Origin of the sequence: Bacillus sp. JFL15 (assembly GCF_001184225.1) — a bacterium.
Classification (GTDB): Bacteria; Bacillota; Bacilli; order Bacillales; family Bacillaceae; genus Bacillus; species Bacillus siamensis.
On the sequence record NZ_KQ236689.1, the window covers coordinates 3612396 to 3725242 of the forward strand.

Consider the following 112847-nt stretch of genomic DNA (forward strand, 5'->3'; position numbering starts at 1 on the left):
CTCCGGTGAACACAATGGGAGCTACGAAGCTGTTGTCCGAGAAGCTGTTTCATCAGGCAAATCATCATGTTCAAAACCGCGGTACGGTGTTTTGTTCGGTCCGCTTCGGCAATGTCCTCGGTTCACGCGGTTCTGTTATTCCTATATTATTTGAACAGATGATGGATGGCGGCCCGCTCACCATTACGGATAAAAATATGACGAGGTTTTTTATGTCGATTGATGACGCAGCAATGCTTACCCTGCAATCTGCGGCGATTACAAAGGGCGGAGAAACGTTTATTTTTAAAATGGAGTCCCTGAGGCTTGAAGAACTGCTTCACGGGTTTGAGGAATATGCGATCCGGCACGGACTGCCGCGCCCCGCCGCTGTTGTAGTAGGAAAACGCCCCGGGGAGAAACTTCACGAAGAACTGACCTCCCCTCATGAAACGGAATCTTTATATGAATGGGGCAATCTTTACGCGATATTGCCGGACCCCACCAAACACCCTGAATTCAAGAGGGTCAATCTCCCCAGATATCAATCCGATCAAGCGCCGCTCATTACAACAGACACAGTCGTAAAGATTATTGAACGATTACATGAAGAAAAAAAAGCATAGAAAAAAGGCCTGTCTAAATCGGCAGGCCTCATTGCTGAGCTCTATTTCTCAAATAAATGCTGATAGGTTTCATAGCCTTCTTCCTTCAGCTTATCCTTCGGAATAAAACGGAGTGCCGCAGAGTTAATGCAATAACGGAGACCGGTCGGCCCAGGGCCGTCATTAAAAACGTGGCCCAAGTGGGAGTCCGCTGTTTTGCTTCTCACTTCCGTCCGGACCATCCCGTGGCTCGTGTCCAGTTTTTCGTCAACCTCTTCTTCCTCAATCGGTTTGGTAAAACTCGGCCATCCGCAATGAGAATCGAATTTATCCAGAGAAGTAAACAGGGGTTTTCCTGAAATGATATCAACATAAAGCCCCTCTTCTTTGTGATCCCAAAATTCATTTTGAAATGGCGGCTCTGTTCCGTTGTTTTGCGTGACTTCGTATTGCATGCGGTTTAATGATTTGATTTTTTCTTCTTTATTTAGAGCCATCCTATCTGTCCCTCCAATGTTCATCCAGAAATCCTTGACGTCCGGAGCCTACACGGTAGCGCCCGTAGTGATCAGGATTTTTCTTATAAAAATGCTGATGATAGCCTTCCGCTTCATAAAAAGGCTCAGCCTTTAAAATGTCTGTCACGATCGGCTTTTTAAAGATGCCGCTGTCTTCAAGCCGTTTTTTTGAGGCTTCAGCTATCTCTTTTTGTTCATCATTATGGTAATAAATCGCCGCCCGATATGAACTGCCGCGGTCCGCAAACTGGCCGCCTGCGTCAGTCGGGTCGATCTGCTGCCAAAACAGCTCGACAAGCTTTTCATACGGGAAAATGTCTGGTTGAAATGTGATTTGAACGGCTTCCCTGTGGCCGGTCGTTTCACTGCACACTTCTTCGTAAGTCGGATTCTCAGTATGGCCTCCTGTATAACCGGACACCACTCTTTCAATTCCGGGCTGTTCGTCAAACGGCTTCACCATGCACCAAAAACAGCCGCCTGCAAATGTGGCGATTTCTTTTTTTTCTGACATACGGGTGCCCTCCTTTGTTCATACGTGGTATTATTATATTATAGCATGTATAAACAGAATAAAAATAATTCTGCTTTCTTCAAGGGAAGCATAAGCCGAATACCGCGCTGACTACATATTGGAGGTTCATGATTTGAAAGTAAGAACACAAATGATGTATGATATGGAAGCTTTGCTTCGAAAAGTGTTTAAACAAATCAGAAATGAAGTTAATGAAATTCTAGATAAAGAGCTGTCCAGGAACGAATTCACCATTTTACGGATTCTCAGTGAACAAGGCCCTAAAAAAGTTACGGAATTCGCTCCCATTCTTGAGGTCTCCGCAAGCCACATTACCGCAGTGACCGACGCTTTAGTAGAAAAGGAATGGATCACCCGCATCCGTTCTAAAGAGGACAGACGAATTATCAGAATCCATATTACGGAAGACGGGGAGAAAATTGTCGATCATTTCAACCAGAAAAAAACAGAATACTTTTTTAAACGGTTTGACTGCTACTCTGATGAAGAGCTCGCAACGTTAATCAAACTGTTCAGCAAGCTGGATAAAAAACGCTGAAACGTAAAAAACACAAATCCCAGAAAGGATCTGTGTTTTTTTTTATGAAAACTTATTGCTTCGGATGATAATAGGAAAATTCAATTTCATCCGTGTCGAGATTGATTTTATCAGCCTTAACATACATACCGTTGTCTAATGGCATTTCCGACAGACGGACCTCAATGCTTTTATCACTTGGATGAACGTGCACAAATGACGGCAGTTCGTAAAAGCTGTCCATATAATTCAGCACAAAGCTGATCGGAAGGCTTAATTCACCTAATGAAAACTTCGTCACTTTCAGAACCACATCTCCGTTCTTTTGTACGGACGGTTCAAATGTGACAACCGCATTAATGGATGTTGAGAACGCCTTGATTTTACCGGCTACGTGCACGTCGTTATTGATGTCCACTTTGTAGTCAAGCTGATTCGATGCCTTCTCTTTTAAGTACGAATTCACAAACCTGGCAAGTGATTCTTTGGAGCTGGTGATATGAAAGCCGTACTCGCTTTTTGTCTCATCTTGTATTTTCGCCTGTTCTCCCGGTATAACCATCAATGTCACGATTACCGCGGCGGCAATCACATTGAGTGCAAGAAGAATAAAAAACAGCGATTTCCATTTCTTCATCATTTCACCCTATTCTGCTGGTAACCCTTGTTTTTCAATAGTGCCGTACAATCGATCGGCGATGAGTGCATACCCTTTTGCATTCGGATGAAAATCATCATCCTTTGAAATCCGGCTGCTGCCGCTTTTTTGACTGAACAAGTCTTCAACATTCACCGCGGCGGCGTGAGGATCTTTTTTCAGCTCTTTTGCAGCGATCTGGTTCCAATCAGTCACAACCCCGTTAATCTCTTTTAACTCAGGCAACGTAAATGTGAACGGATTGTACATGCTGACATACACCAGCTCAGCGTTTTGATTGTATTTGCGTATTTTTGAAATGATCGCCTTGAACCGTTTTTCAAAAGGTTTCTCTTCCTTTTGGAACGGCTGAACCGTCAGCTGCATAACGTTCTGGCGGAGCACCTTCATTAAATCATTACCGCCGATGGTAAAAAAGATATAATCGGCGCCCTTCAATGATTTCTGCACTTTTTTATCATCAAGCTTTTTAAGCAGGTCAGACGTCTTGTCGCCCTGCACCGCATAATTTTTAATATCTACCGTTTTCACATGTCCCTTTTTCTTAAGGGAATCCGCCACCTTGCCGACGTATCCTGAACCGTCAGAATCTCCTACTCCTTCAGTCAATGAATCTCCGACCGCAGCTATGACAATATGATCTTTCGTTTTCGGTTCTTCAGCATCAGAACCGGTGCGCTGGACAGAACAAGCTGATAAAAGCAAGGTCAGTCCGGCGATCAATGAGAACATTCGCAGCTTCAATCTGGTTGCTCCTTCCCCGTCTACTAGTGGAAAGTGTAACATGTTTTTTCAGATTTGAAAATGTCTAATCTGCCAGTTTACTTGAGCTTCTCAGCCGCTTTGACATCTGAGAGGATGTCATCATACGGAACTTTCTGCACGCCGTCATAATCTTTAAGCACCTTGCCGTCAGGTCCGACTAAATAAAAAGAAGTTTTATGTATAACCTGATCTTCCCCCTTCGGCTTGTTGACGATTGCTTTAAAGCTGTTCAGCGCAAAATCTTCAATGTCCTTTTGGCTGTAACCGGTCAGAAAATCCCAGTTGCGAAGTGAGAGCGGATATTTGGAAGCAAATGCTTTCAGCTGTTTAGGCGTATCATTTTCAGGATCTACACTGAACGACACAATCCGCACATCCGGGTTCTCAGCCTTCAGTCTTTTTTGCAGTTCAGTCATATGGGCTGTCATCGGCGGACAGACCGAATTACAATTTGTAAACATAAAATCCGCAATCCAGACATGCCCCTTCAGGCTTTTCAGTGACACTGTTTTTCCGTCTTGGTTCTGATAGGAAAACGGCTCAATCTGATAGTTCAGCGGGTCTTTTATCGTCTTCCCCCCGCAGGCGCACAAGAGCAGCAAACAGATGACGGCAGCGAAGCTTTTCATTTTTTTCATTTCCATTCCCCCCATGGATAAAACGCTTACATCATTCATCATAAAAAAATCCCCGCACCCTCTCTTATCAAAAGGAGGGCGCTAAGGAATGCGCGCCGTCATGCGTTATGTTTTAATATCTCTTGGTTGAAAACGGCCTCGTAATCTTTCCACTTCATACGGCGCTTAACATATTGTCGGAATGAATACACTGTTCTCACACTTCGTGAAGCAAAAACTTCTCTCAAATAAAGCTCAAGGTGCCGATGAATTTGAAAAAAATAATGTTCACCTTTCGTGACAACCGGTATTTCTGTCACTTTCACCTGAATCCCGTCCTGTCGTTTGAACTCTAGGCTTTTGAGTAACAAGATATCAATCCTTCTTTTTCGATTGTTTTCTTTTTATTATATACAATCTGAGAAAGCGTGTCTGTCATTTTGCGCGGCCGTTCTAAAAAAAGTCAGATTAACAGGTGGAACAGGTCCTGATCTTTATTCACTTCTACGTAATGAAATCCTTTTTGGTCCATCCGGGCAATGAGCGCGCCGTAATCTTCCCGATGTTTCAGCTCAATGCCGACCAATGCAGGTCCGCTGCTTTTATTATTTTTTTTCGTATATTCAAATCGGGTGATGTCATCATCAGGCCCGAGCACTTCATCAAGATATTCGCGAAGCGCTCCCGCCCTTTGCGGGAAATTAACGATAAAATAGTGCTGCAGCCCCTCATAAATCATGGAGCGTTCCTTCATCTCCTGCATTCTGCCGATGTCGTTATTCCCTCCGCTGACCACACAGATGACGTTTTTTCCTTTAATCTCTTCCTTGTACAGATCGAGTGCCGACACGGACAATGCGCCCGCCGGCTCAGCTACGATGGCGCATTGATTGTATAATTCGAGAATTGTGCTGCACACTTTTCCTTCCGGGACAAGAAGAATGTCATCAACTACGGTTTCAAGCGTCTGAAAAGTTTCCGCGCCGATTTTTTTTACAGCCGCCCCGTCAACAAATTTATCGATTTTCTCAAGTTCAATGACTTGTCCGGCTTTTTTCGATTCAAAATATGTAGCTGCGCCCTTCGGCTCCACCGCTATGATTTTTGTTTCCGGCGAAATGTTTTTCATGTACGTGCCGAGACCGGAAAGGAGTCCTCCTCCCCCTACACTCGCAAAGAGGAAATGCGGCTCAACGTCAATGTCATTTAAAATTTCAATGGCAGCCGTTCCCTGCCCCGCCATGACGTCCGGATCGTCAAACGGATGAATAAACGTGCGGTTTTCCTTTTCACAGCATTCCGCAGAACTCTTATATGCATCATCGAAAGTGTCACCCGTCAATATGATTTCAACAAATTCTTTTCCGAACAGCTCCACTTGAGATACCTTTTGTCTCGGTGTGGTTGACGGCATAAAAATCTTGCCGTGAATGCCGAGATGTTTGCATGAGAACGCAACCCCCTGCGCGTGGTTTCCCGCACTGGCGCAGACAATTCCGTTTTCAGTCTGCTCTTTTGAGAGCTGTCTCATTTTATTATAAGCCCCTCTGAGCTTAAATGATCTGACCACCTGAAGGTCTTCTCTTTTCAAATAGATATTGCAGTCATATCTCTCAGAAAGTCTGTCATTCCTCTGCAAAGGCGTATGTATCACAACGTCCTTTACGTTTTGGTGCGCTTTTAAAATGTCTTTTACCTGGATGAGAGAGTCTTCTTTAAGTAACGGTTTCATTTACAGAGTCCTTTCTTATTTAAATCCCTATTTAATATGCCATTATAACATGAATATTCAAATAATAAGATAATTATTTGAATTTCGTAAATAAAATTAAATAAACCGATTCGTGAGAAAAAGATATTTTCAAAGGTGAAAACATGTTATACTTAAACCAATTAGAACCAAAAGGAGCCAATTCATGACTGTAATTGAACAATCTGATCCCTTTCATCAGCTAGCCGGCGAACATAAATCCTTTTTAGAAACGAAACGATTGGCCGCCAAATTCGCCTTATCGGATCTGCCTGTCTTCATCACAGGTGAAGTCGGAACCGGAAAAAAACAAATGGCCGCAGCGATCCACCATAAATCCCGCAGAAACAGCGAACTATTTATTACCGTTCACTGCAGCCAAAGCGAAGAGCGGCTCAATCATGAACTGTTCTGTGCTGAAGGTGCATTAAATAGGGCCCGCCGCGGAACATTATTCTTATATGAAATCGGAGACATGCCGCTGTCGGTACAGGCCCGCCTTCTTTCGGAGCTTGATGCCGGGCTTTCCGCCCGCATCATTGCAAGCAGCACGGCGGATCTTGCCGATACGGAAAACACGTTCAGCAAAGATTTATTTTACAGGCTTCACGTGTTATGCCTTCCGCTCCCTGCTTTATCTGAACGAAAAGGCGATATACCGCTCCTTCTTCAGCATATGCTGGCAGCCTCTGGGCAGCAATTGCATCTCGATCCGTCCGTTTATCCGCTGTTTGAGCGGCACACCTTTAACGGCAACATCAGAGAGCTTCAAAACGCGGCGCATTATATGGCTTCGGCAGCCTCCGGCGGTACGATTTATCCCGAGGATGTCCCGCCGTATATCAAAAACAGCCAGAAAGCGAAAACCGCCAAGAAAAAAGAAAAGCGCCTGACATTGATGGAGAAAGAAGAATTTTTGTTTATTTTGGAATCAATCAAAGGCTTAAATGCCAAAGGCGAACCCGCCAGCAGACGGAGCATATCCGAATTAAGTGAGAACGGCACAATGACATTGACGCCTCAGCAGGTCAGAAACAGGCTTGATTACTTAGAAAAGATGAACTATGTCACAAAAGGCCGGGGACGCGCAGGAACAAAAATCACAATAGAAGGGTTAGGCTTTTTGCAGTCACTGCAAAAACAAATCCTTTAAAAGGAGGACATTTGATTGTTCACGATTAAAGAAGAAATCGCAAATGCCATCACACACGGAATCGGTGTATTGCTGTCGATTCCGGCGCTGATTTTTCTCATTATCTTCGCGGTAAAATACGGATCGCCGACAGACATCGCCAGCTTCTCGATTTTCGGCGCCTCAATGCTGCTTCTGTATCTCAGCTCGACTCTCCTGCACAGCATTCAGCATAAAAAAACGAAAGACATTCTTGAGATTGTGGATCACTCCGCGATTTACGTCTTGATAGCGGGGACATATACGCCATTTTTATTAGGGCCGCTTAAAGGCGCACTCGGCCTGACTCTTTTAATTATCGTTTGGTCGCTTGCCCTCGGAGGCATCGTGTTTAAAATCTTTTTCGTGAAGCGGTTTATCATTTTTTCAACGCTTGTCTATTTAATGATGGGCTGGCTGATTATCGTCGCCATTAAACCGCTGTACGCTTCGCTGTCAGGCCCGGGATTCGGCCTTCTTCTTCTCGGCGGCTTATTATATTCCGCCGGCACCATTTTTTATATTTGGAGAAAGATCCCGTTTCATCATGCCATTTGGCACAGCTTTGTTTTAGGCGGCAGCGCCTCAATGTTTTTCTGTATTTTATTTTATTGTGTCAAAGTTCCCTTTATCTGAAATAAAAAAGCACAGCCTCTCGTAAGGAGACTGTGCTTTTTTTATGCACGGAGACGTTTTTGAACGGCCGGATAATAAGCGGGCTTGACATGCAATTCAATGTCAGCCGGTTTCAGCCGTTTCAATAATCTGCCCCGAAGCAGCCGGTCTGTTCCCGTTGTGCTGACCGGAACAATCGGAAGATCAAAACGCAGGGCCAGTTCCTCCGGATTGATTTTGCCGTCTTCAGAAAGAATCAGGCTTTGTCCTTTTTGCAGGCTGACTTCCGCCTCCTGACGCACGTCCCGGCTTTCTCCGTCACAAATGACACCCATCAGTCTCAGCCAATTCCCCAGAAACGGCATCCGAAAAGCTTTCTTGCCGGCGATAAAACCAGCCGGATCTTCAAGATGTCCCGCAAGCAGTACAAGATCACCCACACCTAATCTCGGATGCACATACAATACAGGTCCGTCCGGTATCGGCCGATCATGATGAATGCTGATTACCGATCCCGACACGTCAATGCAGCCCCTCATAAACGCTTTCGGCTGTTCGTACACCCGTTTCATCTGTTTTTGAAAAGAAAGCCGCGGGTCAAGCTCTTTTTGATTGATATATTCCTGAATATTTTTCATGAACATAAATACAACGTACATGACAAGGCAGCCGTAACGAATCAATTCTTGTCCCCCTGCTTAATTCTTTTTCTCGTATACAAGGTACTCATAATCGTAAGGGTTTTTTTCATCTTTTACTCCCTGTCTGCGGGATGTCAATTCCCATTCAGCTTCATTAAACTCCGGAAAAAAACGGTCACCTTCAAAGACATGATGAATTTTAGTCATGTAGAGTCTGTCCGCATATGGAAAGAGCGCACTGTACAGCTGGGCGCCGCCGATTACAAAGCATTCTTCATTCCCCGGGATCAATTTGAGCACTTCCTCAGCCGAGGAAGCGACCGTACAGCCTTGAAATAAGGATTCGTCCCGTGAAGTTACAACGATGTTACGCCGATTCGGAAGCGGACGTCCGATTGATTCAAACGTTTTCCGCCCCATCACAATGGTATGTCCCGTCGTCACTTTTTTGAAATATGCGAGATCGTCCGGAAGGTGCCAAGGCAGATCGTTATCTTTTCCGATCAGCCGGTTTTCATCCATCGCAAAAATAAACGAAATCATACGCTGACAGCTCCTTTTATATGCGGATGCGGGTCATAATCCTCAATGATAAAGTCTTCAAACGTAAAATCAAAAATAGAATCAACGTTGCGCGCAAACCGCAGTTTCGGCAGCGGACGGACATCTCTTGTCAGCTGCAAATTCACCTGTTCCACATGGTTTTGATAAATGTGGACGTCTCCGAACGTATGAACAAACTCACCCGGTTCAAGACCCGTCACATGCGCGATCATCATTGTTAAAAGCGCATAAGACGCGATATTAAACGGCACGCCGAGAAAGACATCCGCCGACCGCTGGTAAAGCTGGCACGACAGTTTTCCGTCAGCGACATAAAACTGAAACAGGCAGTGGCAAGGAGGAAGCGCCATATGATCAATTTCGCCGACATTCCACGCACTGACGATTAAACGCCGGGAATTCGGATTGGTCTTGATGTCATGAACCAGCCGGGAGATTTGATCAATCGTCTCGCCGTCCGCTCCGCGCCATGAGCGCCATTGAGAGCCGTAAACCGGTCCAAGCTCTCCGTTTTCATCGGCCCATTCATTCCAGATGCGGACTCCGTTTTCCTGAAGGTAGCGGACATTCGTGTCTCCTTTTAAAAACCAAAGCAGCTCGTGCGCGATTGATTTAAAATGGAGCTTTTTCGTCGTAAGCATCGGGAAACCTTCCTGAAGATTAAACCGCATTTGGTAGCCGAACGTGCTGATCGTCCCCGTTCCCGTACGGTCTCCTTTTTTTTCTCCGTTTTCTAACACATGACGGCACAAATCTTTATATTGTTTCATCTTTTTCATCCTTTTAACGTAGTCTTTTAGTAGTGTAACACAATAAAAAATCATTTCTGCAAAATTTCTCAGAAATGATTTTTTTATTTCTTCACGTTATTACACGCTCATCCAGTCAGGCGGCGTATTCCGGTCCCAATAAATGCTGCCGAGCTCATGGTGTGATTGAAATCCGTCTTCAGCGGTATGGTAATGAAAATTAAACCAGTAGCCGTCTTGCGGAGGATGATCCCGGCGGACGTGGAATCTTAAAAGATCTTCACCCGTCAGCCTGTTATACACATGAAAAATTTTTTCGGTTTTTCCGGCCGACGGCTTGCTGGATATGACCACATCCTGATACGCTTCATCATCTTGGAACTTGGCTAAATGCCCTGTGATCACATCTTCGATTTTCGGCAGAATTTCACTTCTGTAATCATCTTCAATGACCGGAGAGATTTTGCTGCCGAATTTTAAAAATGCTTGATTTTCAGCATCACCGAGAAGCTGCTGCTGATACGATTGAAACGGTAATTCAGGCTCCCGCCCTGCCTTCTCTTCCCCCGGCAGGGAGTGTTCATCATAAAAAGCGGTGTAATCATTCTGCTCAAGACTGCTCGACTGTCCTGAAGGCTTGTCTGTCATCAGAGCAGCCGGAGGAGACACGAGCCCGAACGTTACAATGGTAAACAGAACCACAAGGGTCTTTTTCATCCACAATTTCATGATAGATAGTTCCCCTCTGTTTTATTGTCCTCTTGTCCCTATATTCTAGCATAGAACAAAGCGCGGCGTCATGTCCGGAAGCGCCTGATCATACAATATGGGAAATTGGTAACTGTGACCGAGCGGCTAAACCGCTTACAATAAGAAAGAGAAAAAGGAGGGGATGAGATGATTAACGCTTTATTTGCGACTGTATCACTTCTCACGCTGCTTTATTTTGTCGTCATGGAAATCACTGATTAACGAAAGAAAAGCTCATGAAATCATGAGCTTACATGAATGACACCGAAGTGGAAAAGCGCCGTTTTTCTTTTCAGCACCTTGAAGCCGTATCGTTCAAACCGCGGGCTTTTCCAATGGTCTTTAAGCACTACGCATTTTTTCGCCGCCCGAACGGCTTGCGTGATGCACTCTTCGTTAAAACCTTCTTCTGCCAGCGCACGGAGCGGCGCAATGCCGTCTGACGTTTCAACAGGTTCGTGAAACATCGGGTCAAAATAGATGACATCTACCGATGAATCAGGGAGCTCCCGCAAATAATCGGCGCAGTCGGCATGGTTGACTTGAATGCGTTTCATGGCGGCTTGCAGCGGTTCAATACCGGTTTCCCATGTTTGAAGGCCTGTTTTAACAAGCAATGAGACAAGCTCATTTTTCTCCAGGCCGATTACTTGTCCGCTTTTTCCGACAGCCATGCTTGCCAAAATCGCATCGGATGCCAGGCCGAGCGTGCAATCTAAAAAGGAGTCCCCTTCGCGTAAACCAGCTGCTTTTAACATCGGCTCGGCTTCCCCTCTCAATAACCGCTTTGCCCGGAACATCGCTGTATTCGGGTGAAAAAAGAACTTTTCCCCTTGCTTCGTGTAAAGTTCGAACCGTTCCTTTCCAATGACCAAAAGATCGTTTGCCGCTTGTTCCAGCATTTTTTCAATGGGCTGTTTATTGCGGCTGCAATAGGTGTCACCCAGCCTGTCACTGAGAGACTGTGCTGTGTGTATCGTATATTCGCTAGGTCTGTAACTGGTTGTGATCATTTATTTCTCCAAAAGAAAATGCCCGGAATTCGGGCATTTCAGCAGTGCTCATCGAAGGCATCCGTCAGATTTTTCATAATATCCTCCATGTCATGCCCTTCGATTTCGTGGCGGGGAATAAAGTGAACGACCTCTTTCCCTTTTAACAGCGCCATTGATGGCGAGGAAGGTTCCTGCCCCGTAAAATATTCACGCATTTTTGCAGTCGCATCTTTATCTTGACCGGCAAATACGGTAACCGTATGATCAGGCGCTTTTTCATGCTGTAAAACAGCCTGAGTCGCAGCCGGACGGGCAAGACCCGCGGCACAGCCGCACACGGAGTTGACAACGACCAATGTCGTGCCCTCAGCTTGTTCCATAAAGCTTTCCACTTCTTCCGCCGTCGTTAATTCCTGAAAACCCGCGCCCGTCAGCTCGCGGCGCATCGGCACGACCAGCTGGCGCATATATTCTTCATAAGCCATTGACATAAAAACAGCCCCCTCTAAAATCCTTATATGATGTCAAGGATACTATAGAGGGAGCCGGAATTCAATTGTTCAGGCCGCTGATTTAAATTTTCATGATTCCGCCCGTATTGGCGCTTGTCACGAGTTTGGAATACCGGGCAAGATATCCTGTTTTGACTTTCGGCTCAAAGCCTTTCCAATTCGCCTTACGTTTTTCCCATTCCTCTTCAGACACTTGCACATCCAAAATCCGTTTTTCTATGTCAACGATGACATGGTCTCCGTTTTCGACGAATGCGAGCGGGCCGCCCTCAGCCGCTTCAGGGGATACGTGGCCGATTGAAAGGCCGCGGGACGCCCCTGAAAAACGTCCGTCTGTAATAAGCGCCACTTTCGGGCCGAGCCCCATTCCGACAATCTGAGAAGTCGGAGCGAGCATCTCCGGCATGCCAGGGCCTCCTTTTGGACCTTCATAACGGATAATGACAACGTCTCCTTCTTTTACTTTGCGGTTTATAATCCCTTCAAGCGCGGCATCCTGGGAATCAAAGACGACAGCGGGGCCTTCGTGTCTTGTAATCCCGTCTTGTACGCCGCCTGTTTTGATAATGGCGCCATCCGGAGCCAGATTCCCAAACAGCACGGCCAAACCGCCTTTTTCGGTAAATGGATTGTCAAGCGGATGAATCACGTCATAATCCTTTACTTCATGACCTGCTATTGTTTCTCCGAGTGTCCGGCCTGTCACAGTCAGCGCGTCAAGATGAAGCGCGCCTTCTTTTTTCGCCAATTCATTAAGGGCCGCAGAGACTCCGCCCGCTTCGTGCAGGTCTTCAATGAAGACGTCTGAGGCCGGCGCCAATTTCGATAAGTGAGGTACTCGTTCTGCCACTTCGTTAATGCGTTCTAATGAGTACTCGACTCCCGCTTCATTGGCAAGCGCAAGCGTATGAAGCACTGTGTTGGTTGAGCCGCCGAGAGCCATGTCTAACGCAAACGCGTTGTCAATCGCTTTTTCGGTGACGATATCGCGCGGCTTAATGTCCTTTTTGATGGTTTCCATCAATTGAGCCGCTGATTTTCTCACAAACTCTCTTCTTTCCGGAGAAGCCGCAAGAATTGTTCCGTTGCCCGGAAGCGCCAAACCGAGCGCTTCAGACAGACAGTTCATCGAGTTTGCCGTAAACATGCCTGAACAAGATCCGCACGTCGGACAGCCGAACTGTTCCAGCTCCTGCAGTTCGCCTTCACCGATTTTCCCGGCTTGATAGGCGCCGACGCCTTCAAATACTGAAGAAAGCGAGATCTTGCGGCCGTCGCTTGTGCGGCCGGCTGCCATCGGCCCTCCGCTGACGAAAATGGTCGGGATATTAATCCGCATAGCCGCCATCAGCATTCCCGGCGTAATTTTATCACAGTTCGGAATGCAGACCATTCCGTCAAACCAGTGCGCCGAGACGACCGTTTCAACTGAATCGGCAATGATTTCACGGCTCGGCAGCGAATATCTCATGCCGATATGCCCCATTGCGATTCCGTCATCTACTCCGATTGTGTTAAATTCAAAAGGCACTCCGCCCGCTTCCCTGATTGCTTCTTTTACGATTTTTCCAAATTCCTGCAGATGAACATGTCCGGGAACGATATCGATGTATGAATTGCAGACCGCGATAAACGGCTTGCCGAAGTCTTCTTCTTTTACGCCGGCAGCGCGAAGCAGGCTGCGGTGCGGCGCTCTGTCAATTCCCTGTGTGATCATGTTGCTGCGTAATTCTGCCATGGTGATCCCCCTACTGTTTTTAGACTGTGCGATATTTTTAAAATTTTCAGTTTATTTAAGGGCGCATTCTGTATATATTTCCAGTTACAGCGTTTCCGCCCTGTCCGTTTTCGTATTCTTTTTGTATATCGATAAAAACCCTCCAACAATTAATATTGTACTTACTATATAGAGTTTTGAATCATTTTTCAACAATATTCTAAATAATTTTTATAAAAAGTGAATTCAAGTAAAAAAGGTGCATAGCGCACCTTTTTATTACTGCTGTTCTTTTTTTCTGCTTTCAGTCATTTGTTTCCAGACTGAACCTTTCGCCTCTTCTCCGTGCTCAATCCGTTCAATCGCCATTTTGACTTGCAGGCTGACTTCGAATTCCGGGTCGTCTTCCGCCGCTTTTAATGCTTCCAGCGCTGTTTCATCGCCGACTTCATATAAAAACATGGCCGCGCGCCAGCGCACGAGCTTGCTTGAGTCACTGAGCGATTTTATCATTGCCGGGATGGCGCTCGCATCGCCGATATCTGACAGGCAGTCACCCGCCGTCCTTCTGACCGTCACCGTTTTGTCTTCAAGCGCTTTGTATAGCAGCGGAAGCACAGACGGCTTTTCGATCATTCCTAAATAGACGACGGCTTGTCTTCTGATCGATGTCTTCGGATCATGAAGCGCTTTTTCCAATACAAGTAAATCGTCTTCATCCGGGTCCATTTGCTCAAGATGGGCATAGCGCTGTTTCCAGTCTTCATCATCGAGCATATCCGGTGTCACTTTATAAGCTTTCCGCTGCACTGCCGGCTTGGCCTCACCTTTTTGCTGTGCGGCCGCTTCGGTCAGGCGTTTGAGCCGCTCATCACTGTAAGCAGCCTGAAGCTCTTCTGTGACATCGTGTCCGATTTCGGTAAAATCTCCGAAGCGGACGCCTTGTTCTTTCCAGGAGCGCTCAAATACGACATTTGAGGCTTCTGAACGCAGCTTTAATATGGCTTCTTGAAAACGTTCCGGAAGGCCGAACCGTTCTTCACGTTCGCCGTCTGTCAATTTGACCTGCATCGGGATTCCGCTGAACATTTGGACGAAAACCTTCACTTCTCCGAATGATTCCTGTTCAGAACGGCTCTCAGACTGCTCCGTTTGTTCCATTCCGAAGGCTGATCGGACTTGCGGCAAAATTTCCTTCCAGTCAAAACGGGCGTTTCTCTCCACAGCCAAAAAATCAGCAACATGATAAACGCCTTTTACTCCCTCAATCTTTAAAATATCACGTACGACGGCCGGAGCATCTTCTGCCTGATCCGGCTTGTAATTGTTGCTTTTGCCTGCCGGAAGCTCTTCGGTCAAGATCACTTTCATCGTGTTCGGACTCGGCGTCGGTTCTATTGATTTAATCTTCATATTGGTCCTCCTATGCACAATCTGACACTTATTCTAACACAGCCTGCACAAGCGTTCTATTGCCCCGCTTAGCTTTTTGCCATGCGGCCTCTTTTTGAATGCGGGCGGCAAACTGCAATAGAAATTGATGCCGCCCCCCTGCCAACCCGGCCCCTGTTTTTGTATTCATTAAGCCGATACCCGCAGAGCGCCGATCGCATCAAGCATGTCTGCATCCTGAAACAACTTTTCCTTCCAATGAAAGCGGCCGCTTTTTCAGCAGTTCCCTGTGCAAAAAAGACATCCCCGTGATCATATCCGCAATCTCCTGAATGGAGTCATGCGCGATGTTGAAAGAGCATCACTCCGCCCGCCGTCAGCCTTTCTTTGAACTTATCATCAATTAGATCATGAACCAGCGCGGCCGCCTCGGTGCGCCTTCTTCTTTTGCAATACAAACAGGAAGTGTTGCGATCCGGGAATGAAGCCAGTCATGGCCCGTTCTTTCATTGATAAGCTGTTCTTTTTCTTTTCGTTCACCGTGTCACCTCTTATAGAGCCAAAAGCTTCTGTACTGTATCTTCAAGCTCCTTCGGGTTGACGTTTGGAGAAAAACGCCCGGTGACCTCGCCGTTTCGGTCCACAATAAACTTAGTGAAATTCCATTTAACCGCCTTTGTGCCGAGCATTCCCTTCGCCTTCTCCGTCAAATATGTGAAAAGAGGGTGAGCGTCTGCTCCATTGACATCCACTTTCGCAAACATCGGGAATGTGACGCCGTAATTTTTCACACAGAATTCCTGAATTTCCGCCTCGTTTCCAGGCTCTTGGTTCATAAATTGATTGCAGGGAAATCCTAATATTTCAAGCCCTTCCTCCCGGTATGTATCATAGAGCTCCTGAAGCTGCTTGAGCTGGGACGTGAACCCGCATTTGCTCGCTGTATTCACAATGATCAACACCTTGCCCCTGTAAGCCGATAGCGTCATGTCTTCGCCAGTTATGGTCCGTACGTTTATGTCGTAGATTGTCATCTGCGCCCCTCCTACTTTCATTCTTCATTTATTTTAACTGTTTTACAATGCAAAACAAACGGAAACCGCTTTTCCCTTCCATTTACCGGTAAACATTTTTTTCGAGGAACCAAACGGCTCTTTGCCCGTCATAATAAAGAGCCGCCCCGAATTTATGCCCATTTGCCGCTTTCATCCTGTCTTTATGCGTTAATTGCGGCTTATTACGCCGGGATGGATTGAAAAATGGCTTAAAAATTTCTATAATGAAGAAAATTAACGGGGAATAACGGAGGTGGCATGTTGCCTATTAATATACCAAATCACCTGCCCGCTAAGCAGGTGCTTGAAAGTGAACACATCTTTGTAATGGATGAAAGCCGGGCTTTTTCTCAGGATATCCGGCCGCAGAAGATCGTGATTTTAAATCTGATGCCGAAAAAAATCCAAACGGAAACCCAGCTCCTCAGGCTGCTTGGGAATTCGCCTTTACAAGTTCACTTTACGTTCCTAATTCCGAGCACACATACTCCAAAAAATACAGCAAGGCAGCATTTGGATGAATTTTATACGGAATTTTCCAGCATCCGCCACAAACGGTTTGACGGAATGATTATTACCGGCGCTCCGATTGAGCACCTGCCGTTTGAAGATGTTTCTTACTGGGAAGAATTAAAGGAAATTATGGAGTGGAGCAAAACGAACGTCACTTCAACGCTCCATATCTGCTGGGGAGCTCAAGCCGGTTTATACCACCATTACGGCATTGAAAAAACGGAGCTGCCGAAAAAAATCTTCGGAGTGTTTGAGCATACCGTTCTTAAAAAACACGAGAGATTGGTAAGAGGCTTTGACGAGCTATACTATGTGCCCCACTCACGGCATACAGATATTAATACGGAGCAGCTGAAATCAGCTTCAGATCTGGATGTGCTGAGCGTTTCAGAAGAAGCCGGTGTCTGTTTAATCGTTTCTAAAGACGAAAAGCAGATTTTCTTAACGGGTCACCCGGAATACGATACTGATACGCTTCTTCAAGAGTATGAGAGGGATATAGAAAGAAAGCTTTCAAACGTAGAAGCTCCTAAGCACTATTTTGCACCCGGCGGGAATGAACCTGTAAACCGCTGGAAGGCTCATGCGACGTTATTGTTTATGAATTGGCTGAATTATTATGTATATCAGGAAACCCCGTATGAATGGGATTAATTTTTGTTTTGAGTGATACGGTGACAAAAATATGATAAAATACTCTTGATTCAGTATGGGTATAACAGAACTTTAAAATACTGGAACATATCAATTAAATTTAGTTTAAATATGTTGCCGCGCTTATTATAAAATGATGTACTTGTGTTATGTTTATCTATAGACAATAACTCCTTACGATGCATGAAGCTTGCTTGTTGTTGATTACATTGAGGTGAATTTACTTGAATACCAATAAAAAAGTATTAATTTTGACTGCAAATTACGGAAACGGACATGTTCAAGTGGCCAAAACGCTCTACGAACAATGTCTGCGTCTCGGCTTAGATGTTACGGTTTCCAATTTGTATCAAGAGTCAAATCCGATTGTTTCAGAGGTTACTCAATACCTTTATTTAAAAAGCTTCTCAATCGGGAAACAGTTTTATCGTTTGTTTTATTACGGAGTTGACAAAATCTATAATAAACGCAAATTCAATATTTATTTTAAAATGGGAAATAAACGTCTGGGCCAGCTCGTCGAAGAGCATAAGCCGGACATTATAATCAATACATTTCCGATGATTGTCGTACCGGAATACAGACGGAGAACCGGAAAAGTGATCCCGACGTTCAACGTTATGACCGATTTCTGCCTTCACAAAATCTGGGTTCATGAAAATGTGGATAAATACTATGTCGCCACGGATTATGTGAAGGAAAAACTGATTGAAATCGGCACTCATCCGAACAACGTAAAGATCACAGGCATTCCCATCAGGCCTCAATTCGAGGAAACGATGCCGAAAGAACCGATTTATAAAAAATACAATCTTTCTCCCGACAAAAAAGTGCTTCTTATTATGGCGGGAGCGCATGGTGTGCTGAAAAACGTAAAAGAACTGTGTGAAAACCTCGTTCATGACGATCAGGTCCAGGTTGTAGTGGTATGCGGCAAAAACGGCTCGCTGAAAGAATCACTCAGCAGCTTGGAAAGCGGCAACACCGATCGGCTGAAAGTGCTCGGCTATGTAGAAAGAATCGACGAGCTGTTCCGGATTACGGACTGCATGATTACCAAACCGGGCGGCATCACGCTGACGGAAGCGACAGCGATCGGCGTACCGGTTATTTTGTACAAACCCGTGCCAGGACAGGAAAAGGAAAATGCCATTTTCTTTGAAGACCGCGGTGCGGCTGTCGTGGTCAACCGCCACGAAGAAATTTTAGAGTCTGTCACCTCCCTTCTTGCGGATGAGGAAAAGCTGAACCGGATGAAGGACAATATTAAAAGCCTTCACCTCCCCAACTCTTCTGAAGTCATTTTGCAGGACATTATAAAAGAATCTGAACTGATGGCCGGGAAGGCAGATATGGCAATGTCATAACAAAAAGCACACGAATGACTCGTGTGCTTTTTGTTCGGATAAGTTTTGCCGCTGGAAAAATAAAGATAAAAAATAGAGAGCGGCCGCTTGACGCCCGCTCCCATTTGGTGTATAGTTGAACCATCATTTAACAACGTTTACATACGTACCGTTGGATGATGACAAAATTTTTTTTAGCACGAAGGTGCTACAGTACTAGGAGGAATTAAGCAATATGCAAAACGGTAAAGTAAAATGGTTCAATAACGAAAAAGGATTCGGCTTCATCGAAGTTGAAGGCGGAGACGATGTATTTGTTCACTTCACTGCTATCGAAGGAGAAGGATACAAATCATTAGAAGAAGGACAAGAAGTTTCTTTTGAAATTGTCGAAGGTAATCGTGGACCTCAAGCTTCTAATGTTGTAAAACTCTAAACTCAATACATGTTGGTCAGATGACAAATAGAGGAGAGGCGTATGCCTCTCCTATTTGATTGCCGTCTGAATCTCGATTGCTACAATATTCTGCTTGCACCGCTGCTCGATTTCTTCAATTTGTTTCTCCATTGACGGCATTCCTTTTTTTGCCATTTCCGCTAAACTTCCCAAATCACCGTATATTTCTTTAAATGTCTGCTGAAGGATTGTTTTTAAATCTTTATCATTCACGGCTGGTTTTTCCCTTCTCTCCCAAGATACCCTGAATAATAGTAAATAAGCCCTAATTATCAGGTTCAATAGTTATATCGGCTTATTTTCTATAATTTTTTCTATTTTCCATACATATTTCTAAAAAAAATCTCCAAACTATTTGCGGAGGTGTTTTTTATGGACTCTGAATTTTTTCCAAACGGACTGACGGATAAACGCCAGCTTGAATTAGCAGTGGAAACGGCCCAGAAAACAACAGGCGCGGCTACTCGGGGTCAAAATTCAACTTTGGTTGAATCTGCTTACCAGGCGATTCAGGATGCGAGAACGATGTCACAATCCAGTGAACTGCAGGCACTCGATCAAGATTTCCTGCAAAAGCAGCGAATGCTTTTGGACGATTGCCAGCATCAGCTCGATGAATTCAAAAAATAAAACCGCAAAAGCTGCGGTTTTATTTTTTATTGATTTGTCAGCACCTTGCCGTAGGCTTTCAGTTTCTCCCCCACCGTGCATTGATTAATGCAGAAAGAATGGGCGTGCGTTTTTCCGAACTCCTTGCGGAAATGCTTTTTAACAAAGCAGTCTTTGCAATATTCATCCTGAAGCTCTGTCAATTCTTTATAAATGTTTTTTTTATCCAATATCAGTCATCTCCGTTACCTTCTAGTATAATGCGGCTTTCAATCTGCCGGCCGGCCGAAAGAATTTTTCTGGCAAGGTCATCCGCTTCTTGATTTTCCTTTCGGTTTACGGCTTCATATGTCGGTGTCAGCTTTAAGGATTCGAGCAGCGCTTCAATTTTATCGAGCCAGTCGTTTTGCGTATCATCATAGCACGGCCAGCTGCCGTCAAGCTGATGCAAAACGACGAGGGAATCCCCTTTTATCGTGATTGAATTTCTGCTTGCGCCAAGTTCCTGCACTTCCTTAAGCGCTTCGTACAATGCGGCATATTCCGCCTCATTGTTCGTCTGAAGCGTTAAGCTTTTGTTTTTCCGTATGCGGTGGCGCTTGCCGCCGAGAGAATAATACACGACAATTCCGAGTCCGGCTAAGCCGCTTTTTTTGTCAAATCCGCCATCGAAATACACCGTAATGTCGTCAGGTTCGTGCGCAAGCTCTTCCGTAAGTTTTTCCAGCTCTTTCAGCGTCCAGCTTGCGCCTTTTTCATCCTCAAAGTAAATGTCTTTTATATAAGGAAAGCGGCTGACTTCTCTTGCAAGCATGCGCGCTTTCGGAACGGTCAGCCAATCTTCAGAAAAAAACGCGACTGGTCCTGTTCCTTTTGCTTCTATTTCGATATACGGCTTAAGATTCATTGAAATCACCTTACCATTCATTAGTTGACGGGCGTGTGCTATAATCAAACCATTCTCAAATTGAAAGGAAGTCAGCAGGTTTTGTTTAATGATGTATTATGGGTTTTATTTGCGATCATTCATTTTATCATTGTTCTTTTGTTTTATAAAGGATTTGGCAAAACGGGCCTATTTGTATGGATCGGTTTCGCCACGGTGTGCGCCAACTTGCAGGTCGTCAAAACAGTTGAGCTGTTCGGTCTTACGGCGACACTCGGAAATATCATGTACGGCACCGTTTTCTTCGCAACGGATGTGCTGAACGAAAAATACGGTCCCCGGGAAGCGCGCAAAGCCGTCTGGCTCGGCTTTTCCACTTTGCTCGCTTTGACATGCGCCATGCAGGGGGCTCTTTTATATAAACCGGCTGCGTCAGATATCGCGCAGCCTGCCCTTGAGACAATTTTCGGTTTTCTGCCGCGTGTTGCGCTCGGGAGCCTCTTGGCTTTTATTTTCAGCCAAACGATAGATGTTTATGTATATTCCGCCATTCGGCGAATCTTTCCTTCAGATCGGCTTCTCTGGCTCAGAAACAGCGGAAGCACGGCACTCAGCCAATTGCTGGATACATTTATCTTCACTGCCGTGGCCTTTATCGGTGTTTATTCTGCGGGAGTATGGTTCAGCATTTTTATTTCAACTTATCTGATTAAATTTGCGGTATCACTCATTTCTGTCCCATATGCATATGCGGCAAAACGAATGACACCGAACGGAGAGTGACGGATGATGCCCGCTGAAATTTATGTAGACGGTGCAAGCGCCGGAAACCCGGGTCCGTCCGGTATCGGTATTTTTATTAAGCATGACGGGAAATCAGAATCTTTCTCAATTCCGATCGGCGACCATTCAAATCAGGAAGCTGAATTTCTCGCTTTAATTGAAGGAATGAAGCTGTGTGCCGCCCGCGGATATGATTCCGTGTCATTCCGGACGGATTCAGATATCGTGGAGCGGGCCGCGGAACTTGAAGCGGTTAAAAATAAGGCTTTCCAGCCGTTTGTGGATGAAATCGTCCGATTAAAGGCCGGGTTTCCATTGTTTTTTATTAAGTGGATTCCCGGCAGACAGAACCAGACAGCCGATCAGCTCGCAAAAAAAGCGGTTCGGCTGAATAAATAACCGGAATGAAATTGCGTCACACTGTTCATCCTAAAATTGAGGTGAACAGCTATGAGAAAAGAAAATAAAGGCCGGCTGACCGGAGGCGTGAATCCTCAGGGAAATATGGAGGGAAATGCGCACAAAGACCCGAAATCAGCCCTTGAAAACAACGCAAAAAAAAGCAATACAAAACGCTAGAGGGATCAGCTGATCTCTCTGGCGTTCAGCTTTTCGAGCATCCTTTCAATTCCTTTTATCTGATGGCGTCTGAGCATTAAGGATGCTTCTTCCATCTTCAATGAAAAAATCGCTTCTTCAAGCGTACAGACTAACGGCACTTCGCAATGTATTTCAGCAAGCTGCCTTGACAGCTCCAATTCTTTTAAGCTTTGCTGAATTTTCGTTTGCTGGCCCTTCGGCAGTAAAGCGAGACTTTCTAATAACCGTTCTATGTTTTCGTATTCACGGATCAGCTTGTACGCCGTTTTTTCTCCGATTCCTTTAACGCCGGGATAGTTGTCGCTTGTATCTCCCATCAGCGCCTTTATGTCAATCAGCGCCTTTGGCGGAACCCCCGTTTCTTCTCTGAATATCTCATCTGTATATACTTTATAATTGCCGATTCCCTTTTGCAGCAGGGCCACCTGAACTTGTTCATTCAGCAATTGAAGCAGATCCTTATCGCCCGTTACAATCGTAATTTCCGCTTCACCGGAAAATAAGGCAGAGAGCGTACCGATACAGTCATCGGCTTCATAGCCTTTTATGCCAATGTTTAAAAACCCGAGCTCTCGCGCTGCTTCTTTCGCTAAATCAAATTGCGGAATGAGCTCAAGAGGCGGCTCGCTCCGGTTGGCCTTATAATCCTGAAACAAGTCATTGCGGTACGTTTTGCTTCCCATATCCCAGCAGCAGACGACATGTGTGGGTTGAAAAGTATCAACCGCCGTAATGAGATGCTTTAAAAATCCGTTGACTCCATTTGTCGGAATTCCGTTTTCATTTATCATAAAATTGCGATGCACGGCTGTCGCGAAAAACGAACGGAATAAAAGCGCCATGCCGTCAACGAGCAGTAATTTGTTATTCATATATCGAAACTCCTTTTTTATTCAATGTTCCTATTTTACCATAGGAAGGCCGTAAAAAAACAGCATCCTCCCGTTTGGAAGATGCTGCCGTCACGTTACTCACCGTGTCTTTTATTGCTTGCCATCAGCTTTTCAGCTTCACGGCCGGCATAAGAATCAAATTTCTGTCCGAAACCGTTTTTCTTTTTGGCATTGTTATTCTGCTGAGCATTTCTGTTTCCCAGTTTTGTTCTGCCCATTGTCATATCCCCCCTTAGAGAAGATACGGATAGTATGCGCAGCAAGCGCTGCCGCCACACACGGCAGGTTCAACCATTACTGTCTGCTGACGAATTCTTTCACCATTTCTTCACTTACGAATCGCCTTTGCGGCACTATTCCCTTTTCAGCCAGCTGGTTCATTTTTGCGGTGATGCCGTTGATGGCATCTGTCGTAAACGGTTCATTCCGTCTGCATTTTACAATGGCTTCTTCAATCGCCTGTTCACGCTGATAGTCAAGCTGCACAAATGTTTTGACGTGCTGATGCTGTTTTGCGGAATGTGCTGAAATTGCTTTATGGACTTCTGACATAAAAGGTTTCATCTCGCTTTTTTCATTTTAGTCTACCACGACTGTTATATACCCGCCAACCGGATTTTTAAATTTTCAGGATTTCATCTTTCTTTTTCCATGCTTTTCCGGCCTCGTAAAGGCGTTCAATTTCTCCGGCACCGGTATTTTCCGCAAGCCCCCGTAAATAAGTGTCACGCTGCTCACGGATCTGGGACAGGCTTTGAACCGCCATTTTTTCCTGAAGACGGCGCACCTGCTCAGTATAGCGTGCTGAAAGGCTTTCTTTCTCCTGCTCAAGCCATCTTTCTGTCACTTTTTGCAGGCTGAGCCTGAGCCCCTCTACAAATGCCGCTTTTCCGTTCTGTTCAAAAAACTGTTTCGGCGATTTCACTTCTTTAACGTGATGTGTGAATGCTGAGACGTCAATGACCGGCGCGACCTCTTTCAGCTGAACGGCAAATTCGTTTTCAGCGCTGACATAAATGGAAAAATTCCCGTCTTCCATGAGCTTCTTCCGGCAGTTCTCCATCCACTCCTCAGTCATATGGCGCTCAATAAACCCGGTCATCCGGATATCGAGCGTCTTCAGCTCTTGAATGTATTCAAAACGGAATTCCTTAAGCGCCTCCTTCAGCGCCGCTGATATATTTCGTTTCCAATCGCCATTTTGAAGACCCGGATGGAAGGCGGTTTTCAGCATATCATTCGCATAAAATGACAGACGATGTTTAATGTGATAGAGCTGTTCTTCCGTATCTTTCATCACTTTTCGAATGATGACCTCAGACGTACGGCGCTTTGAAACATCAGCGAGTGCTTTTTCATAAGAAGATTCCAGACGCTGTTTCTTTTTTTCTTTTTCTTCTGCCGACTGGTGAAGAGATTCATGAAGCTGTTCCACCATATCGCACAATTTGTCCGCCTCTGTTTGCAGCTGCGCGCAGCTGGCCCTCATTACATCTTCCTCAATAAAGTGCGCAAGTCCGGTTCTTACATCAGAGAATCCGTTATAGAAAGCTTTATTCTTTCCCGCAAGCTCTTCTTTACTTGAGACATGATATAATTTCGGCCGGTTAATTCCTTCTTTTGAGAGTTCAGAGCGGACATAGTCTTTGACGGTTTCCAGCTCGCTTTCCGTTTTGGCAAGATCGGCGGCGTTAATGACAAAAAACATTTTATCCATGCCGAATGATTCTTTGACGAGGCCGAGTTTCTTCAGAAAAGACCTGTCTCCTTTTGAAAAAGAATGCTGATAGTACGTCATATAAAAGAACGCATCAGCATCTTTTATATATTGAAAAGCAAGCTCCGTATGACGCTTGTTTATACTGCTTGCTCCCGGCGTATCAACAATGGTAATGCCTTTTTGCGTGAGAGGCGAATCATAATACACGGTGACTTCCTTCACGCAGCAGGCCGTTTTTTCTTCAGCTGCGTACGGTTTTAAATCTTCAATCGGAACCGTCAATGTCAGCCTCTGACGGATCTGTTCTTCGTACGTATTATACGCCTGAAGCATCGTTTGAATCACCGGCGTAAGATCATCAGGCACTTTTCCCTTTTTAATGGCATAATTCCACCTCTCGTTCAGTGACCGCCCTTTTATGTCAGTATCTTTCAGCTCTGTCAGCTGAAGCATTTCAGCGTCCAGCTCCTCTTCCGTTTTAAAAACGATTTCCGCAGTTTTATGCGGTTTGCCGTCTTGCGGTTTCGTTATTTTGTTGATCGTGGCCGTTGTCGGCGTCGGTGATGAAGGAAGCACGTATTCCCCGACCAGTGCATTGGCGAACGATGATTTTCCCGAGCTGAAACCTCCGAATAACGCCAATGTAAATTGACGGTTTTCAAGCCGATCAATCCTGCTTCGAAAGGCTTCTGCCTGTTTTCCTAATAGGCTTGATGAGTCAAGAATCCCCGCCAGTTCATAGAACCGATCCACTTGCTCTTTTATAGAAAGTTCCTTCACCGCAATTTTCTCGGGCTTGTTTACTTCATGCAGTACAGTCTCTATTGGTTTCTCTTTTTGGACGGGTGCTTTCGCAAGGCGTTTTTTTCGCGTATACCAGTCGCTGCTCCCCCTATCATAGGCTGATTCTTCTTCCCACAAAGCGCGGACGCGGGCAGCTTTTTCTTCGGCATTGCGCTCTTCTTCTGCCGATTGCGCAAGCTCATCTCTTATTGCTCTTTCTTTCTCAAGCCGTTTTCTCAGGCTCTCTATAAGCGGTCCGTTTTTTGCCTGCACAAAAGCAGTCAGTTCCTCAATGAGCTCTGCTGTCTGCCTTTTCGCTTCTCTTCGGATCATGTCGGCGAGATCTTTCGAATAGGTTAATACGTATTCAGCTGAAAAGGCCGCTCCCTGCTTTAGGGCTTGTGCGGTGATATCATCAGAAAGCGTTGTGCGGTACGCCTGTATTTTCTTGATCAGTTCATCAGATTCCGCTTCATAACGCTTGGCCGCTTTCGTAAATGTGTCGATAATATGCCAATCCGCTTCCCCTTCCGTTCTTTTTTTAATATCAGCAAAAAATTCAGCCTGCCTTCTCTCTTTTTCTGCTGCCGTTTTCGCTTTTGAAAAGAATAATCCTGTTTTGAACGAGGGCTGCTGTGATTCAATATAAGCAGATGCAAGCTCCCTCATCTCAAACGGTGTCAGATTTGCGTTTTGCAAGATGTTCTGCACGTCTTTTCTGATGTCTTTCTCTGCTGTTTCAGCCTGTTGAACGGCATTTTCAAGTTCAGCTTCGACAGAACGGACGAGTGTTTCCTGTTTCTCAAACCGCTCCCCGCTGCCGCTCTTCGCATCTTTTACGAGCATGTCTGTATGCTCCTTGACCAAATGTTCAACTTTTTTCTCCGTTAAGGGCCATAGGTTTGTTTTTGCCTGCCGTTTCAGCTGCTGCAGATGTTTTTTCAGCTTTTCAATGCCGTTTAACGGATGATCAGGCTCGGTGACAGATGTAAAGAAAAGCGATTCCTTCGGTATTCCGAGGCCTTCGAGCATCTCTTCCACCTGTTTCTGGTACTCTTCAAACTTCGTTTCGGTTTCATCTTGCCTGTCAATTTGGTTGACGATCAAAAACAGATTCGGTATACGGTCCTTGACGGAGCTGAGAAACAGCATATTTTCTTCTGAATGAACATGATTATAATGGACGACGTAAAATAAAGCATCAGCCTGGTGAAGAATTGATGCGGCTGATAAAAAATGCGCTTCGTCGGTTGAATCAATCCCCGGTGTGTCAATGTAGGCCGCATGGGGCTCTGACTCCTCAAAGCCGGCATAGACTTCCACCGTCTCAATCTGCTCACCGTCTTTACAAAATTGCTGCACTTGTTCTTTATCGTAACTTCCTTCTATTTCTGCATAAGCCCCGTCAGTCGTATGAAGCACGACTTTATCCGCACCGTGCCGGATGACAACGAGGTTGGCGCTTGTAGGAATCGGACTTGTCGGCAGTATGTCCTCACCGAGCAATGTGTTTAATAAAGAGGATTTTCCGGCCGAATAATGCCCGGTAAATGCGATATAAACCTCTTCATCAGCCGCTTTTTTCATAATGGCCGCGAGCTGATCGGCCCGTTTTTCATCATGGTGATCCAAAAATTGTGCGTATAAAGCTCCCGTTCTGTTGAACATCTCCCTGTTACGGCGTTCTTCTTCTGTCATGTGTCTTTACCCCTTTGTGTCTGTCGCATCAAATGACGTTTTCGTTTTTAGAAAGCTCTGAAAAAAACCTCTCTCCCATTTTACACAAGAATGGCTTACTTTTCTTCTGGAAACGCAAAAAAGCCGCCGATATCGGCAGCTGATAAAGAAAAAACACCCGCGGCCGGAAAAACCGCAGATGTTTAAGAGGACATTGATTTATTCGAAACTTTTTTCAAAACAAAACCAATTAAAACACTGTATGTACAAACGGCTGCCAGTAAAAATAACATGGTCATTTTCCGCACCACCTTGAATGAGAATCATTTTCATATTTACATCTTATCACGAGTGAGAATGATTTTCAATCCTATTTTGCGGTGTTTTCTTCTAAAGCCTTCTCTTCGGCGCGAATTCTCACAGTGAGCATGCATGCATTCAAGATTGAAAAGAGAAACAATGTCCAGTACGCTCCGTATAACAGCGGCAGCAAGATAAATTCTAAAATGACGACCGCATAGTTCGGGTGTTTCATCCACCTGTACGGCCCTTTTTTGACAAGCTCCGCATCCGGCACGACAAGAATTTTCGTATTCCAATATTGCCCTAATGATAAAAGCGCCCAATACCTGATCCCCTGCACAAAGAAAATGATACATATAATGGCGGCCCACCTTGGAGAAAGCGCTTTATGAAATGCCGCGACCTCGGCTGTAAGAGAGACAAAAAAGAGCACGTGCATCAGGACGAGAAAGGGATAATGCCCTTCTCCGTATTCGACGGCGCCTTGCTTTTTCACTTTCCGCTCATTGCGCCGGGCTACGATCATCTCCGCAATCCGCTGGACGGCAAGCAACATGATAAACAGCCAAAACATTAAGATGCCCCCTTTTCCCAGCTGAACAGCAAAAGCTCGGACGAAAATCCCGGCCCGAGAGCGCCGATCAGCCCTTTTTCGTTTTCTTTCTGCCGTCCGTGCAACAGCTGCTCTTTTATGACATGAAAAATAGTTGCAGAAGACATATTCCCATGTTTTTGCAGCACCTTCTGAGATGCAGCAAGCTGTCCGGTGTCCATTGAAAGACTCGTTAAATAGGCGTCAATGACCTTTTTCCCGCCGGGATGGGCAAGAAAGGTTTTAATGTCGTGAGACAGTATTCCCTGTTCTTGTAAAAATACATCAACATTGTCTTTCAGCCAATGCGAAACAAGGGTGGGAATGTCTCTTGAAAAAATGACTTGAAACCCGCTGTCGGTGAATTCCCAGCCCATCACATCTTCCGCATCGGGCATCATCACCGATTGAGTGGCGAATATACGCGGAACGAGCGGCTGTTTGACGTCTTTTCGGTTCGCCTTCTCCCCTCCGATCAGCACGGCGGCAATTCCGTCCGCAAACAGGGAGGTTCCGATTAAGTTGCTTTTTGACTTGTCCTCAGGCTGAAACGTTAAGCTGCAAAGCTCGGCCGCGATGACAAGCACGTAAGCTTCAGGGTAGGCGCGGCAGTATTCGTACGCCCTGGACAGGCCGGCCGCCCCGCCTGCGCATCCTAGTCCCCAGATCGGAATCCGTTTTGTTTTTGAAGAAAACGGAAGCTGATTCATCACTTTCGCTTCAATGCTTGGTGTCGAAAGCCCGGTGCTGGAAATAAAAAAGATCGCATCCACTTTTTCATATGGAATTGGGTTTGTTAAACATCCCGGGTTTGTCAAACAATCAACCGCCGCATCCACACTGTGCTTAACGGTTTCTTCCGTATACAGCCGGTTTTTTTCTGAAAAACCCCGTGCCGTTTTATACCATTCAATCGGCCGGACAAACTGTCTTGATTCAATTTCGCCGTTTTGAAAAGCTTTTAACAGCCGGTCAATATCCTTAAATGAATTGGCAAACATCCCTCTCGCAAAATCCGCCGCCGTTTCTTGCGAGACATGATATTCCGGAATGCTGGTTCCGACCGATAACACATATGCCATGCCCATCACCTCTTCACATAAAGGTTTCCGCTTTTTTCCTGAATGTATGCATAAGTTTGAACCGAGGATTTCACTGACATGCCATTTTAATTTAAAATTGGCCCTTTTGAATGATAAGCCGTTCGACTATACTTGACCCATTCATGAAAAAAGGTTGTGATTGGGATGCTGACACCTGTAATTCTTAAAGGGTCACTCGTTCAGTTAGAGCCGCTGGCGATTGATCACTCTCAGGCACTTTGCGAAGCTGCTTCAGAAAATAGGACGGCTTATGCTTACACCCATGTTCCTGACGGCATCGAAGAAACAAAGCGTTATATTGAGCGTGCGCTTTCCGATTATGAAAAAGGAATCGCATTGCCTTTTGCAGTACGGAGCCTTGAAACTGACCGAATCGTCGGAAGCACGAGGTTTATGGATGTGGAGGTGTTTACGCGGCCGGCGGAGGCAGCTCCGGAAGTGTGTGAAATTGGCAGCACGTGGTATACCTCTTCCGTACAGCGGACCGGTGTCAATACGGAGTGTAAACTTTTGATGCTGACCCATGCGTTTGACGTGTGGCAGGCTGTCAGGGTGACGCTGAAAACCGACGTTCGCAATCAGCGCTCACGGACTGCGATTTTGAGGATCGGTGCCCAATTTGAAGGAATCCGCCGCGCGCATCTTCGGGCTGTCGACGGCGGCCTCAGAGATACCGCCTACTACTCCATCCTTCGGGAGGAATGGCCTTATATCCGGCAAAACCTTTCTGACCGGCTCGGAGCATATAACTGAAAAACCTGCCGATATACGGCAGGTTTTTTACATGTTCGGATCATAGACGTATAAATTGAGATCGATCCGCCCGTCTGACGTGACCTCTACCCCCTCAGCCTCAAGGGACAGCTTCTGTACAGAAAACATCTCTTCATCTTTCAATCCGATTTCCCCCTTCGCATTGATGACCCTGTGCCAAGGGAGACGATGCTTTTTACTCATGGAGTGAAGAATCCTCACAACCTGCCTCGCTCCCCGCGGACTTCCCGCAAGACCGGCAATTTGCCCATACGTCATCACTTTTCCTTCAGGTATCTGTTTAATAATGGCTAACGCCCGCTCCGTAAATGTCATGCAACCCCTCATTTCGCAAGAGCAGATGATTTTTATTGTTTTTTATAGATGATGATTGCTTCATCATACTTATTCTGTCTCTGCGTTTAAATAGATTATCTGTTTGTTCACAAAAAATCAACAAAAATAATCATGTACATTTTTGGCACAATATGTAATAATACAATTGTATTAAATAAAGAAAAGGAGTGTTTACAATGAAGATGAAAAAAGTTTTAGCAGGATCAGCCTTGTCACTCGCTTTGCTCTGTTCTGCCGCTCCCGCATTTGCCGCAGGTCCTGCTGATACACCTTCTCCCAAAAGTACTGAGAAGGAAGTAACTGCTTTGGCAACAATCATACTTAATGGCTCTGGCCCTGATTATCCTAGTTCAATATACCAGGATGGGGTTCTCTATTATTTAGACAACATCACCTTCCATGGAGCTGATGGGACTTGGACGGCCGTCTATAAAAGTTGATTGTTTATGACGGACAGAAAGCTTGGCTTGAATAACACTAAATATAATCCGTATATTACCTTTTCGATGAAAGAATAATTGATTGCCAGTATGCTAACTTTTTCAACCAGATATTATTTTTCAATCCTATTTTAAAAGGGAGTGTCAAAAATGAAATTGAAAAAAGTATTGACAGGTTCTGCATTATCTCTGGCTCTACTTGTATCAGCGTCTCCTGCTTTTGCAACTGCTGCTCCGGCTGCCAGCACAACAAATGAAACAAAGGCGTTAAGAACATGTGTGGCAGATCAATTTGGTCCATGGTTTTCCCGAAATGAAGTTCCGAACATCTATTTTGACGGCGTTAATAACTGGTATTTAAAAGGAGTTTCTTCCTGGAACGGGATCTGGTATGGGAATTACGAGCGTTGTTACTAATATATGAGGGGCTCTGCCCCTTTTCCAGTTTCACTTTTCATTGCCTTTTATAAAAGATCAAACATATTAATATCCATGTGCTATTTTCATTTTACCCAATGGTAATTATTGGTTTCCCGCTTTTAGTCAAAACACCGCATAATCTAAAATCCTCCTACCATTTTAGAGAATCACGCGGCTATCAAAAAGCTGAACTCAACTCTTTATCGTGGATTAATCCGGAACCTTCAATCATTTCTCGGGCGCTTGAGTTCCCTAGCTACTGTTAAGGATCACCCTATATCTTGATATATGCTGACGTGAACAAATGATATAATTTTTCCCTACCCCCTTAGGCGAATGATTCGCATATACGAACAAAAAAAGCATCTGCTCTAGATGCTTTTTTCAATCGCTATTGCTAATAAAAACAAAGTGTGAACAATAAAAAAATGCCTCCTATTGGAGAAGCCGCCCGCCCATAATCAGTGAGTTTCAATAAAATCATTGATTAATTGATCAGTCGTTAATATTGTGGCAAATTCATCATGCAATGTAGCCAGAGATATATTGTGAATAGCTGCCGCATCATAATATGTACCATTTTGGTCTCTCATACCGAAGGCTGCTGTTGCATCTGAAATGAGATATGTATCAAATCCTAGGTTCCCGCTCATTCTTGCAGTTGTTGATACACAGTGAGGCGTAGTCAAACCAGTTATTACGACAGTTGTTATACCATTTGATGTTAAGAACTCTTCCAGATTAGTACCAATAAAGCTGCTGTTTACTTTCTTCGTTATGATGACTTCTTCATCTATAGGCTTAACGATTTCCTTTATCGCAACTCCCTCACTTTTCGGATAAAATAAAGAACCGGGTTTATCAGAAATGTGTTGGATGTATATGACTGTCCATCCTTTTTCTCTCCATAATTTCAGTATTCTACTGATATTTTCTTCTGCCTTTACGTTATTTCGTTCTCCCCATTTTTTATCATCGAAAGCTTTTTGTACATCCACAATGATTAATGCTTTTTTCGTCTCTTCCACAAGATAACCCCCCACATTGAAAATTCGTATTTATTATAACATTTTAAATTAAGATTTTACTTTTGTATAATGACTTAAAAAATAAACATCAAATAAGCAACCGCCGATTGTTTTATCTGAGATTACTCCGAACTCGGTACAGAGAATTCCCCATTAAGGATGCATTAAATTAAACCGAGTTTCACAAAATATAATTGTGTACTTTTCATCATTTCTTTTAACTGCACGATTAGAGAATGGAATTTTTGATTTTCTTTACAGTATCTAGCCTCTAAATCATTATATACTTTTACAATAGGGAATCTCCACGTTACTTTATATAAAGCTATAGATCATTACTTAGAGTAGTAAATGTAAAATAACCTTTCGAGGGTATTTCCGCCATTCATCTTTTCCCGATTCACCTGTTCCTATTAATCCTCATAAAAATTCCTTCTCAGAGACCATACGCGACTATAATTCGCATGGACAGATTCAATAATTAAAATAAGTTCACAAAACATTGACAAAAATTACCTTGTATATTTTTACATTATATGTAACAATACAGTTGTACTTAAAAAATAAAAGGAGTGTTTAAAATGAAATTGAAAAAAGTTTTAACTGGTTCTGCCTTATCTCTTGCTTTATTGGTTTCTGCTACTCCTGCTTTTGCTATGACTCCTTCAAACTCTGTAAAAGAAAAAAGTAGTGATTCAATCTCAATTCAGGCAACAAAGGTTGTGGCAAGCTCTTCAAATAATTTTGCTTCTGTTATTTATGAAAACGGTGTTAAATGGACATTTTCATATTCTTATAACAGCGGCGGAGTGTGGTATGGAGTTTACACAAGCTAGAATTAAGGGGGCCTTTTTGGCCCCTTTCATTAGGTGATTTTGAATACTGTAATCATGCTTTATCCCTCCTGTTCAAAACCTAAAATCCCCCATGGCTGCGGCCACAGTGCAGGTCACAGGCATAAACGCGGATTTCTAAATCAAGCATCGTGTATCGCATTCTGGCAATAGTATTCGAGTTTGATCGCCCCCTTAATTCTCCTTAAACCTTTTATATTTGGTCATATGTTCACTTACATACAGTTTCGGATAGTTTTCGGCGAAGTAAGGCGTATGCCTCATCACTCAATTTGTTTCTTTTCAAACAATGAAACTAAGAAAAAAAGAGAATGCCTCGCAAAAAGTTCAGCAACTTTCGGAAGCATCCTCGATCTCGGGATTTCATAAAGAAATGTTATTAAAATGTTATTTTTTTAAGAAAAACGGATAACTAACCCTCTTGAACCCTTGTCACATCAAGGGTTTTTTTCGTTTTAGGAATCATATTATAAACAATATTCAAAAGGACGGCGGTAAAGCTGCCGGCAACGATACCGTTTGTGGTCAAAAGATTTAAGTAAGACGGCAGGTGTTTAAACATATCAGGAACGACGGTTACGCCGAGTCCCAATCCGACGGAACACGCGACGATCAGAAGATTTTCCTGCTTTTTGAAGTCAATTTGGCTGAGCATTTTAATGCCGTAGGAAATGACCATGCCGAACATGGCCACCATCGCTCCGCCCAGTACCGAAGATGGGATGATAGTCGTGAAAGCTGCGATTTTCGGAAAAAGGCCGAAAAGCATTAAAAGTGCGCCCGTAACACCGATGACCGCGTTTTTCTTAATTCCCGTCAGCTGCACGAGGCCGACGTTTTGGGAATAGGCCGTGTACGGAAATGCGTTGAAAATGCCGCTGATGAATACCGCAAGGCCTTCCGCGCGGTAGCCTTTTGCTAAATCACGTTCAGACAGGCGCCGGTTTGTCAGATCACCTAAAGCGAAATAGACGCCGGTTGATTCCACAAGGCTGACAATGGCAACGATGGACATCGTAATAATCGGTGCCGCATGAAATGTCGGCGTCCCAAAGTAAAACGGTTTAATCATTTGAATTGCGTCAGCGTTCGCCACATTGTCAAATTGCACTTTGCCCATAAAATAAGCGATTGCCGTCCCGATAACAATGCCGATTAAAATCGAAATGGATTTCAAAAATCCTTTTGTAAACCGATAAAGCAGCACGATAATGACAAGCACCGTAAATCCGAGGGCAAGGTTAGCCGGATCACCGAAATCCTTGCTGCCTTCCCCGCCGGCAATATGATTCATTGCAACCGGCATCAAGGTCATCCCGATAATCGTTACGACAGATCCGGTTACAACGGGCGGAAAAAAGGCGACGAGCTTGCCGAAGAAAAAAGACAGCAGAATGACAAGCAGACCCGATGCCAAAATGCTTCCGTAAATGGCAGCAATCCCGTATTCCTTGCCGATAGAAATAATCGGCGCCACCGCGGTAAACGTACAGCCAAGCACAACAGGCAGGCCGATGCCGAAATATTTATTTCTCCACACTTGAAGCAGCGTTGCCGCCCCGCACATAAAAATGTCAATTGAAACGAGGTATGTCAGCTGTTCTGCATTCAGTCCCAGCGCCGCTCCTACAATTAAGGGAACGACAACGGCGCCGGCATACATGGCAAGGACATGCTGGATACCGAGGGAAAGAGTTTTGGCATAGCTGTTTTTCATGAACGGACCTCCTGTACAAATGACACTTTTCCGTCTTTAAGCGATTGAATTCTCGCCAGTGATTCGACACGGCATCCTTTTTTCACAAGCTCGTCTCTTCCCGGCTGAAATGACTTTTCAATGACAATGCCGATCCCGCAAACCGCTGCGCCTGCTTGTTTTACGATGGATAAAAGCCCTTCTGCCGCCTGTCCGTTCGCTAAAAAGTCGTCAATGATTAACACGCGGTCATCTTTAGAAAGATGACTGCCTGAGACGGCAATCTGACTTTCTGTTTTTTTCGTAAAAGAATAAACAGACGCCGTCAGCAGATCATCCGTTAACGTGAGAGACTTCCTTTTTCTCGCAAAAATGACAGGAACGCCGAGTTCAAGGCCGGCCATCACCGCAGGCGCAATGCCCGAAGATTCAATTGTGACGATTTTTGTGATACCGTCTTTTTCAAAACGGCGCGCAAATTCCCGGCCGATCTGCTGCATAAGAACCGGATCAATTTGATGGTTTAAAAAAGAATCCACTTTCAGCACTTGGTCAGAAAGAACGATTCCGTCTTCTTCTATTTTTCGTTTTAATGCTTCCACAATGATTACCCCCGCTTATAGAAAATAAAAAAGCATTGCCCGCTCTCAATAAAAAGAGCAAGCAATGCCGAATGTCTACACGTAACGGCCGAATAAAAGCCGTTCCATTGCTCACTCATAGTCGGACATTTACGGTGACCGGTAGAAACTTGCGTGCCATATCCACGCGATTATATGAGTGTTCATATGATATTAATCAAATTATAACAAGACCCGCTTATTTTGCATAGAGAAATTTAAATACTTCCGAACTTTTTTCAGAGAATCAGTCTTTATTATTCGTCTTTTTAGAAAAACACCCGGTATACACCGGGTGTTTCGATTATAGAAATAAATTCGAATATTTGCCGACAAGATACTCAATGAGGTATTGAACGTTCAGCTCTTCTCCCGTTGCATCTTTAATAATGTCAAGCGGCAGTTTGCGTCTTCCGTGCTGATGAACCTTTTCTGTCAGCCATTGTTTGATCGGCTCAAAATCGCCCCGTTCGATTAATTGATCAAATTCAGGCAGATCGTCAAGCATGGTATTCTTCAGCTGAGCCGCATACATATATCCGAGCGCATAGGAAGGGAAATAACCGAAATCTCCGCCAGCCCAATGAACGTCCTGCAAAATACCTTTTGCATCAGATGGCGGCGTAATGCCTAAATAATCATGATATTTTTGATTCCACAATGCAGGCAGTTCCTCCACTGACACTTCATTACTGAAAATCGCTTTTTCAATTTCATAACGGATAATAATGTGAAGCGGGTACGTCAGCTCATCCGCTTCAATTCGGATAAAGGAGGGTTTCGCCTCGTTGACGGCGCGTACAAAATCCTCTCTTTTTACATCTTGAAATTGATCAGGCGAAGCCTCAATCATTTTTTCATAATATGCGGTCCAGAAATGTTGATTTCTGCCGATAAAATTTTCATAAAATAACGATTGGGATTCATGAATTCCCATGGATGCACCGTCAGATAAATTTGTCCCGCTCAGCGCTTCGTCAATATTCTGCTCGTAGATTGCATGCCCGCATTCATGAATCGTTCCGAAAATCGCGGTGCGGAAATCGTTTTCGTCATATCTGGTCGTCACCCGCACATCGCCGCGGTTGATTGTCGTCATAAACGGATGCACCGTCTCATCCAGGCGGCCGCCGTCAAACTCATACCCGAGTTCTTTTAAGAAGTACAAGGAGAGATCTCTTTGTTTTTCTTTCGGAAACGTTTTTGTTATAAAGGCGGTGTCCGGTTTATTGCCGGATGCCGTCACTTTTTTGACTAAGGGAATGATCGCTTCCTTCAATTCAGAAAACAGCTGATCCAGCACCTTTACCGTAACACCCGGTTCGAAAATATCGAGCAATGCGTTGTACGGATGATCCTCATAGCCCCAATAAGAAATAAACCGCTTATTAAAATCAATCAGCTTCTCAAGGTAAGGAGCAAACATGGAGAAATCGGAGGCCGCCCTTGCTTCCTCCCAAGCCGTTTCAGCTTTTGATGTCAAAATGACGTATTCTTTATACTCTTCTTCAGGAATTTTTTTATTTTGGTCATAATCTTTTTTTGCCAGTTCCGCCGCTTTTACTGTATCTTCAGAGAGCTCTTTTGCATGCGCGAGAAGGATGTCAATCAGCTCTTTTATCCGGTCGGATGTCTGGATTTGAAAAACGTCAGCCGACAGCTGTCCGATGCTTTCCGCACGGTCATCGGAGCCTTTTTTCGGGGCTCCCGTCCTTGAATCCCAATGCATAAGCGCAATGGCTTCTTCATAATGGGATACTCTTTTTAACAGATCAAAAAACTCTTTTTCATATGTATGTATATCCATATCCGTTCCCTCCCTTTTCACTATCAATTACAGGCTAATGGAACGCTGTGATAAAGTCAACTTGTTGGTTTTCCAGAATTTAAAAAAGCCGCAGGATAAAAATCCTGCAGCATTTGTTTTTATACGATTTTCGGTGTAACAGGCAAGACCTTTTTGATCTCGGACAAGACCCGTTCACTTTCTCCGCCCGCATAAATAGATATGGTTCCGCTGTCCTGATTAGAGCGGATCAGGCGGCCGATTCCCTGCCGGACTCTCAGCAGCATGTACGGCAGATCAACCTCCTCAAACGGATCTTTTTTCGCCCCGTTCCGCTTTGCGGTAAACACGGGATCATGAGGCGGATATGGCAATGCCCAAATGGTCACATTTCGAAGCGAGTCACCCGGAATGTCAAGGCCTTCCCATAAGTGGACGGAACAAAGCACGGATTTTTCATCCCGCTGGAATTTTTCGACCAGATTACTGATCTCTTCGTCACCTTCATAATATATCGGATACGGCAGCTCCCATGCGGCAGCCTGTTCTTTAAATTCCTTCATGTCTTCAAAGGAAGGGAAAAGAACGAGGGTGCGGCCTTCATTCTCCTTAATCGTATCAATCGTTCGGGCCGTTTTCTGCTCAGACGTCATATCACCGTGAAGAGAAACAGACATTTGCTCCTCATAATCGTAAGGTGACTCAACAGTAAAGGATAAAGGATCGCGGATTCCGAGACTGTCTGCAATATAATCAAATGAACCGCCCTCAGAAAGAGTGGCTGATGAGAAAATATAAGGGATCTTTTTAGAGAAGACCTTTTCTCCAAGCACTTCGGCTACAGTTCTCGGCATAACGACAAATGTTGAGTCCGTATCCTGCGTTTCAAGCCAGCTGATGGCGTCCTTTTGATACAGTGAAAGGGAATATGCCATTTGTTCGACGTATTCTTCTACGACTGACAGCTCGTACTTATCGATCGTATACATTTCCGATTCAAATACGAGCGCTTCGCCGATTTTATCGAGCAGACGGCACAGTTCATCAGCCGCACGCTTCACGCGCTGGTCGTTTTGGATGTCCAATCGGTGAGAGCCGGCAATTTCCTTCGATTCCTCTGAAAGCACATAGAAAAACTCATCGTTTGCAGCAAGGGAATCTTCAATCAGTTCGGCAAATTCTTCTCTGATGTCATTTTGAAGCAGGCGCTCTAAAAACAGCTCAAGCGTCGATTGCTTTACGCGATAGGTTAACGCTTTTTGCGCGGCGAATTCCAGAAGATGTCCTTCATCAAACACGACGGCGCTGTGATCCGGCAAAAGCGGCAGCTGCCCTTCCCTCTTGCGTGATTCTTCCGTCCATACATGTTCCATGTAAAAATCATGGGAGCAAACGATCAGGTCCGTTGATTTTCTGTAATGATCTCTTGAAAGGGTTAAACCGCATCTATGTCTCATATCACATGTTAAACAATCCTGGAAGGAATCATAGCTTACGCTTGACCACTCTTCATTCGTCAGATCAGCGTACTGCTTGCGGTCTCCGTACGGATAAAAGCGCTGCATCGCTTGTGACTCGTGCACGAATGATGGCAGCGACTCATAAAGATCCAGCCACTTTTCATCATCAGAACGCTGCATCGTTTTTTCAAGCTTTTTCAGACACAGGTACTGCTCGTGGGATTTTGACAGCCGAGTATCAATCTGTAAATCCAAATGCTCTGTCAGCTTGGAAATGTCGCCTTCTTTTTTGACAAGCTGTTCAATTAACGTTTCATCGGCGCATGCAATAATCGCCGGTTTCCCCGTATATCTGGCATAGCTGATGGCAAACAGCAGATACACCAGCGTTTTCCCCGTACCGACTCCTGCCTCAGCGAACATGACCTTTTTTTCTTTAAATGCCCGTTCAAGCTGAAACGCCATAAATACCTGCTCATCCCGAAGGTCAAAGCCTTTTTCGGGAAGGATATCGTAAAACACGTCACCAATCCAATTGTTCAATTCTTCGTAAAAATTCTTTTCTTTTGTTAAAGCAAAAGGCAAACGTGATGTTGTCACCCAACTCCAACCCCTAACTATTCGGCATTCAGACCATCTATAATATCATTTAACCCTTCTCAATACAACAAAAAAACTTGGCCGCGCCAAGTTTTTTGATTTTCATTTCCGATTAAAGATATGCAAACATAAAAACGGATGGTCTGTTGAATGTGTATGTTTTACTGCATTTTCAAGATCTTCCTGTGCGTGAGTCATGGCGGAAGGATCGAACTCCGCTCCAACTTCCTGCAGCTGGGAAGAAGTTGCGGCCAGCGCCTTTTGTATCTTACTGAAGTGCTCGCTGTTCAGCATAAAATAGATCACCTCTCGAATAGAAATAATCATCATTCTATGCCGATGCTTCACTTTCTATACATGCTTCCTGAATGATTGGCACATGACCTGCACAAACTACAACAGATATTCGATCGAATATCCATCTTCACAAATTTATTCTATCCGGGAGTGATGGTTACATGAGTTATAAAGATCGATTAGATCAGCATTCTGAATTGTTTCATCACAATTGGACGCGGCCGAAACGCTCTAAATCGCAGGTGAACGGCCACACCGAAATGTCCCAGACCAACATTATTTTACGGAGCAATGCAAAAGCGCACCGCTGGTAATGGCAGAATAAATGTAAAGATGCCGGAGAAGACGCTGTTTCAGGCGTCTTCTCTTTGTTGCGGCTTTTTCCGCCGCGGCCGCACTTTAGCCCAGTACTGATAATAATCCGTTTTGATAAAACCGTTAAAGAGCTTGCGTTTTTTTGTCGCTTTTCTTCCGTAGACCTCTTCAAATTGTTCATTTGACGTTAACATGTAGATAGACCATGTATCAAGAGATTCAAATGCCCGGCCCATTTCTTTATACATCCGCTCGACTTCCTTTTTTTCGCCGAGCCGTTCGCCGTACGGAGGGTTTCCGACGATTACGCCGAATTCGAGTTTCGTCGTAAAATCCTGCACCCGCATTTGCTTGCATTCAATCAGGTCTCCAAGCCCCGCTTCTTCTGCGTTTTCTTTGGCGATGTTGACCATCCGGTGATCCACGTCACTGGCAAAAATCTGCAGCGGCTGATCATAGTTCGCCTTTTCTTCCGCTTCAAGACGTGCTTTATCCCACAGTTCTTTTCCGATCCATTCCCAGTCTTCCGACACAAAATCTCGGTTAAATCCGGGAGCAATGTTTTGCCCGATTAAGGCGGCTTCAATCGCTATCGTGCCGGAACCGCAAAACGGATCGACGAACGGACGGTCAGGCGTCCAGTTCGTTAACAGAACTAAAGCGGCAGCGAGCGTTTCTTTTATCGGGGCTCCGCCCTGATCAACCCTATATCCCCGTTTATGAAGGCCTGTTCCCGATGAATCCAGCGTGATGACGGCTTTATCTTTTAAAAGCGAAATCTCCACCTTGTACTCGGGACCCGTTTCTTCAATCCATTCATTTTGGTTTCTTGATTGCAGTTTCAGCTTTTCCGCTATCGCCTTTTTGACGATCCGCTGGCAGTCAGGCACACTGGCAAGCACTGATTTCACGGACTTTCCGATAACGGGAAATTTTGCGTTTTCTGGAATGTATGCGCGCCAGTCAATCGCTTTTGTTTTTTCAAACAGCTCATCAAACGTTTTTGCCTGAAACTCGGCGACCTGTACTTTGATGCGGTCAGCCGTCCGCAGCCATAAGTTAGCGCGGCAGATCGCAAGCGCGTCCCCTTCAAAAATGACTTTTCCGTTGTCTACTTTACATTCATAGCCTAAATCACGCACTTCTTTGGCGACAATCGCTTCAATTCCCATCGGCGCCGTCGCGATTAGTGTGTACTTCTTCATCGTATCACCCTGTCTCTTTTCAGCTTTCGTTTCATTCAAGATAAAAGCTCCCCTTTAAAGGAGAGCTCTAATTTGTCATATCAATAAATGTTTAACGTTCTGTAAGCCATGTTTTGTTCCGTCGTACTGCAATCGGCTCATCACCTCGTACTCAGGCGGCAATCATCTATCTACAGAAAGCATTCTGTCCTTCTATCTGTTCAGTTCCTTCAAGAAGGTTCCCCTACCAAAATTTGGGTTTCTCGCTCGAGGGGTTTACCGCGTTCCACTCTCAACATTTCTGATGAGACTTCGTCACTGTGGCACTTTCAAGGATACTCAGCCATATCCGGAGACTTAGGCTTTTTTCCTGCCGTCAGCCTATCAAGACTGCCCTAGCTTATTTCTTCGCTAGGCACGAACACTACGGGCATCTCAGCACCGTGCGAGCATGGACTTTCCTCTACAGATTCAAAGATCTGCAGCGATTACCCGAACGTTAAGAACACTTGTTCATTATAAAGCAACTTGTCTCATTTGACAAGTGCATCTGTCTTATTCGTCGTAAAGCTTGCTGCCGAATACATGTTTCTCAAGATTGGACAGCCTTTTCAGAATGTCAAAGTTGGTCGTATTCGACTGCACCGGCTGTTTTTTGCTTGCTTCTTCAAGCTGTTTTTTCAGTTGCAGATTTTCCTGCTGAAGTTCTTCAATTTCTTGATGGAAGGTTTCATAATCCTTAATAATCATATCTAAAAATTTGTCAACGTCTTCTTGTCTGTAACCTCTAACGCCTGTTTTAAATTCTTTTTCCAAAATGTCTTTCGCAGAAAGCTTTACTTTATCAGCAAGCATCTTTTTCACCTCGTATCGTGAATCATCATGTTATATTTTATTCAGAAACACGTCCCGTTGTCAAATGTTCTCTGACATGTTATGTAAAGAAGTCTTCTTCTTCAACGGCAGCCCGGAGATCGTCCATCGTAATCGAATAAATCGGATAACCGTCTTTTTCACGGCGTTTTTCCGCCTGCTGCAGCATATATTTCGGCGATCCTTCCATTTCAGGATCATATAAAAGCAAAAGCGCATCTGACTTTTCAATAAAAAACGCGTTTTTCTGCCGGAATTGAAGCGGGCTTTCATATGGCCGATGCGTCAGGCTCTCCTCATAATCTGCCTGTGCAAGCACAGATTCATACATTTCTTTATTCGGTTCCTTCCACTTTTCTTCCTGGCCGTAGAACGGCGTGATTACAGCAACCTTTAATTCCGGATACTCTTCCCTGAGATCGTACGCCGTTTCTGCTGCCCATAGTTCCGTCCCCAGCTGTCCGGATATGAGAATCCATTCCAAGCCTTCGTCAAGAAAGCTTCTGAGTCTGGCTTCTATCGCCTTTTTTATATAAACGAGCGCCCGGTCATCATGTTTAAAGATACCGAGTTCAAACGGCTTGTACCCCGTTACGGCTAATACTTTCAATTGATCACCTGCTTTAAAAAATGGGGCTCCCATCGGGCCCCATTTTGATTTGCTGATATCCTTACCGACCATGCTTAAACGTTCAATACTAATGATCGCAGCAAGGGCTTCCGCACTGAAAATGCTGGTGAGTTGTCGGGTCAACATTTGAAAAAGTGTGCGGAAAGTAATGAACGTGCTCAAAGTTGTGGTGATTTACGTTAGTTGTATGTTGCGGATGAATATGCGGCACAACCGTGTTAGTAAAACAATGGTGTTCACAGCAATTAGTCGGATGAACAATCGGCGGCATTACGTTTGGTCTGCAGCAATGATGATGATGATGGAACATGCTAAATCCCCTCTCCATTAACTTTTATTACACTGTTAGGTTATGAAGATAAGCGGGTGCATGTTCTAATTCAATCACCCAATTTAGAAGTGCATCAGCAGACTGTCTTTAAAATTCGAAAATACAAACGCAATCAAAAAAACCACGACAAAGAACAAGTAAAAAACACCTTTATACATACCAACTCTCCCCTATAAATAACTAACGCTATTTTACAGGATGCGGCACCATTCTACAACAAAATCGATGCTGATTCAGAAAAAAATATTTTTGGCGAAACAGCTCGGCTTTTGCGCTTTCCCGGGCAATATTTCAAGAGGAATATTTCCTCTTCAGCCGGGCAATTCTCACATGGAGTTTCTCGGCTTCTTTTTCCGATATTTCCCCGTCTTTTGCGGCCAGCTGCGCGGCCTGCAGAGCTTTTTTGAAATCTTTTGCATGATGCTCAAAATAGATCGCCAGCTCAACCGCTGATTGATGTCTGCATATGTGAAGATCAGAGCCCGTCAGTTTCTCCCAAAGGGGCACGGCGTCTTGCCTGCGGTTTTGTTTTTTATAGAGCATCGCTAAATCAAAAAGGGCCCGATCTGAATCTTCAAAGACTTTGCCTTGCAGCGCTTCCAGCTGTGAAACAGCCCGATCGGTTTCTTTATGAGCGATAAACCACTTTGCCATGGCGTAGGCTTCTTGATGTTCCGACGTCTGATCAGCGGATGCAAAAATCTTTTTTGACATATGGATGTAAAGAGCAATAAGGGAGAGCACGTCTTGTTCATTATGCAGGAGCACTCCCTTTAAAAGATCGGGATCCTCCGCCTTTAAAAATTGGAAATACAGCATCGGCGCCAAATACCCGGGCGTGTCTTCACCCCTTTTAAAGGCAAGCTCTTCATTTTCAACTGCCGAAAGCGATACACGCTCCAGCTTATGTTTCCAAAGCCGTCTCGCCCCGTGCAGAAGATCAAAGTGGCCGAATTCAGGAAGTTTCGGAAGTCTGTCCCGCAGCAATGTGTGTCTTGTTTTGACCTGAGGCCAATCAAAGGCTTTGCCGTTATACGTAACAAGGGACGTAATGTCAACCTCACTTAAAAAGCTTTGGTAAAGAGCCGCCTCGTTCCCCGGCTTGGGAAGCAGATGCTGTTTGACTGTGACACGGTCTTCATATACCCTCGCATGACCGAGCAAAAAAATCATATTGCCGGCCCCGCCGCCGAGTCCGGTCGTTTCAGTATCAAAGAAAAACAGCTGGCTCTTTTCGTATCCTTCGGCTGATAAAGTATGCGTCAAACCGCCTTTATTCCATAACGCCATGACGTCATCAAGTTCACTGAAGCTGTACCGTCCGTGGCGGTGCGAAAGCGGATAAACGGTTTCGCGGATAAGACAGTATTCATCTTCAAAGAAGAAAGGCTTAACTCCGAATGCCTCCCATTCTTCTTTAAACGGGACTTGAATATCCGGGTCCGAAAGCGAAGAAGCAGCAGGCTTTATTTCAGCTTCCGGAATATTCAGGTGGTTTTTCATCCGCTTTAATTTATTTTTCAAGGACATCTTTCGTCCCCCTTTTCTTTTACACGTAATTCAAGAGCCGGAGAATCGCTTTCTTTGCATCTATTCCCTCTATTTCGGAGCCGATGCAGGAAGGACATCCGTCTTGACATGGACATTGTCTGATCAGACGCATAGCCCCTTCATTGATTTCATCAAATCGTTTATATACTTCATCAGCAAGTCCGATTCCGCCCGGATAATGATCATACAAAAAGATTGTCGGCAGTCCCGTATGAGCCGCTTTGATCTGCGGCACGACATGCACGTCATTTCGGTCGCACATGACGTATACAGGCACGATATGCTGCAGGACGTGAGCAATGCCTAAAAGCAGCTGCTCAAGCGTTTTTTCGCCGATCTCAGAATCCGTCTCTTTTAATTCAAGCCAGGCTGCACTTGTATGCAGCTCTTCTTCAGGAAGATGAATCGGTCCTGATCCTATATTTTCAAATGTCGTCATTTTTATTTTTTTAAATATCGTTGGAAGGGCATTCACGGTCACGTCCCCGAAATGGATGGCCGTTTTCCTTCTGCTGTCCGTTCTGTCGATTTCCAGCACTTTCAGCTGCACCGCTAAATTGGCATCCGTATAATATTCGACATCGACTTTTCGCACGTATGCTTTTTTGTGCTCCCAATCAAGCTTTTCAACCTGATACTGCACCCCTTCATGAAGATAAATCGCTTCATCGTGAAGAAGCGTCATCGCGCTGAAGCGGTCCATTTCTCCGATAATTTTCACATCGGCCGTCTCTGATTGGTCCACGATGACCACGTTTTCCTGCGAGGCCGAACGAAGACTGATGTTTGAAGCGGGAAATGAATCGCTCGCCCAGTGATATCGTTCACGATTTTCATGAAGCACCCCTTCTTCTTCTAAATACTCGAGAATGTCTTTTGCCTCATTTTCTCCGAATGTTTCCTCGGCTCTGAAAGGCAGCTCATACGCCGCGCATTTCAGATGATCGACCAGTATAATGAGGTTATCAGGATTAATCCGTGCAGATTCAGGCGAGCGTTTAAAGAAATAATCAGGGTGGCGCACAATATATTGGTCAATCGGATCAGAGTTCGCGACCATCACAATCAGCGCCTCCCCCTGCCGCCGTCCGGCCCGGCCCGCCTGCTGCCACGCGCTCGCAACACTGCCCGGGTATCCCGTCATCACGCAGACCTGAAGCTGGCCGATATCAACGCCGAGCTCCAGCGCATTTGTGCTGACAACACCGAGAATACTGCCGTCTCTTAATCCCCGCTCTATTTCTCTTCTTTCTTTCGGAAGATATCCGCCGCGATAGCCTCTGACAGACTTCGCGCCGATTTCTTTTTTTACGATTTCCTGAATGTGGCTTAAAATAATTTCAACCCTGACGCGGCTTCTTGCAAAAACAATCGTCTGGATCTTATTTTTCAGAAATGTTTTGGCTAGCTCGTTCACTTCCACGGTGGCGCTTTTTCGAATATGCAGCGGTTTATTCACAATCGGCGGATTGTAGAAAGCAAAGTGCTTTCTTCCGCTTGGAGCGCCGTTGTCGTCAATCAGCCTGACAGGATTTCCCGTCAGCTGCTCCGCCAATTCCCTCGGATTGGCGATTGTTGCGGATGTGCAGATAAATGACGGCGTGCTTCCGTAAAAGGCGCAGATTCTCATTAAGCGGCGGATGACGTTTGCCACATGGCTGCCGAATACGCCGCGGTACGTATGTAATTCATCAATGACGATATATTTCAGGTTTTCAAACAGACTCACCCATTTTGTATGATGGGGAAGAATGGCTGAATGAAGCATATCGGGATTTGTAATCACAATGTGTCCGGCCTTTCTGACCTTCTGCCTGATGGCCGGAGAGGTATCGCCGTCGTAAGTAAAACTTTTGATGTCCATGCCCATCTCATCTATGATTTCGTTCAGTTCGCTTTTTTGATCCTGCGCAAGCGCCTTTGTCGGAAATAAATAAAGCGCGCGGCTTGTGGAATCTTCCGCAATAGACTGGAGAACCGGAAGATTATAGCACAAAGTTTTTCCGGAGGCCGTCGGTGTGACGGCCACGATGCTTTCTCCGTTTTGAACCGTCCGGAAAGCGGAGTATTGATGGGTAAAGAGCCGTTCGATTCCCCTCTTTTCGAGAGCCGCCCGGATCTTCGGGTCTACTTGATCGGGCATTGGCATGGTTTTGGCCTCCCGCGGTTCCTCTTCATGCCAATGCACAATATTTTCGTGATCTTTTAATTCCTGAATCAGTTCGCTCAGTGATTTTTTCTTCATCGTTCACACCTCTTTATGAGGTACAGTTTACCGAATATTTGTTTGCCTGGCTAGATGAAAATACTTTACAAGAAAAAAAGCAGGGAATCAGCCCCTGCCTACTTCATTTTTATTGTAAAAAGCTCTGTTTGTCCTTTTTTCGCTTCATTTGCGCCTGCAAATTGCAAAGGCTCCGCGGCATCGCCGTTCATAATGACCATAGGGATGACGGTGCTGCTTGCTTTTTCTTTTATTAAATCCAGATCGCAGGTTAAAAGCAGGTCGCCTGTCTTGATTTTGTCCCCTTCTTTTACGTGTGCTTCAAAGCCTTCTCCGTTCATGTTGACGGTATCCAAACCGACATGTATCAAAAGTTCCGCTCCGGAAAGGGTGCGGATGCCGACTGCGTGTTTTGTATGAAACAGCTGAATCACTTCTCCCTCAGCCGGTGAAACAATATCTCCGTTTGCAGGTTCGATGGCGATCCCGTCCCCCATCATTTTTTGTGAAAATACGGGATCCGGCACTGAAGCCAAATCCATCACCGCTCCGTCAGCCGGAGAAAAAATCACTTCCTCGGCCGGCTTTTTCCGGCTGTCTCCCAATCCGAATAATTTTTTCAGCAATGTGTTGTGCTCCCCTTCCTAAATGTGAGTCCGTTACCAGTTTATTCTCCACTATTTAACCATACTTTCTTTTTTCCTTCAATTCTTAACCATACGGGATAACAGCGCATAGTCTGTTGTAAAAAGGCGGTGATCCTATGGAACAAAATGAAGACGATAAACGTTATTTGGAAAGAAATGAAGACATCCTCAGCCATGCGATGGATCAATTTTTTCACTCAGGCCCCTTCTCAGAATTGATGCAGGGTTTTCAGCATCTTGTCAATTCTGCTTTTACTGAAGCACAAGTAACGATTGACGTCAGAGAAGAGCCCTCGGGCCTTGCGGTTGACATCAGCGTCCCTCCGACGTTCCGTGACGGGGATATGCTGGTGGAAACGAAAGGGTGCTACCTCCACGTAACAATCCGGCACGATCACAAGCAAGCCCATTCATCCCATGTGTCTTCAAGCATGACAAGAACCGTCGTCCTCCCTTATGAGGTGCGTGAAGAAGATATGGAAACATCCTGGAATGAGCACACGCTTACCATCTTTTTACCTAAAAAATAAGCATGAATGATAGATATCATTCATGCTTTTTATTTAAAGATACTGGTAAATCCTTTCACCAGCGATCCGACCTGGTTTACGGCGCTTACCATCTGCCCCGTCGTATCTATCATTTTATTAAAGTCAAACTGTCCATTTGTCTTTTTAAACTGGGAGAGTATCCCTGAGAATTGGGAAGGCTGCTGCTGATTCGGTCTGGGAACGGGGTAAGGATTCACAAATCCCGGCGGCCCCCCGGGCATGCCTGCCTGAGGCGGGGCGGGAGTGTACGGCTGCTGCATATGACCGTATTCCTGATTCGGATAAAATTGAGGCGGAAACTGCCCTTGCTGATGATACGGCGGCTGCTGCAATGGCTGCTGTATTTGCTGCGGATACGGCTGCGGCTGTAATGGCTGCATCTGCTGCTGATTCGGCTGCTGCAGCGGCTGTATCTGCTGCGGATAGAAATATCCCGCCGGCTGCTGGTACATATTTTGATACGGCTGCGCTCTCCATTGCATATGACATTCCCCCTGTGCCTCTCGCTTAGTTTCTTCTATATATGTATGAATCCCGCCTTGGTTATGTGCTTTCGGAAAGCCTCATCTTTGTCAAATGCTGTCGAAAGTCTTAATTTTTTAAAAACAGAAAAAAGTCGAATCGTTATGTTAACATAATCTCAACATACATGAGAGGGGATGCACCATTATGAACGTATCATACTTAAGAAAACGTTTTGCAGAAGTGAAAAAATATGAAACAGATTGTGCAGATAAACTGATGGACTTTGCCAAGTTCCTCTATATTCAAGGCCATCTCACCGCAACCGAATTTCGTAACAGTATGAAGGTTCTCGAAGCAAGTGGAGCAGAAAACCCGGCGTATGAATAACATACCCGACCCCTTTATATAAAAGAAGGCAGCTGTTTCAGCTGCCTTCTTTTTCAATTTCATCTCTCAATATACGAAGCGTATATAAAACAGATTCAGTTAGATCCTTGTACCTTTTTTTATGAATATGATGAACATATGATTGGAGGATCAGCTCTCCGAAATTTTCTGAAACGGCCTGAATTTGGGCGTGATGAACGTATTTCGGACGGTTTTCCTGAATAAACGCAAGCGCTGCTTCAGTCCAAATCGCGCAAAGCCGGTCTTTTTTTTCAACATCGGGTTTAATCACATCAAAAAAATCATATGAACGGCCGGTTTCTTTTCCTTCCTGATATCTTCTGTCGGCTTCAAGAGCCGCCTCTATCATTTGTACTGTCAGTTTCAATAACGACTGTTTCTGCAAACGGACTCACCTCAGTACATATCGTACCAAAGTTTTCACATAAAATCAGCTGATCTGGCAGGCTCTCGGCAAATCCTTTTTACGACGGTCAGTCAAAAACAGATCATCAATACAAACATGAAGCTCGCGGGCCTCTTCTTCAATGCGGGCAAGCCGGTTCTGCCTGATTTCTTCAGCTTCCGCCTGACAGGACTTAACTGCCTGTGTAAGCGTCTTTTCAGCGGCAGAAATCCGGACTTCGATATCAGAAAGCAGACGGAGAATATCAGCCTTACTCGTGTAAACAGACATTCATGTTCCTCCCTTTTGTCACTTGCGTCTCTCCTGATATAATTCTCGTTTTCATACCGCTCTCCTCCGCACCTGACAAAACTAGAAGCAGTTCGGCAAACAAACAGATATTAACCTAAAAGACGGACTTTTCGACAAAAAAGTGCCGCAAACTTTGTATGAACAGGCACGTTAATGCAAACGATACAGTTGAGGAGGTGCCGTATGAAAACGAGACCGAAAAATGCAGGTAAACAGCAAAAAAACGAATCAAAAACGACTGATACGCTTGATAAAAAATTAGGCGGCCCAAACCGCCCTTCTACGTAAGACACCACCCGAAACCGCAGCGAACGGTTTCGGGCTTTTTATTTTTTAAGCCACTCTTTAACCGCAAAAAGCGCGTGGAGCTCCCGCCTTTTCTGTAAATACCAGTCCGTCAGTTCAAGCTGTTTCGGCATTTTCTCCTGTAAAAAAGCCCCTTTCCTTAACCTTTTTTGAAACCAATCCGCCTTTTTGCCGTCTAATGAGTGGTCAACAATCGGATAAGTTGTCCTCAGCATCGGTGACGTTCTTTTTTTGATGCCGATCATTTTCTCCATATCAAAGCGCGAGCCGGTATGAGGAACGGTATCGAGAAAACGGTAAAAAGAAGCGTGAAGATTAGGACTGAACAAAAGACGGGCAAGCTGTTTTCCGAGCGTGATTCTTTCTTCTGTTTTTGAAAACCGTTTGACGGAAATTCCGTATAAACATCCGTCAAATGAGGGGAATATCACCGTGTTAAAGTGAAACCAATCACTTAAATAAAAAGGAATCGTACCAAAAACATTCTTTTTAAACGAAGGATTTTGTATAATAGGTGCTTGGATAGTGTTTTGTTCATTTATAATAAGAGCATACATGAGCCGTTCCGTATCTCCGTCACGCCAAAAGCGGAGCCATTCTTCCTGCATGAAAGCCGAGACGCGGAAATAAGGGAGATGACAGAAAAGAGGTTCGCCGATCTGTTTTGACCACTGGTAGATCAGAAGCTGAGGATAGGCATCAGAAAAAATCAGCCAATTCGCCCTCTCATACGAAAGGAAAAACCAGTTTTTCTGCCTGCTGTCAAGACCCTCCTGATAAAGGACGCCTCTTAAATCAGTCATCGACCAGCCCGCATTGCGGGACACAAAAGATGCCAAAAGCGGCCATTTGATTTCAGGATGGCGGTCATAATATGCTTTATAGGCATTTGTCCTAGAAATGTTATCGGCATTTCTTATTTTCGTCTCTTTTTCGATCTGATGAAGAATGGCGGTTACGGTCTGTCGTTTATGCACGTTCATTCACTTCCGTCACTATGAGTTTGATAAGGAGGATGGAAAAAGTGATTCGGTATCCGAATGGAAAAACTTTTCAGCCGAACAAAACGGTTTCATCCCAAAACAGCCAGAAACGGTCTCATTCATACAGTAATCGCGGCATGACCCTCGAAGACGACCTGAATGAAACGAATAAGTATTATCTGGCTAACCAAATTGCGGTTATTCACAAAAAGCCGACTCCCGTCCAGATTGTAAACGTCCATTATCCGAAAAGAAGCGCCGCAGTCATTAAGGAGGCTTATTTTAAGCAGTCTTCGACAACCGATTACAATGGGATTTATAAAGGGCGCTACATTGATTTCGAAGCAAAAGAAACAAAAAACAAAACGGCATTTCCCCTGCAGAATTTTCATGACCATCAAATTGAGCACATGAAGCAGGTGGTCAGGCAAGACGGCATTTGTTTTGTTATTATATCCGCTTTCGAAAAGGTTTATTTCCTCGAGGCCGACAAGCTGTTTGTCTTTTGGGAGAGAAAGGAGAACAACGGCAGAAAGTCGATTCGCAAAGACGAATTAGAAGATGCTTCCTTTCCGATTTCCCTTGGATACTCACCGAGAATTGATTATATTAGTATTATTGAACAGCTTTATTTTTCGCAGGGACAGTAGACTGAGCGAAAGGTTGATTAACGAAAGGTTGAGATGTTATGTCAGATCAATTTAAGAGCCGTGAAGAACGCCGCAAGGCTAGGCAGACGAAAAGCCCCAAGTCTTCTTCACCGAAAAAAGGAAAGAAACAGCGTAAAGGCGGTTTATTCAAAAAGATTGTGCTGTCTTTGGTTATTCTGTTTGTCCTTGGCATAGTCGGCGGAGCCGCGGCATTTGCCGTTTTAGTTTCCGGTGCGCCGTCTTTGGACGAAGCCAAGCTGAAAACGCCTTACTCTTCAACAATTTACGATAAAAACGGCAAAGAAATCGCGGAAGTGGGCGGCGAAAAACGAACCTACGTCCCGATTAAAGATATACCCGATGTTGTGAAAGAAGCATTTATCGCAACAGAGGACGCCCGTTTTTATAAGCACCACGGAATAGACCCGATCCGGATCGGCGGCGCCTTGGTCGCCAACTTTACGGATGGTTTCGGTTCAGAGGGAGGAAGCACGATCACCCAGCAGGTTGTGAAAAACTCACTTTTGACCCATCAGAAAACGATTAAACGGAAAGCACAGGAAGTGTGGCTTTCACTGCAGCTGGAGCGCCATTATTCTAAAGATGAAATCTTAGAAATGTATTTAAACAGAATTTATTTCTCACCGCGCGCCTATGGCGTCGGCAAAGCGGCTGAAGAATTCTTCGGCGTAAAAGATTTGAGCAAGCTTACGGTTGAACAGGCGGCAACGCTTGCCGGAATGCCGCAAAGCCCGACCGGATATAACCCGGTTAAAAACCCGAAGGCTTCCGAAAAACGCCGGAACATCGTTCTCAGCTTAATGGAAAAACAAGGATTCATTTCAAATTCTGAATACCAAAAAGCGAAGAAAGTGTCCATGAAAGATGAAGGCGTCGTCAGCCAAAAGGAATACGATAAAAAGGACACAAATAAATACAGCGCTTTTGTCGAAGAAGTCATGAAAGAAATTGAGACAAAAGAAAAGAAAGACGTCGATATTTCAACTGACGGATTAAAAATTTACACGACCCTTGATACGAAAGCACAAGATTATCTTGATCAATTGATGAACGGCGACACGGCCGGCTTTACCCAAGGCATGCAGGGCGGCGTCACCCTCCTTGATACGACAAACGGAGAAATCCGCGCCATCGGAGCAGGACGAAACAGAACTGCCGGAGGATTTAACTACGCGACTGACACCCAACGCCAGCCAGGTTCAACGATAAAACCGATTCTTGATTACGGGCCGGTCATTGAAAATAAAAAATGGTCGACGTATGAGCAGATTGACGATTCGGCTTACACGTACTCTGACGGCACTCCGATACATGATTGGGACAATAAATACAGAAATATGATATCAATACGAGAGGCCCTCGCGGACTCACGTAATATTCCTGCTTTAAAAGCATACCAAGCAGCAGGGAAAGATACTGCCGTCGACTTCGCAAATGACTTAGGATTGGGATTAAACAAAGATAGTGTAACGGAATCTTATTCGATCGGCGGTTTTGGAGCTGATAATCCAGGGGTTTCTCCTCTGACTATGGCTGGTGCTTATAGTGCGTTCGGAAATAACGGTACGTACAATGAACCGCATGCGGTCACATCGATTGAATTTAATGATGGCACTAAGCTTGATTTAACGCCAAAACCGAAAAGTGCAATGAGCGACTACACGGCATTTATGATTACAGATATGCTTAAATCAGCGGTCCAAACAGGAACAGGTAAGCTGGCTCAGGTGCCGAACGTGGAAGTCGCCGGTAAAACGGGTACAACAAACTTTACTAAAGATGATATTCAAAAATATAACATTGCTCAAGGCGGAGTTCCGGATTCCTGGTTTGTTGGCTATACCCCTCAATATACTGCGGCGGTTTGGACTGGTGTAGAATCTGGTAACAAAGCAGGTAAAAAATCATTATCTTATGCAGACCAACAAGTTGCAAAACGTATTTTCCAAAAGCTGATCTCATACGTTGATGACGGTAAAGGAAGCTTCAAGCAGCCTGACAGCGTCGTAAAAGAAACAGTTGAGAAAGGCTCGAATCCTGCCGCTTTAGCCGGACCGAATACGCCGGATGATAAAAAAGTGACGGAGTACTTCGTAAAAGGAACGGAACCTACTGCCGTTTCTAAAACGTACGCGAAAGAAAAAGCCGATAAACCGACTGGCTTGCAAGTGAAATACGACAAAGATAAAAAATCATTAACTTTAAGCTGGGATTATGACGGCGATGCAACATTCAATGTCAAACAATCCGTTGACGGAGGAAGCTACAGTGACATTCAAAACAGTTCGGCAAAAGAAGCCGTCGTTTCAAATGTCACCCCTGGGTCCACATACAGCTTCCAGGTGACAGCGGAAAATGATGACGGAAAAAGCGATACGGCATCAGCATCTTTCAAAGTTCCGAAAGATGAAGAAGACAATGCAGATAAAGATAAAGCGACTGACGATGAACAGAAACCCGATGATAAGGATAAAGACAAGACCCAAACCGATGATTCGAAAACAGACGATAATCAAACAGATACGTCAGACGGATCGGATCAATCACCAACCGATGACCCGAATAAAAATCCGGACCAATCCGATCAGGATCAAACGGATAATAACAATCCGAATCAGCCTAGTAACGGGACGGATAACAATGGACAGCAAGATAACGGCTCTGATAATGGTTCCGACACCGGTTCAGACGGTTCGAAAAAACCTGACAGCGGACAGAAGGACAAAAACCAAGACTCATCTTCAAATGTCAACGGGCAGTCCAATTCGTCAACCATCCAGTCAAATCCCGCTCATTAGCGGACGAAATCCTTCACCTCAAACAGGTGAAGGATTTTTTTCATACAAAAAAACCTCCTTTTCTTATAAGGAGGTTTTTATGATTTGTTCATAGCTTCATATTTATGATATTGTTTTTTCATCTCCGTCATCAATTCGTCAAGCTGAATAAATGAGTGAAATTGAGTCGGTTTTGTTAAAATAAACGCCACTCTCTCCGCCCAATTAATCGGCTCCGCGGGAAAATGCTTGGTTTCAAGCACAGACCAATCGAGTGATGCGACCCGCTCCCCTGCCGTCCAATGAAACGCGGCAATCAGACAGGCAATCCCCTTCAGCATATCATTTTGATCACACCTGGATTTTCTTGTTTGAAAAACGGGAAGCAGCGCTTCTTTCGTTTCGTTCCAAATCTGAAAAAGAAACGGAACATATTCGCTCCTTTCCCTCCATGGCTGCACTTTTGGCTGACTGCTGAAATCCATATACAGCGGATGCCGGCGCAAAGCCGCTTTGACCTCTAAGCTATCCAGATCCGTAAGACTGCGCAAGTATGTTTCATAGCCTGCCAGAATATTAATCGCCGTCACCGTTTCACCAGCCCTTTTTTGTCACGCTTTTGCCCTTCCCTGCATAACGAAAGCAAAGGACATTCCGCACAGCGGGGAGATTGCGCTTTACAATGATACCGCCCGAAAAATATTAATCTGTGATGTGTGACAGACCAATCCTCTTTGGGCACTTTTTTCATTAATGTTTTCTCTACTTCCAATACAGAGTCCTTCCAGCGGCAGATGCCTAGCCTTTTCGAGACCCGTTCCACATGAGTGTCTACAGCGATTGCGGGTACGCCGAAAGCAACGGATACGACCACATTTGCCGTTTTCCGTCCGACACCCGGCAGCTTCACTAGCTCATCTCGGTCTTTCGGCACTTCTCCGCCGTACTCTTCGATGATCATTTTGCTCAGTTTTTGAATATTTTTGGCTTTATTTCGGTACAGTCCGATTGATTTAATATCCTGCTGAAGTTCTTCCAGCGGGACGGCAAGATAATCTTCAGGCCGTTTATATTTTTGAAATAGCGTTTTTGTCACTCTGTTAACGAGAGCATCCGTACATTGCGCAGATAAAGCGACTGCCACAACCAGTTCGAAAGGATTTGAATGGACAAGTTCACATTCTGCGTGCGGAAACATATCACCGATTTTATCAAGACAATATTCAATCTGCTTTAAATTTAACACGTTTCTCCCCTTCTCAAGTTACTGTTCCAGCCAATTGTAAAAAGGCACCTGTCTCGTATACTCTTTTTGCGGTTCATTTTGTTTCGTCTGAACACGCCGGAATTTTTGGCTATGCGCCTTCGCCTGCTCAACCGTTTTGAAGCCGTTCTTTTTCCATTCAAATAAAATCCGGTCAATATAGCGAAAACTGAGCTTTCCTGATAAGACAGCTTCTTTTAGCGCATGTTTAATCAGAATTGCATCATGCTGATCCTGGTCCTGCCATATGGCCAGCGTCTCACATTCAAGCGGAGACAGCGGTCTTCCAAACTCTTCTTCAAAGATGGTGTACAGGCTTTTTTGTTCTCTTTCTGACGTTCTTTCCTGCGTTTCATTTTGTGAGTGCTGCATGTAATCATACAGCTTCGCCCATAAAGGCTGCAGAGAATATTTTTCGAACTTTATGCCGTTATGGTCTTCACATTCTTCAATAAACAGAAAACCTTTTTGAATGAACATTCTCAGGCAGCTTGTACATTCTTCAGCAGAAATGGACATCCCTGACTGCAGTTCAAACGGCGTCGGAAAATAAGAACCCTTTTCCAAATGCATTTTAATCTTTAAAAGCAGAATCAATTCGGTTTCATTCAGCCCGAGCTGCCGGTAATGTGTCAGCAGCAGGTTGGGAATGCTTGAAATGCCGAGTTCCTGCATATCTATAAATTGCTGTTTTTTCATCCTTACACCTCTTACTGTAAAAGGTTATCACCGGGAGCTTTCCCCTTTACTTAGAAAAAGTCTCCCTTGCAGGAGACTTCGTTTTTTAAAACTATTACGGATACAGACGGTTCAGAAGTCTCGGGAACGGAATTGTTTCACGCACGTGAGGCGCTCCGCTGATCCAAGCCACTGTCCGCTCAAGTCCGAGGCCGAAGCCTGAGTGCGGAACAGAACCGTATTGTCTGAGTTCAGCATACCATTTGTAAGCATCTGAATCCAGACCGTGTTCTTTTAATCTTTCTTCCAATAAATCCATATCGTGAACGCGTTCAGATCCGCCGATGATTTCCCCGTAGCCTTCCGGAGCGATTAAATCGGCACATAGCACGACATCGTCACGATCTTTGGCAGGCTGCATATAAAACGGTTTTAATGAAGTCGGATAATGAGTGATAAACACCGGTTTGTCATAGCTTTCTGCAATCGCTGTTTCATGCGGCGCACCGAAGTCATCTCCCCATTCAATATCGTTGAATCCTTTTTCTTTCAGGAACTCGATCGCTTTATCGTACGTAATGCGTGGGAAAGGCGCTTTGATTTGTTCTAATTTGGACGTGTCTCTTCCCAGTGTGTTCAGCTCGATCTTACAATGTTCCAGCACGCTTTGTACGATGTAAGAAACATAATTCTCCTGAACTTCAAGGTTTTCTTCAAATTCAACAAATGCCATTTCAGGCTCAATCATCCAGAATTCGATGAGATGGCGTTTCGTTTTTGATTTTTCCGCTCTGAATGTCGGTCCGAATGAGAATACTTTTCCTAACGCCATTGCAGCAGCTTCCATATACAGCTGGCCGCTTTGAGACAAGAAGGCGTCTTCATCAAAATATTTTGTCGCGAACAGCTCAGTCGTGCCTTCAGGAGCGCTTCCCGTCAAAATAGGCGGATCAACTTTCACGAAACCTTCTTTGTTGAAAAATTCATAAGTCGCACGGATGATTTCGTTGCGGATTTTCATAATCGCGTGCTGGCGTTTCGAACGGAGCCACAAATGTCTGTGGTCCATTAAAAATTCCGTGCCGTGCTCTTTAGGTGTAATCGGATAATCTGTCGCTTCGTGAATGACTTCAATGGATGTGACTGCAAGCTCATAGCCAAGCGGTGAACGCTCGTCTTCTTTCACAATCCCTTTTACGTAAAGTGACGTTTCCTGCGTCACTGATTTCGCGATTTGGAAGATGTTTTCTTCAACTTCAGCTTTGACGACAACTCCCTGAATGAAGCCTGTACCGTCTCTCAGCTGTAAAAATGCGATTTTACCGCTTGAGCGTTTATTTGCGACCCAAGCTCCAATCGTTACTTCCTCGCCTGTGTGTTTATACACTTGGTTGATTGTTGTTTTCAAAATCTTTCCCTCCAGAACAAGAAAGACATTCAGGAATCTGCCTGAATCTCTTTTTTCATCACTTTATTATACCCGTTCTACTCTTACGGGGTCAATGCAGATGAAAAGCGGCTTCAAAAGCCGCTTTTTCAGAATCAGCTATGTTTTTCCGTGAAGCGGCGGATTCTTTCGACCGCTTCTTCTAAAAGATCAAGTGACGTTGCGTAAGATAAACGGACGTTGTCCGGTGAGCCGAAGCCGGAGCCCGGTACGATGGCGACTTTTTCTTCTTCCAGAAGCGCCTTCACGTATTCATCAACATCTTTGAATCCGCAGTTTTCTGCTGCCGCTTTGGCGTTAGGGAACAAGTAAAATGCCCCTTCAGGCTTGACACAGGTATATCCGGGAATTTCGCTGAGCTGAGCATAGATGGTATTCAGTCTGTGCTCAAATGCCTGTCTCATCTCTTCCAGCGGTTCAGCAGGTCCGTTATATGCCGCAATGGCGCCGTATTGAGCGATAGACGTCGGATTTGACGTGCTGTGGCTCGCAAGGCTCGTCATCGCTTTAATAATCGTCTCAGATCCCGCTGCATAACCGATTCTCCAGCCCGTCATGCTGTGGGATTTCGACACGCCGTTGATGATGACCGTCTGCTCTTTCAATTCAACGGAAAGCTGTGCGATTGAGACGTGTTTTTTTCCTCCGTATGTAAGCTTCTCATAAATTTCGTCAGAAACGATCAGAATGTCATGCTCCAGACACACTTTTCCGAGTTCACTAAGCTCTTCTTTCGTATACATGACACCTGTCGGATTGCTCGGTGAGTTGATAATGATTGCTTTTGTTTTCTCAGTGAGTGACTGCTTCAGCTGCTCCGGTGAAATTTTAAACTGATTGGACTCCTGTCCTTCCACATAGACGGGACGTCCTCCTGCCAATTTCACCTGCTCAGGATAGCTTACCCAGTAAGGAGTCGGTATAATCACTTCGTCTCCTTCATCGAGAATAACCTGAAATAATGTGTACAGGGCATGCTTCGCTCCGGTGCAGACAATGATTTCTGACGGTTTATATTCAATCCCCTGGTCGTTTTTGAATTTTTCAGCGATGCTGTCTTTCAAGGCCGGCAGACCGCCTGAAGGCGTATATTTTGTGTGGCCTTCATTCATGGAACGCACCGCGGCATCTATAATGTGCTGAGGCGTATTAAAATCAGGTTCTCCTGCTCCGAGGCCGATGACATCATGGCCTTCTGCTTTCAGCTCTTTCGCTTTTGCGGTAATTGCAAGTGTTGCAGACGGTGTTAATGCGGATACTCTTTTTGCCAATTTCAACTTGAACTCCCCCTAATACGTCTCACGGTGTGATGTTTTTGAGAATCTTGCCGCTTGTAAAGTCCACATAGCTAAAACTATACTGCCCGTTTTTGTTGATATAGGTCACTTCCCACAGCAGGACATCGTTTTCTCTCGCCGGGTGAACGTCATTCAGCTTTGAAACAAGCCCTGCGTTTTGAACGATTTTGGCAGCCTTGCTGCTTGAAATGCCGTCACTGGCTTTTTTCGAGAGAATTTTTGCTTTTTTGCCGGCCGGGACCCATACATACATGTCTTTTCCGTGTTTATCCGTTCCGGACACAACGTAATACTTCTGTTTACCGACAAAGGTTTCCACTTTCTCAGCATCTGTCAGATCCGTTTTTTCTTTAGCGGCTGCGGCTGCTGTGTCGTGGCCTTCCTCTTTTTGAGCCATTGCAGATTTAAAAATGCTGGCCGAAAATAAAAGAACCGCTAAAAAAATAATACCAAATACGGCTGTAAATATTAACGCTTTTTTTCTCATCTTTTTCACCTATGTGCGATAAATGGTGAAGACCGCTTCATTTTGATTTTCTTCGTCAAGCGCCAGTCCGAACATCAGATTATCTCTTTTCAAAGTCCGGTTTAATGTATCGACGATTTTATATAAATCATCTGAATGCTCCACATTAATTGTAGAAAGAATCTCAATTTTGCTTTCCATTTTTATACCCTCCATCGGTCGAACAAATTTTGTTAGTCATAACGGGATGCACGCGCGGCATAATAAAATCACAAGGCGGCATGAACCCGCTTTTACCATATAAACAATTCCTCATCCCACACCACGAAAGCCGCGTTTATGCGGCTTTTATTCCGTTTGGCTGACGTAATCCCCGAGTTCGGCATCCGTCAGTTCCAAAAGGGATGAAGTCGGGAGCGCATCAAGAAACAGCCGCCCGTACCCCGCCGTCTTTACACGCTGATCTAAAAGAACGATCGTTCCTTTGTCTCCCGCCGTACGGAGCAGGCGCCCGATTCCCTGCCTGAACGTTAACACGGCCTCAGGCAGAGAAATCGTCTGAAACGGGTTTTTCCCCTGCTTCTTGGCGAATTCACATTTTGCGGCATGAAGCGGATTATCAGGCGCCCGGAAAGGAAGCCTTGCAATCATGACGGTTGACAATTCATCCCCCGGAAAATCAACGCCTTCCCAGAAATGATTCGTCCCGAGCAAAATCGCCCGGCTTGCCGTTTTAAAGGTTTTCATTAATTTACCGGGACTTCCGCCCGAGATGCCCTGGCCGAGAAGCTGAATGCCTGAGATCTCCATACTGAGTTTTAATTCCTGATACACTTTTTTCAGCATATCATGAGACGTAAACAGGATAAGAATCTTCGGCTGTTTTCCCTTTGACATGATTTCAGCATACTTGGCAATATGCTCAATAACTTCCCGCTCTCCGTCATATTTGAGGGATTTCATCTCTTTCGGAATGATGACGTTCATCTGATCATCATAAGAAAAAGGAGACGGGATGCTTTTGGTGCGCGGATAAAAATCCGACAGTCCGAGCCTTTCAATCATAAATTGAAAAGACTGCTCCACCATTAAGGTCGCTGATGTGAGCACTACGCTTTTTTTACGGGCGAAAAACTGGTCTGCCAGCATTTCACCGGGCTCCAGCGGCTGTGCATAGATGCTGACGGCGTTTTTTGCGCCCTTGGCATCAATTTCAATCCAAACGGCTTCTTTCTCATCATTTTCAAACAGCAGTCTGCTGAACGTATCGCGATATTCTTTCAGCCCTCTGATGCATTTTACATACTCGGCCGCTAAAAAGGCCGCTCCGCTCTTCATCTCATCAAGCTTTTGATGCAACAGTTTCTCCTGTACTGAAAACACGTCGAGCAGCTGATCCAGCATCGCGCAAAGCCGCTCCGCTCCGTCCGTTATCATGTAAAGGCCTTTATCCTGACTTTTATGATTCAGACTATAGACGAGACGGTTCAGATCGTCTTTAGGTTTTCTTCGTTTGACAAAAGAATGCACCGAACTGAAAAATGCGTCACTTTCAGATTGAATATGCTTCATCCACTCATCGGCGTCAAAAAAACTTTCGGCCGGCAATTCATACGTATAAAACAGTTTTCTCATCCGCTTTAACAGCCCGTGTTCTTTTAATATTCCGATTCGGCTGAGCTTTGTGTGCAGCCCGATGTACGAAGCTCTCCGCCCTAGATGCTCGCTGGCGGCTCGTTCGAAATGATGCGCTTCATCAATGATGACCGTTCCGCTTGCGGGCAGTTTTTTTGTTTCACTGCTTTGATCTGCAAACAGCAAAGCATGGTTGGTGATAATCAGATCTGCGGCCTGCGCTTTTTCTTTAGCCCGTTCATAAAATCCGGCAGCAGAGTCCTTCCCTTTTTTCAAAAAAGAATCCTCATCGTAAGACATGCGCTCCCACAGCAATCTGCCGCCTGAAGGAAGATTCAGCTCGGCGGCGTCGCCCGTTTCAGTCTCTGTCAGCCAGACGAGGAGCTGTGCTTTCGTCAGAACCGCATCATAGTTGTCATCTTCCTCATGCAGAATATGTTCAAACTTGCGCAAGCACAGATAATGCGATTTCCCTTTTAAAACAGCGGCATTAACCGGCCATGGAAACATACGCTCCAAAAGCGGAATATCTTTAGACATGATCTGCTGCTGCAAAAGAGTAGAGTACGTGCTGATTATGACGGGAGTCTGTTCCGCTTTAGCAAATAAGACAGCCGGAACGAGATAACCGATTGTTTTCCCGATGCCGGGCGCCGCTTCTATCAGCGCATGCTCCCGGTTGCAGAAGGCGCCAATCACTTCATCCATCATCGCAAGCTGCCCTTTCCGCTTTTCATAGCGGGGGATGATGTCAGATAAGAGCTGTTCTTTTTCATCGTTCCATTTTTCAAGATCAATGGCAGCACTCACCGGACGGGAAGCCGGAATTTGTTCGGGCTCTTTAATTGAAAAAGACCCGTATGGAATGCAGCTTTCTTCTGCCGCCGGTCTGCTTTCATGTATAAAAGAATCCAAAAGCAGCGTCAAATCGCTGATAAAATGCTGTGAAAGCCTTCTAAGCTGCTTTAACGTCGGCAAAGGCAAATGTTTCAGTTTATGTAAAATGTCTAAAAAGATCAGCCCCGTAACCTCCGCATCACTGTCTGCGCGGTGAGGCCGGTCATGCACAATATTCAGCTCCGTGCACAATTCACCGAGCTTATACCCTTCAAGCCCCGGAAAAACAATACGCGAAAGCTCAACCGTATCAAGCACTTCACAATCCGGCAGCTCATAGCCCGCTTCGCTCAGTTCATGCCGGACAAATCCGAGGTCGAAATGAATATTGTGGGCAACAAAATACGCGCCGTCAAGCAGATGAAAAATCTCTTCTGCGACCGCTTCAAACGGCAGTTCATTTTCAACCATACCGGATGAAATTCCGGTCAGCTGTTCAATAAACGGCGGAATGGCCTGATTCGGATTGATATATTTTGAAAACCGCTCAGTTATTTGTCCATTTTCAATGACAACCGCTGCGATTTGAATGATTTTATCGCCCTTTTTCGGCGAATTTCCTGTTGTTTCGACATCTATGACAACGAACCGTTGCTTGTTCATTAAAATGGACACCTCAATTCTTGCATACGAGAAAAGTGTAACACGTTTTGCTGAGAAATGGAGCGGAAAAACAGCTTTTGCCCCTGAATCTTAAAAGAAAACCCCCATGAAGGGGGCTCTTTTACAAAATCGTGTGCGCCGGCTCCTGGCCCAGCATCTGCTCGATTTTATTCTGATCGTCCAAAACCGCCACCTTCGGCTGATGGCTTTTTGCTTCCTGATCAGACATCATTTGATAAGAAATAATAATGACTTTATCTCCTGGTTGGACGAGGCGGGCAGCAGCTCCGTTTAAACAGATCACGCCGCTCCCCCGCTTACCGGGAATAATATACGTTTCAAGTCTCGCTCCGTTGTTATTATTGACGATTTGAACTTTTTCATTAACGAGCATTCCGACGGCATCCAAAAGATCTTCATCAATCGTAATGCTGCCGACATAGTTCAAATTGGCTTCCGTCACGGTAGCGCGGTGCAGTTTTCCGGCCATCATAGTGCGGTACATATTATGATCTCTCCCATTCATCAATATCAATAATGATATTATCAATCAGCCTTGCTTTAGAAAATTGAACGGCACAGGCCAGAATGATCTTGCCGTTTAACGTTTTAAGCGGAGTCAGTTCAGGATAAGCGTACAATTCGGCATAATCAATGACGCCGCTTGTGTTTTCGATGATATCGGTGACGGTTTTTATGACGGTTTCCGGATTTCTTTCACCGTCTCTGATCAGTTCGGCGCCTTTTTGCAATGCTTTATAGATCATCGGCGCTTCTTTTCGTTCCTGCTCAGTCAGATAGACGTTGCGAGAGCTTTTAGCAAGTCCGTCTTCTTCTCTGACTGTATCCACCGCAACCAATTCGATGTCCATAAAGAAATCCTCAATCAATCCGTCCACAACCGCTGCCTGCTGGGCATCTTTCAGCCCGAAATAGGCGCGGGTCGGTTTAACGAGATTGAAAAACTTCGTCAGCACAGTAGCCACTCCGTCAAAATGACCGATGCGGGAGGCGCCGCATAACACGTCAGTTCTTCTTTTTACATGCACGGCAACATTTTGCTCGCCTTTATACATGTCACTTGCAGACGGCGTAAACAATACATCTGCCCCCGCCTGTTCTGCAAGCCGGGCATCGCGGTTTAAATCACGCGGATATGCTTCGTAATCCTCGCCCGGTCCGAATTGAGTCGGATTGACAAAGATGCTCATCACGACAATATCGTTTTCTTTAGTTGCTTTTTCAACCAGCGTCAGATGTCCTTCATGAAGAAAACCCATTGTCGGGACGAATCCGATCGTACGGCCTTCTGAGCGGTATTGCGCAATCAGTTCTTTCAGCTGTTGAGTTTCTGTCAGTTGTTTCATCGCTTACTTTCCTCCGTACAAGCCTTGCAGCACAGTTTGGTTGATCTGAAAAGAATGCTTTTCTTCCGGGAAAACCCGTTCTTTCACATCACGCACATAACCGCTGAGCGCAGATTCAATCGCGCCGTCGATTTTGGCATATTGCTTCACGAACTTCGGTGTTCTGTCCACGCCGTGGCCGACGACGTCATGATAAACAAGAACTTGGCCGTCAGCTTTTGAGCCGGCTCCGATTCCGATGACGGGAATGGATACTTCTTCTATTATTTTTGCGGTCAGTTCAGCAGGCACACATTCAAGCACGAGCATCATCGCTCCCGCCTGTTCGCATTTCACGCTGTCTTCGATGAGCTTTTTCGCGCTTTGCTCATCTTTTCCCTGCACTTTATATCCGCCTAACACTCCGACAGACTGCGGTGTAAGGCCTAAATGGCTGACGACAGGGATTCCGCCGAGTGTCAGCGCGCGGATGGATTCGAAAACGCCGTCTCCGCCTTCAAGCTTTAACGCGTCCGCTCCGCTTTCCTGAATAATGGCCGCGGCATTTTTCAATGTATCTTCTTTTGAAAGGTGGTAAGACATAAACGGCATGTCGGTTACGATAAACGTATTTTTCGCACCGCGTTTTACCGCTTTTGTATGGTGAATCATGTCACTGACCGTTACGCCGACGGTTGAATCGAGTCCGAGCACGACCATTCCGAGCGAATCCCCGACTAAAATCATGTCGACTCCAGCCTGTTCCGCCAGTTTTGCCTGCGGATAATCGTAAGCGGTCAGCATCACGATCGGCTCTCCGTTTTCCTTCATTTTCATGAAATCCAGTTTTGTTTTCATTCTGATTCTCCTCCTCTAAACGGTGAGGAGATGATCCGCCAATTCTTCGCAAGCAAAAAAGCCTTCTGTACAATAAGAAGGATTCCCACTTGTTTAACGTTCAGCGAATGTCATCCCTCTGTCCCAGTCCTTTTTTGGATCAAGGCAGACTTTTCGTAATCTCTGTTCTGCTGATCAGGTGCAGTTCATTATGATACTGCCCATAGGAAGTATACCAAATTCACGAGGCTTGTACCAACTAAGATTAATTGAGCTCAATATCGGCAGAATAGATCTTCTTTATTCCGTCTTTCGTTTCCAAAAGAAGGACCCCCTCATCATCAATGCCGAGCGATTTCCCGTAAAATGTCCCTTGCAGCGTTCTCGCTCTGAGCTCACTCGCCAATCCGACCGCGTAGCTTTCCCATAACAGCTTAATCGGTGTAAACCCGTGCTTCAGATAATCCTGATAGCGTTTTTCAAAAGTCAGCAGAATCTCTTGTATCAGACCCGCTCTGTCAATTTTTTCGCCGGCTTCCAGGCTGAGGCTTGTCGCAATGTCCTGAAGCTCGCCGGGAAAATCGGTTTCCCGCTGGTTCACGTTGATTCCGATGCCGAGAATGACCGAACGGACACGGTCTTCTTCCGCCTGCAGCTCAGTTAAGATTCCGACGGCCTTTTTGCCGTGAATCATTAAATCATTCGGCCATTTAATAGCGGGCTGTACACCGGTAAAGGATTCGATAGCCTGAACGACCGCAACGGCAGATAACAGGGTGAGCTGCGGCGTTTTTTGCAAAGGAATTTCCGGTCTCAGGATGAGGCTCATCCATATCCCGTTTCCTTCCTGAGAATGCCACACTCTGGACATTCTTCCTCTGCCTGCCGTTTGTTTATCGGCAACTACGAGTGTTCCTTCCGGCGAGCCGTCATTGGCCAGTTCATGGGCGGTTTTTTGGGTGGACGGCAGGACGTCCCGGTAATACAGCTGTTTGCCCATAACCTCTGTTTTCAGCCCGAAGCGGATTTCAGATTCACTGAGTTTCCCCGGTTTTTTGATGAGCCTGTACCCTTTTCGTCTGACCGCCTCAACCTCATAGCCCTCTTTACGGAGCTCTTCTATATGTTTCCAAACGGCGGTTCTCGAACAGCCGAGCGCGTCACTTATTTTCTGCCCGGAGATAAAGCCGTCACCCGCCTCAGAAAATAAATCAATTAATCGGGTTCTTAATGTTGATCCCATGATGCGAGCCACTCCTTTATGTCATATTTTCGGTTGGAGAGCTTCCCTGCCAATACCGCTTCTTCAATCCGGCTAAGTTCTTCGGCAATCCATTTACCCGCACGGCGGTTTCTGAGCTCCATCAGATCAGCGCCTGAAATGTCGAGATCACGAAGGCTTTTGATCGGCAGCTGCTCATACAGGCTTCGAATCTCTTTCAGCTTTTGTTCATCAACCGTCTTATGCTTTTTCAGCATTTCGATTTTAACGGCTGAAAACAGCGCATCTCCAGCCCGGTACATCGCCTGGGCTTCAAGCTGCGCCGGATAAACGCTTACGATCTGCACCGCTTTTTTTATGACTTTTCCCGGCAGTTTCCATTGTTTTAAAAACGGTTCGGCGCTTTTCGGACAAAGACCGAGAAATAATAACAGCGCTGCCCAGCGTTCTTCGCGCGTATCTAAGGAGGAAAACGGATATCCGCTCGCTTCAAGCATTTGCTTCTCATAACCGGAAAGACCGGGCAGCTCTTGTATCAGACCTGTCTGCACCATTGTTTGAATCGCTTCTTTTGAAGATGCGCCAACAAGCAGCTTTTCAAACTCGACGGTCTTTCGTTCTACTGATACGTGCGCCAAAAGCTCCCTGTCTTTTATGACGGCCTCTTTTGTTTCTTTCTCTAACAGAAAGCCGAGCTGGCTCATAAACCGGACGGCTCTCATCATCCGCAGAGCGTCTTCCCGAAAACGGTCTTCAGGGTTCCCCACCGTACGGATCAGCTTTTGCGCGATATCATGAACGCCTCCGAAATAATCAAGCAATTCTCCTTCGGCAGACATCGCCATTGCATTAATCGTTAAGTCTCTCCGCTTTAAGTCTTCTGCTAAAGATGTAATGAACCGGACGGCTTCAGGACGCCGGTAGTCCTTATATTCTGATTCGGCGCGGAAGGTGGTGACTTCATATGTTTCATCTTCCCATAAGACGATTACGGTGCCGTGCTCTTTGCCGACATCGACGGTACGCTCAAAGAGGCGCTCCACCTCATCGGGCGAAGCGCTTGTCGCGATGTCCACATCACCTATTTTTCGTTTCATATAGCTGTCTCTGACGGCTCCCCCGACAAAGTAGGCCTGGTGGCCCGCCTTTATCAGATGGTGAAGGATGGGGAGGGCTTTGACAAATTCCTGTTCCATAAGATCACTCCGGTCCTGCCAATTCGTCATAAATTCGTTCGTACTGACTGACGATTCGTTGCGAAGAAAAGGCGGTCTCCACCATTTTCAGCGCATGTTCAGTCAAACGTTTGCTGAGCTGTTTGTCTTCTAAAACGGCAAGCGCTTTTTCAGAAGCCGCTTGAATATCGCCGACTTCCACCAGAAAACCGCTTACTTGATCTTTAATCACTTCCGGTATTCCGCCGATATTCGTTCCGATGCACGGCACACCGCAGGCCATCGCCTCCAGAAGTACGAGTCCGAAACTTTCTTTTTCAGAAAGAAGGAGCTTAAGGTCACTGATGGAATACAGTTCTTCCACCCTGTCCTGGTTTCCGAGGAGCAGCACTTGGTCCTGCAGGCCGTATTTCTCGACAAGCTGCCAAGCGACGCACTTTTCCGGTCCGTCTCCGACAAGCAGAAGCTTCGCCTTTGTTTTGGCTGCGATATTACGGAAAACACGGATAACATCCTTCACGCGTTTTACCTTTCTGAAGTTGGAAACATGGATGACGACTTTCTCATCCGGCAAAATACCGTGTTTCTCTTTTATACTCTCTGTATTTTTCTTAAGATAAACACGTTCATCAATAAAGTTGTAAATGGTCTCAATTTTTTTATCCGGCTTGATTAAATCATATGTTTCCCCGGCAAGCGCGGTTGATACAGCGGTCACTCTGTCGGACGCTTCAATGGCAAACCGGATTAAATCTTTTAATGACGGATCATACCCTAAAACGGTAATGTCCGTACCGTGAAGCGTCGTAACAATGCCGATGTCGCGCTTTAGCATCTGTTTGGCGAGATAAGCGCATACTGCATGCGGGAGCGCATAGTGCGCGTGGATGATATCAAGATTTTCCCTTGCGGCAACCTCAGCGATTTTGCTCGCCAGTGAAAGGTCGTAAGGCGGATGTTTAAATACCGCGTATTGGTTGACCTCCACCTCATGAAAATGAATATTCGGATGATATGTATTTAATCTGAACGGGATGCTTGATGTGATGAAATGAACCTGGTGCCCCTTTTCCGCAAGCAGCTTGCCGAGTTCCGTCGCAATAATACCCGAGCCTCCGACACTCGGGTAGCATGTAATCCCTATTTTTAATGGTCTCATTGTCCGCCCCCAAAAACATCATCATTCAAAACGGGAAGCTGTTTTGAAAAGAAACCTTCGGCATACCCCGTCCCGGCTTCTTTGCCATACAGTCTTTCCCGCGCTTCCACCATTTCGATATAACCGTTTGTCAGCGGTGTGTTCACTGACTGCGCCGTCGGAATAAACTGACTTTGATAGGCGTGCAGGCTTTCTTTTTTCAGATCGATGGTTTCCGTTATGTCGATTACAAAGTCCGGACGGTGAAATCCGTTAATCATATAATAGTAAACCTTTTGAGCCTTGTGAGCCGGCAGTTCCCGGTGATCTTTATATTTATGAATTCCCGCTGAGAATACCGCCTCTTCGACTAATGCCGCCGCATTGCCGTGATCCGGATGGCGGTCTTTCGGATAAGGCATGAAAACGGCTTTCGGCCGGCATGCTCTGATGACACTGACAATCCGGCGGATGCTGTCCTCACTTGTCAAAAGCCCGCGGTCAGGAAGCGTAAGCTGGATTCTCTCTTTCACGCCGAGAATTCGGCCGGCCTCCGCCGCTTCTTCTTTTCTTATTCTTACCGTTCCGTTAGATGACAGCTCGGCCTCGGTCAGATCGCATATCACAGCGGTTTTTCCCTGCCCCGTAAATTTTGCGATTGTGCCGCCCATGCCGATCTCGACATCATCGCTATGGGCGCCGAACGCAAGAATATCAACGTGTTCAGACATTCGGCTCTCCTCCGCGCACGAGATTGCGGAAATCAAACGCCCCGCCGTCCAGCGTACGGACGAGAATCTCCGCTGTTCCCATATTTGTGGCCAGCGGGATCGCATATACGTCACACAGCCGGATCAGCGCCGATACATCTGGTTCGTGAGGCTGCGCAGTTAACGGATCCCGCAGAAAAATGACGAGATCAAGAGCATTCGCCGCAATTAATGCCCCGATTTGCTGATCTCCGCCGAGCGGGCCGGATTGAAAACGTTCAACGGACAATCCGGTCGCTTCCTGGATTTTCAAGCCTGTCGTGCCCGTCGCGTATAACTCATGGCGGCTCAATATATCTTTATATGCGGTCGTAAACTGAACCATATCCTGCTTTTTTTTATCGTGAGCAATCAAAGCGATTTTCATTTGATATTCTCCCCCTTGCCGATTCAGTCGATAATATTTTCGAGGCCGTACACAAGCTGGTCGATTTTCATCACTTGCTCTACTGACAGCTTCACTCCTGACATAAAGGAAGCCCGGTTGTAGGAGTCATGGCGCAGTTTCAGCGTTTGGCCGTCCATGCCGAACATGACTTCCTGGTGGGCGATAAGACCCGGCAGACGCACGCTGTGAAGACGGATGCCGTTTAATTCAGCACCGCGGGCGCCCGGCAGGATTTCTTTTTCATCAGGATGACCCTGCTGCTTTTCTGTACGGACGCTTGAAATCATTTCCGCTGTTTTCAGCGCCGTTCCGCTCGGTGCGTCCAGTTTTTGATCATGATGAAGCTCAATGATTTCTACATCTTCAAAATAGTTGGCGGCCATTTGTGAGAATTTCATCATCAGCACCGCGCCCAATGCAAAGTTCGGAGCGATAATGGCGCCGATTCCTTTTTCTTCAGTCAAGGCTTGAAGCTCCTCTAAATCCGCTTCGGAAAACCCGGTCGTTCCCACAACAGGACGGACGCCGTGTTCAAGAGCGGCTTTCGTATGTTTTTTGCCGATTTCAGGCGTTGTTAAATCGATCAGCACATCCGGTTTTGTTTCTTGGAAACATGCGCGGATATCCGTATAAATAAGAGCATCTGAATCAGCTGACATCACTTCCCGTAATGTTTGCTGATCGTATGTATGGTCAATGGCGCCGACAAGCTCAAAATGTGGCGTGCGGACGGCAAGTTTTACGGCCTCCTGGCCCATTCTGCCTCTCGGTCCGGCGATTACGACTTTAATGGTTTCATTTGACATGGTTTCTCCTACTTTCCTTCTTCTTTTCTCGTCCAGCGGTCTTTATCCCGTGTATTAAATTTATGCATCACGCGGTTATGAGCTTCCTCCAATGAAATATCAAGGGAATTGGCGAGGCAGATCAGGACGAACAGCACGTCGCCCATTTCCTCTTCCATGCTTTTCTCATTTTCCGTCGTTTTCTTCGGCTTTTCCCCATAGTAATGGTTGACTTCTCTTGCGAGTTCGCCCAGTTCTTCGGTGAGACGGGCCATCATGGCAAGCGGGCTGAAATAGCCTTCTTTGAATTGGCCGATATATTCATCGACCTCAGCTTGTAAGTCTTTCATCGTTTTGTCACTCACTGTGCGAATACCTCCTGTCATCTCTTCCATGTTAGCTAATTCAAGTACATTTGACAAATGTTAAAAACGGCAGTTTGCTGTTTTCTTTTGTATCCACTATAATATTTACGCAATCTAATGGAAGGAAAAGGGGTTTGATGCAATGCTTGGAGAAATCAGAATCAAAAATATTTGCTTTATTTTAATCGGCGCCGCTGTTTTTTCATTCGGACTGGTTCACTTTAATATGCAGAACAATTTGGCGGAAGGCGGATTTACCGGCATTACGCTGCTCTTATATGCGTTATTCCACATCAGCCCTTCTATTTCCAACCTGGTATTAAACATTCCTATCTTTTTCATCGGCTGGCGCATGCTCGGCCGGACGATGTTTGTCTATACCCTGATCGGCACCGTCTCTCTCTCAGTTTTTCTGAGTATTTTTCAGCGTTACGAAATTCATATGCCGCTGTCGCATGATTTAGCTCTGGCGGCCTTGTTCGCGGGTGTATTTATCGGCGCGGGTCTCGGCATTATTTTTAAATACGGAGGCACGACGGGCGGGGTCGATATCATCGCCAGGCTGATCAATAAGTTTTTCGGAATCCCGATGGGCCGGACGATGTTTGCCTTTGATGCCTGCGTCATTTTGCTTTCTTTGTTTACGTATCTTTCTTACAAGGAAGCGATGTACACGCTTGTAGCCGTTTTTGTCGCTGCGCGATTGATTGATTTTATACAGGAAGGCGGCTATGCGGCAAAAGGGGCAACGATTATTTCTTCGAAAAACGATTTGATCCAGCAAAAGATCATAGATGAGATGGACCGCGGCGTCACCGTTTTAAAAGGGCAGGGATCATACACAAAAGAAGACAGAGACGTTCTTTACTGCGTCGTTCCGAAAAACGAAATTGTGCTTTTGAAAAGCGTCATCACTTCTGTTGACCCGCACGCCTTTGTTGCCGTAAGCGACGTCCATGATGTACTCGGAGAAGGATTTACGCTTGATGAAAATAAAAATCCGATCAGACGATAATAAAAAGGCGGCTTTTGCCGCCTTTACTGTTCGTGTTTCCATTTGACAACCGGTGATTTTTTCTTTTTCAATCGGCGGGCGAATGCCGGACTGACATTGAGCGTCTGCTCGACGAAGCGCTGCGGCGTCAGTGCCAGCCATTGGTTTAGGGATACGTCTTCAAAACGGTCGCTTTTGAAAATTTCCAGAAAGCGAAGCACGGTGTCACCGATATTCTGGACATAATGCCCCATCGCAAAAGGAACATATCCCACGTCACCCGCTTGATAGTTAAATGTCCGCGCTCTTCCCTCCGCCGCAAACACCGTCATTTTCGCTTCTCCCGAAAGATAATACTGCCACTCGTCCGTATTCGGATGCCAATGTAATTCTCTCATGCCTCCGGGTTCGACTTCCACAAGAGCGGCGGCAATCGTTTTTGACACCTTAAACGTTTTTGAATCGACGATCTTGACTCTTCCCCCGCTGGTAACAAGAGGCTCCTGCCGGGAGAGCTTGTAGCTGAACGGCTCCAAAACGGTGCCTTCCGGGGAAGAAACGGCTGCCTGTTCAATCGGGGGAGGCGGTTCCAGCTGGAACATGTAACGCTCTCTCTTGTGAATGTAGGCCAAGTCATATCCGGGAACACCGAAGTTCGCCTCCAGCACGCTGCGCGGGGTGTGGGCAAACCAGTCCGTTACTGAAAAGGTGCTGTTTTCTGAAAAAGAGCCGTCATCAAAGACAAGCAAAAACTCACTGCCCTGCTCCATCCCTTGAATGGAATGAGGGATGCCGGAAGGAAAATACCACAAATCCCCTTCACTGACGTTGTCAATAAAATTCCGCCCGTTTTGGTCGACTGCGGTTAAACGGACTTCTCCGTTTATCACGTATCCCCATTCGGCTTCTTTATGCCAATGAAGTTCCCGCACAGCTCCCGGTTTCAGTCTCATGTTCACCGCCGCGATGTTTTTGGACACCGGCAGTTCCCTGACCGTCACTTCTCTCGACCATCCGCCGTCTTCAAGCCTCATATGCGTATCAGAAAAAGAGAATTTCAAGTTTTGGACCGTTCCCGCATCCGTTGAAGGCGGAACGAGCATATCAGGATTCTGGAAGTCACGCGCGAGGTTCCGCGGTCCTTCATCAGTCGCCCCTTTTCTGCCTCTGATCGGCTGCGGGAGGTGTTTTGAAACCAATTGCTGGATGAGTTTTTTCACTGGCTTTAGCTCCTTTACAGCAATTTGTGTTTATTTAGACTTAGGATATTCACGCTTTTTCTCTTTCTTTTTTTCCGCTCTGTATTTTCGGTAGCCGACATATGTCAGCGCAGTAATAATGATACCGCCTGTTGTCAGAATGACCCAGAGCAGCGAAGGATCAGCGTCATCCCGCTCCACCTTGTCAAATACACGTTTTAAATCCTGCTGCAGAAGCGTCAGACGCTCAAGCTTTGTTCCTTTTGTCATCTGCTGAAACCCTTCCTGCTCAATCACCTCGATATGTTTCGCCACCGTATCAAGCTGGCCGGCTGACACATCCATTGTCAGGCTGGGATAAATTAAATCATATAATGATATAAATTCATTCCACTTTTCATTGAAATTCTCACTTCCGTTCCCGCTGACATCTTCTTTTAAGGCGCTGAATGTCGCCATAATCGGTCTTTCAAGCGAACCCCACAGCGGATCGGAGTGGTCTTCCATCGCATCCATTACAAGCCTGAACTGAGCGGCTGCGCGAATTTTTTCGGAATCTGAGGCATCCGCCTGTTTCAAGGCGCGCTCTAAATCATTACAGCCCAGAGTCACCTGCCTGACTTCGGCGCCGGTCAGTGAGTTTACGTGTGTCATTTTTTTCTTAAAGTAGCCAAGCACTTGCAGGGCCTCATCATACTGCGAATGCCTCGTCATCTGGAAAACGGTATCCGAAAGGTCGTTCAGTTCCTTGAGACCGCCCTCACCTTCAGCTTTAGCAGTTGTGATGAAACACATAAGAGCAAGCAAAAGACAGATTGTCAGCTTTCGTTTCATAGAGGTCCCTCCCACTCCTTCTCTTTACAGAATATGAAGAGCGGGACAAGGTTAGACCAAGATTCTATCAGTGTAAGTCAAGCTTTATCCGCCTTTTGGAAATCACCAAAACGTATGCAAGACCGAGTGAAAACAGGCTCAGCCAGAATGTGGCATAGCCGATCTCTTGCATATAAGCACTGAGCATTGAATAGCGGGGCATCATGCCGAAAAGATAATCAATGACGTCATTATGAAGCGTCCAAACAGCGGCAACGGCAAGATGCCATAACCGGAACCGAAAATACGGGCTGTATAAAACACCTTGAACCGCCATGGCGAAATGTGAAGCAATCAGCATGTACCCTTCCCAAGGCATCTGCCCCATTTTAATCAGCACAAAGATATTCATTCCGACCGCCCACAGCCCGTATTTTACAAGGGTTACAAGCGCAAGCGCTTCAAACAGCGGCGCGTTTCTTCTCATAAGAAATGCCAAAAGCACGAACAGGAAGAAAAATGTCGCCGTCGGGCTGTCAGGCACAAATATCAGAAAACGGAACGGCGTGTCCGCAAGCTGCGGCAAATACCAATAATAGCCGTACGCGGTACCGATAAAATTAACGGCAAGAGCAAGCAGAAGCATGCCGCGCCGTCCTAAAAGATAAGAAATCCACCTCATACGATCAACTCTCAGTCCTTAAAAAATATGTATCATGCAAAAAAAGCTGACATCCGGTCAGCTCTTTTCATAAAAGTATATCCTGCTATTGTCCGCTTCACAATATGTTATTTCGAGGTCGTTTCAGAAATGAACTTCGCCAGCTGATCAAGCTGTTTATCATTCCCTTTAAAAATACCGGCTGGCATCTGCCCTTTCCCTTTGACGGCGATCTTTTTAATTTCTTCCGGGCTCAGCCCGTTATCGACCAGGGACGGACCGGCGCCTCCGCCTTGAAGATTATCCCCGTGACAGGAAATACAGCCCTGTTCTTTAAATACTTTATAACCGTCTGATTCGGTATCAATGGCGGCTTCTTTTTTGATTTTCCCTTGCTCCTCCGCCTTCGCCCAGTCATGCGTCGCGACTGACTGCCACGTTAAAAAGACCGTAGCGCAAAGCGCCAAAAGCATCATGCCGACCGCAACCGGACGCTTCCACGGCCTTCTTTCAGTTCCCTTGTCGAGAAACGGAGCCAAAAGAAGCGACCCGAAGGCAAGCCCCGGTATAATCATCGCGCCGATAACGGTGTAGCTCCCCGCGGCATATTCATATTTTAAAAGCTGGTATAAAAATAGAAAATACCAATCCGGCAGCGGTATATATCCCGTATCCGTCGGGTCCGCAACCCGTTCCAAAGGCGGCTCGTGCACTATCGTCAAAACGAGAAATCCGACGAGGAAAACGGCTCCGACCATCCATTCCTTCAGCAGGAAGTTCGGCCAGAACGCCTCTGTCTTTCCCGGATACTCTGAATAGTCTTTCGGTATATTCGGTTTTTTTTCAGCCGGAATCCTTGAATCTCCTACAAACTTCATTCCTTTCCCCCGGTGCATGTCATCCCCTCCCTTTTATATCAGATCTGTATTAAAGCGGTCCTGAAATTCCCTGCTTGCGAATCATGACAAAGTGGGCGCCCATGAGCGCAAACAAAGCGGCAGGGAGAAAAAACACGTGAATCGCAAAGAATCTCGTCAGCGTTTGGGCGCCGACAATATCGTGGTGGCCGGCAAGAAGGGTTTTCACCTGCGCTCCGATCAACGGCGTCGCCTCCGCAATCTGAAGACCTACCTTTGTCGCAAACAGCGCCTTCATGTCCCACGGAAGCAGATACCCCGTAAAACCGAGACCAAGCATCACAAAAAAGATCAGAACACCGACGATCCAGTTCAATTCCCGAGGCTTTTTATAAGCTCCCTGAAAGAAAACCCGCAGCGTATGTAAAAACATCATCACGATGACTAAACTTGCCCCCCAATGATGCATACCCCTTACAATCTGTCCGAAAGCGACTTCATTCTGCAAATAATACACAGATTCCCACGCGTTTTTAATATCCGGCACATAATACATCGTTAAAAACATCCCGGACAGCACTTGGATAACGGTTACAAAAAACGTCAATCCGCCGAAACAATAGACAAAAGCCGAGAAATGGTGAGCTGGATTCACATGTTCCGGCACTTCATGGTCGGCGATATCCCGCCACATCGGCGTAATATCGAGACGTTCGTCCACCCAGTCATAAATTTTGTTCAGCATGTCACCCTTCCCCCCTAGGCTTTGCTTTTCCAAGATACAAAAAGCCGTCCTTTACTTTTTGCTCATAACGGTCAAGAGGCGCGAGCGGCGGCGTGCCCGGAACGTTCGTGCCGTCTTTTTCATACAGCCCGTAATGGCAGGGACAAAAGAATTTGTTCGGATTTTTAGGATCATTGTTCCAGTTTACGGTGCAGCCTAAATGCTTGCAGATCGGCGAAAGCGCTATAATTTCATCGCCATGCTTGTAGACCCAGGCTGATCTGGATTCTTCCGATTCGTACCAAGCGTCGACCTGATGAATTTTAAAGTCAAACCGTTTCGGCTCCTTCGTCAGTTCATCGACGCTGACAACCTGCACCATTTTTTGATCTCCGGTCGGTTTTAATACCGGGTCCAGCGCAAAACGGACCATAGGCATAAGCGCACTGGCCGCCATAAATCCCCCCACGCCGGTGAGCGCATAGTTTAAAAATTGCCTTCTTGATATATCTTGTTTTCCGCCCATCTCTTCCCCCCCTAAAAGATTGACCAAAAATTAACTAAAATAGAAAATAATTCTGAGATTTGACACCCTCATAATATATGAATCTTTCAGCAAGGTCAACAGAGGCAAAATGGCTGTTTTGCGGGATGTCTGGAGTTTTTAGGAATTGTTCCACTTCTGTAACAAAACGTTCAAAATTTCCCCGCACTTATCATCCGCTATTTTTCTCTTTAAAGAGTCTTTCATATGTTCAAACGGGACTGCAGGTATGTAGATGACATCAGATCCTATTTCAGAGTCCTTCCATTTTTCGTCTGCCGTCAGAAACAAGGCATGCCGGAAGCTGGTCATCACCTCTTCTTTGAATTTTTGAAGCAGGGCGATCTGTGATTGATCTATATCAACATATGTATAAGAGGGGAATAAATATACCCGTCCCTTCAACTGGCGCTCAAGCTCTTCAGAAAGCAATTGGGTGCTCTCCCCCCGTTCAACGGCCTCTTTTAAGCCTCCTGCAGATGTTATGGAAATTAACGGAATGACAGCGGTATCAATGTAATCTGCAGATTGCAAAAAGACATCGGCATCAGCGGCCCTCCATCTCATGTCTGGTTCCTCCTCCTTACGCAACAAGCCTTGCATATTCTGCAAGGCTGTCATTTATGTGAGCTGATTCAATTGGCGGGAAAGCTTTTCAAATGTTTCTTTGTCGTGGCGGTCCAGCGCCTCGTCGATATCTTTAAGCAGCTTTTCCCGCTGGAAAGTGGATATGGCATGTTCTAATATTTTTTCGGCCATCCCCTGATCCTGTTTATTTTCAAACAGTTCTTTCGGCAGATGCGGATTTAATTCAAGAACAGCAGCATATTCAGGCGAGCTGTAAGCCGAACGGAAATTCAGCTGGATAAATAAATCCTGCTGCTTATTCAGCCGGATGTCGTGAAAAGATTTTTCTGCGTCCGTGGTCATGACATTTTCTTTGTAAAACCTAAACGGCACCTCATCAACGCAATGCGTAGACATGATAATGCCTCTCGGACAAAATTCAGCTTGTTCTACAAAATGGACCTTCTCCATTAATGTATCATGACTCATTAAATAATTTAAAATCCAGACGCACTCCCGGCGTTTAAGCTGATAATGATTTAAAAACCAACGGATAAAATCCTTTTTTTCATTGACAGAAACAGGGGTCTGCATGTAATTCCCTCCTCTATCGATCGTATAATCTGACATCACTTATACATTCAGCAAGCATGGTTCAAAATCCTGCTTATTTCAAAAATTCGTCCTCTATCCGTAAGATTGTTTCTTCAAGCTCTTCGTTTGTTCCATCCATTGAAAGCACTTGTTTTAAAAGCGGCAGCGCTTCTTTCTGGAGACCCTCTTCCAATAAGAAGTGAGCGTATTCATATAAGAAATCCCGATCCTCCCGGTAATGGAGGTACGCAGCTTCGAAGCTTTTTTTCGCTTCGTCATATTGCTCCAGACCCGTATAGGCGCCCGCCAAATACCAATTGTATTTCGGATCTTCTTCGCCGTAGCCGCGGACTTCCTGAATCAGATCAATAATCTCTTCATAGCTTTCTTCTTTATGATAGACGGCTAAAAGCGTATGGAGCGCTTCCACATAACCTGGATCGAGCGCCAGCGCTTCCTGAAGAAGCTTTTTGCCTTCGTCTTCGTTCCCGAGCTTTAACGCCATTTTCGCCGCATAGAGAAAAAGCTCTTTATTGTATTCATCGTAAGTAATACCTTCTTTAGCGGTTTTTAATGCATCTTCATACATGCCCTCTGCCTCGTAGCTTTTTGCAAGCGGCATATAAAGCGATGAATAAGAAGGATCAAGCCCTTTTAAATCAGAAAGCTGCTTAATGGCGGTTTTGACCATTCCCGCCTGATAGGCTGTGAAGCCGTACCCGAAAATCGTATTCGGTTCTGTATGTTCTGCTGCCGCTTTTTCATACCATGAAATCGCTTCTTCAAATTCACCCGCCGCGCTCAATGACTCGGCCAGCCTTTGATGAACATTTACACCGCCGATTTCTTTCCGCTCTTTTGCCGTCTCTTCGTAATAGGGAACGGCTTTTGCGTATGACCCTTGGGTAAAGTACAATTCTCCCAGAGCAAAATCAATAACAGGTTCATCTTTTAACATTGCTTTCGCCTGTAACAGCTTTTGCTCACTTACTTCAAATAAGCCCTGCATCTGATACAGATCAGCCATCAAAAGAAGGCTTTCCGCGTAAGACGGGTCTTCTGGTGATATTGTCTCCAGCACCTCAAGAGCTTTTTCTTCTTCATCAATATCTATTAACAATTCGGCGTAAAAATTCGTCAGCTCAGACTCATCCGGATAAAGGTCATGCAGATCACTGATCAGCGTTAACGCTTTCTCTGCGTTTCCCCATTCATAGTAGAGCTGGGCTGCAATGGCTTTGTCTTCGTCATGAAGCTGCGTTTCAGCTTTTGAAAGCGCTTCGAGTCCCTTTTCGGTTTCACCTGCTTCAACTAATTTTATGGCATCTTGAATCAATGTATTCAAATCAGACCGGTCCTTTCTTTTCCTATACCTCATCAACCAATGAAAAGGGTTTATTCGGGTTATTCTTATCATAATTCAGACAGGGTCTGCCCGCAAATAAGATGCTTCACCCGGCATTATAGTTTATCAAAAAATGGCGAGGAGGAAAACGGCAAAAAAGGGGGTGCCATCTTTATACGCAAACAGCGCGGTTTGATCCGGCTGTTTCTGTAACGAAACGCATCCCCCCTTCCTGTTATTTTTCCTGTTTAAGACAAGCTATGTCAAAGCTCATGACTTTATGACACATGAAGAAAAAAGCCCGAAGAATCGTCTTCAGGCTTTTTTGGCTAATTGATCTAAATGCTCAAAGAATGTCGGATAGGAGACGCGGATCGCATCTGTATCACGAATGTCAATCGGCTCTTCCGTCAGACATGAGGCGATACCGAGCATCATGCCGATGCGGTGGTCGCCGTGGCTTGATACACTGACGCCGCCCGCGAGTGTCTTTTTGCCGCGGATTTTCATGCCGTCTTCAGTCGCTTCAATGTCTGCACCGATTTTCCGGAGCTCTGATACAACGGTGTCGATCCGGTTCGTTTCCTTCACTTTCAGCTCCGCCGCGTCTTTAATGACCGTTGTGCCTTCAGCCTGCGTTGCCAAAAGGGCGATAATCGGTATCTCGTCAATTAAACGGGGAATGATTTCTCCGCCGATTTCTGCCGCTTTCAGAGCTGACGCTTCGATAACAAGATCTCCGTACGGCTCCGCGCTGTCCGCTTCTGACGGAATCACTTCAAGTGAAGCCCCCATTTGCTTTAAGACATCAATAATCCCTGTGCGCGTCGGGTTAAGCCCGACATTTTTCAGCACAATCCGGCTTCCTGGAACGGCAGCCCCGGCCGCGAGGAAAAAGGCCGCTGAAGAGATATCCCCAGGTACGAAAATATCAGCTGCCCGAAGCCGCTGACCGCCAGTTACGGAAGCGCTCGTCTCTGTTTCCGCAAGCTCAGCGCCAAATGCGTTCAGCATCCGTTCTGTATGATCTCTTGATTTATGAGGCTCGGTAACGGTCGTCGTTCCTTCTGCCTGTAATCCGGCAAGCAGCACGGCAGATTTGATCTGCGCGCTTGCAACGGGAGACACATAATCGATGCCTTTTAATTGTCCGCCTCTTACAGATAACGGCGTAAATTCTCCGTCCGCTCTTCCGTCAATCACGGCACCCATCTGTTTTAAAGGCTCCGTCACCCTCTTCATCGGGCGCTTTGCAATACTTTCATCGCCCGCTACCGTACTGTGAAATGGGCGTCCGGCTAAAATGCCGAGCATCAGGCGGATGGTCGTGCCGGAATTTCCGACATCAAGAAGGCTGTCAGGCTCATAAAGTGCGTCAATGCCGTTCCCGTGTATCGTTACATCACCTCCGTTCTGTTCAATGGAGACACCCATTTTTCTGAAGCAGGCAATCGTGCTCAGGCAATCGGCTCCCGGCAAAAAGTTTTTTACCGTTGTCGTTCCTTCTGCAAGCGCTCCGAACATAACAGAACGGTGGGAGATAGATTTATCCCCCGGAATATGAATTTCACCGTTTAAAGATGTCACTTTTTCTCTTTTCAATGTTTTCCACCTCAGTCAGCGTAAAATGTGTCATAATTGGCGCGGGATTGAATGCAGATTTCCGCCCGCTTGCGGTCCTCATCCGTCTGGAAACTGATTCTCAGAATTCCGTTAATATCTTCTCTCGTTTCGATAATGCGGATGTTGGTGATGCTGATTTGTTCATCAGCCAATATCGCCGTAACCTCCGAAATGACCCCCGGATGATCGGGAACATCGACATAAAGGTCATAAAAGGACGGGATCGCCCCTTTTTGACGGATCGGCAGGCCGTCGCGGTAATCCTTCGCTTTTTTAAAGTAACCGAACAGGTTGTCCGCATCTTCATTTTCTACGTAAGATTCGATCGTGTCAATCTCCCGTTTCCACTCTTTGAAGCGGTCAAGCAGCTTATCTTTGTTGTGAAGGAGAATGTCTCTCCACATCGCCGGACTGCTGGAGGCTATTCTTGTAATATCCCGGAAACCGCCGGCCGCGAAACGCTTCAAAAGCGGGTAATCTTCTTCAGAACGGTGAGCCTGATGTACGAGACTGGCAGCAACGATATGAGGGAAATGACTGATGACGCTCGTCACGCCGTCATGCTCCTCAGGCGTCATCTCCACAAAGTGGGCGTTTGCCGCTTTCAGAAGCTCCTTCAGATGCGTTACTGACTGTTTAGAAGTTGATTTTCCCGGTGTTAAAATGTAAAACGCGTTTTCGAATAAAAATTCTTTGGCGGCAGCTGCCCCTGATTTATGAGACCCCGCCATCGGGTGGCCGCCGACAAATTGATAGTGAGCCGGAAGCACTTTGTCGGCGTAGCGGACGACTTTCTGTTTTGTGCTCCCCACATCCGTAATCAAGAGTTCATGGGTGATGCCCGAGGCGGCCAGCATATCAAGCATTTTCAGCGTTTGGGCGACGGGCGTGGCGATAATGATAACTGATGCTTGCTGCGCCCCTTCCGTAAATGAGCCGGCCCGCTCGTCAATAATCCCGAGCTTCAGCGCGGCAGTGAGCTGTTCTTCCGAAATATCCACGCCGATAATCCGTTTATGCGGATGCTCCTTTTTGATGGCCAATGCGATCGATCCGCCGATCAGCCCGATCCCCGCAAGCAATATAGTATCCTTCATTTCACTCATTTCCTTTTTCATCTAGTTTAATAGAGCAAAGAGGTGATGCTTGATCACCTCTTATAATATTTCAGCTAAAGTTGTCAGAATTTCCTCATTCTGCTCTTTCGTACCGACCGTAATCCTTAACGCTGTCGGAAATCCGAGCGCCTGTCCCGAGCGGACGATATATCCTTTTTCCAGCAGGGCCTGGAACAGTTCATCCGCCGGGCGGTTAAAATCAATGAGCACAAAGTTGGTTTGTGAAGGATAACATGTTAAACCGTGGGTTTCGGCAAAATCATAATACTGCTTAAGACCGGCTTTATTTTTTTCGACACATTCCTTAATAAATGCCTGGTCATCAAGCGCAGCCAGTGCCGAAGCCTGACCGATTCTGCTCGTATTGAACGGCTCTCTCGCCGGCTCAATCTGGCGGATCAGCGCTTCGTCCGCAATGCCGTATCCGACGCGCAGCGCGGCAAGTCCGTACGCTTTAGAAAATGTGCGGAGGATCATGACATTCGGATATTGCTTTAAAAGCGGAATGCTTTCAGGGTAATCTTCCGCCGTGACATACTCATAGTACGCTTCATCAAGTACAACGAGGATTTCCTCGGGAACTCTGTCTAAAAAGGAAATTAATTCCCGTTCGGAAGTATACGTCCCCGTCGGATTATTCGGATTGCACACCCATATGACTTTCGTCTTGCCGTCAATTGCTTCCAGCATCCGATCCAAATCATGAGCACCGTCGCTGCGGAGCGGCACTTCACGCACTTCAGCGCCCTCAATCACCGCATTGTGTCTGTATTGCGGAAAAGTCGGAGCGGCGGTAATCGTGTTTGTCTGATCATTTAATAAAGAACGGCAGATAATCTGCACAAGCTCATCTGAGCCGTTGCCGAAAATGATCGAAGATTCACTGACCTGCAGATGCTCACTGAGCCGCGTTCTCAAAGCGGCACTGTAACCGTCGGGATACAGCGCGAGTTGCTCAATCTCCTGATGCAGCGCATCTTTAGCGGCCTGTGAACAGCCGAACGGATTTTCGTTAGAAGCGAGCTTCACTACTTTCTCAAGCCCGTATTCCATTTTCACTTCTTCTATTGGTTTGCCCGGCTGATACGGTTTCAGCTGCCGCAGCTGTTCTTTAATCTGCAAATCCAGTCACCTCATTTTACACTGTACAGTCGTCCGAACGTCTTTGCGTAGTCTTCAAATTCAAGAAGCGCATCGGCTCTTGTGCCGGGGTTCACAAGCTTTGTTTCAAGCTCTTCAACTTTTTTAACGAGCGCGCTTCCGACAACGACACCGTCTGATATTTCATTCATCTCCTCAACCTGTCTGCGGCTTGAAATGCCAAAACCGACCGCAACCGGAACGGAGCTGAATTCTTTCACTTTTCGGATAAAAGAGTATACAGACGAATCGAATTCTCTGCGTACGCCTGTCACTCCTAAAGAGGATACGCAGTACACAAAGCCGCCGGCCTGTTCAGTAATTATTTTCAGTCGGTTTTCACTTGTCGGCGCAACCAGCGAGATATAAGCGATGTTCTCCTTTTTGCATGCCGTTTGTAAAAGGGCGCTTTCCTCTAACGGAAGATCCGGAACAAGCAGACCGTCTATGTCGTTTTCCCGCAGTAAAGCGAAAAAGTATTCTTTTTCTAATTGTAACACAGGATTATAATACGTAAAGAGGATAATTGGAATATGAACGCCGTTTTTTTTCATTTTGCCGCCAAGTTCAATGGCTTTTACGATATTCATTCCGTTTTCCAGAGCCCGTTTTGAAGCCCGCTGAATAACCGGGCCGTCGGCGAGCGGATCTGTGTACGGGACGCCGATTTCAAGGGCTGAGGCGCCTGCATTCTGCAATGACTTTGCCAGTTCAACTGAAATGTCAGGAAGCGGATCGCCAGCTGTAATAAAAGGGATAAATAGTTTTTCAGAATCATGCAGATTAAACATGTGTCTCCACCTCGTTTTCCAAAACATTCATCAGCGTATGAACGTCTTTATCTCCCCTTCCCGACAAACTGACGAGAATGATTTTATCTTTATCCATGTCTTTTGCCATTTCAAACGCTTTTGCTAAAGCGTGTGCAGATTCAATAGCCGGAAGTATGCCTTCTGTTTCAGAAAGCAGACGCAGCGCGGCGATCGCTTCATCATCTGTCACACTTTCGTACGTTACACGGCCGCTTTTATGCAGATAGGCATGCTCCGGCCCGATCCCCGGGTAATCAAGGCCTGCTGAAATAGAATACGGTTCGATAATCTGCCCGTATGCATCTTGTATTAAATAGGTCATCGAACCGTGAATCACCCCGAGCCTCCCTTTTGCAATCGTTGCCGCATGCAGCGGTGTATCAATTCCTTTTCCGGCAGCCTCGGCGCCGATCAGCTCAGTATCTTCGTCTAAAAAGGCCTGAAAAATGCCCATCGCATTGCTTCCGCCGCCGACACATGCAACAACCTTATCCGGGAGCGTTCCTTCGGCTTTACGGAGCTGTTCTTTCGCTTCCTCGCCGATGATTTTCTGAAACTCGCGAACGATGTAAGGATACGGATGCGGGCCTACAACAGAACCGATTAGGTAGAAATGATCTTCACAATGCTGGACCCAATATCTGATCGCCTCATTCGTCGCATCTTTCAGCGTGCCGTTTCCGCTTGAGACCGGCACCACTTTTGCGCCGAGCAGCTTCATTCGGAATACGTTCAGCGACTGGCGCGCAACGTCCTCTTCACCCATAAAAACCGTGCACTCAAAACCGAATTTTGCGGCGGCTGTCGCGGCGGCAACACCGTGCTGTCCCGCACCGGTTTCGGCAATGATTTTCGTTTTGCCCATCTTTTTGGCAAGCAGAATCTGGCCTAACGCGTTGTTTATTTTATGGGAACCGGTATGGTTTAAATCTTCCCTTTTCAGATAGATTTTTGCCCCGCCCAAATACTCCGACACCCTGTCTGCAAACGTTAATGCCGTCGGTCTGCCTGAGTAATCAAACAATAGTTTTTGATATTCGGCATGAAAAACGGGATCATTCTTTAATTCTTTGAAAGCCGTTTCGATTTCTTCGAGGGGCCGCATTAATGTTTCAGGGACAAACTTGCCGCCAAATTCGCCGTATCTTCCGATTTCATTTGGATATGGATACATAATGGTTCATCCTTTCTTCTAAAAGCCGGATCAGTGTTTGATCCTTTTGTCCGTTTTTTTCAATTCCGCTGGCAAGATCTATACCGCACGGGCGTGATTTCAGTAAGCCGGTAATCGTTTCAGGATTAACGCCGCCCGCAATAAAACAGCGCTTGTTTGCTTTTTGAGCCTGCTCCCGGTACAAAGGGACACGCTTCCACGAAAACGCGATTCCCGTCCCGCCCCTCATGCCTTTGACTGAAGAATCAATGACATAGCCGTCGACGGCAGATGCAAATTGAGCCATCTGACGGAGCGTGCTTTCTCCGTGATGGAGCGCTTTCCATATCTCAGAACGCACAAGAGGACGGAGACGGCGGGCATCCTCAGGCGATTCATCACCGTGAAGCTGGATAACGTCAAGGGACAGATCAGAAGCGGTTTGCGCGATGTTTTCTATCGTTTCATTCACAAAAACTCCGACATGTTTCTTGTCTGTCCGGATCTCTTGTTTCCATTTCCGGACATCAGCCGGGGTGACCTTCCGTTTGCTTGCGGCAAAAATAAATCCCAGGTAATCCGCTTCTGAGGCTGCCGCAAGCTCATAGTCACGCTTCGATCGTATTCCGCAGTACTTTAATTCAGGCTTTTTCATACCCTCACTCCCCGAACAGCCCTCGGATCGCCTTTTGCTGTGAATCCTCTCTCATTAAGGATTCTCCGATCAATACAGCCTGCGCCCCGTGCTTGTTGACGAATTGCAGGTCAGCCAAAGAGCCGATCCCGCTTTCACTGACCAGCAGACAACCGTCCGGCACAAACTGCGCTATTTTTTCCGTTTGCGAAACCGAAGTACGGAACGTTTTTAAGTCCCGGTTGTTAATGCCGAGAATGTCCGGCTGAAACACCTGTAAAATCCGTTCAAGCACGGTTTCATCATGGACTTCCACAAGAACGTCCATGCCCTTCCCACGTGCTTCCAGGTAAAGCTCATGAAGCTTTGAAGGTTCCAGCGCTTCACCGATCAGCAAAATCGCATCAGCACCGAGCCGGTACGATTCCTCCACCTGCAGGGAGTCAATAATAAAATCCTTTCTTAATACGGGAAGAGAAACGTTTTTTTTAACATCTGTCAAAAAGTGATTTCTTCCCTGAAAAAAACGGGTATCCGTCAGAACAGAAAGGGCGTCGGCTTTGGCTGCTTCATAATCCGCCGCAATCTCTTCCGGAACAAAATGCTCTTTAATCAGTCCTTTAGACGGCGACGCTTTTTTCACTTCAGCGATCAGCCCGATAAAACGATTCGGATTCAGGAGCGCTTCCTTAAAAGATCTCCGTTCAATTTGACAGGTTTCCGGCAGCACAATGGATTTGATTTCTTCTTTTTTCTGCTGAATGATTTGATCAAGCATATAATTCTTCCTCTTTCTGTTTCAGACGTTCGAGCTGCCTTTTGGCATCTCCGTTTTGAATCGTTTCTAAAGCGATGTTTGCTCCTTCTTTCAGATCGTTTGCGAGACCTGCCGTATAAATGGCCGCTCCCGCATTTAAGGCTGTAATGTGCAGAGCGGACGACGGAGCTTCATTTGCAAAAATATTCTGAATGAGATGCGCGCTTTCTTCCGCTGAGCTCACTTGAATATCTTTCAGCGAACCTTCTTTAAAACCGAATTGTTCAGGTGATACCGCATATTCCAGACGTTCACCGTTTTTCAGCTCAATGACATCGGTCGGTGCTGTGACGGACAGTTCATCTAACCCGTCACGCGCCGACACAAGCATGACGTGCCTGACTTCAAATTGTTCCAAAGCGCTTGCCATCAGGCGCGCTTTTTCAGATGAATAGACGCCGATCACCTGCCGTTTCGCCTGCATCGGGTTGCTGAGCGGGCCAAGCAGGTTAAACACGGTTCGGAAGCCCAGCTCTTTTCTCACAGCGGCGACGTGCTTCATTGACGAATGAAACAGCGGGGCAAACAAAAAACCCATTTGCTTCGTCTCAATACTGTGTTTGACACTGTCAGGGGTGGCTTGAATGGAAACACCCAGTTTTTCCAGCACATCCGCGCTGCCGCTCTTAGACGACACGGAACGATTTCCGTGCTTGGCAACTTTGGCTCCGGCGGCAGAGGCTGTAATCGCTGCTGCCGTTGATATGTTAAACGTAGAAACCCCGTCTCCGCCTGTTCCGCACGTATCAACAACATCCTCCAGGCCATCTGCCGTCTGTGCACGGGCCCGCATCACTTTTACAAATCCGGCGAGCTCCTCCGCCGTTTCGCCGCGGTGGGCTAATACCGATAAGATTCCGCCGATTTCAGACTGCGACATGTCTCCGTTCATCATCATTTCCATCAGCTTTTCGGCTTCTCCGGTTTTCAGCGTGCCGCCATTAACGCACGATTGCAGAAATTTGTTCATCCGTCTTCTCCTCCCCGCCAGAAAAGATGTCTTCTGCGATTTGAATCGTTTTTAACAGCGCCCCCGCTTTGTTGCAGCTCTCTTCATATTCGGCTTCCGGGACGGAATCAGCGACTATTCCCGCGCCCGCCTGCACGGACGCCGTACCGTTTTTGACACTCATGGTACGGATGGTAATACAAGAATCAATCGATCCGTCAAATCCGATATAAGCGATACATCCCCCGTAAGTTTCTCTGGAAGTCGGTTCTAATTCATTTAAAATCTGCATCGCGCGGATTTTCGGAGCGCCCGAGAGTGTTCCTGCCGGGAATGCCGACATCAGTGCATCAACCGGATGGACCCCCTGTTTTAAACGGCCGGTTACAACGGAGATGATGTGCATCACATGTGAAAAAGAAACGATCTTCGTGAATTCCGGAACGGTTACGGAACCATACTCCGCGACTCTGCCGATATCATTGCGCGCCAGATCGACAAGCATGTAATGTTCAGCTTTTTCTTTTTCGTCATTCATCAGCTCTTTTTTCAGGCGTTCGTCCTCTTCTTTTCCGGCTCCCCTTTTTCTCGTTCCGGCGATCGGATGTATTTCCAGATGTCTGTCATGCACACGGATCAGGCGTTCAGGCGAACTCCCGACAATGTCTCTGTCCGGCAGTTTAATATAGTACATATAAGGTGAAGGGTTGACGATGCGGAGCACCCTGTACAGCTCAAAGGAATGTCTGGATACCGGGATCTCAAACTTTTGCGACAGCACTCCTTGAAAAATATCTCCCGCTTTTATATATTCTTTCAGTTTATTAACGCCGGCCATAAACTCTTCTTTCGTATTATTGGATGTCACATTGGCAAAGCTCGGTGTTTCAAATGTACCTTTTGAAAAAAACGGCTCTTTCATATCTTTCGGTTCTGTCAAAATACCGATAAGCTCGCGAAGCTCCGCGCAATTTTCTTTAAAAACGGCCCTTTTTTCTTCTTCCGTCTCCCGGCCGTTAAGCGCCGCATATTGAATGAAATGCACTTGTTTCGTTTCATGGTCGTACGCGATGATTTTCCGGCAGACAAACAGCATGCATTTTTCTAAATCTGTTTCTTTTGCATGGCTTGGCACGGTAGGCTCAATTAAAGGAATCATGTCATAGCTCAGATAACCGACCGCCCCTCCCGAAAACGGGATATCAAGATCGGGCGTTTTAATGCGGAAGCTTTCATTCATCCAGTCAAGCACGGCTTTTAAATCTCCGGCTTCAAACAGCGTAAGCCCTTTCGGATCAGCGGCAGTGAATGTGTGATGACTCTCTTTAATCGTGATAAAAGGATCGAGACCGATAAAAGAGTATCTTGACCAGCTTGACGACTCATCCTTGCTTTCCAGCAAATACGTAATGTTTCTGTCCAGTTTTTCAACCATCTGAATGGGTGTGATCGTATCGACCGTAAAAGTCTCTGCGATTGGAATGGTGCGGTGTGTCAGACTGTCCTTTAAAAATAAAGAAACATCCGATTGTAAATTCATGATTCTCCTCCTTACGGTAAGGAGAATGAGATGAGGAGTGAGAGGGGTCTTGCGTATAAGAAATAAACCCAAAAGAAAGGCTTCTTTTGGGCAGAATAAAAACGTGTTTATCTCAGCTCAGCTAAACTCATTCTCTGCTACCCTATTCTAAACTCAACTGTTTCATCAACTGACTTCTAAGCTTTATACACACTCTTGTGTATTTCTAAGCTTTTTTTATCGTATTACATGTCAGTATTTTTTGTCAATGATAAATCCGGTCTTAACACAACGGCTTTTTCTAAATAGACATGCTTGATTTCATCTTGAGGCGTATCCGTCTGAACCGTCATCAGGACACGGATACACTTTTTCAAAGCGCCTGCGACATCCATTTCCTGCATGCATGTTACCGGGACGTACTGCCACCCGGAAAGGCGGCGGACCGCTTTTGCCGGAAATACGGAATGGATGTCAGGCGTGGCGGATAACAGGATCTGCACGACGTCTTCCGGCTTGCATCCATTTTGTTCAATGATTTTTTCAAGCAGCTGCTGTGTTTTTTCTAAAATTTCTTGTTCGGTGTCTTGTTCCACCGTTGTTGCTCCGCGAATGCCGCGTATCATCATGCTGTTTCCTCCATTCGCCATTTGTTCAGCAAATTTTCAAGCTCATCTTTTGAAAGCATACAGTCCTGTGCTTCGCCTAATTCCTTCAATACGATGAACTGAGTCATGCCTCCGCGCGTTTTTTTGTCATTCATCATCCTGGCGGAGAGAACCGATGTTGCAATATCTTGTCTGATGCTTCCCGGGTAGCCGAGCCCAACCAGCCATTGCGTGAGTTCTTTTCTGTTCATCTTGCAACCCGCAACTTGTTCACTCACGTAAAGGGCAAACTGCATGCCGAGGGCGACCGCATCTCCATGTGTAATTCGGCCGTAGCCGTATTCCGCCTCAACGGCGTGGCCGAGCGTATGTCCGAAATTCAGAAAAGCTCTTATCCCCTCTTCCTTTTCGTCCTCACGCACAACGGCCGATTTGATTGAAATTCCTTTATAAATCATTTCATTCAGCTCAGCGCTTGTCAGTCCGTTTAACGTATCAAGCGTGAGAAGCTTTTCTAAAAAAGCGTGATCGGCGATAAACGCATGTTTTATCACCTCAGCCATACCTGATCTCAGCTCTTGTTCCGGCAGGGTTTTCAGAAGCTCCGTATCATAAATCACCGCTTTCGGCTGATAGAACGCTCCGATTAAATTCTTTCCGAGTTTATGATTGACGGCCACCTTGCCGCCGACCGCGCTGTCATGGGCAAGCAGTGTCGTCGGCATTTGGATGAAATCAATTCCGCGCATAAAAGTCGCTGCGCAAAAGCCGGCCAAATCACCCGTCACACCGCCTCCGAAGGCGATCATACATGAAGAGCGGTCCATATGGAAGGCGATCGCTTCCGATTGAATCCGTTCATACTCTTTCAGAGACTTCGCTTCTTCTCCGCTCGGGACGATCACTTTTTTTACGGGCCATGTTTCGTTTAGAAGCCGGAACATCTCATCACCGTAAAGCCGGTCGACTTCAGCGTCGATGACGAGCAGGATTTTTGTCAGCGGCCTGTTCAGTGAAGTCAAAAGTGCAGCGGCCTGTTTCCTGATGCCTTCACCGATATACACGGGATATGCGGAGGAAGCCGTCCGAACCTCAAGCTCCTTCATTAGAATTCCCTCGATAGTTTCTTCATGTTTTCAACATTTTCTTTAATGCGGTCGATCTGGTCGAGGCCGAATTGTTCTACGACGGCATTTGCGATTTCCCAGGCCACTGCCGCTTCAGCCACGACGCTTGCCGCAGGAACCGCGCAGCTGTCTGAACGTTCAATGCTCGCTGAGAACGGCTCTTTCGTTTCAATATCAACGCTTTTCAGCGGCTTATATAAAGTCGGGATCGGTTTCATAACACCGCGGACGACAATCGGCATTCCTGTCGTCATACCGCCTTCTAATCCTCCGAGCCTATTTGTGGCGCGTGTGTAGCCTTTCTCTTCATCCCACACGATTTCATCATGAACATCACTGCCGTTTTTGCCGGCCGCTTCAAAACCGATGCCGAACTCGACCCCTTTAAAAGCATTGATCGACAGAACGGCAGCGGCGAGCTTGCTGTCCAGTTTACGGTCATAATGGACATAGCTTCCGACACCGACCGGCATGCCTTCAACAATCACTTCAACGATTCCGCCGATTGAGTCGCCGTTTGCCTTCGCTTCATCAATGGCTGCCATCATTTGACGGCCTGCTTCTTCATCGTAGCATCTGACCGGTGATTCTTCCGTTACCCGCTTGAGATCTTCAATGGATGTGTAGTCGGTCTTCTCGGCTTTGACCCCGCCGATTTGCAAAACATGTCCGGCCACTGTAATGCCAAGCTCCGCTAAAATCTTTTTAGCGACGGCTCCGGCAGCCACGCGAACCGTTGTCTCACGCGCGGAAGATCGTTCTAACACATTTCTCATATCGCGGTGATTGTACTTAATGGCGCCGTTTAAATCCGCGTGCCCCGGTCTCGGTCTTGAAATCTGGCGTTTCATTTCACTTTCTTCTTCTTCTGTAATCGGTGCAGCACCCATGATTTTTGTCCAGTGGGTCCAGTCTTTATTTTCTACAACGAGCGCAATGGGTGAACCGAGTGTCCGGGCATGCCGCACGCCGCTCGTAATCTTCGCTCTGTCCGTTTCAATCTGCATGCGCCGTCCGCGCCCGTGCCCTTTTTGGCGTCTGGCAAGCTCAAAATTAATGTCTTCCTCAGTTATATAAAGCCCCGCAGGCACACCTTCTATAATGGTCGTCAGCTGCGGACCGTGTGATTCTCCGGCTGTTAAGTATCTCATTTCGTTCTTCTCCCTTCATCACATTAACGCTTTTAAGTAAAACTATAACACAAGTTTTCATAAAATGTCTTCTATCTTTTTTGATAAAAAAATGTATCAGTGCTTTCAAGGCCGAATTTTTCCGGGCTGAAAATTTGTTCTGTGCTTCCGACAAACAGAATTCCGTTCTTTTTCAGGCTGTCCGCCATTTTCACATACAGCTCTTCTTTCGCTTTTTCAGTAAAATAAATAAAAACATTGCGGCAGACGATCAGATCAAAATCCTGTTCATAGCTGTCGGCAAGCAGGTTGTGCCGCTTAAACCGGATGTTTTTCTGAATCTCTTGTTTTACTTGATAGCTGTTGTCAGCCTGCTTGGTGAAATAGCGGCTTTTTATGGAAGCCGGCACCTCTTGCAGAGACCGCTCCTGATAGATGCCCCGCTTGGCTTTGCCAAGCGCCTTTTCATCAATATCTGTCGCCAATATATCATATCCGGCCAAACCCGCCTGCTGATTGAGAATCATGGCCAAGGTATAGGGTTCCTCCCCCGTTGAACAGGCCGCACTCCATATTTTTAACGGTTTGTTATGCTTTATTAACGGAAGAATTGAGGTTTCAAGAACTTCCCATCGTTTATAATTTCGGTAAAATTCAGAAACATTGATTGTCATCCTGTCCAATGTTTCGTTTAATAAAAGCTTGTCTTTCTCCAAAGCGGCGGCAAATTCCTGAAAATCTTTGAATCCCTTTTTTTCATAAAGGGACGTCAGCCGCCTTTTCATTTGTGCTTCTTTGTATAAAGATAAATCAACACCGGTTATTTTCTTCCACTTGGTGATAAAAATGTCGTAAGGCTCCATTGCTTCTCTCCCAATCTCGCTGTCTTTTGTCCTAGTATAGCCTGTTTTCTTTCTAATTTGTACGATTTCAATAAAAAAATCAGCCCGCAGGCTGATTTGTGAGAAATGAAAAGACAGGGCAGCGAAGCCTCTGTCTTTCTTAAAATATGTAAACCTTTTCATAACAAGAGAAAAAGAAAGGCTGACGGCTTAGTACACCCAGTCGGCCATTAATTTTTGATACGGTACAAGCTCTTCCTGTTTAAAGAAAATGTCAATTTCCCGTTCAGCGCTTTCTAAGGAGTCTGAACCGTGAATGATATTTTTGCCGACAAACATGCCGTAGTCACCGCGAATCGTGCCTGGCAGTGCGTCTTTCGGGTTTGTTTTTCCGATCAGCTGTCTTGTGATCTCTACTACATTTTCCCCTTCCCATACCATTGCAAATACGGGTCCAGATGTAATAAATTCCACAAGCTCACCGAAAAACGGTTTCCCTTTATGTTCAGCATAATGGTTTTCAGCCATCTGTTCTGAAACTTGCATCAGCTTGGCTCCTGCCAATTGTAAGCCCTTACGCTCAAATCTCGATAAAATCTCTCCGATCAGCTGGCGCTGTACGCCGTCCGGTTTTACCATGATAAAAGTTTTTTCCATAAGATTCTCCACCCCATCATTATGTATAGGCTTTCAAGTTGCACACCGAAATCGTAACATCTTTCTGACAATTAATCAATCCAGGGCGGAGAATGTTCACATCTTGTTCGTAAAAGGATTTAAAATTTCCGTTTGCCGATATATTTGGCAATGGCGGCCAATGATGAACGCGCACGTCCCCTCGGCAGCGTATTCAGCTTTTCAAACGCTTTTTTTAAGTATCTGTCACTGACGGCCATTGATTTTTCAATCGCATCTGTGCGTTTAATATTTTCAATAATGGGGGCGAGCTGCTCCTGTGTTGTTTCGCTGTTAATTAATTTCAGCTGATTTTTCAATTCAGGCTGACGCAGCGCGTACAAAACGGGCAGAGTGACGTTTCCTTGCAGCAGATCTCCTCCGACCGGTTTTCCCAGCTCCTCTTCCGTTGAAGTGAAATCAAGGATATCATCAATAATCTGGTAGGACATGCCCACGTAATAGCCGAACCAATATAATGCTTTATGAATCTTTTCATCAGCTCCCGAAGCGATGGCGCCGAGCTGGCAGCTGACGGCGATAAGAAGCGCCGTTTTCCGTTTGATGCGGCGTAAATAGGTTCTGAGGTTTTGTTCCATATTATATTTATCTTTGATCTGTTCAATTTCTCCGAGGCATACTTCTACGATGGTTTTGGACAGGATCCGGTGGGCTTTCGGCTCATCCAGTCTCGTCATCATCTCAAGCGAGCCCGCAAGCATATAATCACCGGTATACATGGCGATGCGGTTGTCCCATTTGGCTTTAATGGTCGGCTTTCCTCTCCGCAGCTCGGCGTCATCAATGACGTCGTCATGCACGAGGGAGGCCATATGAATCATTTCCAGCGTCACCGCAACATATTTTATTTTATTAATGTCATAGTCGCCGAACATGCCGGAAAGCAATACGAAAACAGGACGGATCCGCTTGCCTCCTGCCTGAAGCAGATGGAGCCCGGCTTCACTCAGCAAGGGATAGTCAGACCGTACCGTCTGCTCAAGCTCCCTTTCGATCACATCAATATCATCATTTAAAAAAGAATAGGCCATTTTAAATTTCATATCATTCACCCAAACATCTGTATATTCATCATTTCCAGCCGATATGCGTAGCGGCCACTCCGCCGGTAAACGAATGGTATTTGACATTCGTCAGGCCCGCTTCTTCAAACAGACGCGCAAGCTCTTTCATACCGGGAAATTCTCTTGCTGATTCTTGAAGCCAAGAATATTCTTTATAGCTCTTCGCAAACATTTTTCCGAAGAAAGGCATGATGTATTTAAAATAAAGAAAATATGCCTGTCTGAAACCGATCATTTCCGGCTGGGATGTTTCCAGGCATACGACCTGTCCGCCCGGTTTGACGACGCGCCGCATTTCTTTCAGCACGGTCAGATAGTCGGGAACGTTCCGGAGTCCGAAGCCGATGGTGACAAAATCAAAAGAATCATCAGCGAAAGGAAGCTCCATTGCGTTTCCGTGCAAAAGCTCAATTTGGCTGTAACCGCCCTCTTTTACTTTTTTCTCGCCGATGCTCAGCATATTTTTGCTGAAATCCAGCCCTTTGATTTCGCCGTTTTTTCCGGCAGCTTCTGCGAGGGCAATCGTCCAGTCAGCCGTCCCGCAGCAGACGTCAAGCGCTTTTGCGCCTTCTTGCACATTCATGATCTGCATCGTTTTGTCGCGCCATTTTTTATGCTGCTGAAAACTGATGACAGAGTTCATTTGGTCATAATTTTTATAGATTTTTTCAAACACGCCGTGTACGCGCTGTTCTTTTGACTCCTGCATGTTGATTACCCTTCTTCCACTTTCTGATGATATGTTTTGTCTTGGCTGATCGCTTTAAGCCGGTTCAGCATTAGATTTTGGATTGGTGAATTGAGCGGCAGCAGCGTTTCAATGCTTTGCTTCGCCTTTCGGAAGCTTTCTTCCAGTATTTCAGCCTTTGATTTCCCTGACTTTACAATATTGCCGATGACATCGAGAAATATAGCATTGCCGTTCATCAGCCGCTTATACACAAAAAAATCACTCGCCAGCTCTTTCCAGCGCGGAAGATTAAAGTGGTCTGACACTCTGTGAAACAGGGCCGCTTCCACAATCGCCATGCTTTCGATCAATTGATTCAAGTCATTGACAGACCGATCGTACAGACGGATTTTATGCTCATTGATTTCTTTAATTGCCGTAGCGAGCGTCCGGATCATATAGATATCCTTCATTTCAGATAAAAGCGAATAATACAGTCCGCTGAAATAGTCGCCGGCAAGCACGGTGAGCTGCCGGTTTTTATTTTCGTCTCGCTTTAACGCTCTGGCTGTTGTCACTTCATCGTGGGTATCAAGGGCGCTTTGGACAAGCATCGCAGTTACTATGTAATTTTCTCTGTCGTTGTTCTTAATGTCCGCCTCTTCAAACAAAGCGTGAAAAAGAAGAAGCTTATCCTCATCGATTTTCGGCGCAGAAATATGTTTCGCTAAATAAGGATGAGACAGCTTTTGTTTTAATTTCGTATTTAAATTCGCTAAAGTTCCGTAGATGTCTTGCAAAAATATCACCCTTGTCCCCAAATTCACATTTATTCTAATATGTATGAGATTTACTCGTCATTATTATACGCAGGTATCATTATAGCATAAAAAAAAGAAATTGGCTGTATTCTCCCGCCGTTTGCGGGCATTTGGCAAAAGCGGGAAACAGCCGGCTTATTTTTTTTCGCTGTTCATTTCTCCGTAAGCGGTCTGGATGAGGGCGTTGCCCCTCACTTTGATGGCTGAAGTATGCTCTGTAAACTGAGCGATAATCACTTCACCTTTGTCCAGCTTTTCAGAATGGTGGAATTTCGTATCCGTTCCTCTCGTTAAACCGATGACGTTCACACCGTCCTCGACCGCTTTAATGACGACAAAATCACTTGAATGCTTTGAATTCATATCTGCACCCTCTATCATAATTAATCCGCACGTTTAATATGTTCTAACACTTCGGAACGCGCCGCAGCGTCATCTTTAAAAATACCTCTTACAGCGGAAGTTACCGTTTTTGCCCCCGGCTTTCTTACGCCTCTCATCGTCATGCACATATGCTCAGCTTCAACGACAACCATGACGCCGTGGGGATCTAAGGTGTCTACGATGCTTTCTGCAATCGTTGAAGTAATGCGCTCCTGCAGCTGCGGGCGTTTTGAAACGGCTTCCACTGCACGCGCCAATTTACTCAGGCCTGTCACTTTACCGCCGCGCGGAATGTAGGCAATATGCGCTTTTCCGTAAAAAGGAACAAGATGATGTTCACACATAGAATGAAACGCGATATCTTTTACAAGAACAAGCTCCTCGTGGTCCTCGCCGAAAACGGTTTTGAAATGCTCTTTCGGGTCTTCATTTAACCCCGAGAATACTTCCGCGTACATTTTCGCCACGCGTTTCGGTGTATCTAAAAGACCTTCCCGGTCCGGGTCTTCTCCAATCGCCTCTAAAATCTGGCGAACTGCCTGTTCAATCTGTTCTTTATTAACTTCTTTCATTGTCTGTGTCCTCCACCATTGAATACATTTAATTTCGATTCTAGCACATTTGACGCGCCAAAAGCAAAACGAAAGTCCTGCCCGGAGACCGAGGCTGCTTAAATATGAAAAGCCCCTTTATCAAGGGGCTTTTCTGTGAAGAAACAAAGTGTATGTATCAGATGCATACACGATCTATATTCACAATTATTTTCCTGCAACAGCGTCTTTAAGAGCTTTACCTGGTTTGAAAGCAGGTACCTTGCTTGCAGGGATTTCGATTTCTTCACCTGTTTGCGGGTTACGTCCTTTACGTGCAGAACGCTCGCGCACCTCAAAGTTACCGAAACCGATCAGTTGGATTTTATCACCATTTTTAAGTGCATCTAAAATCGTATCAAAAACAGAATCAACTGCTTTTGTAGCGTCTTTTTTAGACAATTCGCTTGCTTCTGCAACCGCATTGATTAGTTCTGTCTTGTTCATGCCTTTCACCTCCTCCCAAAAGGGTATCAATTCAGCAGTTTATTATCATTTCTTCACAGTTCAGCCTGATTCTAAACCTGTCTTATAAAAAATCAAAGCAGGGAAGAACAGACAAGTAAACGGCTTTTCAAAAGAAAACAGACACTTTGAGGAATGTTTGTCCAACAAAGTGAAGATTTTCTGTAAGTAGAGTAACACATATAAAAAGCCATATCAAGCATTTTAAAGCCCCAATCCCTTGCTCGTCAAGGTTTTCGCGTGTTTTACCGAACAAATATTCCTTTTTTTGCTTTTTTCCTCCTAATCCTTGATTGATTTCCAGTATCTAAAAGACAAAAAAAGACCCCCCGTTTCAGGAAGAGGTCCTTCAGCTTACAAAATAATGGCGATCAGGCCGCCTGAGCCTTCGTTTATAATTCTCTCAAGCGTTTCTTTCAGTTTATATCTCGCATTTTCCGGCATAAGCGACAGTTTCGCCGAGATTCCTTCTCTTACGATCGAGCTCAATGATCTTCCGAAAATATCGGAGTTCCAGATCGAAAGCGGATCATCCTCAAAGTCCTGCATTAAGTAGCGGACAAGCTCTTCGCTTTGCTTTTCCGTCCCGATGATCGGCGCGAATTCACTTTCCACATCCACTTTTATCATATGAATGGACGGGGCGACCGCTTTCAGCCTTACTCCGAATCTTGATCCCTGTCTGATGATTTCCGGTTCATCAAGGCTCATATCCGTTAAGGCCGGGGCTGCAATGCCGTAGCCGGTCTGTTTCACCATTTTCAGCGCGTCTGAAACCTGATCATATTCCTTTTTCGCGTGGGCGAAGTCCTGCATTAATTCAAGCAGGTGGTCTTTCCCGCGGATTTCAACGCCCACTACTTCTTTTAAAATCTGGTCGTATAAATGATCCGGCGCGTATAAATCAATTTCTGCGACACCCTGGCCAAGTTCAATTCCGGCCAATCCGGCGCTTTCGATAAACTCAAATTCACTGAAGTGGCCGACAACCCGGTCGACGTCGCGCAGTCGTTTGATATCTTTTACGGTTTCTTTCACTGATTCCTGGTAACTCTCTCTGAGCCAGTGATTTTCTTTCAGCACCATGACCCAGCTCGGAAGGTTGACATTCACTTCCAGCACAGGGAACTCGTAAAGCGCTTCTCTGAGAACGCTTAACACATCTGTTTCCCTCATGCTTTCAACACTCATGGCGAGAACGGGGATATCATATTTCGCGCTTAATTCAGCTCTGAGCGCTTCTGTTTCCGGGTGGTACGGCTTCACCGAGTTGATGACCATAATAAACGGTTTGCCGACTTCCTTCAGCTCGTCAATGACTCTTTCTTCCGCTTCTACGTAATCGCCCCGCGCAATATCACCGATTGAGCCGTCCGTCGTAATGACGACCCCGATTGTGGAATGTTCCTGGATGACTTTTCTCGTACCGATCTCCGCCGCTTCATGAAAGGGAATCGGTTCTTCGTACCATGGTGTATTGATCATTCTCGGGCCGTTTTCATCTTCATATCCCTTCGCACCGGGAACCGTGTATCCCACACAATCCACAAGACGGATATTGACGTCAAGCCCTTCTGCCACATGTACGGACATGGCTTGATTCGGAACAAATTTTGGTTCTGTGGTCATAATCGTTTTTCCTGCTGCGCTTTGCGGAAGCTCATCCTGCGCCCGCGCTCGATCGGCTTCATTGCTGATATTCGGGAGCACCACGAGCTCCATAAATTTTTTAATAAATGTAGATTTCCCTGTACGGACAGCGCCGACGACTCCTAAGTATATATCGCCTCCTGTTCGTTCAGCGATATCCTTGAAAATATCGACCTTTTCCAAGTGATCCCCTCCCGGACTTCCTATCCTTATCATTTTTCATTCACCATTCTTCAATCAAATACAGGACACTATATGTGTATGACGTTGTCCTATTTCAATATGACATCTTTAGAAAATTTTCAGGCAATCTTTTCTATCGGAATCAAAAAAACCTTTCTCCCTATTTGTATGCGCGGGAGAAAGGTTCATTCCTGTTTCGTTTTACTTTCTAAAAAAACGGGTTCCTGTTTTTCATTTACGGTGTATGTGACTGAAAAGGCCGGGACGAAAGGCGTCTCTTTCCATAAAATATCCTGAATTTCCGCGCCCGGTCTGATTTTCTTTTTGTTTTCTTTCAGACAGCGGGCGAGATCGACGCGATAGTCGGCATAGATTTCTCCGTCAGCGCCGATTAAAAGCGGCAGAGACGTGCCTGAAACCGGACTTTTGACTGAAGGAGTGTCTTTCATGCCGAGCTTTTTTTTATTTAAAGTGAACAGCCCTTTTGAAACAGCATCCTCATAGGGCGGATATGTATGTTTTTCCTGATACATTTTAACACGCAGCTTCATATCGCGGATTGCCTCAGCCATTTGGAGATCGATCAGCTTCACGGTAGGCTTATTTTCCACATCGACAAGCACGTATTGGTACATTCCTCCGCTTTCAAAAGCTGATGCCGGCGGCTCCTCTATATATCTGGGCGCGAGCCGCTTAAAATCTATCGGATATTTTTGATAGATCGGTGTTTTCATATCTTTTGTCTGAATCGGCAGAAGTCCGCCGTTCGCCTTTTTAAACTCATCCACTGCCGCTTGAACCTGCTGAAGCTGATGCTTGTAAGATACTTTATTTTCAGTTTTTTCCGCTTCAGGATACAGACAGCCGGACAGCAGAAGCACCGCAAATGCCGTTATGACGGCCATTTTCATCTTATGCATTCCGCGCCCCCTTTTTTGCTTATTCATTGACAGGTCCGCTGAAAACGACCATTAACACGATCAATCCCGAGATGACCATACAGGCATAAGCGAGCGAAGAAACTGCTGCTTTGATCAGCTTGTTTTTCACTTTGTACCTGCTGACATAAATAGAGGCCACCGCAACAAACATTAATCCCATAGCACCAAGCGCAAACCACATTTTCATCAATGCCACACTCACGTCCGTGCCCCCCGTCCCATCATTGTAAGCGTTATATTTCATTTTAATATACAAATGTTGAAAAGATCAACAGGTTTTCCATCTATTGAAAAAACAAAAAAACTGAAGCAAAGAGGGGGACTTTGCTTCAGTCAAGTTGACTATATTCACCTATACGTCTGAGATACACTCTCTTGGACTTCGATGCTATAGTATGCGTAGATGCGTACGTCTGCATCCTCTTCTGCCTAAATCAGCAAATGTTTTAAGCGATTTCAGCCGGAGAGTTCCGCGTTTTGGACTTTCGTCATTTCAGAATATGCAGACGGTATGTTATTGTCACTTCACCCGGTTTTCGAATGTGTTGACCAAGTCTTCCATCTCATGGGTTTTCACTCTGGCCATTAAAGATTCTACGGCCGTTTCTACCTTCTGCCCGTTAAATAACACTTGGTGAAGCGCCTCTGTAATCGGCATTTTCACTTGGTATTTTTGAGAAAGCTGATACGCCGCTTTCGTCGTCCGCACGCCTTCAACAACCATTCCCATCTTGTCAAGGACAGCCTCCAGCTTGTACCCTTTGCCGAGCAGGTTGCCGGCGCGCCAATTGCGGGAATGGACGCTCGTACACGTCACGATTAAGTCGCCTACGCCAGTCAGGCCGGAAAAGGTGAGAGGGTTTCCGCCCATCTTTGTGCCGAGTCTGGCGATTTCAGCGAGACCGCGGGTGATCAGGGCCGCTTTTGCGTTATCTCCGTATCCCAACCCGTCTGTAATTCCCGCTGCCAGAGCGATGATGTTCTTTAACGCTCCCCCTATTTCAACACCGATCATATCCGGATTGGTATAGACACGGAAATGCTGGTTCATAAATAGATCCTGAACTGCTTCTGCAGCCTCGATATTTTTTGAAGATGATGTAACAGTCGTCGGGTGTCTCAATCCTACTTCCTCAGCGTGGCTCGGCCCTGAAAGCACAACGATGTCTTTTCTGTACTCCTCAGGCAGCTCCTCTTCCATTAATTCTGAAATGCGGAGAAGCGAATCCGGCTCAATTCCTTTGCTGACATGAACAAAGATCGACTGTTTCGGGATGTAAGGCAGAGCCTTTTTCAGCACTTCCCGAATGGCTTTTGTCGGAACCGCCACAATGATGAAGTCAGCTCCTTTTAAAGCCTCGCTTAAATCAGCTGTGCCGATGATAGAGCTTGACAGCTCCACCCCCGGCAGATAATCTTTGTTTTCATGCAGCCCGTTGATTTGATCGATCAATTCGGCACGGTGCCCCCACATCATGACCTGATGTCCGTTATCAGCCAGCACTAAAGAAAGTGCAGTGCCCCAGCTTCCCGCTCCAAGCATTGCCACTTTTTTCATCTCTGTATCACACCTTTTTATTTTCTTGCTCTTGCAAATATTTTAATTGGCGTACCTTCAAATCCGAAAGCATCACGGATTCGGTTTTCTAAAAAGCGTTCATAAGAAAAATGCATCAGTTCCGGATCGTTGACAAAAACAACGAAGCTCGGCGGTTTAACAGCGACTTGAGTCGCATAATAAATTTTCAGACGGGAGCCATTGTGCGTCGGAGTCGGATTCATGGCGACCGCATCCATGATGACGTCATTTAAGACATTTGTCTGCACGCGGAGAGAGTGGTTTTCACTCGCTTTAATAATCGCAGGCATGAGTGTATGAATCCGCTTTGTCGTCAGTGCCGACATGAACAGTACCGGCGCATAATCGAGAAATTGGAAATGCTCCCGTATATTCTGTTCAAATTCTTTCATCGTGCGTTCGTCTTTATCAACGGCATCCCATTTGTTTACGACGATGACGACGGCTTTACCTGCTTCATGGGCATATCCGGCGATCCGCTTGTCCTGCTCAAGGATGCCTTCTTCAGCGTTCAGTACCACGCCGACGACGTCTGAGCGGTCAATGGCTTTTAATGCCCGAAGCACGCTGTATTTTTCTGTTGTTTCATATACTTTTCCCTTTTTTCTCATGCCCGCCGTGTCAACAATCACAAATTCCTGCTGGTTATAAGTGAATGCCGTATCTACAGCGTCTCTCGTCGTTCCCGCCACGTTGCTCACGATAACCCGCTCTTCGCCGAGCATCGCATTGACAAGAGAGGATTTTCCGACATTCGGACGGCCGATCAGGCAGAATTGAACGACATCATCATTATACTTCGTTTCGGGAATGTTTTTAAAATGCTCGGCACAAGCATCGAGCAAATCTCCCAATCCCAAACCGTGAGTACCGGAAATCGGATAAGGCTCTCCAAAACCGAGCGCGTAAAAGTCATAGATGTTCGCTCTCATTTCGGTATTATCTAATTTATTAACGGCTAATACGACCGGTTTTTTCGTCCGGTACAATATTTTTGCCACTTCTTCATCCGCAGACGTTACACCTTCGCGGCCGTTCACCATAAAGATGATCACATCAGCCTCGTCCATGGCGATTTCGGCCTGCTGGCGGATCTGTGTCAGAAACGGTTCGTCTCCGATGTCAATTCCGCCCGTGTCAATCAGGTTAAAATCATAATTCAGCCATTCCGCCGAACTGTATATCCGGTCCCGCGTCACTCCGGGGGTATCTTCTACTATTGAAATTCTTTCACCCGCAATCCGGTTAAAGATTGTGGATTTTCCCACATTCGGTCTTCCGACAATGGCTACGACAGGTTTACCCATAGTACCCTTCCTTTCAATCCAGCCGCTTACATTTTCACAAAAATTGTTCAACCGGTTATTAAAATCATCTTCGCTATGAAAAGAACCCTTCAAACAGAAGGGCTTAACTCATTTATTATATCAGTTTTCACCGAGATCACAATGTATTCTTCGAAATGTTTCGCATTCATGCAACAGTCTCCGTCCGTTTTCAAGACATTTTGGTGGCCCCTTTGCCCTGCTTTTTGCTTTTTTGGCTGATGCGAGCCGCAAGCTGTTCATAGGTAGTCAGCCCGATAAGCAGAATCACTCCCGCCGAGCAGCCTGAAAGCCATTGATAGCCCCCGACGGCTGCCGCACCTGCAATTTTGTGAATGACCGCCGAATACAATAACTCTCCCTGGCACATGCCGAGAACAAAAAGACAAAGCCTCTCAGGAAATCGCCCCTCAACAGAAACCGTAATAACGGTAAGCAGTATGACAGCCGCCCACTCAGGTTTTATGATAAACCAAACGGGATCATATAATGCAAAAAGAAATATAAAGCTGTACGCTGCAGCAGCCGTAAGATGAATCAGGACATTACGGAGCCGCTTATGCATGCCGAGACTCCCCGCGTAAACAAATGCGGCAGCAAAAAACATGACATATGCCACGTTCAGTGTAAAATAAGCGGTCATCTGATGTATGCTTGCCATCATATTAGTCAAAATAAAGACTGATACGTAAAAACGGCTTTTCGTTTTGGCAAAAATAAAAGTCGCAAGTATCCATAAAAACCACATCGACCAGTAATAATAAAACGGTTCCATAAATCGCTCCTCCTTTGATCAGTATGGAGCGGGAACGCATTTTTTAAACCAATTATCCTGAAAGGAGCGGATGATGATGGGAAAAGACAGACAGGAGAAAAAACTGAAAGCCTCCCGCCGAGTGGAATCGGACCGCGACGATTCGATTCACCATAAAGGAGCGACAAGCCTCGAGCAAAACGGGGAATTCCGAAAAAGAAAATCGTAAAGCAAAAAAGGCATGCGGGTCCGCATGCCTTTTAACGTCGGCTGAAACGGGATGTGTCAATTCCCCGTTCAGAAAGCCAGTGATGTGTGTCACCTTTTATGACCAAAGGCGCCTTTTGCAATTGGGCGACCGTTTGACACCCAAGGACGGTCATAATCATTTTGAGCTCTTGTAAAAGCGCCGTCATCTCGTCAAAAAGACCCTCTTCTCCTTTTGAGGTGAGAGCTTTCAGGAATGTGCCCGCCATTCCCGCGCAGCATGCGCCGAGAGCAATCGATTTGGCGACATCCAGCGCACTTTGCAGCCCTCCGGATGCGATAACAGATTGATCAGCGGAAAGCGAACGGATTTCAGCTAAACTTGCGGCTGTAGAAATTCCCCACGTGTTAAAAAATTGAAGCGCCTTCTCTCTGCGCAGATTTTCAATTTTAGAGAAATTTGTCCCGCCGTATCCGCCGGCATCAACGGCTGCCGCCCCGGCATCAAATAACCGCCGTGCGGATTCCCTGCTCATGCCGAAGCCGACTTCTTTGACAAAAACGGGCACTCCCGCTGTATCGGCAATCCGCTCAATGCGGCTGAGGGCGCCCGTAAAGCTTCTGTCTCCCTCAGGCATGACGATCTCCTGAATCACATTCAAATGAATCTGGAGGGCGTCTGCTTCAATCATATCAACTGCCCTTTTCGCCTGCTCGGCGTCCGCCTCGCTGCCTAAATTCGCAAATATTAAACCGTCCGGATTCTCTTTTCTGACGATTTCGTAGGAATACCGTTCAGCGGGATCTTTCAGTGCCGACATTTGCGAACCGACAGCCAGCGGCATGCCGGCTTTGCGCGCGGCTCTTGCCAGTGACCTGTTAATTTCATATGTAAGCTGTCCGCCGCCGCCTGTCATCGCATTGATAAAAATCGGCGAACTGCTTGTGAGTCCGCCGATTTTCGTTGAGATATCCACTTTTTCCAATGCAAGGTCTGGCAGGCTGACATGAACAAACGTAATATCATCAAACCCCGTTTCCCGGCTTTGGCCGGTAGACAGCGCATGATTTATATGTTCTCTTTTGCGTTCTGCTCGTGTCACGTTTTATCACCAATTTATTTTAATTTATTAAGCTTGTCCCCGATTAAATCGCCAAGCTGAAAGCCTGTGCTCGGCTCTTCTTTCGCCTGATATTGACGGAAGTCCTCCTGATCGGCTTTCGGCGCTTCTTCAAGCTCACGCATGCTTAAGGAGATGCGCTCTTCGCTTTCGTTCACGTCAAGCACTTTCACTTTAACAGTCTGTCCTTCTTCAAGCACTTCATGCGGCGTTCCGATATGTTTATTGGAAATTTGCGAAATGTGCACAAGTCCTTCCACGCCCGGAAGAATTTCAACGAAGGCGCCGAAGCTTACAAGGCGCTGCACTTTTCCTTCAAGCACATCTCCCTGTTTTACCTTTTCGCCGATCTGGCTCCAAGGTCCCGGCAGCGTTTCTTTAATAGATAAAGAAATACGTTCGTTATCGCGGTCTACGGACAGTACTTTCACTTTTACGTCCTGACCTTCCTCCACCACGTCAGACGGTTTTTCGACGTGTGAATGAGACAGCTGCGAAATATGAACAAGTCCGTCGATTCCGCCGATGTCGACAAACGCGCCGAAATCAGTCAGGCGCTGCACTTTTCCTTCTAGCACGCTTCCAACTTCAAGCGTTTGGAGAAAATCATGCTTTTTGGCTGTCTGTTCTTTTTCCACCACAGCCCGGTGTGACAGAATCACCCGGTTTTTATCACGGTCAAGTTCAACGACGATAAGAGAGAGAGTTTTCCCTTTATAGTCAGTGAAATCCTCGACGAAATGAGCTTCGACAAGTGATGCGGGAATAAAGCCGCGAACGCCGATATCAACGACGAGACCGCCTTTCACCACATCTTTCACTTCAGCTTCAAACACTTCTTTTGTTTCGAATTTTTTTTCAAGGTCTTCCCAAGCGCGGTCAGCATCAACGGCACGTTTAGATAAAATCAAAGCATCGTCTTCCACTTTTGTTACTTTCAGGTCAAGCTCGTCGTCAACTTTTACGACATCCGATGCTTTCTCTACATGAAGACTTGATAATTCACTGATTGGAATGATCCCGGATTGTTTGACATTGATAATTTCGACATCTACATGCTTGTCCTCTACCTTTGTCACAATCCCTTTTACTACATCTCCAACCTCTGGCACTTGAACATCAATTTGATTCATTTCCTCTGTCATTTGAATAACCTCCTTGGTCCAAACCTACACAGCTTAATTAAAACGGTTTGAAAGCTGAACATGTGAATGTCCGCTTTCCAGCCGAATATGTATTAAAGAATCATCCAAAAAAAGATTTTGAATGATCAATAAAAAGTTTTATTAGTATTAACTTCTAATAAAAGGACTGGTTTGTCAAGCAATAACATCTTGTCTTTTGAAAAAAATTAAAATGAGCTCCGCCCGATGTTAACGTGATTTCTGTTCAACGATCTCCAGAATTTTTCCTGCGACTTCGGGAATGCCCAGTGACGTTGTATCGATTTCAACCGCGTCATCCGCTTTGCGCAGCGGGGAAACTTCCCTCTCTGAATCGAGTTTATCGCGTCTTGCAATTTCTTCAATGAGCGTCTCGTAATTCACGTCATAGCCCTTTTTCTTATTTTCTTCATATCGGCGCTTCGCTCTTTCTTCTACGGACGCCAAAAGGAAGATTTTCACTTCCGCATCAGGCAGCACGTGAGTTCCGATATCACGGCCGTCCATGACGACGCCGCCTTTTTCTCCGAGCTGCTGCTGTCTTTTCACCATTTCTTCTCTGACGCCTTTATGCTTGGCGGCGATTGATACTTGGTTGCTGACTTCGTCTTTTCGGATTTCTTCTGTTACATCTTCTCCGTTTACCAGAACGATTTGTCCTTCCGGAGCGGATACAAGCTCAATTTCCGTACGCTTCAAAAGCTCTGTGAGCGCGGCTTCATCCGTTAAATCGGCATTTTGCTTGAGCGCTGTATATGTAATGGCACGATACATCGCTCCCGTGTCAATGTACACATATGATTTTTTCTCAGCCACTATTTTAGCAACGGTGCTTTTTCCGGCAGCCGCCGGACCGTCGATTGCAATTGATAATTTCTTGTCCATAATCTCTCTCCTTGCTCTTTACTCCTCTATGGATTGTATCATGAACTGTCCGAAAAGGGGCGAAAAAATTGAGACGATTTACCGCTTTACCGTTTCAATCCATTCTTTTTTCTCCATTTTATCCACTCCTTCATATTTCACAGCTTTCGAAATATAAGGTTCAATAGGCTGATAATGAAGCAAAAACTGTACCGCGCCCAAAATAACGAGCTGAATGCAGACCAATTTGACCAGCAGACGTTCAAATGTTTTCATACACGCGCACCTCCATTAGGATTAGTATGGAAAAGTGCGCTGCAGTTTATTCCGGCTGACGGTTTCTTCTCTGCTGCAACTGCGCGCGCATACAGTATCGGAGTATATGCTGCTGAGACGCGGGATCGATGTCTGTAAATTCAAGCGTCATTTTTCGTTTCGCCGCCTTTTCATCATAAAAAACCCGCTGGGTAACAGCCTCGGCCGTTATATCCGCTGTATTTTCCTTTTCGGAAAGAGAAAACGAAACATGCAGCTTTTCACCCGGTTCCGCGGAAATATGTTCAGGCAGCACAACTGCAATTCCGCCCGCGCTCATATTAGAAGAAACCGTTTGAAAGGCGGTTTTTTCCGCTTCCATTTTGACGGCTACATCCAATACAGCGTCTGCACGGACGTACCGGCGTCTTTGAATCCGCTTCATTTCTTCCTTAGGGGGAATATCCAGTCCGATCATCGGGATGGGATCTTTTTTCTTCCCTTTGATTATGGTTTTAAATTGATAAGGCACTTGGCCGTTCCCCATAAATTCAGCTGTTATCTCCAACCCTTTGTGCAAAAAGACCGTCCGTCCCGTATCCAGATCGACGGGATATGAGATGTACAGTTCACCGCTTTCAATACTGACTGCTTTGCTCCTCGCTTTTTTGAACTCATTGTTCTCTATGTATTCAATCCAAATATAATCTCCGACAGCTATCATGGGCCTTCACTCTTTCATTATTTATGCTTTTATTAAAGCATGTAATGAAAAAAAGGAAAAGACTTTTAGTCCTTTCCTCCTTTATTTTTATAGGTCTTTATATATAGGTTCTGCACTTTTTAATTTTTCTATTTTTTCTTCTTTTCCGTCGTCCGCATTGATGAACATTTGATATGTGTCTTTCCCGATCGTCCCGAGCATTTCATAGCAAAGCACTTCCTGGCCGAGTTCATTCGTGATCAGTGCCTGTCGCGTCTCCCGGACTTCAACATTTTTATTCAGCTTCGCTTTCGCTTCATCAGCCGATAAAGCCGGAGCCGGAATTGTTCTCGTGCGGTGCGCCGCCAAATAATCACGCGCGGAGAAGCCGACGACTTCACCGTCATCCAGCGCCACCTTCATCCGGATGGCTTCCGGATAAATACGGACGTTTTTCTCAACGGGAATAAAAGAAAAGACGCCGATGTTGTTATATTGCGCGCTTTCATCAATTTCGAGATTTTTTGTTTCATAACCGTTTTTCTTTAAAAACGCGACGGCCCGGTTAGATGCTTCATTGAGGCTGATCTTTTGTTTCTTCACGGCCCGCTTTTGAATTAAATAGACCGGATGTCCGCCTTTTTGGGTAATATCCATATAGATAAAAGACTTGCTGTCGGCGTCTTTCATGCGGATGCTGTATACGTCCCGATTCGTCTTCCGGCCGCTTTTGACTACTTTAATGGAATAATTATGATCAGGCGCAAACCGTTGCGCGATTTTAACCGCTTCTTTTTCTGTAATTTGTTTTCCTTTCAGATGCGTAAAGCCTTTTCGTTCTGTATTTGCGCTTGTAAACGTAGGGCTGGTGCTGTCTTCAGAAAAAGCGCCTACATTTTTTTCGACTGTTTTAAAGCTGTCGACGATCGTATTATCGCTTTGTTTTTTGTCAGAGGCCAGCGCCATCTCAACATCCATCCACCGCAAATTTTTGCTCATGACGAGATGCTGGACGCTGCGCAGCTGGTTTTGAATGTTCTCCGCCTGTTTGTACAGGCTGTTCAGTGTTGTATATTCTTTATTATCAAGCGGTTTTTGATCTAAATCCCGGACCGATGTTTTATAGCTGAAATCTCCTATATTGGATAAAAACTCCTCCGTCTTATTAAAAGGCATGAGAGTCAGCGGCAGCTGGCTCACATTGTTATGAGCTTCAGATGTTATTCTCCATACATCAATGAGCGCCGGAGACAAAGATTTTTTACTGTTCATTGCAAGCGTCGTCCCGATTTTGTCGTGAAGCTGATCTACATGGTACGTCAGTTCATGAAATGCCCTCTGATAATTATTTTCCGCATGCAGAAGGACCGCATCTTTTTCCTGATGCTCTTTATATCCCCAATACCCGGTTGCGGCGATCGCGACACCGAGAACAGCGATAATGATTCCTCTAATCATGTTAACACCTCATTTTTCGTACTTTTACTCACAGAAAATGTGTTTTCCGATCTGTTTAATCTGCGGACGTCCCCAAATCCATTTGCTTGTCGCCGTATCAGGATTGAAATAATAAAGCGCGTTTTCAGAAGGGTCCCAGCCGTTAATCGCATCAAGAACTGCTTCTTTTGCTCTTTCATTCGGCTGCATATATATTTGGCCGTCGGCAACAGCGGTAAACGCGAGCGGTTCGAAAATGACGCCGGCCACCGTATTCGGAAATAACGGGCTTTTAATACGGTTTAAAATAACAGCGGCGATGGCAACCTGTCCTTCAAACGGCTCACCGCGCGCTTCCCCGTACACAGCCTGCGCCAGAAGATTGATGTCGTTGTTTGAGAAACCGCCCGGCATATTGGCCGCTGTCGTATTTTGCTTTTGATTTGACTGACCGCCTGTATTGTTTTGCGGTTTTTGAGCGGGCTTATTCGTTCCAGCAGACTTCTGGGCGCCGGCTGACGGTTTCGTTTGGTTTTTTAAAGGAACGTTGCCATAATGGGTGAACGTATTCCCTTTTTGAATCTGCTCCATTACATATTCGCGGTAGTATTTTGATTTTGAAATCAGCACCTGCTTGGTTTTCGCGCCGACGAGGCCGTCAACCGGCTTCATGCCGAATTTCTCCTGAAAATTCCGTACGGCCCAGTATGTCGTCCAGCCGTAAACACCATCGATTTTCCCGTTATAAAACCCGTTATATTGCAGACGGGCCTGCAATTCTATAACATCATCACCCGTTGCGCCTCTTTGAATCACTTGATTTGAAAACGCATGGGCCGTTTCATGATCGAAGATAGCGGCGGCGAATGAAAATAGAATGAGACAAGCCATAAACGCTCCTTTACACTTCATCTTTTCAAGCCTCCTCCAGCAAAATTTAAAGTGTATCCGTATTGTCTGTCACGAGGTTATTTTTATGCACGTTTCCTTCTTATCCCCTGTCAAGGCATAAAAAAGAAACCGCACGCGGCGCGCGGTTTCTTCAGACTTGGATTATATTGACGGAACGTGCTTTTTTTGCCTTCCTCAGCCCGAACCACCATAAAAACAGCATAAACGGCAGCATATAATATACCCAATGATTGAGGGCGGTAAGAATAAAATCGTAAGAACCGTGCAGACATGAAGGCACGACCAGTGAAATCACAAGCCACTTCACGCGGGCTTTTTTCCGCGAAAAGCGGGCTTTTCCGAGATAAAACCCCATGATCACCCCGATCAGCGCATGGCAGGAGACTGGCAGAATCGCCCTGATGAAAGCATGCTCAACACCGTGGCCGAATAAATAAAGGATATTTTCAAGCGTCGCAAAGCCTAATGACACACTGGCCCCGTAAACGATTCCGTCATAATGCTCATCAAAATGAGCATGCGGGTACACACTGATCATCAAAACAAACCATTTCACCGATTCTTCCAAGAAGCCCGAAGACAAAAACGAAACGAAAAAGCTTCCTCCCCCTACATGCTCTTTTTCAAGAACATACTGGATGAACATGGTCGGAAACACAAGTACAACTCCGAGAAAAAAAGACCTCAGCACCATATGTACGGGTTCATTGTCATATTGATCTTTTAAATAAAAATAGCTTAACAGCGCAATGCCGGGAGCAATTCCTGCAGAGATGATTGCAAACATCAGGCAACCTCTTTCCTTTATATTCCTATATCTATCGTACCATGTTGTTCATATTTTTACATCTTCCAATTTCTAAAAAAAGAGCATATGAATGATCATATGCTCTCTGCACCAAGCCGTCTTGAAATTTCGTTTGCGATCAAGCCGCCGTGAAAACGGCCGTTCTCGATAAAAATTTCATTAGCGTTATTTCCCGCTGCGATAACCCCGGCAATAAAAACACCATCAACATTTGTTTCCATCGTTTCTTCCCGGAAAAACGGCCGGCCTGATTCTGCATCAATCTGCACACCGATTTTTTCAAGAAATCCGTGATCGGGATGATATCCTGTCATGGCAAATACGAAATCGTTTTTCAGCCTGACCGTCTCATTCCTGCCGGAGCGGAAAATGATCTCATCTTCCGTCACTTCTTCAAGACAAGCGCCGAATTCCATCCGGATTGTTCCGTTTCTGACGAGGGCCTCAAACTCAGGCAGAATCCACGGCTTGATGCTCGGGGAGTACTCATTTCCTCTGTAAAGCACCGTAACGCGCGCGCCGGACTTCACCAATTCCAAAGCCGCATCTACACTTGAGTTTTTCCCGCCGATCACCGCGACATCTTTATCAAAATAAGGATGGCCTTCTTTAAAGTAATGAAATACCTTAGGAAGCTCTTCACCCGGTATGTTCATATAATTCGGATGATCATAATATCCTGTCGCGATAATACAAAACGGAGTGAGATAGCGGTCTTTTGACGTTTCAACAAGAAAACGGCCGTCTTCTTGTTTCGTGACGCGCTCCACCGTTTCAAAGGCGTTTACACGAAGCTCTTTTCTTCTGACAACCTCTCTGTAGTACGAGAGAGCCTGTATTCGGACCGGTTTTCTGTTTTCCGTTATAAAGGCGACATCGCCGATCTCCAGTTTTTCACTTGAACTGAAAAAAGTTTGATGTGTCGGATAGTGATAAATGCTGTTTACGACATTTCCTTTTTCGATCACAAGGGCGTTTACGCCAATTTGCTTCAGATGTATAGCCGCCGATAATCCGCAAGGACCTCCGCCTATTATAATTGCTTTTTCTTCTGTCATGTCCTTCAACTCCTGCGATTTGGCATTTCCATCATAAGTTTCCACTCATATAAAAAATCTCCTATATTATCATAGGAGATTTTTTTTGTTTATGCAAACGATTGGTTTATATCCAGCCTCTGAAACGCGAAGCCTCCGCCATTTTCCGCACGCCGACCATGTAAGCCGCAAGCCTCATGTCAATCCGGCGGTTTTGGGACATTTCATAAATATTATTAAACGATTTTACCATCATATTTTCCAGTTTTTCTTCGACTTCTTCTTCACTCCAGTAGAAGCCCTGGTTATTTTGAACCCATTCGAAATAAGAAACCGTTACACCGCCGGCACTCGCCAGAACATCGGGAACCAGCAGCGTTCCTTTGTCTGTCAGGATTTTCGTTCCTTCCAGTGTCGTCGGTCCGTTTGCCGCTTCTACTACGATTTTCGCTTTGATGCGGTCAGCATTTTCTTCTGTAATTTGGTTTTCGATCGCTGCCGGGACCAGTATATCACAGTCAAGCTCAAGCAGCTCCTGATTCGTAATGGTATCATTGAAAAGCTTCGTCACTGTTCCGAAACTGTCTCTGCGGTCAAGCAAATAATCAATATCAAGACCGTCCGGATCGTAAAGACCTCCGTACGCGTCAGAAATTCCGACAACTTTCGCGCCGGCGTCATGCATAAATTTCGCCAGATAGCTGCCCGCGTTTCCGAAACCTTGTACGACGACGCGCGCGTTCTGAATATCGAGGCCTTTTTTCTTGGCCGCTTCTTTAATGCAGATGGTGACGCCTTTTGCCGTAGCTGATTCCCTGCCGTGGGATCCGCCGAGTACAAGCGGTTTCCCCGTAATAAAGCCGGGTGAGTTAAATTCATCAATTCGTGAATATTCATCCATCATCCAAGCCATAATCTGCGAGTTTGTAAATACGTCAGGTGCCGGGACATCTTTAGTCGGTCCGACAATCTGACTGATTGCTCTGACGTATCCTCTGCTCAGTCTTTCAAGCTCTCTGAATGACATATTTCTCGGATCACAAACAATTCCGCCTTTACCACCGCCATAAGGAAGATCAATAATGCCGCATTTTAAACTCATCCAGATGGAAAGTGCTTTCACCTCTTTTTCAGTTACATTCGGGTGAAAACGAATACCGCCTTTTGTCGGACCTACGGAATCAT

Annotated in this window: 130 protein-coding genes, 1 other RNA gene, 3 pseudogenes and 1 riboswitch (1 of these 135 only partly in view); of the genes and pseudogenes, 24 read left to right on the top strand and 110 right to left on the bottom strand. The window is 45.8% G+C overall.

Translation table 11 applies throughout. The features are described 5' to 3' along the window. The coding region (locus AD710_RS17605; RefSeq protein ID WP_231595063.1) for a polysaccharide biosynthesis protein at nucleotides 1–605 on the top strand (605 nt) is incomplete at its 5' end. Nucleotides 606–646: 41 nt separating this feature from the next. Here the strand turns inward: AD710_RS17605 and msrB are convergent. Next, the gene (msrB, locus tag AD710_RS17610; RefSeq protein ID WP_016936674.1) at nucleotides 647–1081 is read right to left on the bottom strand and encodes a peptide-methionine (R)-S-oxide reductase MsrB; all 435 of its coding nucleotides are present in this window, start codon (nucleotides 1079–1081) and stop codon (nucleotides 647–649) included. Nucleotide 1082: 1 nt separating this feature from the next. Further along, nucleotides 1083–1616 (bottom strand): peptide-methionine (S)-S-oxide reductase MsrA, encoded by a 534-nt coding sequence (gene msrA / locus AD710_RS17615; protein ID WP_016936675.1) that lies wholly within the window; start codon nucleotides 1614–1616, stop codon nucleotides 1083–1085. 133 nt (nucleotides 1617–1749) lie between these two features. Between msrA and AD710_RS17620 the strand changes: the two genes are divergently transcribed. Continuing rightward, complete coding sequence (locus AD710_RS17620) at nucleotides 1750–2175, top strand: MarR family transcriptional regulator (protein WP_013352592.1); 426 nt, start codon at nucleotides 1750–1752, stop codon at nucleotides 2173–2175. A 52-nt stretch (nucleotides 2176–2227) separates the two neighbouring features. Here the strand turns inward: AD710_RS17620 and AD710_RS17625 are convergent, their stop codons facing one another. The 5 genes from AD710_RS17625 to ilvA all read right to left on the bottom strand — a co-directional run bounded on the left by AD710_RS17625 (nucleotide 2228) and on the right by ilvA (nucleotide 5926). After that, a complete protein-coding gene (locus tag AD710_RS17625; RefSeq protein ID WP_049628649.1) occupies nucleotides 2228–2791 on the bottom strand; it encodes a YpmS family protein in 564 nt (187 codons plus the stop codon). 9 nt (nucleotides 2792–2800) lie between these two features. Then, on the bottom strand, nucleotides 2801–3556 hold the full coding sequence (locus AD710_RS17630; protein ID WP_049628650.1) for an SGNH/GDSL hydrolase family protein: 756 nt from the start codon (nucleotides 3554–3556) through the stop codon (nucleotides 2801–2803). Nucleotides 3557–3633: 77 nt separating this feature from the next. Next, entirely contained in the window at nucleotides 3634–4215 is a 582-nt protein-coding gene (locus AD710_RS17635; RefSeq protein WP_029575231.1) for an SCO family protein, read from the bottom strand. A gap of 98 nt (nucleotides 4216–4313) precedes the next feature. Further along, entirely contained in the window at nucleotides 4314–4565 is a 252-nt protein-coding gene (locus tag AD710_RS17640) for a DUF2535 family protein (protein ID WP_016936679.1), read from the bottom strand. A gap of 92 nt (nucleotides 4566–4657) precedes the next feature. Further along, nucleotides 4658–5926, bottom strand: coding sequence for a threonine ammonia-lyase IlvA (gene ilvA / locus AD710_RS17645; protein WP_016936680.1), 1269 nt, complete (start codon nucleotides 5924–5926; stop codon nucleotides 4658–4660). A gap of 184 nt (nucleotides 5927–6110) precedes the next feature. Between ilvA and AD710_RS17650 the strand changes: the two genes are divergently transcribed. Together AD710_RS17650 and trhA are read left to right on the top strand one after the other, a co-directional pair. Beyond that, nucleotides 6111–7097 (top strand): sigma 54-interacting transcriptional regulator, encoded by a 987-nt coding sequence (locus AD710_RS17650; protein WP_049628651.1) that lies wholly within the window; start codon nucleotides 6111–6113, stop codon nucleotides 7095–7097. 15 nt (nucleotides 7098–7112) lie between these two features. Continuing rightward, a complete protein-coding gene (gene trhA, locus AD710_RS17655) occupies nucleotides 7113–7751 on the top strand; it encodes a PAQR family membrane homeostasis protein TrhA (RefSeq protein ID WP_045926136.1) in 639 nt (212 codons plus the stop codon). A gap of 41 nt (nucleotides 7752–7792) precedes the next feature. On the opposite strand, the gene AD710_RS17660 is transcribed toward trhA, so the two are convergent. The 10 genes and pseudogenes from AD710_RS17660 to AD710_RS17705 form a co-directional block, all read right to left on the bottom strand. Beyond that, complete coding sequence (locus AD710_RS17660) at nucleotides 7793–8413, bottom strand: lysophospholipid acyltransferase family protein (protein WP_045926135.1); 621 nt, start codon at nucleotides 8411–8413, stop codon at nucleotides 7793–7795. A 15-nt stretch (nucleotides 8414–8428) separates the two neighbouring features. Next, the gene (locus AD710_RS17665; protein WP_016936684.1) at nucleotides 8429–8914 is read right to left on the bottom strand and encodes a dihydrofolate reductase; all 486 of its coding nucleotides are present in this window, start codon (nucleotides 8912–8914) and stop codon (nucleotides 8429–8431) included. Beyond that, nucleotides 8911–9705: a thymidylate synthase gene (locus AD710_RS17670; RefSeq protein ID WP_016936685.1), complete on the bottom strand. Its 795-nt coding sequence runs from the start codon at nucleotides 9703–9705 to the stop codon at nucleotides 8911–8913. Before AD710_RS17670 ends, AD710_RS17665 begins: the two co-directional genes overlap by 4 nt. A 99-nt stretch (nucleotides 9706–9804) precedes the next feature. Then, nucleotides 9805–10413: a YpjP family protein gene (locus AD710_RS17675; RefSeq protein ID WP_016936686.1), complete on the bottom strand. Its 609-nt coding sequence runs from the start codon at nucleotides 10411–10413 to the stop codon at nucleotides 9805–9807. A gap of 263 nt (nucleotides 10414–10676) precedes the next feature. Beyond that, nucleotides 10677–11447: a class I SAM-dependent methyltransferase gene (locus AD710_RS17680; protein ID WP_049628652.1), complete on the bottom strand. Its 771-nt coding sequence runs from the start codon at nucleotides 11445–11447 to the stop codon at nucleotides 10677–10679. 38 nt (nucleotides 11448–11485) lie between these two features. Then, nucleotides 11486–11920 (bottom strand): BrxA/BrxB family bacilliredoxin, encoded by a 435-nt coding sequence (locus AD710_RS17685; RefSeq protein ID WP_049628653.1) that lies wholly within the window; start codon nucleotides 11918–11920, stop codon nucleotides 11486–11488. Between the two features lie 82 nt (nucleotides 11921–12002). Further along, nucleotides 12003–13679 (bottom strand): dihydroxy-acid dehydratase, encoded by a 1677-nt coding sequence (gene ilvD / locus AD710_RS17690; protein ID WP_049628654.1) that lies wholly within the window; start codon nucleotides 13677–13679, stop codon nucleotides 12003–12005. Nucleotides 13680–13937: 258 nt separating this feature from the next. Further along, on the bottom strand, nucleotides 13938–15071 hold the full coding sequence (locus AD710_RS17695) for a conserved virulence factor C family protein (RefSeq protein ID WP_049628655.1): 1134 nt from the start codon (nucleotides 15069–15071) through the stop codon (nucleotides 13938–13940). A 33-nt stretch (nucleotides 15072–15104) separates the two neighbouring features. Continuing rightward, a pseudogene (locus AD710_RS20385) lies at nucleotides 15105–15564 on the bottom strand (HD domain-containing protein). Nucleotides 15565–15601: 37 nt separating this feature from the next. Further along, nucleotides 15602–16084: a glutathione peroxidase gene (locus AD710_RS17705; RefSeq protein WP_045926132.1), complete on the bottom strand. Its 483-nt coding sequence runs from the start codon at nucleotides 16082–16084 to the stop codon at nucleotides 15602–15604. 282 nt (nucleotides 16085–16366) lie between these two features. On the opposite strand from AD710_RS17705, the gene metA reads away from it, so the two are divergent. The 4 genes and pseudogenes from metA (at nucleotide 16367) to cspD (ending at nucleotide 19054) form a co-directional block, all read left to right on the top strand. Then, on the top strand, nucleotides 16367–17272 hold the full coding sequence (gene metA / locus AD710_RS17710) for a homoserine O-acetyltransferase MetA (RefSeq protein ID WP_049628656.1): 906 nt from the start codon (nucleotides 16367–16369) through the stop codon (nucleotides 17270–17272). Between the two features lie 224 nt (nucleotides 17273–17496). Beyond that, nucleotides 17497–18639, top strand: a complete 1143-nt coding sequence (locus AD710_RS17715; protein WP_016936692.1) for a diglucosyl diacylglycerol synthase — start codon at nucleotides 17497–17499, stop codon at nucleotides 18637–18639. Between the two features lie 87 nt (nucleotides 18640–18726). Then, nucleotides 18727–18838, top strand: a pseudogene (locus AD710_RS19690) (hypothetical protein); the annotation flags it as partial. Nucleotides 18839–18853: 15 nt separating this feature from the next. Further along, entirely contained in the window at nucleotides 18854–19054 is a 201-nt protein-coding gene (cspD, locus tag AD710_RS17720) for a cold-shock protein CspD (RefSeq protein ID WP_003153604.1), read from the top strand. Between the two features lie 51 nt (nucleotides 19055–19105). Here cspD and AD710_RS17725 read toward each other — a convergent pair whose 3' ends face one another. Continuing rightward, complete coding sequence (locus tag AD710_RS17725) at nucleotides 19106–19288, bottom strand: hypothetical protein (protein ID WP_049628657.1); 183 nt, start codon at nucleotides 19286–19288, stop codon at nucleotides 19106–19108. Between the two features lie 159 nt (nucleotides 19289–19447). On the opposite strand from AD710_RS17725, the gene AD710_RS17730 reads away from it, so the two are divergent. Then, nucleotides 19448–19705: a DUF2564 family protein gene (locus tag AD710_RS17730; RefSeq protein WP_016936693.1), complete on the top strand. Its 258-nt coding sequence runs from the start codon at nucleotides 19448–19450 to the stop codon at nucleotides 19703–19705. A 26-nt stretch (nucleotides 19706–19731) separates the two neighbouring features. Here AD710_RS17730 and AD710_RS17735 read toward each other — a convergent pair whose 3' ends face one another. Then, a complete protein-coding gene (locus tag AD710_RS17735; protein ID WP_049628658.1) occupies nucleotides 19732–19914 on the bottom strand; it encodes a zinc-finger domain-containing protein in 183 nt (60 codons plus the stop codon). A 2-nt stretch (nucleotides 19915–19916) separates the two neighbouring features. After that, nucleotides 19917–20591 (bottom strand): ribonuclease H family protein, encoded by a 675-nt coding sequence (locus AD710_RS17740; protein ID WP_049628659.1) that lies wholly within the window; start codon nucleotides 20589–20591, stop codon nucleotides 19917–19919. An 81-nt stretch (nucleotides 20592–20672) separates the two neighbouring features. Here AD710_RS17740 and AD710_RS17745 point away from each other — a divergent pair, with 81 nt between their 5' ends. From AD710_RS17745 to sspL, 3 genes are read left to right on the top strand one after another with little or no spacing between them, the layout of a single operon-like run. Further along, nucleotides 20673–21353, top strand: a complete 681-nt coding sequence (locus AD710_RS17745) for a queuosine precursor transporter (protein ID WP_045926130.1) — start codon at nucleotides 20673–20675, stop codon at nucleotides 21351–21353. 6 nt (nucleotides 21354–21359) lie between these two features. Further along, nucleotides 21360–21752, top strand: a complete 393-nt coding sequence (locus AD710_RS17750; protein ID WP_029575232.1) for a reverse transcriptase-like protein — start codon at nucleotides 21360–21362, stop codon at nucleotides 21750–21752. Between the two features lie 51 nt (nucleotides 21753–21803). Then, complete coding sequence (gene sspL, locus AD710_RS17755) at nucleotides 21804–21932, top strand: small, acid-soluble spore protein L (protein ID WP_003153575.1); 129 nt, start codon at nucleotides 21804–21806, stop codon at nucleotides 21930–21932. 5 nt (nucleotides 21933–21937) lie between these two features. On the opposite strand, the gene AD710_RS17760 is transcribed toward sspL, so the two are convergent. The 7 genes from AD710_RS17760 to AD710_RS17780 all read right to left on the bottom strand — a co-directional run bounded on the left by AD710_RS17760 (nucleotide 21938) and on the right by AD710_RS17780 (nucleotide 29003). Continuing rightward, nucleotides 21938–22825, bottom strand: coding sequence for a 5'-3' exonuclease (locus tag AD710_RS17760; protein ID WP_016936697.1), 888 nt, complete (start codon nucleotides 22823–22825; stop codon nucleotides 21938–21940). A 95-nt stretch (nucleotides 22826–22920) separates the two neighbouring features. After that, complete coding sequence (locus tag AD710_RS19695; RefSeq protein ID WP_003153570.1) at nucleotides 22921–23064, bottom strand: hypothetical protein; 144 nt, start codon at nucleotides 23062–23064, stop codon at nucleotides 22921–22923. A gap of 76 nt (nucleotides 23065–23140) precedes the next feature. Further along, nucleotides 23141–23398: a YpbS family protein gene (locus AD710_RS17765; RefSeq protein ID WP_016936698.1), complete on the bottom strand. Its 258-nt coding sequence runs from the start codon at nucleotides 23396–23398 to the stop codon at nucleotides 23141–23143. 67 nt (nucleotides 23399–23465) lie between these two features. Continuing rightward, a complete protein-coding gene (locus AD710_RS17770; protein ID WP_049628660.1) occupies nucleotides 23466–27047 on the bottom strand; it encodes a dynamin GTPase in 3582 nt (1193 codons plus the stop codon). 182 nt (nucleotides 27048–27229) lie between these two features. After that, entirely contained in the window at nucleotides 27230–27325 is a 96-nt protein-coding gene (gene fbpC / locus AD710_RS19700) for a Fur-regulated basic protein FbpC (RefSeq protein ID WP_095241696.1), read from the bottom strand. A gap of 71 nt (nucleotides 27326–27396) precedes the next feature. Beyond that, complete coding sequence (locus AD710_RS17775) at nucleotides 27397–27903, bottom strand: isoprenylcysteine carboxyl methyltransferase family protein (protein ID WP_049628661.1); 507 nt, start codon at nucleotides 27901–27903, stop codon at nucleotides 27397–27399. Next, nucleotides 27903–29003 (bottom strand): type III polyketide synthase, encoded by a 1101-nt coding sequence (locus tag AD710_RS17780; RefSeq protein WP_049628662.1) that lies wholly within the window; start codon nucleotides 29001–29003, stop codon nucleotides 27903–27905. The genes AD710_RS17775 and AD710_RS17780 overlap by 1 nt, the downstream gene beginning before the upstream one ends. 165 nt (nucleotides 29004–29168) lie before the next feature. On the opposite strand from AD710_RS17780, the gene AD710_RS17785 reads away from it, so the two are divergent. Then, nucleotides 29169–29777, top strand: a complete 609-nt coding sequence (locus AD710_RS17785; RefSeq protein WP_049628663.1) for a GNAT family N-acetyltransferase — start codon at nucleotides 29169–29171, stop codon at nucleotides 29775–29777. A 27-nt stretch (nucleotides 29778–29804) separates the two neighbouring features. Here AD710_RS17785 and AD710_RS17790 read toward each other — a convergent pair whose 3' ends face one another. Next, the gene (locus tag AD710_RS17790; RefSeq protein WP_016939045.1) at nucleotides 29805–30113 is read right to left on the bottom strand and encodes an MGMT family protein; all 309 of its coding nucleotides are present in this window, start codon (nucleotides 30111–30113) and stop codon (nucleotides 29805–29807) included. A gap of 197 nt (nucleotides 30114–30310) precedes the next feature. On the opposite strand from AD710_RS17790, the gene AD710_RS17795 reads away from it, so the two are divergent. Together AD710_RS17795 and AD710_RS17800 are read left to right on the top strand one after the other, a co-directional pair. Continuing rightward, the gene (locus AD710_RS17795) at nucleotides 30311–30574 is read left to right on the top strand and encodes a hypothetical protein (RefSeq protein WP_049628664.1); all 264 of its coding nucleotides are present in this window, start codon (nucleotides 30311–30313) and stop codon (nucleotides 30572–30574) included. Between the two features lie 150 nt (nucleotides 30575–30724). Beyond that, the gene (locus AD710_RS17800; protein WP_049628665.1) at nucleotides 30725–30991 is read left to right on the top strand and encodes a hypothetical protein; all 267 of its coding nucleotides are present in this window, start codon (nucleotides 30725–30727) and stop codon (nucleotides 30989–30991) included. 464 nt (nucleotides 30992–31455) lie between these two features. Here the strand turns inward: AD710_RS17800 and AD710_RS17805 are convergent, their stop codons facing one another. Next, entirely contained in the window at nucleotides 31456–32022 is a 567-nt protein-coding gene (locus AD710_RS17805) for a cysteine hydrolase family protein (RefSeq protein ID WP_049628666.1), read from the bottom strand. A gap of 581 nt (nucleotides 32023–32603) precedes the next feature. Between AD710_RS17805 and AD710_RS17810 the strand changes: the two genes are divergently transcribed. After that, on the top strand, nucleotides 32604–32858 hold the full coding sequence (locus tag AD710_RS17810; protein ID WP_049628667.1) for a hypothetical protein: 255 nt from the start codon (nucleotides 32604–32606) through the stop codon (nucleotides 32856–32858). A 430-nt stretch (nucleotides 32859–33288) separates the two neighbouring features. Here AD710_RS17810 and pbuX read toward each other — a convergent pair whose 3' ends face one another. From pbuX to AD710_RS17835, 5 genes are all read right to left on the bottom strand, one after another. Continuing rightward, nucleotides 33289–34593, bottom strand: a complete 1305-nt coding sequence (gene pbuX / locus AD710_RS17815; protein ID WP_049628668.1) for a xanthine permease PbuX — start codon at nucleotides 34591–34593, stop codon at nucleotides 33289–33291. Beyond that, nucleotides 34590–35174: a xanthine phosphoribosyltransferase gene (gene xpt, locus AD710_RS17820; protein WP_049628669.1), complete on the bottom strand. Its 585-nt coding sequence runs from the start codon at nucleotides 35172–35174 to the stop codon at nucleotides 34590–34592. Before xpt ends, pbuX begins: the two co-directional genes overlap by 4 nt. A 98-nt stretch (nucleotides 35175–35272) precedes the next feature. After that, a riboswitch (purine riboswitch) is annotated at nucleotides 35273–35372 on the bottom strand. Between the two features lie 124 nt (nucleotides 35373–35496). Further along, the gene (locus AD710_RS17825) at nucleotides 35497–36999 is read right to left on the bottom strand and encodes a carboxypeptidase M32 (RefSeq protein ID WP_049628670.1); all 1503 of its coding nucleotides are present in this window, start codon (nucleotides 36997–36999) and stop codon (nucleotides 35497–35499) included. A gap of 119 nt (nucleotides 37000–37118) precedes the next feature. Further along, nucleotides 37119–39038, bottom strand: coding sequence for an ATP-dependent DNA helicase (locus tag AD710_RS17830; RefSeq protein ID WP_047475750.1), 1920 nt, complete (start codon nucleotides 39036–39038; stop codon nucleotides 37119–37121). Nucleotides 39039–39140: 102 nt separating this feature from the next. Next, nucleotides 39141–39332 (bottom strand): hypothetical protein, encoded by a 192-nt coding sequence (locus tag AD710_RS17835; protein ID WP_049628671.1) that lies wholly within the window; start codon nucleotides 39330–39332, stop codon nucleotides 39141–39143. A gap of 164 nt (nucleotides 39333–39496) precedes the next feature. On the opposite strand from AD710_RS17835, the gene AD710_RS19400 reads away from it, so the two are divergent. Next, nucleotides 39497–39649, top strand: a complete 153-nt coding sequence (locus tag AD710_RS19400) for a YpzG family protein (protein ID WP_003153548.1) — start codon at nucleotides 39497–39499, stop codon at nucleotides 39647–39649. Between the two features lie 39 nt (nucleotides 39650–39688). On the opposite strand, the gene AD710_RS17840 is transcribed toward AD710_RS19400, so the two are convergent. The 9 genes and pseudogenes from AD710_RS17840 to AD710_RS17865 form a co-directional block, all read right to left on the bottom strand. Beyond that, nucleotides 39689–40855: a THUMP domain-containing class I SAM-dependent RNA methyltransferase gene (locus AD710_RS17840; RefSeq protein WP_049628842.1), complete on the bottom strand. Its 1167-nt coding sequence runs from the start codon at nucleotides 40853–40855 to the stop codon at nucleotides 39689–39691. Nucleotides 40856–40952: 97 nt separating this feature from the next. Then, an RNA gene (gene rnpB, locus AD710_RS19405) (RNase P RNA component class B) lies at nucleotides 40953–41334 on the bottom strand. A gap of 55 nt (nucleotides 41335–41389) precedes the next feature. After that, nucleotides 41390–41689, bottom strand: coding sequence for a cell division regulator GpsB (gpsB, locus tag AD710_RS17845; RefSeq protein ID WP_003153541.1), 300 nt, complete (start codon nucleotides 41687–41689; stop codon nucleotides 41390–41392). 79 nt (nucleotides 41690–41768) lie between these two features. Then, a complete protein-coding gene (locus AD710_RS17850; protein WP_029575374.1) occupies nucleotides 41769–42317 on the bottom strand; it encodes an SLOG family protein in 549 nt (182 codons plus the stop codon). 88 nt (nucleotides 42318–42405) lie between these two features. After that, the gene (gene cotD, locus AD710_RS19410) at nucleotides 42406–42648 is read right to left on the bottom strand and encodes a spore coat protein CotD (RefSeq protein WP_076982573.1); all 243 of its coding nucleotides are present in this window, start codon (nucleotides 42646–42648) and stop codon (nucleotides 42406–42408) included. A gap of 83 nt (nucleotides 42649–42731) precedes the next feature. After that, nucleotides 42732–42839, bottom strand: a pseudogene (locus tag AD710_RS19705) (hypothetical protein); the annotation flags it as partial. 121 nt (nucleotides 42840–42960) lie between these two features. After that, nucleotides 42961–44199: a ribonuclease H-like domain-containing protein gene (locus tag AD710_RS17855; protein WP_049628672.1), complete on the bottom strand. Its 1239-nt coding sequence runs from the start codon at nucleotides 44197–44199 to the stop codon at nucleotides 42961–42963. Nucleotides 44200–44218: 19 nt separating this feature from the next. Beyond that, the gene (locus AD710_RS17860) at nucleotides 44219–46465 is read right to left on the bottom strand and encodes a DEAD/DEAH box helicase (RefSeq protein WP_049628673.1); all 2247 of its coding nucleotides are present in this window, start codon (nucleotides 46463–46465) and stop codon (nucleotides 44219–44221) included. A gap of 98 nt (nucleotides 46466–46563) precedes the next feature. After that, nucleotides 46564–47070, bottom strand: a complete 507-nt coding sequence (locus tag AD710_RS17865; protein WP_016939058.1) for a PTS sugar transporter subunit IIA — start codon at nucleotides 47068–47070, stop codon at nucleotides 46564–46566. A 137-nt stretch (nucleotides 47071–47207) separates the two neighbouring features. On the opposite strand from AD710_RS17865, the gene AD710_RS17870 reads away from it, so the two are divergent. Continuing rightward, on the top strand, nucleotides 47208–47621 hold the full coding sequence (locus AD710_RS17870; protein ID WP_045927220.1) for an Hsp20/alpha crystallin family protein: 414 nt from the start codon (nucleotides 47208–47210) through the stop codon (nucleotides 47619–47621). 29 nt (nucleotides 47622–47650) lie between these two features. On the opposite strand, the gene AD710_RS17875 is transcribed toward AD710_RS17870, so the two are convergent. Continuing rightward, nucleotides 47651–48124: a YppG family protein gene (locus AD710_RS17875; RefSeq protein ID WP_016939060.1), complete on the bottom strand. Its 474-nt coding sequence runs from the start codon at nucleotides 48122–48124 to the stop codon at nucleotides 47651–47653. A gap of 187 nt (nucleotides 48125–48311) precedes the next feature. Between AD710_RS17875 and AD710_RS17880 the strand changes: the two genes are divergently transcribed. Beyond that, nucleotides 48312–48494, top strand: a complete 183-nt coding sequence (locus AD710_RS17880) for a YppF family protein (protein WP_003153532.1) — start codon at nucleotides 48312–48314, stop codon at nucleotides 48492–48494. A 37-nt stretch (nucleotides 48495–48531) separates the two neighbouring features. Here AD710_RS17880 and AD710_RS17885 read toward each other — a convergent pair whose 3' ends face one another. Together AD710_RS17885 and AD710_RS17890 are read right to left on the bottom strand one after the other, a co-directional pair. Next, nucleotides 48532–48900: a YppE family protein gene (locus AD710_RS17885; protein WP_049628674.1), complete on the bottom strand. Its 369-nt coding sequence runs from the start codon at nucleotides 48898–48900 to the stop codon at nucleotides 48532–48534. Between the two features lie 45 nt (nucleotides 48901–48945). Continuing rightward, a complete protein-coding gene (locus AD710_RS17890) occupies nucleotides 48946–49191 on the bottom strand; it encodes a DUF5446 family protein (RefSeq protein ID WP_049628675.1) in 246 nt (81 codons plus the stop codon). A gap of 204 nt (nucleotides 49192–49395) precedes the next feature. On the opposite strand from AD710_RS17890, the gene sspM reads away from it, so the two are divergent. Beyond that, nucleotides 49396–49500: an acid-soluble spore protein SspM gene (gene sspM, locus AD710_RS17895; RefSeq protein ID WP_016939063.1), complete on the top strand. Its 105-nt coding sequence runs from the start codon at nucleotides 49396–49398 to the stop codon at nucleotides 49498–49500. A 38-nt stretch (nucleotides 49501–49538) separates the two neighbouring features. Here the strand turns inward: sspM and AD710_RS17900 are convergent, their stop codons facing one another. Next, nucleotides 49539–50501: a DUF2515 domain-containing protein gene (locus tag AD710_RS17900; protein ID WP_049628676.1), complete on the bottom strand. Its 963-nt coding sequence runs from the start codon at nucleotides 50499–50501 to the stop codon at nucleotides 49539–49541. A gap of 41 nt (nucleotides 50502–50542) precedes the next feature. Between AD710_RS17900 and recU the strand changes: the two genes are divergently transcribed. Together recU and AD710_RS17910 are read left to right on the top strand one after the other, a co-directional pair. Beyond that, the gene (gene recU, locus AD710_RS17905) at nucleotides 50543–51151 is read left to right on the top strand and encodes a Holliday junction resolvase RecU (RefSeq protein ID WP_029575375.1); all 609 of its coding nucleotides are present in this window, start codon (nucleotides 50543–50545) and stop codon (nucleotides 51149–51151) included. Nucleotides 51152–51189: 38 nt separating this feature from the next. Beyond that, nucleotides 51190–53970, top strand: coding sequence for a PBP1A family penicillin-binding protein (locus tag AD710_RS17910; RefSeq protein WP_049628677.1), 2781 nt, complete (start codon nucleotides 51190–51192; stop codon nucleotides 53968–53970). Nucleotides 53971–54047: 77 nt separating this feature from the next. Here the strand turns inward: AD710_RS17910 and AD710_RS17915 are convergent, their stop codons facing one another. From AD710_RS17915 to AD710_RS17995, 18 genes are all read right to left on the bottom strand, one after another. Beyond that, a complete protein-coding gene (locus AD710_RS17915) occupies nucleotides 54048–54539 on the bottom strand; it encodes a YpoC family protein (protein WP_049628678.1) in 492 nt (163 codons plus the stop codon). Continuing rightward, nucleotides 54536–55195: an endonuclease III gene (gene nth / locus AD710_RS17920; RefSeq protein ID WP_016939068.1), complete on the bottom strand. Its 660-nt coding sequence runs from the start codon at nucleotides 55193–55195 to the stop codon at nucleotides 54536–54538. The genes AD710_RS17915 and nth overlap by 4 nt, the downstream gene beginning before the upstream one ends. 18 nt (nucleotides 55196–55213) lie before the next feature. Next, a complete protein-coding gene (gene dnaD, locus AD710_RS17925) occupies nucleotides 55214–55912 on the bottom strand; it encodes a DNA replication protein DnaD (RefSeq protein WP_016939069.1) in 699 nt (232 codons plus the stop codon). A gap of 94 nt (nucleotides 55913–56006) precedes the next feature. Continuing rightward, nucleotides 56007–57299: an asparagine--tRNA ligase gene (gene asnS / locus AD710_RS17930; RefSeq protein WP_049628679.1), complete on the bottom strand. Its 1293-nt coding sequence runs from the start codon at nucleotides 57297–57299 to the stop codon at nucleotides 56007–56009. A gap of 134 nt (nucleotides 57300–57433) precedes the next feature. Then, nucleotides 57434–58615, bottom strand: a complete 1182-nt coding sequence (locus tag AD710_RS17935) for a pyridoxal phosphate-dependent aminotransferase (RefSeq protein ID WP_049628680.1) — start codon at nucleotides 58613–58615, stop codon at nucleotides 57434–57436. Nucleotides 58616–58637: 22 nt separating this feature from the next. Then, nucleotides 58638–59123 carry a cell wall elongation/penicillin-binding protein regulator TseB gene (gene tseB / locus AD710_RS17940; RefSeq protein ID WP_049628681.1) on the bottom strand — a complete coding sequence of 162 codons (486 nt, stop codon included), beginning with the start codon at nucleotides 59121–59123 and terminating at the stop codon, nucleotides 58638–58640. A 9-nt stretch (nucleotides 59124–59132) separates the two neighbouring features. Further along, on the bottom strand, nucleotides 59133–59303 hold the full coding sequence (locus AD710_RS19415; RefSeq protein ID WP_003153512.1) for a YpmA family protein: 171 nt from the start codon (nucleotides 59301–59303) through the stop codon (nucleotides 59133–59135). Nucleotides 59304–59450: 147 nt separating this feature from the next. Then, nucleotides 59451–62237: an ATP-dependent DNA helicase DinG gene (dinG, locus tag AD710_RS17945; RefSeq protein ID WP_049628682.1), complete on the bottom strand. Its 2787-nt coding sequence runs from the start codon at nucleotides 62235–62237 to the stop codon at nucleotides 59451–59453. Nucleotides 62238–62358: 121 nt separating this feature from the next. Continuing rightward, nucleotides 62359–62742: an aspartate 1-decarboxylase gene (gene panD / locus AD710_RS17950; protein ID WP_045927211.1), complete on the bottom strand. Its 384-nt coding sequence runs from the start codon at nucleotides 62740–62742 to the stop codon at nucleotides 62359–62361. Between the two features lies 1 nt (nucleotide 62743). Continuing rightward, entirely contained in the window at nucleotides 62744–63604 is an 861-nt protein-coding gene (gene panC, locus AD710_RS17955) for a pantoate--beta-alanine ligase (protein ID WP_049628683.1), read from the bottom strand. Nucleotides 63605–63607: 3 nt separating this feature from the next. Then, nucleotides 63608–64441, bottom strand: a complete 834-nt coding sequence (gene panB, locus AD710_RS17960; protein ID WP_016939076.1) for a 3-methyl-2-oxobutanoate hydroxymethyltransferase — start codon at nucleotides 64439–64441, stop codon at nucleotides 63608–63610. 244 nt (nucleotides 64442–64685) lie between these two features. Then, nucleotides 64686–65663 carry a biotin--[acetyl-CoA-carboxylase] ligase gene (locus tag AD710_RS17965; RefSeq protein WP_049628684.1) on the bottom strand — a complete coding sequence of 326 codons (978 nt, stop codon included), beginning with the start codon at nucleotides 65661–65663 and terminating at the stop codon, nucleotides 64686–64688. Continuing rightward, nucleotides 65648–66838, bottom strand: coding sequence for a CCA tRNA nucleotidyltransferase (locus AD710_RS17970; RefSeq protein ID WP_049628685.1), 1191 nt, complete (start codon nucleotides 66836–66838; stop codon nucleotides 65648–65650). Before AD710_RS17970 ends, AD710_RS17965 begins: the two co-directional genes overlap by 16 nt. A gap of 4 nt (nucleotides 66839–66842) precedes the next feature. Then, complete coding sequence (gene bshA, locus AD710_RS17975; protein WP_049628686.1) at nucleotides 66843–67976, bottom strand: N-acetyl-alpha-D-glucosaminyl L-malate synthase BshA; 1134 nt, start codon at nucleotides 67974–67976, stop codon at nucleotides 66843–66845. Next, nucleotides 67973–68686, bottom strand: coding sequence for a bacillithiol biosynthesis deacetylase BshB1 (bshB1, locus tag AD710_RS17980; RefSeq protein WP_049628687.1), 714 nt, complete (start codon nucleotides 68684–68686; stop codon nucleotides 67973–67975). Before bshB1 ends, bshA begins: the two co-directional genes overlap by 4 nt. Then, nucleotides 68679–69092 carry a methylglyoxal synthase gene (gene mgsA / locus AD710_RS17985; RefSeq protein ID WP_016939081.1) on the bottom strand — a complete coding sequence of 138 codons (414 nt, stop codon included), beginning with the start codon at nucleotides 69090–69092 and terminating at the stop codon, nucleotides 68679–68681. Before mgsA ends, bshB1 begins: the two co-directional genes overlap by 8 nt. Nucleotides 69093–69115: 23 nt before the next feature. Continuing rightward, the gene (dapB, locus tag AD710_RS17990) at nucleotides 69116–69919 is read right to left on the bottom strand and encodes a 4-hydroxy-tetrahydrodipicolinate reductase (RefSeq protein WP_003153497.1); all 804 of its coding nucleotides are present in this window, start codon (nucleotides 69917–69919) and stop codon (nucleotides 69116–69118) included. Nucleotides 69920–69927: 8 nt separating this feature from the next. After that, nucleotides 69928–70263 carry a nucleotide pyrophosphohydrolase gene (locus AD710_RS17995; RefSeq protein ID WP_003153495.1) on the bottom strand — a complete coding sequence of 112 codons (336 nt, stop codon included), beginning with the start codon at nucleotides 70261–70263 and terminating at the stop codon, nucleotides 69928–69930. A gap of 142 nt (nucleotides 70264–70405) precedes the next feature. Here AD710_RS17995 and AD710_RS18000 point away from each other — a divergent pair, with 142 nt between their 5' ends. Then, nucleotides 70406–71278, top strand: a complete 873-nt coding sequence (locus tag AD710_RS18000) for a YitT family protein (protein ID WP_016939082.1) — start codon at nucleotides 70406–70408, stop codon at nucleotides 71276–71278. Between the two features lie 23 nt (nucleotides 71279–71301). Here the strand turns inward: AD710_RS18000 and AD710_RS18005 are convergent, their stop codons facing one another. The 35 genes from AD710_RS18005 to AD710_RS18175 all read right to left on the bottom strand — a co-directional run bounded on the left by AD710_RS18005 (nucleotide 71302) and on the right by AD710_RS18175 (nucleotide 103176). After that, nucleotides 71302–72477 carry an oxalate decarboxylase family bicupin gene (locus AD710_RS18005; RefSeq protein ID WP_049628688.1) on the bottom strand — a complete coding sequence of 392 codons (1176 nt, stop codon included), beginning with the start codon at nucleotides 72475–72477 and terminating at the stop codon, nucleotides 71302–71304. 30 nt (nucleotides 72478–72507) lie between these two features. Further along, nucleotides 72508–73290 (bottom strand): sporulation protein YpjB, encoded by a 783-nt coding sequence (gene ypjB / locus AD710_RS18010; RefSeq protein WP_016939084.1) that lies wholly within the window; start codon nucleotides 73288–73290, stop codon nucleotides 72508–72510. A 67-nt stretch (nucleotides 73291–73357) separates the two neighbouring features. Next, a complete protein-coding gene (locus AD710_RS18015) occupies nucleotides 73358–73951 on the bottom strand; it encodes a lipoprotein heptaprenylglyceryl N-acetyltransferase LhaT (RefSeq protein ID WP_029575376.1) in 594 nt (197 codons plus the stop codon). 107 nt (nucleotides 73952–74058) lie between these two features. Then, entirely contained in the window at nucleotides 74059–74826 is a 768-nt protein-coding gene (locus tag AD710_RS18020) for a menaquinol-cytochrome c reductase cytochrome b/c subunit (protein WP_049628689.1), read from the bottom strand. Nucleotides 74827–74857: 31 nt separating this feature from the next. Beyond that, entirely contained in the window at nucleotides 74858–75532 is a 675-nt protein-coding gene (qcrB, locus tag AD710_RS18025) for a menaquinol-cytochrome c reductase cytochrome b subunit (protein WP_003153485.1), read from the bottom strand. Nucleotide 75533: 1 nt separating this feature from the next. Continuing rightward, nucleotides 75534–76037: a Rieske (2Fe-2S) protein gene (locus tag AD710_RS18030; protein ID WP_003153484.1), complete on the bottom strand. Its 504-nt coding sequence runs from the start codon at nucleotides 76035–76037 to the stop codon at nucleotides 75534–75536. Between the two features lie 138 nt (nucleotides 76038–76175). Beyond that, a complete protein-coding gene (locus AD710_RS18035) occupies nucleotides 76176–76622 on the bottom strand; it encodes a YpiF family protein (RefSeq protein WP_047475729.1) in 447 nt (148 codons plus the stop codon). A gap of 54 nt (nucleotides 76623–76676) precedes the next feature. Further along, nucleotides 76677–77216 carry a ReoY family proteolytic degradation factor gene (locus AD710_RS18040; RefSeq protein ID WP_016939088.1) on the bottom strand — a complete coding sequence of 180 codons (540 nt, stop codon included), beginning with the start codon at nucleotides 77214–77216 and terminating at the stop codon, nucleotides 76677–76679. A 73-nt stretch (nucleotides 77217–77289) separates the two neighbouring features. Next, on the bottom strand, nucleotides 77290–78561 hold the full coding sequence (locus AD710_RS18045) for a tetratricopeptide repeat protein (protein ID WP_049628690.1): 1272 nt from the start codon (nucleotides 78559–78561) through the stop codon (nucleotides 77290–77292). A 315-nt stretch (nucleotides 78562–78876) separates the two neighbouring features. Then, nucleotides 78877–80163, bottom strand: a complete 1287-nt coding sequence (aroA, locus tag AD710_RS18050) for a 3-phosphoshikimate 1-carboxyvinyltransferase (protein ID WP_049628691.1) — start codon at nucleotides 80161–80163, stop codon at nucleotides 78877–78879. 11 nt (nucleotides 80164–80174) lie between these two features. Next, nucleotides 80175–81290 (bottom strand): prephenate dehydrogenase, encoded by a 1116-nt coding sequence (locus tag AD710_RS18055; RefSeq protein ID WP_049628843.1) that lies wholly within the window; start codon nucleotides 81288–81290, stop codon nucleotides 80175–80177. A gap of 51 nt (nucleotides 81291–81341) precedes the next feature. Further along, nucleotides 81342–82424, bottom strand: coding sequence for a histidinol-phosphate transaminase (gene hisC / locus AD710_RS18060; protein ID WP_049628692.1), 1083 nt, complete (start codon nucleotides 82422–82424; stop codon nucleotides 81342–81344). Between the two features lie 11 nt (nucleotides 82425–82435). Further along, complete coding sequence (gene trpA, locus AD710_RS18065) at nucleotides 82436–83233, bottom strand: tryptophan synthase subunit alpha (RefSeq protein WP_049628693.1); 798 nt, start codon at nucleotides 83231–83233, stop codon at nucleotides 82436–82438. Next, nucleotides 83226–84428: a tryptophan synthase subunit beta gene (trpB, locus tag AD710_RS18070; protein WP_016939094.1), complete on the bottom strand. Its 1203-nt coding sequence runs from the start codon at nucleotides 84426–84428 to the stop codon at nucleotides 83226–83228. The genes trpA and trpB overlap by 8 nt, the downstream gene beginning before the upstream one ends. Next, nucleotides 84409–85062 (bottom strand): phosphoribosylanthranilate isomerase, encoded by a 654-nt coding sequence (locus AD710_RS18075; RefSeq protein ID WP_016939095.1) that lies wholly within the window; start codon nucleotides 85060–85062, stop codon nucleotides 84409–84411. Before AD710_RS18075 ends, trpB begins: the two co-directional genes overlap by 20 nt. 4 nt (nucleotides 85063–85066) lie before the next feature. Further along, nucleotides 85067–85819 (bottom strand): indole-3-glycerol phosphate synthase TrpC, encoded by a 753-nt coding sequence (gene trpC / locus AD710_RS18080; RefSeq protein WP_049628694.1) that lies wholly within the window; start codon nucleotides 85817–85819, stop codon nucleotides 85067–85069. After that, the gene (trpD, locus tag AD710_RS18085; RefSeq protein WP_049628695.1) at nucleotides 85812–86828 is read right to left on the bottom strand and encodes an anthranilate phosphoribosyltransferase; all 1017 of its coding nucleotides are present in this window, start codon (nucleotides 86826–86828) and stop codon (nucleotides 85812–85814) included. The genes trpC and trpD overlap by 8 nt, the downstream gene beginning before the upstream one ends. Beyond that, entirely contained in the window at nucleotides 86800–88347 is a 1548-nt protein-coding gene (gene trpE, locus AD710_RS18090) for an anthranilate synthase component I (RefSeq protein WP_049628696.1), read from the bottom strand. The genes trpD and trpE overlap by 29 nt, the downstream gene beginning before the upstream one ends. A 224-nt stretch (nucleotides 88348–88571) precedes the next feature. Next, nucleotides 88572–88955, bottom strand: a complete 384-nt coding sequence (aroH, locus tag AD710_RS18095; RefSeq protein ID WP_045510999.1) for a chorismate mutase — start codon at nucleotides 88953–88955, stop codon at nucleotides 88572–88574. Next, nucleotides 88952–90040, bottom strand: a complete 1089-nt coding sequence (gene aroB, locus AD710_RS18100; protein ID WP_049628697.1) for a 3-dehydroquinate synthase — start codon at nucleotides 90038–90040, stop codon at nucleotides 88952–88954. Before aroB ends, aroH begins: the two co-directional genes overlap by 4 nt. Beyond that, a complete protein-coding gene (gene aroC / locus AD710_RS18105; protein ID WP_047475720.1) occupies nucleotides 90040–91212 on the bottom strand; it encodes a chorismate synthase in 1173 nt (390 codons plus the stop codon). Before aroC ends, aroB begins: the two co-directional genes overlap by 1 nt. A 71-nt stretch (nucleotides 91213–91283) precedes the next feature. After that, nucleotides 91284–92054 (bottom strand): CheR family methyltransferase, encoded by a 771-nt coding sequence (locus AD710_RS18110; RefSeq protein WP_049628698.1) that lies wholly within the window; start codon nucleotides 92052–92054, stop codon nucleotides 91284–91286. 189 nt (nucleotides 92055–92243) lie between these two features. Beyond that, the gene (gene ndk / locus AD710_RS18115) at nucleotides 92244–92690 is read right to left on the bottom strand and encodes a nucleoside-diphosphate kinase (RefSeq protein ID WP_003153455.1); all 447 of its coding nucleotides are present in this window, start codon (nucleotides 92688–92690) and stop codon (nucleotides 92244–92246) included. Nucleotides 92691–92809: 119 nt separating this feature from the next. After that, the gene (gene hepT, locus AD710_RS18120; protein ID WP_016939103.1) at nucleotides 92810–93772 is read right to left on the bottom strand and encodes a heptaprenyl diphosphate synthase component II; all 963 of its coding nucleotides are present in this window, start codon (nucleotides 93770–93772) and stop codon (nucleotides 92810–92812) included. A gap of 28 nt (nucleotides 93773–93800) precedes the next feature. Further along, a complete protein-coding gene (gene menG, locus AD710_RS18125) occupies nucleotides 93801–94502 on the bottom strand; it encodes a demethylmenaquinone methyltransferase (protein ID WP_049628699.1) in 702 nt (233 codons plus the stop codon). A 5-nt stretch (nucleotides 94503–94507) separates the two neighbouring features. Further along, nucleotides 94508–95263, bottom strand: coding sequence for a heptaprenyl diphosphate synthase component 1 (gene hepS / locus AD710_RS18130; RefSeq protein WP_016939105.1), 756 nt, complete (start codon nucleotides 95261–95263; stop codon nucleotides 94508–94510). A 156-nt stretch (nucleotides 95264–95419) separates the two neighbouring features. Beyond that, a complete protein-coding gene (mtrB, locus tag AD710_RS18135) occupies nucleotides 95420–95647 on the bottom strand; it encodes a trp RNA-binding attenuation protein MtrB (protein WP_003153449.1) in 228 nt (75 codons plus the stop codon). A gap of 20 nt (nucleotides 95648–95667) precedes the next feature. Further along, a complete protein-coding gene (gene folE, locus AD710_RS18140; protein ID WP_016939106.1) occupies nucleotides 95668–96240 on the bottom strand; it encodes a GTP cyclohydrolase I FolE in 573 nt (190 codons plus the stop codon). A 186-nt stretch (nucleotides 96241–96426) separates the two neighbouring features. Continuing rightward, a complete protein-coding gene (gene hbs, locus AD710_RS18145; protein WP_003153447.1) occupies nucleotides 96427–96705 on the bottom strand; it encodes a non-specific DNA-binding protein Hbs in 279 nt (92 codons plus the stop codon). 372 nt (nucleotides 96706–97077) lie between these two features. Then, nucleotides 97078–98556 carry a stage IV sporulation protein A gene (gene spoIVA, locus AD710_RS18150; RefSeq protein ID WP_003153438.1) on the bottom strand — a complete coding sequence of 493 codons (1479 nt, stop codon included), beginning with the start codon at nucleotides 98554–98556 and terminating at the stop codon, nucleotides 97078–97080. Nucleotides 98557–98741: 185 nt separating this feature from the next. Further along, nucleotides 98742–99476 carry a hypothetical protein gene (locus AD710_RS18155; RefSeq protein WP_016939107.1) on the bottom strand — a complete coding sequence of 245 codons (735 nt, stop codon included), beginning with the start codon at nucleotides 99474–99476 and terminating at the stop codon, nucleotides 98742–98744. Between the two features lie 19 nt (nucleotides 99477–99495). Beyond that, entirely contained in the window at nucleotides 99496–99699 is a 204-nt protein-coding gene (locus AD710_RS18160; RefSeq protein ID WP_003153435.1) for a DUF2768 domain-containing protein, read from the bottom strand. A 318-nt stretch (nucleotides 99700–100017) separates the two neighbouring features. Further along, a complete protein-coding gene (locus AD710_RS18165) occupies nucleotides 100018–101055 on the bottom strand; it encodes an NAD(P)H-dependent glycerol-3-phosphate dehydrogenase (RefSeq protein WP_049628700.1) in 1038 nt (345 codons plus the stop codon). 17 nt (nucleotides 101056–101072) lie between these two features. Further along, nucleotides 101073–102383 (bottom strand): ribosome biogenesis GTPase Der, encoded by a 1311-nt coding sequence (gene der / locus AD710_RS18170; protein ID WP_016939109.1) that lies wholly within the window; start codon nucleotides 102381–102383, stop codon nucleotides 101073–101075. 190 nt (nucleotides 102384–102573) lie between these two features. Continuing rightward, nucleotides 102574–103176, bottom strand: a complete 603-nt coding sequence (locus tag AD710_RS18175) for a YphA family membrane protein (RefSeq protein ID WP_047475717.1) — start codon at nucleotides 103174–103176, stop codon at nucleotides 102574–102576. A gap of 76 nt (nucleotides 103177–103252) precedes the next feature. Here AD710_RS18175 and AD710_RS19420 point away from each other — a divergent pair, with 76 nt between their 5' ends. Continuing rightward, nucleotides 103253–103384, top strand: a complete 132-nt coding sequence (locus AD710_RS19420; protein WP_003153429.1) for a YpzI family protein — start codon at nucleotides 103253–103255, stop codon at nucleotides 103382–103384. 31 nt (nucleotides 103385–103415) lie between these two features. On the opposite strand, the gene fni is transcribed toward AD710_RS19420, so the two are convergent. The 10 genes from fni to gudB all read right to left on the bottom strand — a co-directional run. Continuing rightward, complete coding sequence (gene fni, locus AD710_RS18180; protein WP_049628701.1) at nucleotides 103416–104465, bottom strand: type 2 isopentenyl-diphosphate Delta-isomerase; 1050 nt, start codon at nucleotides 104463–104465, stop codon at nucleotides 103416–103418. Between the two features lie 14 nt (nucleotides 104466–104479). Further along, nucleotides 104480–105628 carry a 30S ribosomal protein S1 gene (gene rpsA, locus AD710_RS18185; protein ID WP_045925476.1) on the bottom strand — a complete coding sequence of 383 codons (1149 nt, stop codon included), beginning with the start codon at nucleotides 105626–105628 and terminating at the stop codon, nucleotides 104480–104482. Between the two features lie 228 nt (nucleotides 105629–105856). Continuing rightward, on the bottom strand, nucleotides 105857–106531 hold the full coding sequence (gene cmk / locus AD710_RS18190; RefSeq protein ID WP_049628702.1) for a (d)CMP kinase: 675 nt from the start codon (nucleotides 106529–106531) through the stop codon (nucleotides 105857–105859). 78 nt (nucleotides 106532–106609) lie between these two features. Next, on the bottom strand, nucleotides 106610–106786 hold the full coding sequence (locus AD710_RS19920; RefSeq protein WP_016939115.1) for a YpfB family protein: 177 nt from the start codon (nucleotides 106784–106786) through the stop codon (nucleotides 106610–106612). Nucleotides 106787–106832: 46 nt separating this feature from the next. Next, a complete protein-coding gene (locus AD710_RS18195) occupies nucleotides 106833–107489 on the bottom strand; it encodes a flagellar brake protein (protein WP_049628703.1) in 657 nt (218 codons plus the stop codon). Between the two features lie 87 nt (nucleotides 107490–107576). Further along, entirely contained in the window at nucleotides 107577–108926 is a 1350-nt protein-coding gene (gene ypeB / locus AD710_RS18200) for a germination protein YpeB (protein ID WP_049628704.1), read from the bottom strand. A gap of 24 nt (nucleotides 108927–108950) precedes the next feature. Then, nucleotides 108951–109817, bottom strand: a complete 867-nt coding sequence (sleB, locus tag AD710_RS18205; protein ID WP_016939118.1) for a spore cortex-lytic enzyme — start codon at nucleotides 109815–109817, stop codon at nucleotides 108951–108953. A 130-nt stretch (nucleotides 109818–109947) separates the two neighbouring features. Further along, the gene (gene prsW, locus AD710_RS18210) at nucleotides 109948–110604 is read right to left on the bottom strand and encodes a glutamic-type intramembrane protease PrsW (RefSeq protein ID WP_049628705.1); all 657 of its coding nucleotides are present in this window, start codon (nucleotides 110602–110604) and stop codon (nucleotides 109948–109950) included. A gap of 95 nt (nucleotides 110605–110699) precedes the next feature. After that, nucleotides 110700–111683, bottom strand: a complete 984-nt coding sequence (locus tag AD710_RS18215) for a YpdA family putative bacillithiol disulfide reductase (RefSeq protein WP_047475714.1) — start codon at nucleotides 111681–111683, stop codon at nucleotides 110700–110702. Between the two features lie 106 nt (nucleotides 111684–111789). Then, nucleotides 111790–112847, bottom strand: the 3' portion of a protein-coding gene (gudB, locus tag AD710_RS18220) for an NAD-specific glutamate dehydrogenase (RefSeq protein WP_016939121.1). Its footprint extends 217 nt past the window's final position; 1058 of the gene's 1275 nt are visible here — the last part of the coding sequence; its start codon lies beyond the right edge, outside the window; its stop codon occupies nucleotides 111790–111792.

Bases quoted from the DNA above. Each gene is read 5' to 3' on its own strand.
- AD710_RS17635 (WP_029575231.1), bottom strand. From the start codon at position 4,215: ATGAAAAAAATGAAAAGCTTCGCTGCCGTCATCTGTTTGCTGCTCTTG.
- AD710_RS18020 (WP_049628689.1), bottom strand. From the start codon at position 74,826: ATGCACCGGGGGAAAGGAATGAAGTTTGTAGGAGATTCAAGGATTCCG.
- AD710_RS17780 (WP_049628662.1), bottom strand. From the start codon at position 29,003: ATGGCATATGTGTTATCGGTCGGAACCAGCATTCCGGAATATCATGTC.
- AD710_RS18175 (WP_047475717.1), bottom strand. From the start codon at position 103,176: ATGGAACCGTTTTATTATTACTGGTCGATGTGGTTTTTATGGATACTT.
- hbs (WP_003153447.1), bottom strand. From the start codon at position 96,705: ATGAACAAGACAGAACTAATCAATGCGGTTGCAGAAGCAAGCGAATTG.
- cspD (WP_003153604.1), top strand. From the start codon at position 18,854: ATGCAAAACGGTAAAGTAAAATGGTTCAATAACGAAAAAGGATTCGGC.
- sspM (WP_016939063.1), top strand. From the start codon at position 49,396: ATGAAAACGAGACCGAAAAATGCAGGTAAACAGCAAAAAAACGAATCA.
- AD710_RS18040 (WP_016939088.1), bottom strand. From the start codon at position 77,216: ATGCAGACCCCTGTTTCTGTCAATGAAAAAAAGGATTTTATCCGTTGG.
- bshB1 (WP_049628687.1), bottom strand. From the start codon at position 68,686: ATGTCTGAACACGTTGATATTCTTGCGTTCGGCGCCCATAGCGATGAT.
- AD710_RS17825 (WP_049628670.1), bottom strand. From the start codon at position 36,999: ATGGATATACATACATATGAAAAAGAGTTTTTTGATCTGTTAAAAAGA.
- AD710_RS19420 (WP_003153429.1), top strand. From the start codon at position 103,253: ATGGGAAAAGACAGACAGGAGAAAAAACTGAAAGCCTCCCGCCGAGTG.
- AD710_RS17650 (WP_049628651.1), top strand. From the start codon at position 6,111: ATGACTGTAATTGAACAATCTGATCCCTTTCATCAGCTAGCCGGCGAA.
- AD710_RS17810 (WP_049628667.1), top strand. From the start codon at position 32,604: ATGAAATTGAAAAAAGTTTTAACTGGTTCTGCCTTATCTCTTGCTTTA.
- AD710_RS17860 (WP_049628673.1), bottom strand. From the start codon at position 46,465: ATGAAGAAAAAATCACTGAGCGAACTGATTCAGGAATTAAAAGATCAC.
- dapB (WP_003153497.1), bottom strand. From the start codon at position 69,919: ATGTCAAATGAAACCATTAAAGTCGTAATCGCCGGACCGAGAGGCAGA.
- AD710_RS17765 (WP_016936698.1), bottom strand. From the start codon at position 23,398: ATGTCAGAAGTCCATAAAGCAATTTCAGCACATTCCGCAAAACAGCAT.
- AD710_RS18110 (WP_049628698.1), bottom strand. From the start codon at position 92,054: ATGGAGCCTTACGACATTTTTATCACCAAGTGGAAGAAAATAACCGGT.
- sleB (WP_016939118.1), bottom strand. From the start codon at position 109,817: ATGAAGTGTAAAGGAGCGTTTATGGCTTGTCTCATTCTATTTTCATTC.
- mgsA (WP_016939081.1), bottom strand. From the start codon at position 69,092: ATGAAAATCGCTTTGATTGCTCACGATAAAAAAAAGCAGGATATGGTT.
- hepT (WP_016939103.1), bottom strand. From the start codon at position 93,772: ATGAAATTTAAAATGGCCTATTCTTTTTTAAATGATGATATTGATGTG.
- AD710_RS17730 (WP_016936693.1), top strand. From the start codon at position 19,448: ATGGACTCTGAATTTTTTCCAAACGGACTGACGGATAAACGCCAGCTT.
- trpB (WP_016939094.1), bottom strand. From the start codon at position 84,428: ATGTATCCATATCCAAATGAAATCGGAAGATACGGCGAATTTGGCGGC.
- AD710_RS17740 (WP_049628659.1), bottom strand. From the start codon at position 20,591: ATGAATCTTAAGCCGTATATCGAAATAGAAGCAAAAGGAACAGGACCA.
- bshA (WP_049628686.1), bottom strand. From the start codon at position 67,976: ATGAGACCATTAAAAATAGGGATTACATGCTACCCGAGTGTCGGAGGC.
- msrB (WP_016936674.1), bottom strand. From the start codon at position 1,081: ATGGCTCTAAATAAAGAAGAAAAAATCAAATCATTAAACCGCATGCAA.
- ilvA (WP_016936680.1), bottom strand. From the start codon at position 5,926: ATGAAACCGTTACTTAAAGAAGACTCTCTCATCCAGGTAAAAGACATT.
- AD710_RS18075 (WP_016939095.1), bottom strand. From the start codon at position 85,062: ATGAAAAAGCCTGAATTAAAGTACTGCGGAATACGATCGAAGCGTGAC.
- AD710_RS17680 (WP_049628652.1), bottom strand. From the start codon at position 11,447: ATGATCACAACCAGTTACAGACCTAGCGAATATACGATACACACAGCA.
- menG (WP_049628699.1), bottom strand. From the start codon at position 94,502: ATGCAGGAGTCAAAAGAACAGCGCGTACACGGCGTGTTTGAAAAAATC.
- qcrB (WP_003153485.1), bottom strand. From the start codon at position 75,532: ATGCTGAACAAAATTTATGACTGGGTGGACGAACGTCTCGATATTACG.
- trpE (WP_049628696.1), bottom strand. From the start codon at position 88,347: ATGAATTTACAATCGGATGTTTCTTTATTTTTAAAGGACAGTCTGACA.
- prsW (WP_049628705.1), bottom strand. From the start codon at position 110,604: ATGTTTGCAATCATCTCTGCAGGAATTGCTCCCGGCATTGCGCTGTTA.
- AD710_RS18055 (WP_049628843.1), bottom strand. From the start codon at position 81,290: ATGAGTGAAATGAAGGATACTATATTGCTTGCGGGGATCGGGCTGATC.
- fbpC (WP_095241696.1), bottom strand. From the start codon at position 27,325: ATGACCATGTTATTTTTACTGGCAGCCGTTTGTACATACAGTGTTTTA.
- cmk (WP_049628702.1), bottom strand. From the start codon at position 106,531: ATGGACAAGAAATTATCAATTGCAATCGACGGTCCGGCGGCTGCCGGA.
- pbuX (WP_049628668.1), bottom strand. From the start codon at position 34,593: ATGAAAAACAGCTATGCCAAAACTCTTTCCCTCGGTATCCAGCATGTC.
- der (WP_016939109.1), bottom strand. From the start codon at position 102,383: ATGGGTAAACCTGTCGTAGCCATTGTCGGAAGACCGAATGTGGGAAAA.
- AD710_RS17705 (WP_045926132.1), bottom strand. From the start codon at position 16,084: ATGACAATCTACGACATAAACGTACGGACCATAACTGGCGAAGACATG.
- folE (WP_016939106.1), bottom strand. From the start codon at position 96,240: ATGAAAGAAGTTAATAAAGAACAGATTGAACAGGCAGTTCGCCAGATT.
- sspL (WP_003153575.1), top strand. From the start codon at position 21,804: ATGAGAAAAGAAAATAAAGGCCGGCTGACCGGAGGCGTGAATCCTCAG.
- ilvD (WP_049628654.1), bottom strand. From the start codon at position 13,679: ATGGCAGAATTACGCAGCAACATGATCACACAGGGAATTGACAGAGCG.
- AD710_RS19415 (WP_003153512.1), bottom strand. From the start codon at position 59,303: ATGGAAAGCAAAATTGAGATTCTTTCTACAATTAATGTGGAGCATTCA.
- dnaD (WP_016939069.1), bottom strand. From the start codon at position 55,912: ATGAAAAAACAGCAATTTATAGATATGCAGGAACTCGGCATTTCAAGC.
- AD710_RS19695 (WP_003153570.1), bottom strand. From the start codon at position 23,064: ATGGGCAGAACAAAACTGGGAAACAGAAATGCTCAGCAGAATAACAAT.
- AD710_RS18155 (WP_016939107.1), bottom strand. From the start codon at position 99,476: ATGCATAAGATGAAAATGGCCGTCATAACGGCATTTGCGGTGCTTCTG.
- aroC (WP_047475720.1), bottom strand. From the start codon at position 91,212: ATGAGATACTTAACAGCCGGAGAATCACACGGTCCGCAGCTGACGACC.
- AD710_RS19920 (WP_016939115.1), bottom strand. From the start codon at position 106,786: ATGAAAACATTTGAACGTCTGCTGGTCAAATTGGTCTGCATTCAGCTC.
- AD710_RS17900 (WP_049628676.1), bottom strand. From the start codon at position 50,501: ATGAACGTGCATAAACGACAGACCGTAACCGCCATTCTTCATCAGATC.
- AD710_RS17625 (WP_049628649.1), bottom strand. From the start codon at position 2,791: ATGAAGAAATGGAAATCGCTGTTTTTTATTCTTCTTGCACTCAATGTG.
- mtrB (WP_003153449.1), bottom strand. From the start codon at position 95,647: ATGAATTCAAAGCATTCAAGTGATTTTGTCGTCATTAAAGCGGTCGAG.
- AD710_RS18215 (WP_047475714.1), bottom strand. From the start codon at position 111,683: ATGACAGAAGAAAAAGCAATTATAATAGGCGGAGGTCCTTGCGGATTA.
- AD710_RS17870 (WP_045927220.1), top strand. From the start codon at position 47,208: ATGGAACAAAATGAAGACGATAAACGTTATTTGGAAAGAAATGAAGAC.
- AD710_RS17795 (WP_049628664.1), top strand. From the start codon at position 30,311: ATGAAGATGAAAAAAGTTTTAGCAGGATCAGCCTTGTCACTCGCTTTG.
- dinG (WP_049628682.1), bottom strand. From the start codon at position 62,237: ATGAACAAGCAACGGTTCGTTGTCATAGATGTCGAAACAACAGGAAAT.
- AD710_RS17890 (WP_049628675.1), bottom strand. From the start codon at position 49,191: ATGTCTGTTTACACGAGTAAGGCTGATATTCTCCGTCTGCTTTCTGAT.
- AD710_RS18035 (WP_047475729.1), bottom strand. From the start codon at position 76,622: ATGAGATGGAGGGCCGCTGATGCCGATGTCTTTTTGCAATCTGCAGAT.
- AD710_RS17800 (WP_049628665.1), top strand. From the start codon at position 30,725: ATGAAATTGAAAAAAGTATTGACAGGTTCTGCATTATCTCTGGCTCTA.
- ndk (WP_003153455.1), bottom strand. From the start codon at position 92,690: ATGGAAAAAACTTTTATCATGGTAAAACCGGACGGCGTACAGCGCCAG.
- panB (WP_016939076.1), bottom strand. From the start codon at position 64,441: ATGAAAACAAAACTGGATTTCATGAAAATGAAGGAAAACGGAGAGCCG.
- AD710_RS18195 (WP_049628703.1), bottom strand. From the start codon at position 107,489: ATGATAGCTGTCGGAGATTATATTTGGATTGAATACATAGAGAACAAT.
- panD (WP_045927211.1), bottom strand. From the start codon at position 62,742: ATGTACCGCACTATGATGGCCGGAAAACTGCACCGCGCTACCGTGACG.
- panC (WP_049628683.1), bottom strand. From the start codon at position 63,604: ATGAAACAACTGACAGAAACTCAACAGCTGAAAGAACTGATTGCGCAA.
- gpsB (WP_003153541.1), bottom strand. From the start codon at position 41,689: ATGCTTGCTGATAAAGTAAAGCTTTCTGCGAAAGACATTTTGGAAAAA.
- AD710_RS18030 (WP_003153484.1), bottom strand. From the start codon at position 76,037: ATGGGCGGAAAACAAGATATATCAAGAAGGCAATTTTTAAACTATGCG.
- aroB (WP_049628697.1), bottom strand. From the start codon at position 90,040: ATGAAGGAGCTTGAGGTTCGGACGGCTTCCTCCGCATATCCCGTGTAT.
- AD710_RS19400 (WP_003153548.1), top strand. From the start codon at position 39,497: ATGAGTTATAAAGATCGATTAGATCAGCATTCTGAATTGTTTCATCAC.
- AD710_RS18000 (WP_016939082.1), top strand. From the start codon at position 70,406: ATGCTTGGAGAAATCAGAATCAAAAATATTTGCTTTATTTTAATCGGC.
- AD710_RS18015 (WP_029575376.1), bottom strand. From the start codon at position 73,951: ATGAGGTGGATTTCTTATCTTTTAGGACGGCGCGGCATGCTTCTGCTT.
- rpsA (WP_045925476.1), bottom strand. From the start codon at position 105,628: ATGACAGAGGAAATGAATCAAATTGATGTTCAAGTGCCAGAGGTTGGA.
- AD710_RS17835 (WP_049628671.1), bottom strand. From the start codon at position 39,332: ATGCTGAACAGCGAGCACTTCAGTAAGATACAAAAGGCGCTGGCCGCA.
- AD710_RS17970 (WP_049628685.1), bottom strand. From the start codon at position 66,838: ATGGAACAGGAATTTGTCAAAGCCCTCCCCATCCTTCACCATCTGATA.
- AD710_RS17760 (WP_016936697.1), bottom strand. From the start codon at position 22,825: ATGAATAACAAATTACTGCTCGTTGACGGCATGGCGCTTTTATTCCGT.
- trpD (WP_049628695.1), bottom strand. From the start codon at position 86,828: ATGAACAAATTTCTGCAATCGTGCGTTAATGGCGGCACGCTGAAAACC.
- AD710_RS17910 (WP_049628677.1), top strand. From the start codon at position 51,190: ATGTCAGATCAATTTAAGAGCCGTGAAGAACGCCGCAAGGCTAGGCAG.
- AD710_RS17965 (WP_049628684.1), bottom strand. From the start codon at position 65,663: ATGGGATCAACATTAAGAACCCGATTAATTGATTTATTTTCTGAGGCG.
- AD710_RS18165 (WP_049628700.1), bottom strand. From the start codon at position 101,055: ATGAAAAAAGTGGCAATGCTTGGAGCGGGAAGCTGGGGCACTGCACTT.
- AD710_RS17855 (WP_049628672.1), bottom strand. From the start codon at position 44,199: ATGTCCTTGAAAAATAAATTAAAGCGGATGAAAAACCACCTGAATATT.
- ypeB (WP_049628704.1), bottom strand. From the start codon at position 108,926: ATGATTAGAGGAATCATTATCGCTGTTCTCGGTGTCGCGATCGCCGCA.
- AD710_RS17750 (WP_029575232.1), top strand. From the start codon at position 21,360: ATGCCCGCTGAAATTTATGTAGACGGTGCAAGCGCCGGAAACCCGGGT.
- AD710_RS17695 (WP_049628655.1), bottom strand. From the start codon at position 15,071: ATGAAGATTAAATCAATAGAACCGACGCCGAGTCCGAACACGATGAAA.
- AD710_RS17775 (WP_049628661.1), bottom strand. From the start codon at position 27,903: ATGTTTTGGCTGTTTATCATGTTGCTTGCCGTCCAGCGGATTGCGGAG.
- cotD (WP_076982573.1), bottom strand. From the start codon at position 42,648: ATGTTCCATCATCATCATCATTGCTGCAGACCAAACGTAATGCCGCCG.
- AD710_RS17790 (WP_016939045.1), bottom strand. From the start codon at position 30,113: ATGACATTTACGGAGCGGGCGTTAGCCATTATTAAACAGATACCTGAA.
- aroH (WP_045510999.1), bottom strand. From the start codon at position 88,955: ATGATGATACGCGGCATTCGCGGAGCAACAACGGTGGAACAAGACACC.
- AD710_RS17875 (WP_016939060.1), bottom strand. From the start codon at position 48,124: ATGCAATGGAGAGCGCAGCCGTATCAAAATATGTACCAGCAGCCGGCG.
- trpC (WP_049628694.1), bottom strand. From the start codon at position 85,819: ATGCTTGATCAAATCATTCAGCAGAAAAAAGAAGAAATCAAATCCATT.
- AD710_RS17770 (WP_049628660.1), bottom strand. From the start codon at position 27,047: ATGACAGAAGAAGAACGCCGTAACAGGGAGATGTTCAACAGAACGGGA.
- tseB (WP_049628681.1), bottom strand. From the start codon at position 59,123: ATGAGAAAAAAAGCGTTAATATTTACAGCCGTATTTGGTATTATTTTT.
- ypjB (WP_016939084.1), bottom strand. From the start codon at position 73,290: ATGAAACGAAAGCTGACAATCTGTCTTTTGCTTGCTCTTATGTGTTTC.
- AD710_RS17675 (WP_016936686.1), bottom strand. From the start codon at position 10,413: ATGAAATTGTGGATGAAAAAGACCCTTGTGGTTCTGTTTACCATTGTA.
- AD710_RS17665 (WP_016936684.1), bottom strand. From the start codon at position 8,914: ATGATTTCGTTTATTTTTGCGATGGATGAAAACCGGCTGATCGGAAAA.
- AD710_RS17785 (WP_049628663.1), top strand. From the start codon at position 29,169: ATGCTGACACCTGTAATTCTTAAAGGGTCACTCGTTCAGTTAGAGCCG.
- trpA (WP_049628693.1), bottom strand. From the start codon at position 83,233: ATGTTTAATCTGCATGATTCTGAAAAACTATTTATCCCTTTTATTACA.
- AD710_RS17670 (WP_016936685.1), bottom strand. From the start codon at position 9,705: ATGAAACAATATAAAGATTTGTGCCGTCATGTGTTAGAAAACGGAGAA.
- AD710_RS17685 (WP_049628653.1), bottom strand. From the start codon at position 11,920: ATGTCAATGGCTTATGAAGAATATATGCGCCAGCTGGTCGTGCCGATG.
- AD710_RS17880 (WP_003153532.1), top strand. From the start codon at position 48,312: ATGAACGTATCATACTTAAGAAAACGTTTTGCAGAAGTGAAAAAATAT.
- msrA (WP_016936675.1), bottom strand. From the start codon at position 1,616: ATGTCAGAAAAAAAAGAAATCGCCACATTTGCAGGCGGCTGTTTTTGG.
- AD710_RS17840 (WP_049628842.1), bottom strand. From the start codon at position 40,855: ATGAAGAAGTACACACTAATCGCGACGGCGCCGATGGGAATTGAAGCG.